Consider the following 115,343-nt stretch of genomic DNA (forward strand, 5'->3'; position numbering starts at 1 on the left):
AAGGTCGTTGAAAAGCATCGCTCTATGCCGCTTCTTTTGGGGTGGTTGCTGGTAGCACTGTTTATTTGGTTTGCTGAAAATATTGCTACTTTTGCAAATATATGGATTTACCCTAATCAATCCCATGAATGGCAAATGGTATCTCTGGCGAAGCTCAGTTCATGGTATCTACTGATGCTGCTGAGTTTTGTACTGGTCTCACTGATTAATAACGTGAAGATCCGCTCCGAGACTGCTGGTGCTCCGAGTACGGAAAGCAGGTCGCCCGCTTAAGGCGACCTAGCTGCTTGCTCCTTAAAGGTTAGGGCATTGTGGGGTAATCGGTATATCCGTTTGCGCCACCGGTATAGAAGGTGTTTGGGTCTGCTTCATTTAAGCTCGCATCGGCTTTAAAACGCTTTAGCAGGTCCGGGTTCGCCAGGAATGGAACGCCGAAGGCAACCGCATCTACTTGCTGCTGCCCAATGGCTGTATTGGCCTCATCTCGCCCGTACCCCATATTGCCAATCAGATTGCCCTGATACAGTTCCCTTGCTGGAGTCAATACATCTCCGAGTTGCTCGCCGAGGAAGTCGGCTCGCATCAAGTGCCAGTAGGCCAAATTATATTCATTCAATTTTGATGCAAACCAGCGAGTGTGTCCCTCAGGATCGCTATCGCGCATGCTGTTGAATCCGTTTAGGGGAGAAGTTCGCAATCCAACTTTGCCGGAGCCCCAAACTTCGATAACGGCCTCCAGAACTTCAAACAGCAAGCGTGCACGATTCTCTAAAGACCCACCGTACTCGTCTGTTCTAAGGTTTGAGCCATCCCGCAAAAAACTGTCCAAGAGATAGCCGTTTGCACCATGAACCTCAACTCCATCGAAGCCAGCATCTCTAGCATTGAGTGCTCCCTGTTTAAAAGCCGCGATAATTCCTGGGATCTCCACAGTTTCAAGGGATCTTGGGGTGGTGTAAGGTTTTTTTCCGTCCGGTGTGTGAACCGTATCGTCAATGGCGATTGGGCTGGCTGCAACCGGCGTTGTGCCATTATTCAAATCGGGGTGACTGGCTCGCCCACCGTGCCAAAGTTGCAGGAATATCTTGCCGCCTCTCTCGTGAACGGCGTCAGTCACTTGTCTCCAGCCTTCGATCTGTTCCTGGGAGTAGATACCTGGCTCAGAAATAAAGGCTGAAGTTCCCTCTGCCACCATAGTTGCCTCGGCAATAATCAGGCCGGCGCCAGCCCTCTGTGCATAGTACTCAGCCATTAAAGGGGTAGGTACGTGGTTTTCAGCTCTTGCGCGGGTCAGGGGGGCCATCACCGCACGGTTGGCAAGCTTCACATCACCTAATTGAATACCTGTAAACAGATCCTGTGTCGCAGTCATCTTGTGTGCCTCAATGTTGTCACGAAAAGCAGTTGTCTATCGATGGCGCACAGACTAAGCTCACAGCTTATTGGAAACAATAAGGTGTTTGGAAATTGATTGTTCGCGATTTGGAAACTATAGACTTTCGAACTTTATCGATCTTTGTGACCACCTGCAGACTGCTGAGTCTCACCCAGTGTGCCGAGGAGCTGGGGCTGCCCAAATCTACAGTGAGCAAAGCCATTTCGAAGCTGGAAGAGCAACTGCAAGCCAAGCTGCTGGAGCGCTCTACACGGAAAATTGAGATTACTGATGCGGGTAGGGTTACCCTTCGCCGGGCCTCTTTACTGGTGGAGGAGTTTAAATCCTTGCGCGAGGATGTGCGGGAGATAGAGCAGCAAGTACAGGGGTTGCTGCGTGTATCGGCCCCCCCGGCCATGGGGAGCTACCTGGCCCAGTATATTTTCCCTCCATTTCTCCAGCAGTGGCCGAAAGCCCAAATCTCGCTGGAGCTATCCAACACTTTTGATGACCTGTTTATTCAGGGTATAGACCTGGCAATTCGTGTCGGGCAGATCGCCGATGACCGTTTGGTGGCGAAAGAAATCGGGTATACGACTCAGGTTCTGGTAGCCAGTCCGGACTATTTAAGGGAGTACGGAATACCTGAGTCACCCCAGGAGCTCAGGCAGCACAATTGTATTACAGCCGGGACTGCCACTGAGTCTGCTTTTTGGACTCTGGTATCCGAAAACAAAACGGAATCTATCGAAGTGCGAAGTAACTTCCATTGTGGCAATCCAGAAACGGCAATAAGGGCTGCTGCTGGCGGGGTGGGAATAGCTCAAATTCCGGTTAACAGCATGATCTGTGAGTTGGAGAAGCAGGAGTTAATACGAATATTTCCCGAATGGCACGCGATATTTATGCCAATTTATGTAGTCTATCGGCCCGGAGTCAATAAGCCCAAGAGAGTCTCGGCACTGTTGGAGTATTTAAATGAAATTAAAGGCCGATTTGAGTTCGGTCCTGATCACCAGCTATGCCAATATGAGACCTGCCCGTTGACTACTGGGAATTTGTAGAATTTAGGTAGGGGCAATTATCTGGAGGTGCCGTTCTCACTAAATAGAGACCTGATCACGGATTGAAACCTTTGAAATACAGTAGTTGCTTTAGCGGTTAGACCATAAAATCTTAGGTTTTACTATTCCCAATAGGGTGCTTTACGACATGATTTCTCATATAACATTAGGTACAAATAACTTGCCTAGGGCGGGGCTGTTTTATTGCAAGATTTTAGCCCCTATTGCTGCGGAGGAAGTTTATCGCTCTGATACAGTTATTTTCTGGCAGTTTAAAGGCTCCTCCACAAAACTTGCTGTTACTGCTCCCTATGATGAAAAGCCGGCGAGTATTGGTAACGGTACAATGTTAGCCCTTAACGTTGGCAGTATTGATAAAGTCGATAAGATTTTTTCTATAGCGCTTGGACTTGGAGGGACATCTGAAGGTGATCCAGGCTATAGGAATTCGGAATCTTTTTATGGGGCCTATTTTAGGGATTTGGATGGAAATAAAATAGCCGTATTTACTCGTTAGAAGGAGTTAAAGTGAGAAAATTGGTAAGTTCCGGTTCATACCTTGAGAATCCCATAGGGTTTTCAAGAGCCTGTAGGGTCGGGGGGCAAATCGCTATATCGGGGACCGCTCCTATATCAGAGGGCAAAACTGCCTTTATCGGTGATGTTTATGGCCAGACCAAACTCTGCTTGGATATTGCGGTCGCTGCTCTGAAGGAGGCTGGTGGACATCTGTCTGACGTTATTAGAACCCGGATTATGTTAGTTGATATAAAGCGCTGGGAAGATGCGGCCAGGGCACATGGGGAACTGTTTTCAGATATTCGCCCTGCCTGTACTTTTGTGGAGGTTAAAGGGTTTATTGACTCTAATTGGTTAGTGGAGATTGAGATGGATGCCGTTGTCTCTGAAAGTTAATTTGAAAAGGGGGTAATGCCGACCTGAAATAGTAGCATTGGCAGTAAAGGGGGGCGGGGTTATTGCCTTAGTTTAAAGGCTAATAACCCCGGCAGACGTAACTTAGGGTTTATTCAAGGCAGCTTGGCTCCGCGGATGTGAAGGTGTTGCCTGACCAAAGGTTATTGTTAACGCTACAATCCTCACTCTCAAAAAGATCTTCAAGGTCGAATAAGCCGTTTCCTGTGGCAGTGTTAAAGACAATGTTATTGCCAATGGCGTTAACACCGATAACTAATATACCGTAAGCTCCATTGTCACTACTGGTATTTTGACTGATGCCATTGTTGGATGCGGAAAATTCTAATGAAATTCCAGAAGATCCATTTTCTACTGTTGTGTTATTCGAAACGGTGCATGAGCTTCCTTCAATTTCAATACCTGTATTGTCATTGTCTTGTACAATGTTCGAGACAAAGATTGAAAAATCCCCATCTAATTCGACTCCATCACCGTCGGACCCAGTAATAGTATTGCCGATTATTGTATTGGAAGTGCCGTCAACTTCCATGCCCTCGTCACCGGATAACTCAATTATGTTTTGGGAAATAAAATTAAGGTTACCATTGATATCGATTCCATCATCTGAGTCATTCCCGTCACCAAGTGTATAATTGCCTGTGACGATATTGCTATCACTGCTTACAACAATGGCATCGTCGAGTGGAAGTAATATATTGATGCCGTATACGGTATGAAGCCCACCTTCTGAAAGTACTACTGCGTCGTTACAGCCATTAATTGTGCCTGTGGATAGTTCACCGGATGAGCCTGTAAGGACTATCCCGTTTGACTGATCCAGTCCGGAACAGGTAAGTGAGAATCCTGCCATATATAGGCTGCCACTTGGTCCTTGAATAGTGAGAGCTGCGCTATTTGGGTCACTGATTGAACAGGTTAGATCTTCTGTTAGTGTTGCGGGCTCTGTAATGATATCGCCGCATTCTACAGCGTTAATGCTTGGTGATAGGGAAGCACCTAGAGAAAGTAGTGCCGCGGATAGAATTTGAAGGTAATGGTTGGGGTACAACATGTCTAACTCCTTTTAACAGATTTAATAAGTGTAGATATCTTTTTATTGAGAATATTTAGCGGAGTAATTTAAGGTGTCTGTATCTTTTAATCTGTCGGATATGGTCTCTTATTGTTGAGACGGGTTTAAGTGTCTGCTAATGTCGACAGTAAAACTATTTATTAATGGTTGTGGGTGCGCAACCTTTTAATTGAATGGCGATTCTCTTTTTGGGAAAGAGAATCGCCTTAAGGTTTAAAGTGGGTTGACAAGGAAGTTGGCTATTTATAAGTTCTTGAATTGCTTGCTTGTAAATTCCCTCAAGTATTTAATCTAAACAAGAGGGATCAGATGTGGTAAATGTATTGTTTTGCCAGGTATTACTGCCTGTGCAATCAAAGTCAACTGCATCAAATAAGTCGTAGGTTTGGCCCTCAGAGAAATTACCAGAAATCGTATTGTTGGTAGGTTCATCGTCCGAAATAAATATTCCATAAGTGCCATTATCAACAACGTTGTTATTGACAATACTATTACTGTCGCCTTGATCTAGGTCGATTCCCCCTTCCTCGTTATCAGTAACATTATTTAGAGAGATAGTGCCGTTGTCACTATCAATTTCAATACCGCTGCTACCATTGAAGGCGGATATGTTGTTGGTGATATTTGCAAAAATACCGTCAATTTCAATGCCATCGTTTCCTGAAAAATAGACCTCGTTAAAGGTAACCGTATTGTAGTCTCCTGCAACTTCAATACCTTCGTCACCAGCATTTTCAACTAGATTGTTGTTGACTAGATTGTTATTACCCTGGATATCGATACCTTCATCGGAATCCCACCCATCTCCAGTGATTGTCATGTTGCTGACCACATTGAAATCGCTTTCGACATATACAGCATCATCACCAAAATCAGTGATAGTGACACCTGTAACAAAATGGTTACCATCCCCTCCAACAGTCACAGCATCGCCGCAACCGATTACGCTACCCCCGCTAAGCCGGGCGCCACTTTCCAGTAAAATAATACCTGTGCCAAATTCATTGGTGGAACAGGTCAAACTGTAATCTCCCATTGAAAGGCTGCCAGATGGTCCCTCAATTGCTATTGCGACAGAAAATTCATCAGCAATAGTGCAGACTAAATCACTGTCGAGGGTGGTCGGAGAGGTTATTACGTCACCACAGCTAACCGCCTGAGCTTGTGAGCCTGAGGCAATACCCATTGATAAGACGGCTATAGCTGCGCTAAGTGGTAAAATGGATTTCTTTTGCATGAGTCTATCCCTAACTTTTAATCAGTTGAGCGAATGTATAAATAAAATAAAAAGCCAGATTTCCGGATTTGTTATTTGTGCCTGAAAAAGAGCACCTGCTTTTCGTTTAAATATTGCCCGATCTGTCTTGATTAGATAAATATTGTTTTGAAGTTTTAATAGTATTTTTTAATGGAAATAATTATAAAAAATTGCATAAGGTGGTTGAGTTTATTGAGCACCCTTAGCTTTATTTCCTAATTTCATTGATATATGTGGTAAATATTCTGATAATTTTACGGGTTGTCGCTAATTGCATTTTCTTATGGGAAAATATTTCCAGTAATTGTGGCTTTTATGTTGAGGTGGCTTTTTTGAGTAGAGGAAAAATTTTCACCTAATTATGAATGGGAATAGGTTTTTCTAAATATATTTAAATGTGTTTGCTTGTATTGAGTTTAGGTGCGGCTTTATAGGTTGTTTACTGTTGTAAGTGAATTTTTGATTGCTGTTCCAAAACTCCTCTGATTTAAAGGCTCAATTTTAGCTGCAAGACAGCGAACTTTTATTTTCAAAAGGCAAACAAAGGTGTGGAGTTGTATTAGCTGGCTGCTGAAGGCTTTATTTATGTTGAGTTTTAAGTGAGATTCCGGCGGTGACGGAAATAAGCTGATTTTGACCGGGTAGGAGGTTTGGGTCGAATTTACTGAATTGGTTACTTCAGAAGGGATCGTTGAGTAGGAGAGGTGTGGGCAGCTGGGACGCCTAGACCATATGGTCAAAGCTAAAGGAGGTCGTCGTGTATTTCCTTCACTCTGTCGCAGCCTTGGCTGAGAATGGCGGTAGTATTGGCGGGCATAGGCCAACTGGGGTTAAACTCCCGCTCTTAAAACTATTACAAAGCTCTATCCTAGAGGAGATACCGATGCGTCAAACAATGATCGCACTATCCGTGGCCGCAGCTCTTGCGGTAGTGGGCGGTTGTGGTGAAAAGACACAACAGGCTGAGGTGGTCAAAGATACCGTGAATGCCGAGAAGTCCATGACTGTTAGTCCGGAGCACGCCAGCAACATGCTATTGGCGGAGTGGACAGGTCCTTTTGGTGGTGTTCCTGCGTTTGACAAGATGAATCTTGAAGATCTCAAGCCCGCAATTGAGAAGGGTATTGAGATGAATCTGGCGGAGCTGGACGCCATCGCCGCCGATCCTGCCAAGCCTACTTTCGCCAATACTTTTGTTCCGATGGAGCGCAGTGGTGCAGAGTTGGGTCGTGCATCTTCTTATTATGGAATCTGGGCCGGCAATATGTCCTCCCCGGAATTCCGTAAGGTCCAGCGTGAACTGGCACCTCTGTGGGCTGACTACGAGTCCAAAATTTACCAGAACAAGGCCCTCTTTAAGCGCATCAAGTCTATCTATGATCAGCGTGAGTCGATGGATCTGGACGCTGAGCAGAAGCGCGTAGTCGAGTTGGTATATACCCAGTTCGCAACCAATGGCGCCACCCTGGAAGGGGAAAAGAAAGAGCGCTATGCAGAAATCAACAAGCGCTTGGCGGAGCTCTATACAAAGTTCTCCAACAATGTACTGGCTGATGAGGAAGGTTACGATATCTTCCTGACAAAAGATCAGCTGGGCGGCCTACCGGATTCCTTTGTCGCCGCAGCGGCAGCAATGGCGGAAGAGAAGGGCGAAAAAGGTAAGTACGCGATCACCAATACCCGTTCCTCCATGGATCCCTTCTTGACTTACTCTGACAATCGCGAGTTGCGTAAGCAGATTTGGACCAATTACTACAGTCGTGGTGATAATGGTGATGAGCGCGATAACAACGCCATTATCGCTGAAATCCTGAAGCTGCGCGATGAGCGTGTCGGCCTACAAGGCTTTGACAACTACGCTCAGTGGCGCTTGCGTGATCGTATGGCCAAATCACCTGAGCGTGCCATGGAGTTGATGGAAGCGGTATGGCCGGCTGCAGTTGGTCGCGTGAAAGAAGAAGTGGCTGATATGCAGGCTGTGGCTGATGCTGAAAAAGCCAATATCACTATTGAGCCCTGGGACTACCGCTACTACGCAGAAAAAGTTCGCAAGGCCAAGTACGACCTGAACTCCGATGAAGTTAAACAGTACTTGCAGCTGGATAACCTGCGTGAAGCCATGTTCTATGTGGCTGGAGAGCTGTTCAATTTTGAGTTCACTCCAGTGAAGGAAGGCTCAGTACCGGTATTCCATGAAGATGTTAAGGTCTGGGAAGTTACCGATAAGACGAGCGGCGACCATATCGGCCTCTGGTACCTGGACCCATTTGCTCGCGCGGGTAAGCGTTCTGGAGCCTGGGCAACCATGTACCGCGACCACTCCACTTTCGATGGTAAGAAGAACGTTCTCTCTTCCAACAACTCCAACTTTATCAAGGGCGCTCCCGGTGAGCCTGTACTGGTAAGCTGGGATGATGCAGAGACTTTCTTCCACGAGTTTGGCCATGCGCTGCACTTCCTTGCGTCCAACGTTACTTATCCGACCTTAAATGGCGGTGTGCGTGACTACACTGAGTTTCAGTCTCAGCTGCTAGAGCGCTGGTTGTCTACCGATGCGGTAATCGATAACTATCTGGTGCACTACAAAACTGGTGAGCCGATCCCTGCGGATCTGGTGAAAAAGATCAAGAAAGCAGCCAAGTTCAACTCAGGCTTTAGCACTACTGAGTACCTGGCATCTGCACTGGTGGATATGAAGTTCCACACTGCTGATCCTGAAGGTATCGATCCAGACAAGTTTGAACGTGAAACTTTGAAGAAGTTGGGTATGCCGGATGAACTGGTGATGCGTCACCGCTCTCCTCATTTTGGTCATATCTTCTCCGGTGAAGGCTATGCGGCCAGCTACTACGGCTACATGTGGGCCGACGTACTGACCTCCGATGCCTCTGAGGCTTTCGCTGAGTCCAAAGGTGGCTTCTACGATAAGGAAGTAGCTGCGAGACTGGTGAAATACTTGTTCGCTCCTCGCAATGCGTTGGACCCGGCAGACGCTTACCGCTCTTTCCGTGGTCGCGATGCCAATATCGAAGCATTAATGCGCGATCGTGGCTTCCCGATCCCTGAAAAGAAAGCGAGCACGGTAGCTGTTAAGGACTAATTAGCAATAGTCCCCGTGACAAAAAAGCCGCATCCTTCGATGCGGCTTTTTTTATTGGTTTAACTTGGTCTGTGAGTATTTCAGCTGGTTTCTGATCTCACCCTCTGTGAAGTTCTTTTACTTGTTTAGCCGCAGGCGCTAATTAACTTAGCTGGAAACATTAACACCTTGAATATATTCCCGGTGTATAACTTAATAAATGGCTTTAAGAATTGGAGGGTTTCTTGATAAGAGTTAGTGTATAGCTGGTACTAAAATAGGGTTTGGGATACTGGGGGGGATCTGATGATAAAAGTTGGTTGTGGGGGTGAAAATAAGCCATTGTTTAGCTAACCCGAAACCTTAATACGGTTTTCAATTTTTCCGGTGCAACTTTTCTTGTGTCTGAAAGATAAATTTCCTTGTGTACCTTGGATAGGCGATTTAAGCCCTGATCTTTAGCAAAAGCTTCCATTTTCTCAAAGCTGATAGGCTCATCCTCAAATCTCCCTAAGTGGAGCATTTGTACACACTTCCCCTCTAAAATAGTCTCAAAGTTAACTTGATTCAGTAATGGATTTGGTTTTTTGTTCTTAACGTAGTTAAGTATTTCCTTGAAAAAGGGTAGCTCGACAAAATCAGGCTGACGTATCATCAGCTTATAGATTAAATCTTCTTTTTTGATCTCCCCAGAATAACTCTCTTTGGCCTTTTCATTGATGTCCCAGACTCCCTCTAATGGATAGACTGTAAAATCAAAGTATCCAGTCGGCTTCTCATCCGTTTTTTTGGGAAGCATCTTGATGGCATAAGCCAAGGAATATAGGGTACCGATACAGTTCGTGAATGCCTCCCCAGCAGGGCTGCCTTCTCCATGAATAGTAATGTAATTAAGTTTAGGAATATCGATAACTTCAGGTTGAGTTTTAGGGAGATAGAGAGATTTTTCTTTTTTTCGCCATTCATGCTTTACTGGCATAGTATTCCCTTGGTTTTTTCTAGGTCGCTTTAAGTTTACTGTTTATAAATACAGTATTCAAGGTGAGTGGTTTAATGTTGATGTTTGGCAGGTAAAGTTAGATTAGATGAAAGGAAATTTTCACTTATAACTGAATGGCGTTACGACGACTTGGAGCCCGGTGTGAAGAGTGATGATTGAAAGGCGCACGTTTATTATTTAGGGTAGTTATTACACCGCCGATAGCTTTACTACCGTCTACTTGTAAGATCTAGTAAGAGTCGCAATATGTCTTTGTGTTGGACTCCGCCTTCAATAGTGGGGCGATACTATTACTAGTAACGTGGGTAGGTTATATCGAGGTGGTAAGGTTAGCTCCGTCGCCGATCGCATATGCATCGACTTGGAGCCTAGCGCTAGTATTCAACTTGGAGAGGATTACCTTGACAGGGGAGTAAAGTGGTTTTAACTAGAGTCATCTAGATCGTCACCGGAGGGGCGGATACACGATCGACATGCTGGCCCGTTAATATTGCCCTTATGTGATTATTAGATTTGGTTGTGGATCTCTGCTGAGCTTATGCTGTGAGTATTGATCTATAAGGCAGAACTAAATTTCTACAGGTTAATTGCGCTCCGCTTCTATTTTCTGTTTGAGAGCCTTGATAGGGAGGCCCGACATGCCGCCAATTTTATCACCTGCATAGGAGCCAGCTATCACCATCTTAGCGGGGTTGCCAGCCATAAATATGATTTGCCCGCTAATTTTATTTTTTCGAATGCCGGCCTCGTTTTCTATTTTTTCATTGTACACATCACCCACTTTAAAATGTAAATCGACACCATCGTCCAATTTAAGTACTTCTGAGACTATTTCCGTCAAATTGCCATTTTCTCCCTCTTTAAATTCGGTGGCAATGATTGCTGTTGCGGCTTCTATACGTTTATCAATACCCATTTTCCAAAGAGGAGCTTTTCTCTCTGCGGCGAAAGCACTCAATGGAGTAGCAGTGCCAAGGCATGCTATGCTAAATCCTAACCCAAAAAATAGTCTATTTAAGAATTTTCTTAGTGCTTGCATATTTCCTATGCTCGATAATCGTTATATGAGGTGGGTTTCCTGTAATCTCTTAATAGTCTAGATTACTAAAAGATAATCTCAGTTCTTTTCAAAATTATCAAGTTAGAATGATGGTTTAGATTGATATCATTTTAATAATTTCAGGACAATTGCGACAATTAAGCTTTCCTGTAAAAATTCAAGGTTGGGGCTTTGGCCTTGGTGAAGATGTGAGTGGGAATCTTTTTTAGAAAGTAAGAATGTACCAATTTCACGGATAAATCTTAGTCAAAAGATTTGTTGTTTTTTAGTTTTGTTGATTTTTTGTATGTCTTGTAATTTCTAATAGTAGCCTTAAGGCATCTTTGTGTTGTACCCCATCTTCAATAATGGGCTGATCGTAATTATGTAAGAAATAATCTTTAATGACGGTTTCAACCCTGAACCCATGGCGTTGGTAGAACGTTAGTTGGTAACCAAATGTACCGGTGCTCAATTCAACTCTATGAACTCCCCTGGTGATGAGCTCTGATAGAGAGAACTTTAACAGTTTTGATCCAATCCCTTGCTGTCGCATTTCAGGAGAAACTGAGATATTGAAAATCTCAGCGATTGCGGTATCAATTTCTTTTACTACGCATATACCTTCCACAACGCCAGCATCAATTGCTGCGAAGCACCAGGATTCAGGTAAATAGCTGTCTATTTTCTTCTTAGAGGGATCTGCTTCGAGTAGAAGATATAAAGGTGCATCGCTTACGGGTATTTGGATGTATTTCATAGCGCGGTCTACTTGGTTTCTATTTGAGGCGTTAACCTATATGCGCTTTATCAATAAAGTTTTCTCGTATCCACAAAAAGTAGTATAGCAATAGCGCAATACAAGGCTCTTAGTGAATTATGGGGCAGTCGTTGTTTCTGCGAATACCGGCTTTCGCCGGTATTCGCAGATTTGAAGTGCGGGAAAAATGAAGGTCAGTGATTGGCTACAGGGGTTTACGGTATACCTGTTCTCCTTCAACCCAGGTCTCCAGAACTTGTACTTTCCAGATCTCCTGGGGAGCCATCGTAAAAATATCCTTATCCAGCAAAATAAAATCGGCGAACTTCCCGGCTTCAAGGTTGCCGATGACTTTCTCTTGATGGCTGGCATAGGCTGCATCCAGGGTAAAGGCGCGCAGGGCTTGCTCCAGAGTCATAGCTTCTTCAGTGCGCCAGCCTTTACTGGGGTCTCCCTGGCGGTCGCGGCGGGTAACTGCGGCGTGTAGACCGAAAAGCGGGTTTGCAGGTTCTACAGGGAAGTCGGAACCTGCGGCGATGGGAGTGCCTTGCTCCAGCAGTGTCTGCCATGCGTAGGCGCCGATCAGGCGCTCATTCCCCAGGCGGTCGCCGGCCATGTTCTTATCGCTGGTAGCGTGAGTGGGCTGCATAGAGGCAATCAGGTTGAGCCGGGCGAAGCGCGGAATATCTTCCACCTCAATAACCTGGGCGTGCTCCACGCGATGACGATAGCTAGCTTGGCTCTCTGCCTTGTTTAGGGTTTCCAAATGGTTCAGTACGATATGGTTAGCCCTGTCGCCGATCGCATGTACGTTAACCTGGAAGTTATTGTCGGTAGCCAGCTTGAGCAAAGCCAACATTTTGTCTTCCGGGTAGAGCAGCAGCCCCTTTTCCTGAGGACGGTCGTGGTAGGGCTCCAGCAGGGCAGCGCCTCGGCTTCCCAAGGCGCCATCGGCGGAAAGTTTGATGCTGCGCATATACAGCCGGTCCGATGGCTCTCCAATATGCCCCGCCTGAAGTAACTGGGTATAGTTGTGGCTATCTACTGAAAGCATGGGGTAAATACGCAACGGGATGGCTTTCTTATTTGCCAGGTCTTGGTAGGCGTTCAGGGTCTGTTCGCTGATACCCGCATCATGCACACTGGTTAATCCCAGGGAGAGAGCGGTGGTAAATGCATTTTGTAGATTCTTTTTCTCCTGGGCTAAAGTAGGTGCGGGTATCGCCGTGTACATCAGGCTCATAGCGTTATCGATCAGGATGCCTGTCGGGTTGCCGTTTTCATCCCGTAGAATCTCACCGCCATCTGGTGATTGGGTTTCCTTGTCGATCCCCGCTAACTCCAGGGCCCTGGAATTGGCCCAACCTGCGTGGCCATCGACCCTGCGCAACCAAATTGGCTGCTTGATTTCCAATTTATCCAGTTGTTTACGGGTTGGGAAAGCTTTGTTGGGCCAGGTAACCTGGTTCCAGCCACGGCCCGATAGCCATTCGTCGGGCCCCAGATCCCGGGCGTACTTCTTGATGGCTGAGAGTGCTTGTGCAAGGGAGTGATCGCGTAAGTCCAATTCCCCGGTGAGTTGGCCCAGGCCCAGCATATGGCCGTGGGCATCAATTAGGCCTGGGAGTAGGGTTTTACCTTGCGCGTCAATTCTGTCGGCTGTAGGGAACTGCTTTTCCAGCTGTTGATAGCTTCCAGTTGCCAGTACCTTACCTTGATCAAAGGCTAAAGCATCGAACGTGAGTAGTTGATCATCAGTAGTTTGGTAGCCGGAAACATTGTGAATCAGCGTGGCGGACTGAACACACAGTGAGGTGGCCATAAGTAGAGTGGCGGTAAGGGGGCGGAAAAAACGCATAGATAGCTTGCCTTATAGGGCGACTTTTGAACCTCGCCCCAACTAGTCGAATATCTTAAAATTCGAGTTATTGTTTTGCTGGATCTATGCGCAGTAAACGGCCTTTGGGGCCATCGGTCAATATGTAAAGACTGCCATCCTGGCCAACTTCTGCGTCGCGTACGCGCTCCCCAATAGGTATCCTTAGCTCGCCAATGGCAGCGCCATCTTTTATCTGAATGATCCTTAAATCTTCGCTAACTAATCCGGCGGAAATAAGCCGTCCTTTCCATTCGGGGAAGGCATTGCCGGTGTAGAAGGCCAGTCCTCCAGGGGCATGGGTATCGAGCCAGGCCAGTGCGGGCGAGGTAAATTCTGGATCCTCGATTTTAAAGGCTATATTGGAACCATCCCGGTAGTCCCGACCAAAAGTGACCCTTGGCCAGCCATAGTTACTGCCAGCTTTGAGGCGGTTCAATTCATCGCCTCCAGCGGGGCCGTGTTCGGAGGACCAGATCTCTCCACTTTGTTGATCGATCACCAATCCTTGGGGGTTGCGGTGGCCAAAGCTCCAGATTTGCGGCAGGGCATCTGCTTGGTTTTTGAAAGGGTTGTCGTCGGGAATAGAACCGTCCCCATTAATACGAATAATAGAGCCGAAGTGGGTTTGTAGGTTTTGGGCCTGTTCCCTGGCAAAAATATCGAGGAATTCTTGTGGGGGATTACCGCCATCGCCAATGGTAGCCAGCAACGTTTTATCGGGTAGGAAGGCGAGCCGGGAACCGAAGTGTGCGCCGTTATTTTTACCCTGCGCGGACTTGAATATCTCTTCAAAGTTTTCCAACTTGCCGTTATTCCATTTAGCCCGACCAATGGCAAGTCGGTTGTTGTCCATATTGCCAATGGCATAGCTGAAGTAGAGCATCTGGTCTTGAGGGAAGGTGGGGCTCACAGCGATATCCAGTAGGCCCCCTTGGCCAAGAAACAAGATTTCTGCTGGAAACCCGATAGGTTCTGCCAATAATTTTCCATCTTTTACAATTCTGAGTTGTCCGCTGCGCTGGGTGATAAGAAAACTTCTATCGGGCAGGTTGGTTATACCCCAAGGGTATTCAAGTGGGCCGGCGACTGAAGCAAGGGTAACCTCTTCGGCGAGCGGGATAGTGCCTCGGGAAATTAAAGGATTACCCTGGCTATTGGCAGCAGTGCTAAAAAAGATGCAGGTTGTGACAACTACACTAAGGAGGTATTTCACCACATGGCCTCTATCGATTTGTCTCGGGATTGAGCATAGATAGAGTAGTCACTGGGGAATGTCCAGGCAGTGCGCCAGGGTAATTGTCAGGGCGTTAAATCACTCTGTAGGGAGGTGAATAGATGTCCCGCTGGTTGATTATCGCAGGAATAATTTTAGTGTTGGTTGGGGTGCTATTGCACTTTTCCCCAGGGTTATTCAGCTGGTTCGGGCGCTTGCCGGGAGATATTCGTGTGGAGTCGGGGCGCACCCGTTTTTACTTTCCAATTGTATCGATGATTATCGTTAGTTTGGTATTGAGTTTACTGGTGAATTTATTTCGACGTTAATAAAAAACCGCCAGGGCAACTATCTCCTGGCGGTGAGAGGGAGTTTATGGAGTGTAGCGGAAGCGCATCAGCTTGTAGGGTGGCTTGGCATTACCAAGGCCAGAACTGAAAGCAGGATGCTGGTGAAGTTGGTCCTGGGTTATATATACCCAGCCATTGCTAATAGCGAGGCTGTCAGGCCAAGAGAGCTGTTTGTCCTGTAACAGGATTTGGTAATTGCCCTGGGTGGTCAGTCCAATGGCGTTATTCTGCAGGTCGGTAACCAGCACGCCACCTTCCGGTGCCATTGCAATGCCATCACTGGGGTTTTTGGGGCCAAATTCTTCAATTTGTGCGGTTAGTTTACTCTCGGAAATATCGGCGTCCGCCAACTGTGCCGCAGGAAGGCGGAAGATTTTATCGCCGCTGAGGCTGCCAAAGTAGAGCCATTCAGCCTTGTCGTCCAGGGCAATGGGGTTGAGACCAAAGTGCAGGCTTTTATTCGTATCACCTTCAGTTTTAGCCGCTAGCAAAACTCCGCCGATGATGAGATCTCGCTTTGGCGGCATAAATTCATTAGCGCTTTCCAGTACGCGCCGGGAGTGACCGGTTTTCAGGTCGACGACAATAATTGCCGGTTTGGTCGCGCCGTTAAAATTACCGAAGGACATATCGGCGATGTAGATTTTTTGGCGCTTTTCATCCAAGGCAAAATCCTGCGGAAATGAATTTTCCACTAATGCTGGCTTGGAAATTTCAATCTGTTGGTGCAGTTTATTGTTGACACTGTCCCAGGCGACAAGTTGGACGGGTGTATTTTCACCGCCCATATCCAAAATCCAGACGATGCCTTTGCTGTCAGAGTGAATGCCAATTACTGATCCAAAACCCACTTCACCCTGCTCAGACCCATCCGCCCAATCTCGATTGGGAAAGGGTTGCTTGGAGCCGTTGGCCATTACCTCGAGTACTTTTAGTTTTGGCGCATCCAGTGGGTGCATGCTGACCAGTACCCGGCCATTGGGGGTGACAGTGACACCGGCAGCGCGGGACTCGCTGAATTCAGTGACTGTTTGCAGTGACTTCGCTTCAGCTGCGTGAGAGACGCTGGAGGCTAAGCTGCCAACACCTGCAAGAGCCAGTGCGGCAAATAGTATTTTCGGGGGCTTCATTGCGACTTCCTTAAATTTTACGGTGTCTTAGTTTTTGGCTTGTTTGCGCAGCGCATCTTCCAAGGCGCTGAGTTTTTTGTTGCCGATATAAAGCTGGGACAGTGCAGCCAGGGCGGCGCTGCCAATTTTCTGTTTGGCATCTTTGCGCACGATGAGCGTTGCTTCATCTTGAGTGCCGAGAAGCCCTTTGGGCTCTTTTAGTGCGCGGATGGTGTAGCGGTTGTGGAGAAATTGCGGGTGCCACAAGGGGATCACTACCCAGCGCTCCTGCGCTACGGCGTCTTCAAAACGGTTGAAGCAGTCCGCTTCTGTTCCCGGTCGGAATTCGTAACCTGCCTTATCGAGGCCATAGGCCTGGATCATTTCAGCGGAAAAGCGGCTAATACCGGCACCGGGATTGATTCCCTGGATCAGGCGATCCATATGGGTGAGGGCGGGTTCGCTGAGTAGGTCATCAACGCTGGCAATTGCATTATCGGGCACATAATCCGGCACGCCCCAGATACAGTAGGGCTCATACAGCACGGTCACTTTTTCTACCTGGTCCAGCAGGGGATTCAGGTAGACCTCGTGGCTGGAGGGCAGCCAGGCCGAAGTTAAAAGGTCGATTTCCCCGTTTTTTAACAGCTCGAAGGCCGCCTCATGGGGGGCGGACTTGAAGCTGGTTTGGTGGCCGTGAGCCTCAAGAACCTTGGCGACTTCCCGAGCGCTGGCCTCGTGGAAAGAGAGCGCAATGTGTCCGATGCGAATACTGTTATTCATACCGAAACTCCCTAGTGTAAGTTTGTGACTGTGCAGTATTTACTGCGATAGGGGTATTGTGGTTGCTTTGATTTACCGGATAAACTGCTATTAATAGAAATCAATATTCGGTATTTCCGATCAATGCTGATAGATAATCTCAAGTTGTTCCTGCAAATTGTTGATAAAGGTAGCCTGGTCGCCGCAGCGCGGGACTCGGGCCTATCTTCCAGTAGGGTTTCCGAGCGCCTTGCGGCATTGGAGTCGCACTTCGGTGTGGTGTTATTGAATCGAACAACCCGGGCAATTAGCCTGACAGAGGAAGGGCGTACCCTGATTGAGGGTGCTAAACAGATTCTGGGCGAAGTAGATGACCTTGAAAGCCGTATTCGATCAGGAGCACAGACCCTATCCGGTGGCATTCGTGTAAGTGCCCCCTGCGACTTGGGGCGTGCGATTGTGGCCCCGGAAATTGACCGCTTCTTACTGGATCACCCGGCTATTTCTATTGAATTGCTGTTGTCGGATGGTTATGTGGACATTGTTGGTCAGGGTATTGATATTGCCTTGCGTTTCGGCGCAATCACCGACAGTTCACTTCGGGTCAGGACCCTGAGCCAAAAGCAGCGCATCCTCTGCGCTTCTCCCAGCTATTTACAAGAGCGCGGCACTCCACAAAAGCCTGACGACCTGAAGGGCCACAACTGTCTGGTGATGCGTTTCGGTGAAAACCTGGACAACCACTGGCGCTTTCTCGGCGGCTGCGATGGATCGGGAAGTGAGCAAACTGTGGTGGTGCGCGGTGACCGGGTGACCAATGACGGGGAACTGGCTCGTCAGTGGTGCCTGAAGGGAAGTGGCATTATTTTAAAATCGGAACTGGATGTAGGGCCGGATATTCAGGCGGGCAGGCTGGTTCGCCTGTTAGAAAAGTACACTCCACCGCCAGTACCACTTCAAATGTTGTTCCCTCCAAGCCGGGCCCAGCCGCGCCGGGTGACGGTATTTGCAGACCGATTGGCCATGAAGTTTATGTCCACTTCTGCGAGGATTTAATCGCCCCTCTCAAGTTGATTGTTATCTTTATTTATTTTGAATTCAGGCCGTAAAGCTATGGCATTTTTTTATTCTTCTATAATTAGGCTTGTGACTTTCTAGTTCATTTATATCAGTGCCGGTATTAAGTTTTTTAGTGGTGGAGGCAGTTGATGATACTAGACATCATATATGCGGTAATTATTCTGTATGTGTTGATTTGCCTGGTGCTGTATTTTAAAGACAAGTCCTACTTCTACAAAAATGCGGCCATTATACAATCTCCACCCGAAGCCTTGTTTGATTATGTGGTAGACCTGCGAAATTGGGAAAGCAAATATCCGAACACTTTATTTGCGGAATACAATCTGGGGGGCGATAAGTCCACTGTAGGTAGCGTGGCGATCGAAAAATATTGGGGGATTACGGGCTACCACGTAATGAAGCATCAATTAATAAATTATGAGCGGCCCAATAAAATTTCCTGGGAGGGGAAGACGATTTACGGTGGTGCGCTGGTTCTATTATTTTTACCAATTACTAAACACATCACGGGCCATTTCAGTTACACCATTACCGAAATGAAGGGTGGGGCAAGTCACTGGGAGAGACAGTGTTATTTCAAAATGCACTCTGCGAACCCAATTTATCAGCTAGTGTACTTGCTTTATATGCCGCTATTCAGACTTGAGCTGTTAAAAGCATTGCGGCTATACCAGGCGGAAGTGAAAGAAATGATGGAGAAGATTTACAAGGATTAATTGTATTTTTTGACGCTGCAAAATAAAAAAAGGCCGCATGGGAGTACGGCCATCAAGGGACTTATTTGCGAGATAGGAGAGTGTAAAGCTCGTTAATTAAAAATCGTATCTGATTGACGCAGAGAAAGTACGCCCCGGCGCCGCATTGACAGAAAGATCGCTACCTTCATCCCAGCCTGCAACATTCAGGTAGGGAACGTAGTATTTATCCATCAGGTTGTTAACCGCCAAGTTCACAGACATGGAGTCCATTACCTGATAACCCAGGGTCCAGTCTACAGTGCCATAACCGGCAGTTTCAGTAGCGCCGTCGTTCACTTTTTCCATGCGGTCTGCCCAGCGCACCAGTACCTGGCTGGAGAGTTTGGCTCCGCTGTAGCTTGCACCGACCACGCCAGAAAGTGGGCTGATGCTGGTAAGGTATTCACCGGTGGTGTCGTTTTCGCCGCGCTGGTAGCTGGCATTTGCAAACAACTCGATTGTTGGAGATAGGTACCAGCTGGCGCTCGCCTCTATACCTTTGATGGTGACAGATTCGATGTTCTGGTACTGGTACTGTTCAAATACATGGGAGAAACTGCCGTCATCACCATTTACAAATTCTTGGTGAATTAAAGTGGTTTCCAGGAAATCATCGTATTCGGTATAAAACGCTGCAGTACTGAAAGCTACCGGGCCCAGGTGCCCGCGCAGGCCGAGTTCGAAGGTGTCACTGGTTTCTGGTGACAGATCGTCGGCGGGCAGAACCTCGTAGATGTAACTGGAGGTCGGCTGCAGGTAGTGCTCGATATAGGCTAAATCGTAGGCCGGCACTTTAAAGCCCTGTCCGTATTGGGCAAAGGCGGACAGTTTCGGATTGATTCGGTACAGCGCGCCCAGGTTGAAGGAGACATTGCTTTCTTCAATGGTGGCAAATGGAGTGTCATCAGACTTCAATGCACCGTTGGGGTCCATCTCGTACCAGTCGTAGCGAAGCCCCGGGGTAACGGTCAGCTGGCCATTGGCGAATGACATTTCGTCATTGATAAACAGGCCGGCGCGCGCCACCTCGTTTTCTGGGAATTTCTCGGTGGTGGAGTCCAGGGTGGAGCTACCCGCAACTTCACGGTATTGGTGAACGGTACGCTCGCTCTCGGTTTGCTCCAGGTCCAGGCCGTAACCCAGGGTGTGGGTCTCATTCAGGGTTTTGCTGGCGTTGGACAGCAGGCCGATAGTGTCCTGGCGGTAGAGGCCGGTTTCCCACATGTCGCGGATTTCGATCACACCGAACATGGGGGCGTTGATGTCCAGTTGCCCGTACTGCTCGTCTTCCTGTTCAGACTTGTTGTTGTACAAGCTGATATTTACCTGATCGTAAATCGCAGTTGGAGTCTCGCTGTGGTAGCGGAGCTGGTATGCAGTGGTCTCTTTGTCGGAAACAGATTGTTCAGCGACGATGTTGTAGCCGTAGTCGGCCAGTCCGCGGAAGTAATACAGCAGGCCATCGGCACTGTCACCGACAGTTTCCTGGTTCCAGTGGTCGATGCTGAAGCTGATGAAGTCTTCGCCATCCAGGTTGTATTTACCCTTGTACAGGATGCTCTTCGATTCAATCTCGAAGGGGGCCTGGGTTTCGTCGTAGTTCTGTTGTTCTTCACCATCGCGGAAGGTGGTGTGCAGCAGTTGCTCAAAATTGCCGGTGCGCAGGGCAAGGGTAGGAGAAACATTTTTCTGGCTGGTGATGCCGTTGTAGCCGGTCTTGATAGAGCCGCCAAACTGCTCGCCATCTTCCAGGTAGTCGGAAGCATCTTTGGTGGTGAATACTACGATACCGGCAAGGGCGTCTGAACCGTACAGGGAGGAGGCTGCGCCTTTGGCAACTTCAACCTGCTTTAGGGTGTCCACTTCAATAAAGCCGCGACCAATAATGTCGTTTTGGCCATTGGCGCCATAACCCTCGTTCACCCGCATACCGTCTTTGATAATCAGTACACGGTCACCGCCCATGCCGCGCACCAGAATATTCTGCGCGCCGCCAGCCTCACCGGTTACTTCAACACCGGGCTCGTATTGGAACAACTGGTTCATGTCATTGAGCTGAAGCTGCTCAATTTCTTCATTGGTCACCACGGAAACGCTGCCCGCAACGTCTTTCAGGGGTTTTTCTGCGCGCCCGCTGACGACGATCAGCTCGAGTTCATTGCTGGACGGAGAGGTCGGGGTCTCTGCGTACAGGTTTGAGGCGGAGGCTAAGCCCAAAATGGCTGCTGCTAGTGGGCGACGTTTCATGGTGAATTCCTTGATGTCGTTGATTCGGTCTGCTCGTTAAGGGTCTCTGGTTGCCCTTTCGCTTGGTCTTGTCGACCAGTTCGGAGCGAGATTATATGGATACTTATTAAAATGTAAAGGTAAATGCGAATCAATATCAATTAGATTAAATTTGACCTTAAAAGTTTCTTTGGGTACTTTCCGCTCAAATTTGTGAACGGCATCAATAGTGGGGCTTGGGAGGCTTGCAGTGAATATTCAATCAATTGAGACCTTAATGGCGGATGTGGCCGACCTGTTTATGGCCCCAGTATTACTGGCGATTCTGGTACTTTTTATCTACTCGCTTTATGCCGCCGGGCGCTTTATTTCACTGTGGATGCTTCGCCGCAAAAATGCAGGAGCCTATCGGTTGGCATTGAAGCAAGGTCGGGTTGAGCGCCTGCCGGGCTACCAGGTGCACAACTTTTACGTGAATAACCCTTTGGCATGTGACGACGAATTAGAAGTTTTTGCGTTGAGAAAACTGGAACTTCTTCGCATGGCTACCCGGATCGCGCCCATGTTGGGTTTGATTGCCACCATGATTCCTATGGGGCCGGCACTTCGCGCCCTGGCCGATGGCAATATCCAGGGAATTAGTGAAAACCTGATTATTGCTTTCGCCGCTGTGATCTGGGGCTTGGTAATCTCCACGATTACCTTCTGGCCCGCCTCAGTGAAAAAACGCTGGTTTGCCTCTGAGCTGATCAATATCCGCAAACTGAAGGAGGCCGACTGATGCGCTTCCTCGACGAAGATGAAGAACTGAATCCTATTCTGAGTGCGGTGAACCTGATCGATGTGTTTCTGGTCATTATCGCCGCGCTGCTGATTGCCATTGCGCAAAATCCCTTGAACGTTTTTTCCAATGAAAAGGTCACGGTGATTAAAAATGCCGGCGAACCCAATATGGAAGTGATCGTCAAGGACGGTAAGGAAATCAAACAATACAAATCCACCGGGGAAATTGGCTCAGGGGAGGGCACCCGTGCAGGTGTGGCCTACCAGATGGCCGATGGCAGCCTGGTTTATGTACCGGAAGGGGAAGGTAAAGATGCTCCCGCCGGTGAAAAAGCTTCGGGGGGGAATTAGTGGTGCGTAATAAACTATGGGCACGTTTTGTGTGCCTGTTGATGAGCTTGGCTTTTGCAACCTTTGCCCAGGCCAGCGATAAACCCAAAGTACTCTTGATGATGTCGAGCCACACGGCCAAGGCGAAAGGTACATTGCTGGCTGATCTCTCTGCAGACCAACCCTTTGAGCTGGAGATCTTTAACAGCAAAGGTAAGAGCGATGAGGAAATCGACCTGGCTTGGTCTTCCGCCGAACTGATAATGCTGGATGGCATCAACCCGGCGCTTTCTGCTTTTATGTTTGGCAAGTTCCAGCCAATGCTGGCCAAGCATCCGCAAGTTCCGGTGATTTCCCTGGGGGATGCGGACAATAAGTCCATGAACCAGGGGTTGGCAGAGTCCGAGCATCGGGCGATTGCCGCTTATTTTAATAGTGCGGGCCGCAAAAACTACCGTCATATGATGCAGTTTTTGTCGGCAGAGGTATTTGAACTTTCCAGTGGCTCAGTACCGGAACCGATAATTGTACCCAAGGTAGGTTTTTATCATCCCCGCCTGGAGCAGCTTGTCACCGACAAAGAGGAATTTTTCTTTGACTGGTTAAAGCCTGCTGAGAAGCAGCCAGTGATTGCCGTGGCTATCCATCGCTCCGTGGTGGATTACGAGCAGCAGCAGGTTGTCGATACCCTGTTGGATGGCCTTGAGTCTAAAGGTGCCAAAGCTTTTGCCTTCTTCTTTGAAGGCGAAGACTTGCCGCTTTCCTATCCAGACTTATTGCAAACCGAAAGCGGCAATACCCGTGTCGACTTGATGATTAATTACCGCTCCCTGCACTATGTCAGCAAGCGCCGCGCTGAATTTGAGAAGCTGGGAGTGCCGGTTATTCATGCACTCAATTACACCGAGGGCAGTGAAGAAGAATATTTTGCCGATAACAGCGGTGTATCTCCATCCCTGACTCCATTCTTCCTGGTAATGCCTGAAGATACTGGCAGCATCGATCCGGTGATTATCGCTGCTAATAAAGACGGTAATAAAGTAGTGATGGATGTACAGATGCAGGCCTTGATAGAGCGCGCCTGGAATCACGCCTCCCTCGCTTATCAAAGCAACACCAATAAAAAGGTGGCAACGTTTATTTGGAACTACCCGCCCGGGGAAAAAAATATCGGTGCGGCTTTCCTGGATGTACCCAGCTCGATTGAGTCGATTGCCCAGGCAATGCGCGAAAGAGGCTATGAGGTACATATCAGGGATTCGAAAACCCTTATCGATTGGGCAGGGCAGTTGTTGCGCCCCTATTATCGTCGCGAAGACAGCGTAGCCTTGATCGATAAAGGGCTGGCTGATTGGATGCCGCTGTCCACCTATCAAGCCTGGTTTGACCAACTGCCTGCAACTGTACGGGATCCTATTGTAGAGCGTTGGGGCAAGCCGGAAGACAATGCCATGTTGGCCGAACATAACGGCGAGCCTGCATTTGTTATTCCCCGGATGACCCTTGGCAATTTGATTGTGTTGCCGCAAGGCGTTCGCGCGGACAATGCCAAGGATCACTCTTCCCTATACCACGATATGAAAACCCCGGTGAACCACGCCTACCTGGCGGTTTACCTCTATGCGCGGGAAACCTTTGGTGCCGATGCCTATATTCACCTTGGAACCCATGGCTCCCAGGAGTGGCTCAGTGGCAAAGAGCGGGGCCTGTCGGTTTACGATGCACCTAGCTTGGCCCTGGGAAATATCCCGGTGTTCTACCCCTACATTATCGATAATGTGGGAGAGGCTATGCAGGCCAAGCGCCGTGGCCGTGCCACCATGATCAGCCACTTGACCCCAGGCTTTGCGAAAGCGGGCCTATATGCGGAAGTGGCTGAGTTGTCCGAGTTAATTGGCAATTACCTGGTATTGTCTGAGGGGCAGACCCGGGCCAATACCCAAGAGCGTATTATCGGTCTGGCCGAAGAGCTCAATATGCTCAAGGATCTGGAAATCAGCGCTGAAGCCTTAAGTGCGGATTTTGATGGCCAACTGAGCCGCTTGCAGGATCATTTGGGTCAATTGGCAGAGATGAGCCAGCCGCTGGGTATCCATCGTTTTGGTCAGCTGCCCAAAACCGAACACCTCACCAGCACCATGCTGCAAATGTTGGGTGAAGGGTTTATCACCGCAGCGGATGAATATGAGGCGGAGCACGGGTTGCGTTTGCCGGAAGAGCAAACCCGGGACGAGCGCAATGTTGTGGCTTTGGAAGCGCAGGCGGGGTTCCAGTTGCTGGATACCTTCCTAGAGGGCGGTGAGCTGGAGCAGGTTCCTGAGCCCTTGCAGGCCCAGTTGGATCAGGCCCGGGAATACTCCGATAACTTTGCCAAAATTGCCGAGCTGGAAAACCTGATGTCGGCACTCGATGGTAACTACATTCCTGTAAGCCATGGGGGTGACCCGATTCGCAACCCACAGGCGGTGCCCACCGGCCGTAACCTGATTGGCTTTAACCCGGCTAAGGTGCCGTCGAAGGAAGCCTATGAAGCTGGTGTACAGCTGATGGACCAGACCATTGCTGACTACCATGCAAAGCACGGCCGCTTCCCGGACAAGTTGGCATTCTCCCTGTGGTCCCTTGAAACCATGCGCCACCAGGGGGCCCTGGAAGCCCAGATCCTGCACGCCCTGGGCCTAAAACCAAAGTGGAACCAGCAGGGCAATGTTACCGGTACAGAAGTTATTCCCTATTCGGAATTAAAGCGCCCGCGTATTGATGTCGTAATCTCTGCGACAGGCCTTTATCGGGATGCTTTCCCCAACGTGATGCTGTGGTTGGCAGAAGCCATCGATAAAGTGGCGCAGATGAAAGAAGACAATAACTTTGTCTACCGCCACAGCCAGGCATTGCAACAGCAGCTGCTGGAAGACGGCAACAGTGAAGAGGATGCTCGCTATTTGTCATCGGTGCGTATCTTCTCCAATGAAAGCGGCAACTACGGAACGGGCCTTGCCGCTGCCAGCCTGGCCTCTGACAGTTGGGAGGGGGATGATAAGCTCGCTGACCTCTATATGCGCCGCATGGGCTTTGCTTATGGCAAAGATGAATCCCGCTGGAGCGAGGATCAGCGCAGTGTTGAGCTGTACGGCAAGGTGCTGTCTGGCACTGATGGGGTGATTTTCTCCCGCTCCACCAACCTCTACGCCATGATGACCAATGACGATCCCTTCCAATACTTTGGCGGTATCGGTCTGGCGGTTCGCAATCTGGATGGCGCAACGCCGGAAATGTATGTTTCCAATTTGCGTCGCAAAGATAACGTAAAAGCGCAAACCCTTGCGGAGTTCGTTAACCAGGAAATGCGCAGCCGTTACTTCCATCCCCGCTGGATTGAGGCGATGCAGGACTCCGGCTACGCAGGTGCTACCGCTATCCTGGATCGCGTCAACAATATGTGGGGCTGGGAAGTAATGACTCCGGAAACCATTCGCGACGACCAATGGCAGGAAATGTTTGAAGTCTACGTGGATGACAAATATGAAATGGACATGCGCGAATTCTTCGAAGAGCACAATGCCGAGGCCCTGGCCCAGATGTTGGAGCGAATGCTGGAAGCGGTGCGCAAGGAATATTGGGATGCGAAGCCTGAAACCCTGGAGAAAATGGTAGAGACCTACACCGAGCTGGCAAATCAGTTTGATGTGGCTACCGACAATGACAAGTTCAAGGAATTCGTCAATCAGCAGGCACTAGGGTTCGGCCTCGCGGCCCTGGCCAATGCCCAGGTATTGGATAACCCTCAGGTTAGCAGCGCCAATGCTGCGCAACAGGTCAGTGGCCAGAAGCTGGAGCAGGTTGCTGAGCCGACGCCCAGTGATAAGCCGGAAAAGCTGATATGGCTACTGTTGATGGCTATTGTGTTGGCAGGCTTTGTCAGCGGTTTCTTTGATCATAAGTGGGTGCGAACCAAGCCCGCTTAATGCCCTTCTTTAACGGCACCCGATCTGCTTAAGGCTGGGTGCCGTTAACTCCCCTCTGTTTTACCCCTCCCGTGTAAATAATCTTAAAACTGCCTCGGCTACAGGGTTAAGAATTGTTGACCCCGGCAACTATTACTCTCTTACTGTGTTAGCTTTCTATATAGAAGGTGAAAAGTGCATTTTGATTACTTTGTAAATCATTAATCTTGCAGCTTGTCAGGTTAATAGGGCTACAGCTTGGTGCACTTCCGACTATAGCTGTCTCTCGAAAGGAGGTTGGAACGATGGGAAAACGATATCAGGCGGCCTTCCTGGGCCTTATATCGATTACGGCAAATGCCTGGTCTCTGGAAAACCCTTACTCGAGCAATGGGGCGGTGGCTGAGGGTTCTGCCAAAGTAGAAACGGAGAACCTGTTTTCCTGTGCTTCCGGTCGCTCCCGGTTGTCGCCAATGGGGGTGAAGCAGGTAGAGGGCAAAGCCTTTACCGTTCCGGCTGAAGTGAATTACAGCAAGCAGTACTTTGCTGCGGATCTCTATAACCCGTGCTCTGGGGTCACTCCATCCTCATTGGATGATATTGATCTTACAAAGGTACCGGTGGTCGATATCGACAAAGAAGGTGAGGTGGTTACCGGTTATATCTTTGCCGACAATTATTTTGAGCTATATATCAATGGCAAGTTAGTTGCTGTTGATCCGGTTCCATTTACGCCGTTTAACTCCAGTGTGGTTAAGTTCAGGGTGAAGAGGCCTTACGATATCGCTGTAAAAGCGGTTGACTGGGAGGAGAACTTAGGGGAGGGCACAGAGAGTAACAGAGGTGTCCGCACCCATGCCGGTGACGGTGGCTTTATTGCAAGCTTTTCAGATGGTACCAAGACGAATTCAAAGTGGCATGCACAAACTTTTTATACAGCACCTATTTATGATTTGGGGTGCTTGAAAAAGCGGGGAGAAGAGCGAGCCTCCTCAGACTGTGCTGAGAGGCCCCCAAAACCAGGTGCACAAGTTTATTCTCTGCACTGGGATATTCCGAAAAATTGGAAAGTCGACGATCGCTATCTTTCTTGGCCTTATGCGACAGAATACACGGAGCAGCAGATAGGTGTGGACAATAAAGCGGCGTATATGAATTTTCGGAAACAGTTTTATGGCAGTGGTGCTAAATTTATCTGGTCAAAAAACATAGTCCTGGATAATTTGGTGTTGTTGCGCTATCGAGTTGAGTAACGGTGTCACCTTTGGCCAATTAATTGCTGTACGCTGCAGTTATTGCGTATAGCTTTATCTCTACCCAATCAAGAATAAACAGATTGTCTGAATTGCCTGCCTAGTTACGATTTTCCAGTTTGTCCTTATATTCACTTTTTTCTACCAGAAAATTCCATTCCAAAATTGAAGAGAAATTTTGAGCTCTCACTTTTTTCTTCTATTGTCTTTCGCACGCTGAAATTGTTGATTCTGCTTAAAAATCTATCAAATTTGTTTCTTGTGAAACTTATTTTTTTGGTTTTTTGCAGGTGATTCCTGCTCGTATTTGGGGGAATCTCACCGCAGGTACTTGGCTTGAACTAATTTGGTGCAAAAAGTGTTTTCGTGAAGCATGTCTGCTTTAATTCCGACGTTCCCCACAGTTTTGAAAAATAATTTAGATTCTGTTCAGTTTTTATGAAAATTATGTGAAAAATTTCCCAAAAAAAAGCTGCGTGATAATTAGGATCGATCGTCTCAACTAAATATCGAATGTTAAGAATCGTAAAGATGCCAACATGAGGTAAGGCTGGTTAAGCTGTCGATAGGACGTGCTTTGCCGTTGCACGTAGCATTATTTTGAGAGAAAAGCTTGTGAGAAAAATAATTCCTCTCGTCGCCATTGCAGTGGCAGCAGGGTATTTCGTTTGGGCCAAAAGCCAATCTGAAGGTCAAAAACCAGTCGCTGAGCTAGAAAAACCCAAGCCAGCTATCAGTAAGTCTGCTCAAAAAGCAGAGCCGCTTAAACCTGAGGAGGTTCAGGTGGGTGAAGAAGAACTCCTCGAAAGTGATGAAGAAAAAGCACTTTGGGTTGAGTCAGAGCTGGCTAGGGAAGCTCTTCATGAAAATGGTCGCCTACCCGTAGATCTCAATGGTGAAACCTATCTCGAGCTGGATATTGATATGCTCTGGAATCTCACTGTTGGTGATTACGTCGACATTGACTTGCCAGGTATTGAAGGTGATTACGATGCTCAGGTTGGCAGTATCGAAGAGCATGCCAGTGGCAACAAAAGCGTACAATTAAATCTCCCGGGGATGACTCGCCTGCATGGCGTAACTTTTACTCTCGGAGCAAACTCTGTTTATGCACAGCTAAACTTACCTTCCGGGTCATACACTATGGAAGGTCAGGGTAGTTATGCGTGGATAGCGCCTAATGGTGCATTAATTAAAAACCATGTAGAGAAACACGATAAGGATATGTCCTCGGAAGCACCTCGTGAAAAGACCTGGTCGGATGACGATGTACCGCTAAACGACTTCAAATAAGAAGAAATTGATTCAAGGTAATTATGCTTTGAATTAATAGTCAGGCAAAGGAAGGCCCAAGTAAATCCTGCAGATACCGGGGGCTCGTCTCCTCAGGCGGTTAAAAGGCTAGGGATAGTTTTTTAATCGAGTCAGGGTATTAAAAGCGTATTGTTACTCCTTTGGGCAGCAATTTTAATTAATTGCTGGGGGAGGAGTGTGCACTACTTATTATAATAAAAGGAGTCTTATAATGAACCTGAAGAAAAGCCTGGCCGCTGCTATTGCAGCACTGACTGTTTCTGGCGCTGCGAGTGCCGATACCGTCGATATCGCTATTATGTACACTGCACCAGCTGCGGAGTATACCGGTGATATCTCAGCCAAGATCGATAGCTATATCAGCTATGCGAACAATTCCTTTTCAAGGAATGGTATTGATATCCAGTTGAACCTGGTAGACACCTGGGAAGCTACCAGCTCCGATCTCCGTGTTAACGAAGAAACCCTGGACCTGATTACCTTCCACGACACTGTGAATAACTGGCGTTCCTCTGAAAAGGCGGATATGGTGGTTTTCCTGGGTAAAGCTGAAGAAACTGTAATCGACGGCAACACCTACATCACCTGTGGTATTGCCTGGGTTGGACAGGGTAGCAATGGCACCATGTACTCCAGCGCAAAAGAGCGCGCTTACAGCGTAACTGGCGTTGACTGTGGTTATAACACCTTCGTTCACGAGCTGGGCCACAATATGGGTCTGCTTCACTCAACCAAGCAGGGTGATACCTCTGGTGGCGTTTACTCTTACGGTATGGGTCACGGTGTAGATAACAAGTTCTCTACCATCATGGCTTACCCTTGGAAATACGGCGAAAACGTTACCCAGTACGATTGGTTCTCTGATCCTGACTGGTACGAGTGTGGTGGCTTGGCCTGTGGTGAGCGCTCAAACGGCGTAGACATTTCTAACGCTTACCGTGCTCTCGGTCCTATCACTGATGATATCTCTGGTTACTACTAATCGGCACTAATTTGCTGAAAGTAATTGTAGAGATTACTGGCTTATAGCCAAGGGGAAATACGAAGAGCTCTTCGGTATTTCCTTTGGAGCGGCTGGTCGATCACGGTCAGCCATTCCACGTACTTTCCTTGGTTACAAGGAGTTAAAACCTCGCTTAGTGCGGGGTTTTTTCATTTGAAACCACTCTATTTTATGAGTATTAACATCAAGGACGGGCTCATGAAGAGGGGTATTGGTAGTATATATAATATTTTAACACTACAGTGGTTATTGCTTAAATTGATGGAAGGTCCACTATTGCCGAGTAGACTTCCTGGGCAATGATTGAATGCTTGGGGGATTATTGAAATTCAAAAACATGAAAGAGATCGGCTCAAAGGGAATGTGGTACTATTTGCTTGTAAGGATAGGCAGTAAACATGATGGGTTGGCTCATTTATTTTGTGAAAGCTAGATGGGTTCTTTTCGTCATTAACTTTTTTGATTTGTATTCAATTATTTTGGGGTGTCAATGGAGGGGGCTAGGTTATTTAATTTGATTGGGGTAAACTGCCGGACTATTTGCTGAATAATAAATATATTGGGTTGAGAGTCTCAAATGGGAATTGGAATTGGTATCATTGAATGGATTCTTTTGCTGGCACTTTTGTTATTTTTTATTTTACCAGCAGCACATGTAATTTTATCGAGCCGCTCCCACGGCGGTGCTAAATTTGGTTGGGTTATTGGTATTCTTGTTTTTTCATGGGTGGCTTACGCTGCTTTCTTAATTATTACTCAGCCAGTTAAGGACGCCCAAATTGTCCAAAAATCGAATAGTCACTGATCGCTAAATAAATGATAATTAGAACTTCCGTGCTAGCTAATTTTGATAGATTGCTTTCTGGGGGGGGAGCAATATAGGTTATATTTTCCTTTCTGTGATTAGTGTTGAGTAATCAGTTGATATCTATTTTGGAGACCTCTGTTGAGTGATGTTAATCCTAGGGGGTATCCAAAAAATATATTTACGCTCTAGTCCCAGTGGTAGAGCGTGGTTTTATCTTTGCCGATGGTAATTTATTGCGGAGGGTTATCGCAGATTGATGGACTTTCAAGTCCGGTAAAGTTAAACATATCATCGATTGAGGGTAAAGAGATCTGGCTTTAGGCTGGGGAAGCTGGGCCACCACGATTAAGAAGAATGAATCCATATAGCTACTTATTAATGATATCTTGTGGAGTTGATTTCCAAAATAAATTTCCCGGGGTAGGGATTACAGCAAAGGCCATACGCCTTGATGTTTCTTCTAAATTGCAGCAACGAAGTAACCCCAATGGCAGTTTACGTGGATGGCTTACACAATATGGGTAACACGAAATTGGAGCGTTGATGAAATTGTATTAACTTACAGAGCTTCCCGGGTAGAGTGAGCAGTGTGTAAAGTTAAATAGGATGTGCTCGCCCCGTGTGTCGTGATTACCAAGTTTGAGCCTGCTTAATCCCAGGAAGTTGGAGTATGATCGATTTAACCAAAAAATCGAATACTGAGTGGGTAGCGCCAAAATTGGCCTTCATTGGCCCGGATTGCTCCAATCACAATAAATATTACATTGATTATTGCTAGTGCAATCAGTCCAAAAATACCGATAATAAAAAATATCAGTATGGCGGAAATAATAGAATAGATAAGTAGGCTTAACATCCAGTTGAATATCATCTTGCCGTGTTTGTCAATTTCTTGAGAGCGGTCCCTTGTTGTCGCCCACATAATAATGGGTAAAACAAAACCAGCACCAGGAATCACGACCCAAGCCAATTGACTTAGATGAAGCAACATTAGGAAGGTATTTAGTTCCATATCCCAAGGGCGATAATCTTCCATTTGGCGACTTTCCTTTTGATTCAATGTCCTATGTAAGCTGACTTACCTAGCTAGCTCGTCCGGTTGACAGATAGAAACCCCAGTCATCTCTCCCTTGCGCAATAGCAGCTTGAACAGCTTTATCTGTATCATAACTTACCTTAAAAAATTCTGCGCTCCAGGCTCCATTTTTGCTTCTCTCTATCAGGGCGTAACTCGCATGGGGGCTAAAGGTTTCCATTATATGGGGTTGCGGTTCACTGTCAGTGTAAGCCGGTAGCCCAACGCTGCCTGGATTTACGACCAGCTGGCCACTACCGACAGAGACACAGCGTGGTTGATGTGTATGCCCACATAGAATTACTTTTGAGGAAATCTTTCCAAGGAGGTTGAGGATTTCATGGTTGGAACGTATCTGGGGGCGGCCGCTGCTGGTATCTTCCAGCAGATATATGAGGTCACTACTGGGTGTTCCATGGCAAAGAAAGACTTCATCGGTGATTTGTAAGCTGGGTGGTAACTGCTTCATCCATAATAGTGGTTCAACGCCAAGGTCTTTCAGGATAAATTGCAGGGTCGGGTTGCTTTCTATTTCGGTAGATGTAGCTTCATATATTTGCCGGTCCTGATTACCGCGAATTGTCGTGTAACCTTGCTCCATTAAGCGTTCATAGGTGAGTCGTGGCGCAATAGGGCCATATAAAATATCACCCAGGTTCACCGTTAGATCGGCGCCTCTCTTTTTTAGATCAGCAACAATGGCATCGAGGGCATAAACATTGCTATGGATGTCAGACAGGACCGCTATTCGCATTGAGCTCTCCGCTGGACTGCTGAAAGTACTTTGACTGCTGCTATATTTTCACAGAAAGCTTCCTGTCGTCCATAAAACTATAAAAAATCAGCGGTCAAAAGCCAGGCGAGAGGCCAAGCCGAGGAAAATAACTCCAAGAAAACCATCCAGGTGCCGCTGAATATTGGCCTGTGTAGCAAGAGATTTTCCCAGCTTGCTAAACGATAGGGATACCAGGGTGTTAAAAGCCAACGCTGTAATGCTCAAGAGTATGCCCAATACAAGAATTTGGGGCGTGATTGCCTGGGATGACACGGTAAATTGAGGCAGGAAAAGGCTAAAGAAAAGTAGGGCTTTGGGGTTCATTAGGTTGTTGAGCAAGCCTCGGGCCATCAGCTGTGCTGCCGACAGTGCCACGGTATCTGGTTGGTTATTTTGTGCCACTTTATTTGAACGCCAATTGCGAAGGAGTGACAATCCAAGCCAAGCTAAATATACGGCTCCCACCAGTTTTACTACCATTGCCACCAGAGGCATCGTCTGCATGATATGTCCGAGTCCGAGAGCAACTAGCGCCGTTTGCACTATCCCAGCAGTAAAAATGCCCAGCGAGATCATTACTCCAGCAGTAAATCCGCGAGCCGAAGAGTAAGCAGATATTAACAGTAAGTCAGGACCAGGGGAGGCCGCTAGAACAATCGCTGCGATCAAGAAGGCGGGTAAAATACTGAGGTCGATCATATGAGGGGTGCCCTGAAATTGCGATTTTATCACAGCAGGTGTGTTTACTTCTATGATGGCCGTGCCTTGCTTTTTCCCGGGCTTCTACAATAGAAGTGAGTTCAACGACAGAGTGCAACACTACCAGTGAGCCATATAGACTGGGTGTTAGTGGTTGGTGCGGGCCCAACGGGGTTGGCGGCAGCTTGTGCTTTGTCTTTCTATGGAATCAAATGCCGAATAGTTGAACGCCGTACCAAGCCCAGTGAACTCTCTCGGGCAGTCGGTATTTTTCCCTGCACCATCAGGCGCCTTCTTAAGGTGGGCGTTTCAGATAACTTGGTCTCTGAGGCGATGCGACTCTGCAAAGTTCAATATCTTCAAGCGGGTAGGCCGTTGTTATTTTTGGATAACCGGGGCGATGCGTATAAAGAGTATGTGGGCTTTGGGCTGCCGCAAAATCGCACCGAGGAAATTTTGCGAGATGCTTTACTTGAGCAAGGCGTTTCAGTTGAATATGGCGTGGCTGCTACTGAAGTGGATTCTAGTGATCACCGGGTGGTAGTTACCCTGTCTGACGGCAGTGTCGAATGCTTTGACTGGTTAATTGCTGCTGACGGAGTTCATTCAACAATTCGTGAGAAACTGAGTATTCCATTTTCTGGTACAGATTTGCCGGAACCTTGGGGAGTCGCTGATGTAGATATAGAAGGAGAGTGTGATCCTGATTTAGTTAGCGTGGATATTCAGCGGCCCGGCAATCAATTTACAATTAGTTTACCTATGGGTAAACAGCGTTTAAGAGTAGTTGCTACCCAGCCAGATGCGTTGGGAGCACTAGATGTGTCGCTAAAAATTAAGAATATCCATCGCTCCGGTAGTTTTCAAATTTCAATTCGGCAGGCGAAGAGTTATCGCTCCCAGCGCGTACTTTTAGTCGGAGACGCCGCTCACTGCCATTCTCCCGTAGGTGGCAAGGGTATGAATCTGGGTATTGCCGATGCGATAGCTGCAGTTGATGCGATTATAAACGGCACAGTAGATAGTTATTCCGATGAAAGGCGTAAAATAGGCGCGGCGACGATTCGAAAGACAGAAATTGTTAGGCGGATTATAAGCTCAAATTCCTTGCTAAATAAAATATTGGTGCGGATGTTGGCAAAGCTCGCCGTATCTTTTCCGGTGGTACGACAAGCATATACCCAAAACCTGACAAAGCTTTAAATGAACGTTTATTCTTTAAGGATTTCGTTGTAACCGTAGGTATCATTGCCGAAAACCTGAAAAGTGTCGATTTTAGGGGTATCATATTCAACAAGTCCCTCATAGGTTGAATATAAATCTTTTCCGTAGGGGGCTACCTTTATGTGGTTGGCAGTGCATCTTCCTACAAAGGAGAACCTTCTACTATTATCGCTGGTATTGGAATGGGAAGCATGTAAGTTCAATGAAGAAAAGATCAAACACTCCCCAGCTTTCATCTCTAAATCTATCACCATAAATTGATTAAGGAAATCATCTCCAATTAATTTTATGGAGCTAAATAAAATAAGAGTACTTTTATTAATTAGCTCCAAAGTTTTGGCTGATGGACCTAAATACTCGTCCACTATTTCACGGCCTGTAGGTAAGTATTCCCTATTTGGATATACCCAGCCATTCATATCAAGGAGGTTAGCAACTGCTTTATCAATGATATAAGGTCAGAGTGTAAAAACCCGAACATGGCCCCAATCCAGCATGGCGCTGCCGGCCGATATGCCTTTCTCTAAAACCAAGGGCTTCAGTTTTCTCGACAAGAGCTGTACAGCGGCAGCAATTCCAATAGGCCCTGCGCCAATGATAATCGCGTCGTGTATCTTGTTCATAAGTCTCTACCTCCAAAATACCTGGAATTAAAACAGAAGGGTGTACAGGTAACCCGCTGTGATAGCCATACCTAAAACAACCACTAAAAATGCTGCGATCATCTGGGTTTTAAAGATGGACCTTAATAGGATAACTTCTGTCAGGCTGGCGCCAGCACTGCCGATAATTAGTGCCATTACCGATCCGAGAGCCATGCCCTTTTGCACCAAACCAGCACTCAGAGGGATAACAGCAGAGGCACGTATATAGAGTGGAATACCGATTACAGCTGCAATTGGAATCGCGTACCACTTGTTTTCTCCTGCGTAGGTTACGATCAAATCAGTAGGAACAAATCCGTAAATGAATGATCCCAGAGAAATACCGAGCAGTAAATAGGGGAGTGTTTTTTTAAAATCTATCCAGGTGGAATTCCAAATAATGACCCAGCGATTTAGTTTCTGGGTTTCTACTCCCCCCTCAGAATCACAGCTATTTGCCGGAGTATTGATACAGCAGGATGTAGTTTCTCCAGTTTTTGCAGCTGATGATAGAGAAGATATTGTTGCTGTATTGGTTGCGCCAGTTGTAGCCAAGACTCCATTATTAAATGCCAAATTATTGGCTATCCCTTTGTTCTCACTGGGTGAAGGGGGATTTTTACTATTTGTGTCTCGGTAGACACCATCGCGGACAAAACGCTCGAATCCAAATTTTTCCAGTGCAAATCCCGCAGAAATTGACACAGTCATCGCTAGAGTGAAATAAAAAATCGCTACGTTGAGACCAAATGTAAAGATCAACAAGCCAATAACAATCGGATTAAGTAGAGGGCTGGAGAATAGGAACACCATCATTGGTCCGAAACCAGCGCGGGCGCGAAGTAGTCCCTTCAAAAATGGAATAGTAGAGCATGAACAGAAAGGTGTAATGGAGCCAAGTAATGCGGCTATTACGTAGCCTCGGCCATTGCGTGAGCTTAGGGTCGCTTGGATTTTTTCCGGTGTAATGTACTGCTGCAATACACCAACGAGGTAGCTGATAGCTAAAAATAATACTGTCAGCTCAACTGCAAGAAAAGCAAACATAGAGAGAGCTTCTTCTAGCATGGATACGAACTCTGGGGGCATTGTTTTAGCTCCTTAATTAAATTTGTTATTACTAGAAATATAGAAATAATGAATTTTGTCAGTGTGTTTTCATTAGCTTTGAAGTGTGATTTATGGTGCCAAGAGATCCTTTTTACGGATTGCTTGTGATGTTGTCAGGCGACATTGGATATCAGTGAATCTAAAACGCCCTTGCCGCTATGCACGCCACCCTCCATTTCCTGAGAGGATTTACTTCGAACTAAGTAGCCGGCAAAACCTTGTTCTGAAGTAGCTGGTTGACCATTGAAATGAACCGTAAACATACCTATTTCACTGATTAAATCGCCTACTAAATATAATTCAGAGTCTTTGACTACCAGGGCGGGATTGCTTCTAGGGGGCGGGCTCAAGCGTGGCATTAGTGCCCAGGCAGGGTATTCGTCTACTGAGAGCTGTTTGAGTTTCAGCTTGATATCCTGACCAAAGACACAGTGCCCGCCGCCTTCTCCCTGATTTTTGAGCACCCACTTAGAGGCGTTCTGCTGACTGAACCATTCTATCGTCTCTGATGAAATTGGTTGCATCTCGCCAAGTAATGACTTGATTAAAACCGCTTCATCCTGGGATACATTGAATCCGGTTAGCATTTCTACTGACATGGACGAAAGGATCATTTGTACACGCTTGCTGGTAGCCAGTTGTTGGCTTACGGTTGCATTAATTGCGATCCGATGGCTCTCAAGCAAAATTCGCGATTGCATCAGTGTTTCACAGCAGCGCTCGCTATCCAGGTCTTTGGCGACATAATCACAGTAGTTGTAGCCGGCTCGTAAATACACGCAATCTACAGGGCCTATTCCTTGCAGCAGGAGCCTATTGTTGGGGCCTGTTACCAGGCCCGCTTTGAGTTCGCGAAAGGTCTTTCGTACCGTACGTATGCCTTTTTCAGCTAAGGCATATTCAAGAAGGTGTTGGTCGAAGACATTGTCCTCATACTCCTGTATCACCATTAGAAATGTTGGGCTGCCACCATCTCCAAATTCGCTTTTGATGGCTCTTGTCGCATCGGCAAGGCCTTGGGAGAGTCGCTCAATTGCTGGGTTCTCTATAGGTTGGCCGTTCGAAGTATTGGACCAATTGGAATAGGTCTCAGGACTTTGCGAGCGGATGAATTGGTGCAACTCGTAAATACGCTGCCCAAAGGGCCCCATTCCTGCTGCGATTCCATTGAACTCAATGAGCTTTGGTCCTTGGCTCACATCGTCCATAAAGTCACTTCTCATAATCAGGAGGGGGAGGCGGGGCGCATTTTTTATTTGACCATGCATGGCGAGTAAGGCACCGAAAAACGGGTCTCCATGTGCAACAGGCCTGATAGCTTCGTGAAGAAATTGGTGATCTTCTGAGACTTGATGGATCAGCTTTCCCAATAGGGGTACTGCTTTCTTTAACGTCTCAAACCGTTCCAGGGCGATAGTACTTGGGGTAAGGCTAAAAGGCACATGGCTCGCTGAGCCACGACTAGATTTGAAAGCCAAGCCATGGGCAAGCCCCCACTCTACCGCTTCATTGGCTGCCTGAATGGCGTTTGGATGGCTCTTTTTCATGGTTTCCTCTGGCCTTTGTATGCTGGGGTACACAACTCAAATGATATGATATTTCTAGAACAATAAAAATATAGATGTTAAGTAAAGATGTATGTTCGAGTTATTTCCGAGGTATCTAAGAAAGGTATCAAGGGAAGGGAGCCAACTAAAGCTGGCTATTGCTGTGAATGGTCATTCTAGCGGTACTTAATGCAGAATTTAGGGCCTACATGTACCTATCGGGGTGAAGAGAGGAAAGTTTGGACGTCATCGATAGAGGTCGCCCAAAGCAGGAGCGACATTGTTCAGTGCTGATCCGGTACCGCACACTTGATATCAGGACACTTTATCGGTGTATTGAAATCATCGTGACAGCATTCATCTTGTAAAAACTGAATAACCTCAGTTAAGTGCTGATATTCGGCTACGCAGAACAGGGTTCGGCTCTCACGCCGCTGGAAGATCAATCCTGCCGAAATCAGACTGGAAATATGGTGGGAAAGGGTTGATCCGGGGATATCCAACTGCTCCTGGATGTTGCCTACAGGAATACCCGGTAGGCCAGCTTTGACTACTTTTTTGTAGATCAACAAGCGGGTTGGGTGTCCCAGCTCTTTAAGCGATTTGGCTACTTCTTCGATTTCCATCATGATTTGGTCATAAGTTCTATATTCGTCGAAATATATACAGTTTAGTGCTAAAGATAAAGTGGCGTGTGGGGGTCTGCTCAAGCTAGTGCTGCCACTAATTTCTTAGGATATTGAGAGGAAGCTACATTACTTATATTTCTTTAAACTATATTACCAAACTTACCGAAATAACGCTTTTACTGCTAATTGCCCCATAGTAGAAGGGGTAACACCGATTCTGAAGTAGACTCATTATCATCCAGAATTTCATTGTAGCCGTAAGAATCTTTGCCAAACACCTGAAAATTACCTACTTTGGGCAATGTGAATTCCAGCAAGCCCACCATGGTTGAAATGTTGTCTTTGCCATAAGGAACAACTTTTATGTAATTAGCTGTATACCTCCTGGCAAACGAAAATCGAGATTTATCTTTTGATGTGTTTGCATAGGATGTGTGCATATTTAGGGGTGAGAAAATAAGGCATTTACCGGCTTTCACTTCCAGGTCTTTTACCTCCAGATCAGCAAAGAGATCTTCTTTAATAATTCCCCTTGCGTTGAACAAAAGGATGGCCCCTTTTTGAAAGATCTCGCCAAAAAGGAATTGCTTGGCAACTCCTTTTCGTCTTCAGCGCTAGAAAACAGGTTGGCCAATGTACTTTTCTTTCTCTTCGGTGGGGCTTTCATTTAGGTTGCCCAGAGATTTTTATTTCAGGAGTTTTTAATGCAAAAGTCTTTAGTGTTAATGAGTTGATCTGAGTCTCAAATTCGAAGCAGTTGGATTAACGGCATAGGCATAGAGAGCAGCTAAAACGCGATCTGAACATGAAAGGGCGCCGTTAGCAGAAATAAAATCTCAGCTTATGTGATCGGCGCCCAGGTAACTTTGGATTGCTATAAATCTTGGCCTCGCCAAGTTTTGGCTAGCAGGCTTACTGATGTTTAGCCAATTCGACCGGTCCATGGTCATCACAGTGATCACCATGAACATGGTGAAGTCGCCCGTTAACCAGGTAGTCAACATGATCTCCGTGGGGAACCTGCTCATGGCCACAGTTTTTGCCGTGGACATGGGAGCTGTCGTAGCCCCCTGTAACAGGGTGGCAACCCTCCGGGTTTTGGGTGCTTACTTCCAAGACGTGCTCGTCGTAGTGGTCTTTGTGGGGATGGTGTAGGTGGCCGTCATGGAGGTAGCAGATATGGTCCCCGTGGCGAATGGCTGTGTGGCCACAGTGGCTGTTATGTGTATGTGAATGATGCTCCGCCTGTTGGCACTTGCCTTTTTCCACGATAACTCTCCCGGCCGCTTGGCACTGGCATGGAACCACTCGTCGCCGAATGCTTCTAGAATCAATAATTTGGCGCCACATTTGGACAGCCCTACATACTAAATCTAAGAGCATCCGGGTGTAGTTTCCAAATATGATCTTCTATCAATGGCAGAAAATCTGCCCCTACCCCTCAAATCTTGATCTGCGATGGCCTTACGGATGACTAGTCACTCAAATCTAGCCATCAATTCAATTTGCAATCGATTGCATTTGCGCATTATAGTTAAAGCACGGTGCATCAAGTAGCGTTTAGCAACTCTTTATGCAATCGATTGCATAAAGCTTTATAAAAATAGCACCGAAGTATCAGAACAGATAAGAATGACGACGAGAGGGAAGAGTTGATGAGCAAGAAACCATTGGCGCAGGCCGTATCCATGGCCGCGCTCTCCGTTGGTCTTTGCGGCTATGCCGCAGCCCAAGAAATTAGCCCTGAAAACGATATGGTGATGGAGGAAGTCATCACAACAGGCACCCCTGGCGGTGCAGGCATGCGTAAGCTGGATGCCAGCTTTTCTATCACAACTTTAAGTGATGATGAGATTAGCAAAGCCTCTCCTTCAAGTACTGCAGACCTGTTGAAGTCCGTTCCAGGCCTGTGGGTTGAGAGCTCTGGCGGTGTTTCTGGGGCAAATATCGATGTTCGCGGTTTCCCTGGCGGTAGTGATGCACCCTTTGTCACGGTATCCATGAACGGATTGCCTCTGTATCCAGCGCCAACACTCTCATTTTTAGAAAACTCTTCTCTATTTCGTGTCGATGAAACTATTCAGCGAGTGGAAGCTCTGCGCGGTGGACCCAATCCGGTTTTCTCCAATGGCCAGCCAGGTCTGACTACCAACTTTATCTTAAAAGAAGGTACTGAAGAGACTGAGGGGCGATTTAAGTACACTTTATCTGACTATGATCTGCAGCGGACCGATGCCGTGATGACCGGTAAGGTTTCGGATGATGTGTACTACATGGTTGGAGGCTACGTATCTTCCTCCCCTGGCATTCGTGATGCGGGTTTTGATGCGGAAGAAGGGCATCAATTTACCCTGCATATCACCAAAGAGATGGATAACGGCAAAGCGGGTTTTTACATCCGGGATACAAAAGATACTGGTACCTGGTATTTGCCCAATGCTGCATTTCTGGAAACAGATTACACCCAGGTAGGCCCCAGTAATCGCAAGGTTTCTGTACCTATTACTCAGGCTGACGGTAATGGCGGCTCAGAAACTACCTGGGAAACTTTCGATATGGGCGAAGGGCGCGGCTGGAATGGCAATGTAGCCGGTGCTTACCTGGAGCTTGACTTAGGGGATGGCTGGAGTCTCACCGAGCGCTTTGGAGTTACTGCGGGTAATGCTGATACTTTGGGTTTCGTTCCTAATGGCTCGCCTATATCGCTGAACGCCCTAACGGATCAAACTGTAGTTACCGCTTCTGGAAACGAACTTAGTGGCGATACTGTGGTACAGCAGTTTGGTGCCTGGGTAGTACGCAAAGATATCGAGGCTACGACAAATGACATTAGCCTGGCAAAAGAGTGGGATAACTTTAAAGTAACAGCCGGTTATTACACCTCAAGCTGGGAAGTTGATGAATGGTGGTCCCTGGGTAACCAGAAATACTACGTACTGGGTCAAGATGGGGAGCTGATCACAGGAACTGCTGATGGCTCTGAGCTAACTGGTGATCTCGCTTGTAATACATCCGCAGATATTTCCACTTGTGATTGGAAATATGATGTGGATGCCGTGGGTGATGCCCGTGAAAACGCGCTTTATGTCGCCGGTGAGTTCTACTTGGGGGACTTTACCTTCGATCTGGGCGTGCGTTCCGCAAACCGAAAAACCAATTACTCCGTGGACCATGGTGAGCGAGACGGCAATTTTACCACTTATAAAGCGGACGAAGATGGCACTGCTTATACTGCCGCAGTGGACTGGGCCTTTGCCGAAAATATGGGCACTTTCTTCCGTATAAACTCCGGCTTTAAGTTCGCAGACTTTGACAACTATCGTGAGTTCGGTGATAGCTTCATTGCTGGGTCTGACCTTGTAATCGACATTGACCAATACGAACTGGGTTATAAATTGCAGGAGCAAGATTATTCCCTCTTTGCGACTCTGTTCTACAACGAAACCCAGGGCATGCCTGACTGTATCATTGGCAGCAGTACCTGTACTCGTTTAGAGACTGAGGCGCTTGGTCTCGAATTGGACGGTAAAGTTCACTGGGGAGATTTCACCTTTGGGTTAAATACTACCCTGCAAAAGCCAGAAATCACGAGTGGTGAATATGAAGGCAACCAGGTTATGCGTCAGCCTGAATACCAGGTGCGCCTGAGCCAGAATTATGATTTCACACTGAATGACATTGATATGGCTGTGTATACCGATATCAGTCGGGTAGGTGATCGCTTTAATGGAAGCAACAATGAAATAACTTTGCCAGCCTATACAAAAGTTGACCTGGGTGCGGTGGCTTATATCAATGATATTACTGTCCAGTTGGCTGTGGACAACTTAACTGATGAAGATGGTATCACCGAAGGTGATCCCCGCGATCCGCTAGCGTCTAATGTCCGCTACATCTTACCGCGCAATATCAAGCTTAGCTTCGCGTACGATTTTTAACCTCATGCCTCTCCCATAGGCTTCCAAGCTTTGCCGCACACTTCTCCAGTGTGCGGCTTTTTTATTGCCTGAAAAATTTAACTACAATCCATTTTCAAATCCATACAAATAATGAAGCTTCGATCTTTGTGGTCTAACCCAAATCCTTCCGGAGGCTCCCCAATAAAGTATGTGGTTAAACTGCTTTCATGAAGCGAAATTAGAGTCGAGGTGGAGAGCCCTAAGGTCGTTGCAGGTGTGAAACCTTAACGTTCGTATACAAATTTAAATTGGCAGTGGGAGATAGTTCTACTAGGTTATGAGTAGTTACTCCAATTCCTATTGCTAGCTGTATGTTGACGTTCGGACTAAAAAGTGGCATTAAAGTGGCGTAAGGGTTTGTTAGCTGTACTCTTTTCCCCTACTTTTTATTAGTTTAGTAATGTTTCATATGTATTGGTGATTTTGGGTTGGTACATTTTTGGTAATATGAAAAAATTTATTGGCTTTCTTGTTATTGTTTTGGCAATACCACTGCTCGTCTATTTTTCTACCTATAAGGGGGAGAGAAGTTTTACCAATCATCATGGCCTTCCAAATGTTAATCTGGTTGTCGATAATGCATATTCTCTTTGGTTTACGCCTTATGATCCACTGATGGGGATGTATAATAATATAGGAGGGAAACTTGGATTTATTGTCTGTAGTGATGTACCTAATATCGCTTACGGAATGGCTGGATATTCATTTCAGGTCTTATTGAGAGATAGTTTTGTAAAAAATCCAAATTTTTATGATGCTCGAAATGGTAATAACCCAGAGAACCCATTTTTCCATCGCCGTGCAAGAAATCTATATTCCTATTTCCAGTCTATTCAATCTTTGAAGCCAGCATCTTATAAGCCGAAGTTGGGGGATCTGGCTTTTTATAGAAAGGCTGAAAAAGGATATATTGCCCATGTTGCTTTAGCCACTTATGTTGATGATGGGGGATATAAAATCATGGAGTCAGCACCCAAAACCCTGTTCGCCAGGGAGGTAGAGATGGATTCTCCAGTGAAAAGGGGCTGGATCTTGGCGGGCTTTGGTAAAGTGTATTGAGGTGTTGTCCATGATTCATAGTCATGAAAGATATTGTTCTTCTAGTGATATATGCCTCCCGGTGATTTTTGTAGCCTAATTTTTCCTAGGCTCCAATTCCAGTTCACTGATAATTGAGATGTATTGCTGGTAGACAGCTTACATCCAGATGGGTATCTCAATACATCTAACATGTTTTTAATGGTAAGAAGTTTGATTAATCGGCTTTGATTGGGTCAGTTGTACTTAGCCCAATGGTTTCAGACTTGCCAGATTGGCATTATTGGGTAATTTAAGTGATCTGGCGCCTAATAAGGTTTCTAAATGTAAAAATTAGAGATCGTGCCATGTTTTAGGAGCATATTTATCCTTATTATCCAGTAGGATAATAGGTATTTTTCTACAGTTATCTTTTCAGATATGAAGCACCGATAAAAGCGCCACAATGGATGATCTCTGGATTCCAACTGATCTAGCTTTTCAGTGGCAAGGCGCTATTTAACATTCAACTAAAAGAGGGTTGCAGATGTCTATTGAACGATTGAGAACTCCTGAGGAGCGCTTTTCCCTACTACCGGGTTTTCCGTATACTCCCAACTATATTGATAGCCTGGAAGGCTACGATTCTATGCGTATGGCATATATCGATGAGGGGGAGCAGGATGCGGATACTACCTTTCTTTGTCTCCATGGGGAGCCCAGTTGGGGTTACTTATATCGAAAAATGATCCCAGTTTTTGTTGAGGCAGGACACCGGGTAATTGCTCCAGATTTGTTTGGGTTTGGTCGCTCAGATAAACCCGTCAATGAAGATGTGTACACTTTTAACTTCCATCGTAACAGCCTGATGCGTTTGATTGAGCATTTGGATCTTAAGAATATTACGCTGGTTTGTCAGGATTGGGGTGGACTTCTCGGATTGACACTTCCAATGGATATGCCGGATAGATTTACCCGATTACTGGTAATGAATACGGCTATCGCAGCAGGGGATGGTGCATCAGAGGGGTTCTACCACTGGCGGAACTTCTCTGTCAATGTGCCTGAAATCCCTGTGGGAGGGCTCATTGCCAATGATGCTCAATCTGAGGTCAATTTATTCGATATAGTAGCCTATGATGCGCCTTTTCCAGACAACCGCTATAAGGCTGGCGTTCGTCGATTCCCGTCAATTGTACCGGTTGATCCTGATATGGAGGGAGCAGAGCTAGGGGTAAGGGCTCGAGAATTCTGGTCTAGGAGCTGGGGTGGTGAGAGCTTTATGGCGATTGGAATGAGGGACTTTGTACTTGGTGAGAAAGTGATGGAGTTGCTGAGGGGAACCATCAAAAACTGCCCCGAGCCTCTCAAAATAGCGGAGGCGGGCCACTTTGTGCAGGAATATGGTAAAGAAATTGCTGAAAAGGCTCTCAGCCACTTCAAGCTTTCCTCTACAGTAACTGAAAATTAAAGGCGTACTAGTGCCGGGATAAGTTATATTCCGGCATTCTGTTCACAGGTAGTCCAAGGCATTCAAGCTGCTCTTATATTTCATAACTAATTTATAATCAGCGGCGCTGTTTATAGAATCTGTAGTCTTTATTAGAGAGTTTAAAGTGAAGTTTAAAGACAGTCGTGGAATTATTCTGACTATTTTGGCAATGCTCTGTTTGGCTGGTATGGATGCAACAGGTAAGCTACTCGTTCAGAACTATTCTATCGTTCAAATAATGGCGGTTCGTTTCGCGATATTTTTCTTCATTGTTATAAGCTTGGCGAGACTCAAAGGGAGCTTGGTTATAGTACGAAGTAAAATATTTGGCACTCAATTAGCACGCTCTATTGTTCTCGCTCTTGAGGTTTCAGTATTTATTTTTGCTTTTAGTATGATGTCTTTGGCTGATGTGCATGCTATAGCTGCGACAGCCCCATTATTTGCAATATTAATGGCTGGATGGTTTTTAGGGGAGAGGATAGACAGAAGGAGCTGGGTCAGTGTTACGGTTGGATTTATAGGTGCCCTTATTATCATTAGGCCTGGAATGGGAGTGATGGGTTGGCAAACCTTGGTCCCCATCTTGGGAGCTATCCTATGGGCCGCATATCAAGTGCTTTCACGCCGTGTTTCACACTTTGATAGTGCCGATACAACCGTTTTCTATACCGCGACCATGGGTCTTATTATTTTTGGATGCTTAGCACCATTTTATTGGGTAGAGCCGACAGTATCAGGGTGGCAATTGTTGATTTTAAATGGGCTCTTAGGTGCAATGGGCCACTATTTACTGATTAAGGCACTGGCACTTACTCCAGCTTCTATTTTGCAGCCCTTTAGTTACGCTTTACTATTTTGGGCTATTGTTATTGGCTTTGTAATCTTCGGAGATCTGCCTGATGGAATTACATTATTTGGCGCCTTCGTAATATTGGCTGCGGGATTTTATGCTTCAGACCTAGGCCGCGCATTGATTGGTGTTTCACAGATTAAGGCCAAAAAGGGGAAGGATGATGCTGAATCAGAGTCAAAGTTAATGAGTTAAAAAACCAATTTGATAAAGGGCGCTCTAATGATGGTAGTTGAGCCCCATTAATATATCGGTGGCGAAATTGTTTAACGCCACCTTGAATTCAGTTAGTGATTAGGTATCTGTTCTTAGAATATTTAAAAACTCATGCGTCACGATGCTCAAGGAAGCCGCCATCTACCCAATTGATTATCAAGTCAACATACTCTTGTCCAGCATCTTCCGATGAGAAGTGAGATGCGTTGTCAAATATAACTAGCTTGCTATTGGGGATATGCTTGGATAAGGCAGTCGCATTATCCACTAAAACAAATGGATCTCTCTTGCCCCAAGTGATCAATGTCGGAACTTTAATACCATTTAGTTTTCTCTCAATCCATGGAAGATCTTTCGAATAGCTTCCAAAGAAACTGATGGCGCACTTGTGACTGTCATTATCAAAGGCTATGTCATAGTACTCTTGGATAGCTCGTTTGCTGGGTTTGTAGTTGTGATAGCCGTCTTTGACGGCAGTCAGGAAGTTGGTTTTCATTACTGACTTCTTGTTTAAGCCTTTTGCTATCCAGCGAACCATTCGGGATCTGACAACGGCCATAAGAATAGGAGAGAGTTTTGGAGGGAAGGTGCCTGGGCCATCAAAGATATTGAGACTCAAGAATCGTTGAGGGTGGTTAATAACGGCCGATAAAGCAATAGGCACACCCACATCCGGCCCTATCAGGTGGGCCTGCTTGATGCCAAAATGGTTCATTATTTGAACAAGGACTTCGCTCAGGCTGCTTGGAGACATATCTCCTTCCTCTGCTTTTGATAAGCCAAATCCTGGGATATCAAAGGCTAGCACATCAAACTTTTCACTAAATGCTTCAATGGATGACTCCCACATGCGAATACTTTGTGGTAGACCATTCAGCAGCAGTAGGCTGGGAGCCTGAGGTTTTTCCTTGCGTAGAAAGCGAATGTTAAATTTCCCTACAGAGACAAACTGCGGTGCAAATATATCGTTAGAGGCTGAAGGTCTATTGGAAGCGTACTGGGTGAGGGCTTTGTTTAAGAGAGCTTGGGTCATAACAGGGTATATATCTATATGGATCTATAGGTAATTTTGGTTTGAGTTACTTATTAATACTAGGTTACTCACTTGAGTGTTGGTTGCCAATAAGGCACTATTAAGTGGTTAAGTTACTTTTTGATAACCTATGGAGTGAAGGGGTGGGGACGCAGAATAAAAATAGTGAGAGGCGCGTGTTTGTGAATGATGATGAATGTCCCGTTCGCAATGTGGTAGCTCAAATTGGTGACAAGTGGTCCATCTTGATATTGTTTGCCCTTGTTGATGGTCCAGATCGCTTCAACTCCCTGAAGTCGCGTATTGAAGGGATTTCACAGAGAATGTTGACGCAAACCCTGCGTGACCTAGAGCGCGATGGTTTTGTACTCCGCACTGTCTTTGCACAGGTTCCAGTTAAAGTGGAATATGAATTAACAGATCTGGGGAAGGGATTATCCGAAACCATTTGGGAACTTGTATCTTGGGCCGATAATCACCATTCTAAAATTCGGAGTGCCAGGCAAAGATATGATGAGAAGAGTGATAAATAAATATTGTGAAGCTTAAAGGTTATTTTTTATAAGTAGTATTTTAAGTAAGTTGCTCACTCTCCCTAATACTAAAGTTTATTTATGGATGAGGTTCAGCTGGGGTTCATCTGAAGTTTCCTAATTTATGCCTCTGGTGATTAACATTTTTTCTATTTGAAAATTGTGGCTTGATCATCATGGTTTTCCAAATACTGTCTTAATCAGCGGTTTGAATTTTGGGAAAGTAAACTTTAATATGGCTTTCTGTACCGATAGCTTATTAGCGGCACGAAAGTCCCACATGCTAAGCCTTTCTAGTTAAGTTCGATACCCTAACTAGTTTGTTCAAGCATCTAAGAGCTAGGAAAGGTGCTTAAAGGAAATCGCAATAAATTATTATGAACTACTGATTTGAAAGGAGTATTCGATGAAGTTTATTTTGGCCACGATATGTGTCTCGTTGATTGGGATTTGCCAGTCTTCAATTGCTGAAGATAGAGCTGTTCTTGTTAAATCTTATACTATTTCCAAGGGCACCCAGGAAGCTGAGCAGCTGATTGCTGAGTTAAATACTAGATTAGGTAAGGGAGAGAATGAAAAGCTGATTGCTGAGTTAAATACTGGATTAGGTAAGGGAGAGAATGAAAAGCTGAGTCCTAATGGCGACATTCTGGTAAAAGTCCGTGAGCAGCAGCCGGTTAATAGCTCTTCTGTTAAAATGGTGCCTGAGGATAACATTCGGAGCTATGAAACGGTAAATTGTGGTCCTCTTAATAATTACAGACTGACGTGGGAGTACAAATATATGACGAGGTCTGATGACACACCTGAATGGGTGTTACACCGCTGGGCGTACAATGTCTTGCCCGATTCTTGTGTATAATTAGACTCCCCTTTATGCTGAGCTCTGGCCAAATAGGAATGTGGGCCAGTCTCAGTACTTCCTATTTTTTGAGCCAACCTCTGAGAATGATCTTATATTCTTCTAAACCCAGTTTTCGGGCTTGAAATTTGTGCAATATTTTCTACATAAGTAATCTTCGTTTATTTATAAAGAGAAGCTTTGACTTCATAATTTGGGGCTAATTACACAGAGTCAAGTTTCGGTAGAATTAATATATTGAGCTGAAACTTAAGTTTACCTAACTCTTTTTTTGTGTGTCGATACGATTTCTATATTATTAAATTTTGAGTTGAATATTATTGTTGGTACACATGATACTATAAGTAGTGAGCTTTCAATACTGGTAAGTTTTTCAAAACTAAATTGTTTACAATAATGTAGAATTTATAGAATGAAAATTCATAGGCTTTTACGAGCCACTTCATATGGTTATAAATTTTGGCATTATTTTTGCCGCGTCGGGAGTGAGAAAAATTCTATTTCTAGGTATGATTGTCTTGTGAAAATTATACGACCTGAGAATCTTGAGATAGAGGTGGGTGCAGAGTATGTACAATCTCATAGTGCTAATTTCGGTGACTTAGAGGTGAGTTGTGGATTATATCAATATAAATAAGTGTGCTTGGGATGGGCGCACTAAGATACACGTTGATTCTAAATTTTATGATGTTGGTGGTTTTCTAAGAGGTAAGTGCACCTTAAATGAGGCTGAACTTACTGAGCTAGGAAATGTGGTAGGGAAAAGTTTACTTCATCTACAGTGCCACTTTGGTTTGGATACCTTATCTTGGGCTCGATTGGGAGCGAAGGTGACGGGAGTTGATATTTCTTCTGTAGCCATTACTGAAGCACAGGCTCTTTCTGACCGTTCAGGTTTACATGGAGAGTTTATCTGCAATGATATCTACAGTTTTGGAGAGTCAAATAATAAAGAATTTGATATCGTCTTTACTTCCTACGGTGCACTCTGTTGGTTGCCGGATATCGAGCGGTGGGCATCTGTTGTTGCTCAATGCTTAAAGCCGGGGGGGACTTTCTACATCGCGGAATTTCATCCATTTTATGATATTTTCTCTGGTTACACATACTTTCATCGAGCCGATCCAGATATTGAAGAGCAGGGTACCTATACAGAGAATGATCGGGGTGACAAGTCTACCCTAGCCACCTGGTCACATCCGATTAGCGATGTTGTGAGTGCATTGTTAAAATATGGTATTCAAATCACTCAACTAAAAGAATACCCGTATAGTCCTTACAACTGTTTTGATGGCATGGAGGAGCGTGAGAAGGGGAAATACTACCTGTCTTTTAAAGGGCATGAGATTCCGCTGATTTATACCATTAAAGGTGTCAAAGCTGCTTGAGACAAAGTCCAATAATACTAATGAGGCTGGCGGTAGATTTGTGCAGAGTCCTTTGTGGGGAAGGATAAAGGCGGATAATTCGTGCTAATCCCTTAATTGCTCCATACATAGGTTCGCTGGCTCCATATCTAACACTGCTTTCTAGCATTTTAGGTAAGTGGCACGGATAGCCACTACTTCTCATTAATAGATATGTATACGCCACACTTAGTGGCCATTTCTTTAAGAGAAATTTCTTATAGCCCTTTTAGCAAGCTGAATCACACTCTGTTCAGGAGACGGTCATTATTAACTGATTTTGTAGAGGGTAGTAAGATGGCTATATGGCAATTACAAGGTATCAAGTGTACTTTATCTATATTTGCAGGTGCTTCTTGCTTGCTAATATCCGGGCTTGCATCGGCGGTTGATTGTGGCGATACCATTTACACTCGAGAAGTTTTGGATGATGATTTGGTATGTACAGATAATATCGCGATAACCATTGTTGGCCCAACTGGTGGCCTGGATATGAATGGTCATACCATTACTTGTGACAATAATTCTGCAATAGGCATAGATGTTGTCGGTCTTGTGGGGTATTTGGAGGGCGCAGGTACTATATCATTCTGCCAGACAGGGGTTAGATTGGCTGGTGACGGATTTCATAATGTAACCAATATTTCTGCTAACAATAATGACTTTGTAGGGTTGGCGGTATCGAGCGACTTTAATCTAATTACTAATTCAAGTGCTAATGGTAATGGTAATACTGGTATATTAGTTACGGGGCTAAGAAATACTTTGATCTCAAATATTATCGAAAGTAACTTACTAGATGGGATTCAGTTGGATGGTGATGCCCCAAATTTAACCCAAAATTATATATATGATAATAATCGATATGGAATTTATATTGCTGATTCCAGCTTCGGGAACTATAGCCAGAACACCTCTGAGATGAATGGTTCAGTGGGTATCTATATGGAAGCGGATAATCAGTTTTTTAATTATATTCTCAACAATACATCTGAGAGTAACACGGATTTTGATTTGGAAGAACTAAATGCAAATGCGTGTAGTAATACCAATGTTTGGCTTGGAAATACTTTTACTACTGCTAACCCCAGCTGCTTAAATTAGAGCCGCCTGCAAGGCTCATCCTAAAGTAATCTGGGTGAGCCTGTGTTCAATTCGTATCCGCTCAATCATTTTGCTTGTTGTTCTATAAGGATTAAATTTCACTGATGCATTATGTGGTAATGTAATATCAGACATATTTCTAACTCTGATTACAAGGTGCTGATTAATCCATGAAGCCTGATAACTTAATTAATCACCCTGAAGGCGGGAAGTTTCTTCAGGTGTTTAAATCGAACTCAATAGTAACAAGAGAGGATGGGCAGAAGCGAAGCGCATTGACGCATATTTACTTCTCCCTACAGAAAGGTGAAGTGTCGAAATTTCACCGGGTCGAATCTGATGAAATTTGGAACTTATATCAGGGGGACGGCTTGTTTCTCTATATTTGGACTGAGGAGGATAGCTGTTTGCAAAAGATTGAAATTTCTGCAGAGAATAATACATTTTGCTGTGTTGTTCCTGCTGGCGCTTGGCAGGCTGCAGAGCCAATTTCAGGCCCTGTGCTTGTGGGTTGTTCGGTGGGGCCTGGGTTCGAATTTTGTGACTTTAAATTGATTGATGTTGGAGATCCAATAACAGATTGTATCTGCAAGATAGATCCCTCCCTGATAAGATTTATTGAACAATAGGATTTTATCGATCTGCCACTAGATTATCTAATAGTATCGAGTGGCAATGTTATTTTAGCTTGGAGTTGTTTTCTGCTGATGTCTAGGGCATGAAAACAACCTTCTTGTCTAAATGCTGGTTTCAAAATATAACTGGCACTTATGATGAAAGTTGTGCTGTTTCATTGAGCCAAGTATTGCCGTGATAGCAATGTATTTAAGGAGCCTCTGAATAACTCCGTGATACTTCTGGCATGCAGAGCGGTTCACAATCAAGGCGCGGCTTCGCAGGAATGTCTAGACCTTTCAAGAAGTCGCAACGCGGAGTGTGAATCGCTCTGTAAGCCCCGAAGGGCGGGCCTTGAAGGCCACAGCTGCTGCGTTGCAGCTCTTGCAAAGGGCTACGGCCATTCGCGGCGAGCTGCGCCTAACATCTGCAGCCTTCAAGACCCGCAGAGGCATTACGGAGTTATTCAGAGGCTCCTTAATAGTTGTTGGTATTGCTGATTCCCTGGTAACTAAAGAATATCCGCCCCCGTTTTATCAGGCGAAGTAAGGCCCCTTAAGCTGATAACTTTTTCGTTGAGAATAATTTCTCATGGTTGATTCTCAAATTTAGACCAATATGGGTTAGGTCTACTTTATAGGTGGGCATTTATAATTTCGTTTGAGGATATTTTATGAAAGATAGATACATCAAACGGCCTTCAGGTTTGATTCGTATGTTGTTTGCAGGATGTGTATTGATTACATCCTACGGCGCAAAGGCTGATGTCTCCTGTGGTGATGTCATTACTACAGCTGAAGTTCTCACGGAGGATTTGTCTTGTTCATCAGCGTTTGACCTTGCACTGACGGTCGTCGGACCTGGTGGTTATCTTGATTTAAATGGATTTACTATTGAGTGTGATTTTGATGTTGATGGGGTATTTCTAGATGGCACTGGAGCTGTTGTCACTGGGGGAGCTTTATCAAATGGCAAGGTGCAAGGTTGTGGGTTCGGTGTAGAGGCAATAGGAAGCGGGGCGCATACGGTGACAGGTATAGCCTTTGAGGGCAATGCCGTTTCAGTGGCTTTTGTGTCAGACAATAATACGTTGTCTAACTCGGTAATCTCTGAAACTACGGAAATTGGAGTAGCTATAAACGGCAGTAATTCTACACTTATTGCAAATGAAGTCTCTACATCTACCAGTGCTAGTGGAGCTTGGGGGGTGATTCTTCAAGTGGGTGCGGACAGCTCTTATATTTTGTCGAATATGGTATCTGGTTTTGATCAGTATGGAGTGATTGTTTGTAGTGATAGGAATGTTATCTCGCAAAATGTTGTAGAAGGCAATGGAGTGGAAATTACTAATACTGCAACTGGTGTTTATTTACCGGGAGATACTTTTGTTTGCGATGACGGTCAAGAAGGCAATACCATTGTTAGTAATGAAGCGACTAACAATAATAATGCGGACCTTGGCGATAACAACTTTCCATGTGTGAACTCTTGGGTTGGGAATACGGCTGATGCTGTTGAGGGCGCTTGCTTTGAAAATTAGAGGTTGAATGTCTCTAATCAGTATGGCTGCTACTTTTTACATCTCCAAAGCAATATGTAAGTTGTAGAGGAGTAGCAGCCTTTAGCTATTAATAATGGAATAGCAATTTGGTAGAAAGACTCTATCGGAGCTAAATACTTGCTCTATAAATAGGCTTTCACTCTTGTGCTTATCTCAGTTTATTCGTTAACAGCCAAGCCTTTACTTTGGCGCATACCTGATTCTGCCAGTACTGATAGAAAGAAATCATTTGGCACAAATTGTTCCAGACTGTCCAGCGTATAGTCTGCGTCCTTTAACGAATCTGGATTACCTATGCCTACAGCCGTCATACCATCAGCGGACTTAATTGCACTGACTCCTGCGGGCGCATCCTCAAAAGCAATGCAAAACTCTGGATCAACTCCGAGGCCTTTGGCGGCGGCTAGGAATATATCTGGTGCAGGTTTAGGTGCAGATTTTTCTGGGTCTGCAATAACAGAAAAGCAACGGGATATTCCCAGGGCTTCCAGTACCGCCGGCGCGTTTTTACTCGCTGAGGCGAGGCCAACCGGAATATGCTGAGAATTTAACCATGCGAGCAGTTCACCGGCGCCCGGTAACAAGTCTGCGGGAGAGAGGCTGCGAATTAATTCCTGGTAGCGGCTGTTTTTTCTAGCAGCCAGTGCGATTTTTGCTTCTTCAGTGTAATTGCTGCTTTTTTCCCCGAGAATCACCTCAAGGGAAGCCATTCTTTCCAGGCCCTTTAAGCGCTCTTCAGTATCCGCTGTCCAGGAAAGGTTGAGCCCTTCAGCCAGCTGTTGCCATGCGATCAGGTGGAGACGTGCGGTGTCTGCAATAACGCCGTCGAGATCAAAAATTGCTGCACGATAGATCATCAGGATACCTCCTCCATCGGTGCTATTTGAATGGTTTCTGTTTGCCCTGGTGTCTCCAGGAATAGAATTTGCTTGCCGTGATGAAGACTGAGTGCTTCACCTTTCACCAAGGTGTACCTGGCGCTGTAAGAATCGACATCGACTGCGATCGTGCGGCCACGGAATTGCAACCGGAAACGATAGCCGTCCATTCCATTGGGCAGGTATGGATTGAAGTTGAGTTCATTGCCGTGCAGGCGCATTCCTGCAAATCCCTGGACCATACACATCCAGGTACCCCCCATGCAGGCAGTGTGTATGCCGTGCTGCGTATTGTTGTGGTGGTTATCCAGATCCATTCGCGCAACTTGCTGGAAGTAGTTCAGCGCTTTATCCGGATACCCAACTTCACTGGCAATAATGCTGTGAATACAAGCGGACAAAGTGGAGTCGTGTGTGGTGAGCGGTTCGTAGAAGTCGAAATCCCGACGCTTCTGCTCAATTGAAAATTCTGAACTTTCCAGTAACAGGCCAAGAACGACATCCGCCTGCTTACAAACTTGGTGTCGATAGATCACCAGGGGATGGTAGTGAAGTAACAGCGGGAATTGATCGGCAGGCGTTTCGGCAATATTCCAGCGGGGTTTGTTTAGAAAACTATCGTCTTGAGAATGTATACCCTGCTTTTCATCGTAGGGCAGATACATGCTTTCTGCGGCCTTGGCCCAGTTATCAATTTCCTGTTTGCCGAGTTGAATACGTTGGGTTAACTCATCGCACGCTGCAGGATCGAATGATTTTAACCACTGTAATACTTCAACAGCATATTCAAGATGGGCCTTGGCCATCAGGTTTGTGTAGAAATTATTGTCAACCAGGGCGGTGTATTCGTCTGGTCCGGTAACCTCATTGATACAGAACTGGTTGTCGCGAAGTGCGTTGAAGTGGCCAATCTCCAACCACATCCGCGCGCCCTCTATCACGACTTCTGCGCCCTTGTTGCGCAGAAAATCGACATCACCGGTAACCCGGCAGTAATGTCGTACGGCGTAGGCAATATCCGCATTGATATGGTATTGCGCAGTGCCTGCCGGGTAATAGGCTGAGCACTCCTCACCGCCGATGGTGCGCCAGGGAAACAGTGCTCCCTTTTGAATCGACATCTCCCTCGCTCTTTTTCGTGCGGCATCGAGGATTGAGTAGCGGTATTCCAGTAGGCCGCGCGCTAATTCGGGTTGGGTGTAGAGGAAAAACGGTAGTACATAGATTTCTGTATCCCAGAAATAGTGGCCGTCATAGCCGTCACCGGAAAGTCCTTTGGCTGCAATATTGGTATTGCCATCCCGACCTAGAGATTGGAACAAGTGGTACTGGTTGAAGCGTATTCCCTGCTGCAGGGCATCATTTCCACTGACCTGAATATCGGACTCAAGCCAGAAATTGTCCATTTGTATACGCTGAGTTTCGACATGGTTCGCAAAACTTTTAGCCGCGCAGCGCTCCAGATAATGATGCAATTCGTCTGCTGATATCGGCTCAGCATTTTGCTGTGCAAAGTAAGCGACGTACTTGGTTAGGCGAATAGGGGTGTTGCGGCGGGCAGCAAAGCGATAGTCAACCGAGACGCAGTCTTCACTGCGGAGGTTATTGGACGTGTAATCGCTGTTACTCTCACAATGGTGCAGGGCTGCGCATCGTATAGAGAAGCCACTGCTATTAACGGATAGAGGCAGGGCTAAATAACCATCTTCAGCTGTATTTTCCAGCCATTCGATATCTCCCCGATCAATAGGGGAGGCTAGGCGTGGGTCCTCACTGCGTTCTGCCTGGGCAAGGTCACCATCTAGGCAGGATTGCAGGTGTACCTCTCCGTCAAAATTGATAGGTGTGAGTTCCAGTTGCAGAGCTAACAGGTTTTTCTCACTGAGGGAAACCAGGCGCTGCACTTTGAGTTCAATGGTTTTTCCTTTTGGAGAGCGCCAAGTGAGTTTTCTCTCGCTGATCCCCGCGGCCATGTCCAGGCGACGCTCGTAGTTGAGCAGCTCACCCTGGGCGAGACTAAAGCGTTCTCCATCCAAGCTGATATAAATGGTCTTGCCGTCGGGAACCGTCAACATCCTCTGGTTGTTGCGCGCGTAGCCATAAGCAGACTCACCATAGGTGATAGGTTCGCTGGCGTAGACTCCATTCAGGTAACAACCATCCGTGAAGGGTTCTGGATCGAAACCCTCCTCAAAGGTACCGCGCAAGCCGATATAGCCATTACCGAGGGAGAATAGGGTGGCATTGAGGCTGTAATCTTCGGGCTGGAAGGTGTCCTCCACCAGGTCCCAGGGGTGGATCTTGTGTTTGATTTGTTGTTTTTGCTTCATACCACTTTCACTGGATTGGAGATTGGGTTCTAGGGCCGGGTCTGCTGGGCCTCCGGCTACGGGCATTCAGTCTATCCGTAGTTGATGTCTTTTTGCAATCGATTGCAAGATTGAGATTAAGCCTGGCTGTTACTGGAAGATGGACCTGATTTTCATCTCCGAAAAGTCTGTAACCTACTGAAAAATAGAGGTTATTTTCTTTTGCTGGGTCAACTGCCAGTTGATTTGTGACTGATCGGCATAAGACATTCCCAAATTTTCATTGGTTTTTATGCAAACGATTGCAATGTTTTGCCTGACTGATACATACTGGGTATCTTCAGGCATTGGGGCGGAGTCGCCTTTCTCCACAAAGTCTGGGTAAAAAATGTACAATAACAGGTTGGTACGGCTGACTGCCTAAACCACAGAGCCAGATAGAATCCACTATGAAGAATCAGCGCATACTCCTATCTCTATTCGCTATCTACTTTGTCTTTGCCATTTTGTTGAACAGCGTGGGTACTGTGATCCTGCAGGTAATCAATACCTATGGGGTGAGTAAGTCTGCTGCGAGTGTGCTGGAGGGATTCAAGGATATCCCCATCGGTATTGTGTCTTTCCTGATTGCCTCCCAGCTTCCCCGACTGGGGTTTAAGCGGGCGATGCTGGCGGGGTTGGCAATCGTCACCCTGGCTTGTACAGCTATGCCCCTGTTACCCGGGTTTTGGACGGCGAAGTTACTGTTCTTGTCCGTGGGTGTTGCGTTCGCATTGGTAAAGGTTGCCGCATACTCCACCGTGGGATTACTAGCGCAGGGCCGCAGCGCACATGCGAGCCTTCTAAACACCCTGGAGGGGGTGTTTATGGTGGGGGTTCTCAGTGGTTACTGGCTGTTTAGCGCTTTTATTGATTCATCGAACCAAGGGTCGACTGCCTGGCTCAATGTCTATTGGGTGTTGGCGGTGGTCTGTGTGATTGCATTTGTATTGCTCTGGTGCACAGAGCTGGATGAATCCGGGGCGCGAATCGAAGAGGCTAGCCCGAAACAGGACTTTATCGCGATGATAAAGTTGATGGCCAAACCCCTGGTATACATCTACGTGATCTCCGTATTTTTCTATGTATTGATTGAGCAGGGGATAGGAAGTTGGTTGCCGACCTTTAATAATGAAATTCTTAAGCTGCCCGCTGCAATGAGTGTTCAGGCTGCAAGTATCTTTGCCGCAGGGCTGGCGTTGGGGCGACTTGGTGCCGGTGTGATGATGCGTAAAGTACACTGGTACCCGATGCTGAATGTGTGCTTAGTTGCGATGGGAGTACTGGTGGTCGTTAGCTTGCCCCTGGCGAGTAATATTGTGGCGAATCCCGATGTAAACTGGCTTAGTGCCCCAGTGGCGGCTTTTGTTTTACCGCTGATTGGCTTGTTTATGGCACCTGTGTACCCGGCTATCAATTCTGTGATGCTCAGTTCATTGCCCACCCACCAGCACTCTGCAATGACAGGTTTACTGGTGATTTTTTCTGCGCTGGGCGGTACAACGGGCTCCCTGATTACCGGGTCGGTTTTCGAGGCTTTTGATGGCCAGGTGGCTTTCTACTTATCCTTAGTGCCCATCACAGTGATTCTGATTACTCTGTTCTTTTTCCGTCGCGCCGTAGAGCGGGGGGATGAGACGCTTGAGGCCTCAGCCCCCCTGGCTGGGTAGCGGGGTGGTTTTACAAACTTGGGCGACGGGCCTAAGATGGCATTTTTCCCGCGAACAAGGTGAAGTACGCCATGCCCAAGGGGTCCTCCTCTCCCGTTTCCATGTCCGATATTGCTCGGTTGGCGGGAGTTTCTGAATCTACTGTTTCGCGAGCGCTGAACGATAATCCATTGATTAACGAAAAGACTCGCGAGCGTATTCAAAAAATCGCGAGCTCCATGAATTACAAAATCAATGAGAGCGCGCGAAATTTACGCCTGCAACGCAGCCATACAATTTCGGTTGTGATTAATACGGGGCGCAGTGGCGGCCAGACATTTTCTGATCCATTTATGATCGATATGATTGGTTCAATTGCTGATCGCCTTGCGGTGCATAAATACGATTTACTGTTTTCCAGCAGTATCGCCAGCCGCTCGGATTGGCATTCTTATCTGATGAGCTCCAGGCGGGCTGATGGCGTTATTGTGATTGGCCAGGGGGTGGACGATACCCCACTTCGTGATCTGCAGCAGCAGGGGGACCCTCTTGTTGTCTGGGGAGGGACCTCAAGGCAGGGGGCCGAATATTGCATCGTCAGTAGTGACAATCAAATGGGTGGGCGTCAGGCCACAGAGCACTTAATGAACTTGGGGCGGCGGCGAATTCTCTTTCTTGGCGACACAGCTCACCCGGAGGTCAATGGGCGCTTTGAAGGTTACTGTGCCGCGCTCAATGAAGCTGATCTGTCTGGCACGACGAGGCAGTTGACCGCCGGCTTCTCCAGTGAAAGTGGTTATCAATCCATTATCGACCTGGTTGCGCAGGAAGGGCTTAGTTTTGATGGCATTTTCGCCGCCAGTGACAGTATCGCTATGGGGGCGATAAAAGCGCTACAGGCCCGTGGCTATAAGGTGCCGGAAGATGTCGGCATAGTGGGTTTTGACGATATCCCAATCGCCCCGTTTTTTACCCCTCCCCTGACAACCGTTCGCCAGAACATCCACCGAGGTGGTGAATTGATGGTGGAGAAAATGATGGAACTCCTCTCTGGAAAATCGGCTATGCCAGATGTACTACCTACCGAGCTGGTAGTGCGAGGCTCTTGCGGTGCCAATCCGGATTACCAGCCTGTAGAGGAGTTCTTTCAAGACACTTCAGGTGAGCGTTAGTCGCAGGCTCTCACCATTTTGTTTGCCAGCAGGGGCGTAGTTAGTGTCCCTGCCGTTTCCCGAGTTTGAGCCACACTTGTAAAACCGAACTCTGTGGCTGGACTCGAAACATGGTAGATGAGAAAACTAAACTGACCAGAATTCAGGTACTGGGACTGTTTGCCCTAAGCTTGGCAATTTTTCTGATCGGAAATGATCTCACTGCGTTTTCCGTAGCAATTCCAGCCATCGAAAAAGACTTCAACTCCAATATCACCACCACTCAATGGATTATCAACGGCTATACATTGGCTTTTGGGATACTGCTGATCTCGGGTGGGCGTTTGGCGGATATGTTTGGCCGGCGCAAAATTTTTTTCATCGGCATGACCTCCTTTGCATTTTTCTCCCTCCTCGGTGGCATAGCTACCAATATTCCAATGCTACTGGCGGCGCGGGGATTGATGGGGATCGGCAGTGCCCTTATGTGGCCGGCAATCCTGGGGCTGATCTACGGGATGTTACCGGAGGATCGCTCGGGCTTTGCCGGGGGCTTGGTGATGGGCATGTGTGCCGCTGCGAATGCAATTGGTCCGGTATTGGGGGGCATTCTTACAGACTTACTGAGCTGGCGCTGGATTTTCTTTATCAACTTGCCGGTGGCTGCATTGGCATTTTGGGTCTGCTGGAAGGTTATCCCGGATGACACACCGGAAAATGTCACTGAGCGTATTGATTACGGTGGTGTAATCACCCTGACCACATCGCTGTTTTGCCTTCTGTTGGCGCTGGATTTAGTCGTGGATATCGGCTTTAAGAGCCCGGTGATTATTGCCTTGGCACTAGCCACCTTGCTGTTTATGGGGGCGTTTATCCTGGTTGAGCGCCATGTGGGCAGAGATGCGTTAATTCCCGTAGATGTAGCAACGAATCACGGTTTCTTTGCCGCAGGTATAGCTACCTTGTTGCTGTCTGTGGTGTTCTTTGCTGCCCTTGTATACGTTCCCCAATACTTGAGTAAGGTCCATAATCACTCGGCGATGTATTCGGGAATGGGGCTACTTCCTATGATGGTCTCATTTGGCTTGGTGTCTTTTATTGCCGGTGGGCTCTACGAAACGCTCGGTGCAAAAACGATTGTCTCAGCGGGCACCATTGCCATGTGTATCGGTATATTTATGCTTTCTCATTTGCATAAAGAAACAACTTTTTTGCAAATGGTACCGGGACTGGTGGTTCTTGGGGCGGGTATTGGCCTGTTTTATTCTGCTATTACTACTGCTGCAATTACGGTTGTAGCGCCGGAGCGAGCGAGCTTGGCGGGAGCAATTCTCTATATGTTTCAGATTGGTGGGGGAGCAATAGGCTTGGGTATGAATACCACAATTGTCGCAATGGCTCCCGATATCTCTACGGGGATTGATCGCGCTTTTACGGTTAATGCCTACTTGGCGATGGTGGGGCTGGTAGTGTGCCTTTTGTTTGTTTCAGGGAAGCCAGCAGATAAGGCTCCCCTGTCTGAGAAATGATTTATTGCTCGCTTAAATTTCTATTGCCTAATTCTGCAAAATTTACGTTCGTGATGATGCCATCAGTATTGTAACTGAGAATCAATACTTTTTGATAAGAGGCCGGTTGGAAAATAGCCTTATTGGTTTGGCTATACATATATACTTTGGCTTTCTCGGATTTATTGCTAATCAGTGGGTACTGATATTCGCCGGAGGGTTTGCCCAATAAATCCAGAGCTTCGAGAATACTGGTTTGGCCTTCGCTGATAAGTGGTACTTTTGACTCATCAAAATCGGTGGAATCTTCAGCGAGAGAGCTGACAAAATCCTGCCCAACCAATTTATCGTTATAAAAGTAGAAACCCTGGTTACGGGTACCGCTAATATTTTTGCTAACCGCCTTTTTGCCAGTAGTGGGGTAAGCATAAGCGAGTGTTAAAATTTGTTGGTTGTTTTTTACAAACATGCCTTTTTCATAAGGCTTACCGAGCTTCTCTTTAATGGATTGCTCAGTATCTACGCCTAGCGCTACCTCTTTTTCTCCCAGGGGTTTTGTGCCAATGCCGGTACATCCGGATAGCACAAATAGGGAAAAAATAACCGTTACCAGTCCTTTCACTACAACCTCCTGCACTGTATCTTCCAGGTTCCCTGTGGCCTGAAATATTCGGCGCATCCTACAATTCGCATGTTTTAATTGCCAGTGATTTATAAAGATGATCGATGACCCGAGATTACACTGCTGTAACATGAATTGAGTGGGTATAGAGAAGTGCACGAATTTAGGCATATCGTGCGCTTTTAGAAAATACAGCGTAGTGAATGACAGCAGAAGAAGAACTCAGTTCCTGATACTGCCCCATCATTCCATTATTTTTTTAAATAAAATTGATAGGCATTTTTTACCAGGACATTTTCTGCTTGTGTTTCATCGAGGGTGTCGCGAATTAACAAAATATCATCAGGTTTGAAGGGGCGCGGTGCCCTGGTAGAGGGAAGATCGGAGCCAAACATCAGGCAATGTGGGTTGGCCTGGTAGAGGTCGACAATTGCCGCTGCGGGGTCGAAATCCAGGCGGCCAAAGCCGCTCGCTTTTACCTTTACCCCTTTTTCTGCCAGTTTGAGCAAGATGGGAAAACCCTGCTTAGTAATTCCCATGTGATCGATAGAGGCGGCTGGTAACGCGATCAATTTACTATAGAGAGGGGTTAATGCAGAGGCTTCAACGTATAGTTCGACATGCCAGCCTGCCAAGTCAAAAACTCGCCGGGCAAGAGTATCGATAAAACTGATCTGTTCCGAGCCACCCCTTACCAAATTAAAGCGCAGGGCTCTGACTCCATGTTTGTGGAGTGACAAAATGGTGTTGTCGGGAGTGTCGGCGGATAGCTGTGTAACCCCAACATAGTTTTTGCCCAGCTTTTCCAGGGCATCAATAAGGTAGGTTTGATCCTGTTTTTGGAATGAGCCGGAAACTACAGCGCCCCCCACTAGCTGGTAGTTTTGTAACTTGAGTTGATAGTCGTCCACGGTAAATGTTGGCGGCAAGTAGCCGTGATTTGGGAATAGGGGAAACTTGGGATTTATTATGTGGAAGTGACTATCAAATAGTCTCTGTTTTTGCTGTTCCATAGTCAGGTGCACTGTGCTCGCTTAGATTTCCTGGATGACTCTCACTCGATCTGCAAGAGCGCGCTGTGAAACGGGAATGTCCGGGGCGAATAGCTCCCAAGAGTGAATCACGCCAGGTCGAACGTGGAGCTCCGTGCTAACACCGGCATCGGTGAGTAATTGGGCGTATTGCATATCCTCATCGCGAAAAATATCTAGTTCGCCAACATCGATAAATGCTGGCGGTAGACCCTTGGCATCTTGCAGGCGGGCAGGGGCAGCATGAGGACTGACCGCAGGGCTGCCCACTTGATTACCCAGGTAAGCGGTCCAGCCGGTGAGATTATCTTCATAGGTCCAGATAATAAATGGCAGTAACTCGGGATCGGGAGTAACCGTCCTGTCGTCCAGCATTGGGTATAACAATATCTGCCGTGCCAGGGACGGGCCTTTTTTGTCGCGAGCGACAATTGTCAGGGCTGCAGCCAGACCCCCTCCGGCACTATCTCCCATGATGCCAATTCGCGTGGGGTCAATGGAGAGTTCCTGTGAGTGCTGTACCAGCCAAATGAATGCCCGATAGCAATCATCAATCGGTATAGGGTAGGGGAACTCCGGAGCCTTTCGGTAATTTACTGATAAAAATGGCACGCCGCTGGCAGCTACATATTTGGCGATGACCAAGTCGTACCGTGAGATATCGTGGCAGATGAGCCCACCGCCATGAATGTAGAGAATAGCGGAGCCTGGCTTGCTATTCTCCTTTTGGTACCAGCGTAACTGGATCTCCTCTTGGTCTGAACTCTTTAGGGTAAAGTCCCGAAAAGAAACATCTGATGGAAAACTGCGACCCTGAAATAGTGCTTGAGTGACCACGGCTCCATTCTTACGGCGAGTATCCACATCCCCAATAGGCGCTTCTGCCAAGGTATCCAGCAAGTCGCCAAACTTGCCAAGGGCGCTTGAAAAGTCCGGGTCCAGGGAAAAGCTCATTGACGAGATCCTTATCGGAGTTCCTATCATCTAGTGGTCCATTGCTAGATATGGACCTTTGCTAAATGTGGACCTTCGGCAGCGAAATGCCAGTACTTTTAGCTGGGTTCTGCGACACCGCTTTCAGCCACCAAGGTCTGAATAGATGTTGTCGAAGTTGACTGCACCTCTGATTTATTCTCGCTGTACCGCTCGGTCAGATAGTTACCCTGGCCACGCAATAAAATGGTGGTTTTTACCAGCTCTTCCAGAACGTCAATCACCCGGTCCCGGAATGGGGAATCTTTGAGGTGCCCTTGTTCATCGAATTCCTGCCAGGCCTTGGCAATAGAGGATTGGTTGGGAATCGTAAACATGCGCATCCAGCGGCCGAGAACCCTCAAATTGTTGACGGTATTGAATGATTGTGAGCCACCGGAAATCTGCATGACCGCCAGGGTTTTTCCCTGGGTTGCCCGGCTTGCAGATTGGTCCAGTGGTAGCCAGTCGATCTGATTCTTGAAAACAGCCGAGACATTTCCGTGTATTTCCGGGCTAATCCACACTTGCCCCTGGCTCCAGGCAGACCACTCGCGCAGTTGCTGCACCTTGGGGTGATCCTGGCTGGTGCCGTCGTAAAGAGGGAGGTCGACAGGGTCAAACAAGCGAACCTCAGTACCAAAATACTGCAATATTTCAACAACCTGGTTGGCCAATAGACGCGAAAAGGAGTTGGGTCTCAGGGATCCGTACAACACCAGAATCCTGGTAGGGTCACCAGTGGGAGGGGAGTCCACCAGGCGATTAAGAATATTGATGGGGGTGTGGTTCGGTAGCATCATGAGTTACCTCCAAATTTCTATATTTCTATACTTCTATAATAATCGAAATATTAGGCAAAGCAAAGGTACATCAGTCTCAGTCGGGCCTTTCTGAATCTGCTTGGAACCGGCTAGTCGAATAACGGGTTCACAGGGAGTCAAAATACTGAGCCAGCATCGAGACTTAGGCTTCCTTTAGTTTCTCCAACACTGGAGGAGATAGGACAAACGGAAAGAGAGTCCAGTAGAGGTTACTCCCAATTATTAGAGGGAGTGGGTACGTTTAAATGCCTCCCAGATGGACTACTTCAATATTGAATCCCTCTGATTGGCAAGGTTCTTCAAAGTACTTATTAACTTGTTTGAAGGTCTCAGGAGTATCAAAGGCGGCTCGTTCCGGATGTGATTTTTGCCTTTGGGCAATTTGCTGTAAACATAATTTATCATCGGCTTTAAGATAGATTAATTGATGGGGAAAGAGGTTGTCCAGAAATATCTCTTTGAACCAAGATCTTTGTTTTCTTGTATTGCCGGGAAAATCCAGTACTACCGAGATGCCACTCCTCAAGATATCCTGAGTATGTGACTTGATCAATGGTTTTAATCTTGCAGAATACTCTATGTAAGTGGAGAGTGAGCAGATCTCATGGGGATATAAATTAGACAGCCACTCATCTTCGGAAATAAGAATAGCTCCTGTAGTTTGTGCTATCTCCGCAGCTTTTGTACTTTTTCCTGCGCCCATCTTTCCACAAAATAAAAAGAGCATTCCATTTTCTTTCACAGTTCTTTCCATTAATCTGATTAGAGAAAATTTCGACTATGGGAAAATAATGCCTGAAACTTTATGCTTGGTAAATAGTGACAAAGGGAGCTCATGAAGTGGCGATTTAGCTAAGCATCAGGGAAATACCAGAATTGCGGTGGCCGAATATGCTTGAGGCCATCTAGATGGCTAGTATTTAAGACGTGGGAATCTTTACTGCCTTAGATACTTATATTCAGCCCAAAGGTGAGCCTGATATAGGTATTTCGTCTCTATGCAACAAGATACCGATTAACTGCGGCATTTGACAAACACCATTGAGTTTAACCAACTTTGATCGGCATCAAAATCTTTTATCAGGGGGGCTTCAGTAACGCCTGTAAATTTTCTTAACCCATGAGAAATCATATAGCTTGGTATATAGGATGGCGGCTTTGCGGCTGTCAAATAGTTACAAACTTCCAGCTTTCTTGCGCCGCCCTGATCAAGAGAGTTAATGCTGGCGAATAGTTTTTTTCGATCTCCCTCTGGCATCGAATTAAATTTTTTATTGAAAATCACTCTTAATACATTGTGCCCGGTTTTGTCGCTAACCCTCTGTGTGTCGAAATAAGCAAAGGCACTGGCAACCATTAACAGCTCAGCTGCCTCATCAAATTTGGATTGTTCGGTACATGTTTTGGCGGCAGCAGTAATATCTGTCGGTGTATGGGTAGATAGTACTGATGTGGCACTGATACATCCGAGAGGCGAAGTGGCTTGACTGTCCTTACTGACATAGTTGTTGGCCTGCGCGCCTACAACAAATGCGGCGAGTAGAAGAGCAAGAATTGGAGGCAGGATTTTGCTCATGATTCAAATTTCCTTTCCTAAGTGCCTCCTTAATCATAGACGCCGAAGTACCAGTATTATCTCAAGTACTTGAGAAATTTATTCGCCAGTTGGAGTGGGTTTTAGTGAAATTTGTTTAAAAATATGAATTGGAGATGTCTAGGGCTAATCTCCTGCCAATGGGGGAAGAAGTGTGCTTTCATGCCGTTGAAGTACAGGAGACTTCAGTTAAAGCGTGCCGCTTGCAATTCTCTGGTGCTAAGCGGCACCTAGTAGCCATCAGCTCTTACAGAGTCGGATTTGTCGCAATTGCTATTAAGTTAGTTGAGAAATTACTCTGTGTTAGGTTGTGGTTCTTGAGAAGCTTGGAATAGTGATTTTATCAGATTCTTAGTGATTTCTTTTTGGTGTTCAGCTCTCAGGTTCTTCATGTACGCAGATTCGTCGGGAACAACTATTTCAGGCAGTATTTCTTTCACTGCTGAGTCGCCATTCCATTCTACGGTCGCTCTGCTGTCGAAGCTGGTTCTGAACTTTATATATTTATCCTTATCGATAAAAACATAGCTATTTGAGAAGTATTCAGCATCGTTTCTGTTGGTAAGTGTGAAGGATGACTTTTTTCCAGAATATAGCTTTTCACCGATTTTAAAACTGAAATTTTCAATAGTCTCTGGTGATCTTGACTTGTAATGCCCTTGCTCTATAGCAAAGTCAACTTCATCTATGATATCGCCCATTTCAATGGAGATGATTTCATCTGTATTTTCCCATGTGATGCTATCGATAGGGTATACATAGACATTGATAATATCGGTAGGATACTGCTTATTATCGTACTTTAGGGCAATTCCCAGCATGGGTTCATCGAAGGTGCTGCTTTCGGTGAGTACAAAGTTATCTGTTTCTTCTGGGGTGATCAGGTCTTGCTGATAATTGCTTGCATTTTGCGGTCGCATAGATCCACATGAGGCGATAAGAATACTACTCAGTATGATAAGTGCCTTGCTTTTCATTCTCTCTCCTTGATAAGGCTGCTTTCCTGGGGCGGAAATTATAAGTTTCTATTTGTTCTATGAATGTAATCTTTCAATAAGCCTACCACTCCTTGGGTGCTCAATTCATTGTTTGGTAAGTATAAATATCTAAGTTGTACTCTTCTTATATCCTGAATCCGGCTTAGCTTTAAATCAACTCTACGCCTTAAGGAGAAGATTTCTTGTCGTCTATTTTTTTATCGATGTTAGCTGAAGAGTGTGATGTCGACTCTTTTAAGGCTTGTCCCAATTATATTTTGAAACTATCAATAATCTGAAAAGATGAATTAGATGCCCAAACTCTGCTCCTAAGCCAGAAGATTTAACGTGCGTGATATTACTTCCAAGATTGTGATTGAACCCTAAATACTGGAGGGACATTTGGCCTGTCATTTATGTTGGCCCTGTTACAAATGGGCAGATGTTTACATAACTACCTTAAGCTCGTAACTGATTGGTCATGCTCTGTAGCTACTATTTTGCGCCCCCCGCTAGCGGATAGTTTTATGAATGTTTAATTCGGAGATGGATGTTTGTCAGTACTGAAAAGTGCGCAAATTATGAAAATGTAAAGTAGGGTAAATGACTAAAATTGACCAGTCAGTACTGTTGTAATTTAGCGGTTCATGACAGGCGTGTACGCTTGTTCCAATTGGTCAATTCAACTGAGGGGAAATACTTACTGGGATTTTTATTTTAGCGGTAACTATCAGGATACTTATCAGGAAAAGAATAATGCATAAAACAATTGGTTTGGTATCAAGTTTGCTTTTGAGTTTTTCGATGTCTGTTGTCGGCGAAATTGATGCTAGCGATGATAAAGTGAAGCGCCTGGATTTACAGGGGCAGATTGATACAAAGGCTCCCTTATCAAAGACCTTGTGGGCGGGAGCGCATAATGCCTATGCATCCTATCAGTGGGATCAGGGTGTATATACCGATGTAAACCAGTGGTACGCGCCGGAGAAATTATTCAGTCGGGGAATACGTCTGGTCGAATATGATACTTACCCCGCTTCCAATTTCAGCTCAACACCGCACCTGTGTCATATGGGCCTGGAAGAGGCCACTATGTGTATTTATATGTTTGGTACAGCTGCAACGCTGGGGGATGGGCTGGATGAGATTAAGGATTTTCTTGAAGATAATAACGATGAAGTCATATTCCTAAAGTTTGAGGCTTACGATTCTGATTACCACCAGAACTTCCGCAATAAGATTGGTGAGAAAATTGAAAGCAGGTTGGGGGATCTGGTATTTAAGCCTACCGACTGGGGCTATACAGAAGATGATTGCGCCTCCCTGCCGGCGCAAACACTGACTAAACAGGATGTGTTGGATGCGGGACGCAACGTTATCCTATTTATTCAGGTGCCCAGAGAGTATCCGCACACTGGTGATAACAATCTGTGTGATTACCATGACGAGTCAAACACATCGAAATTCAGACGCAATGTCTGGATCGGTGTGGATGAAATGGATGCATCTGGAAACCTCACTTCTAATGAGCCACTTGCACAAAATTCCAGCCAGCTAACAGCAGATATCGATGGTAATGCCAGCGCAACCAGCCACTACAACAATGGGAATTTAAGTGTCGCCCTGGATGCAACAACGGAATATAGCAAGGATGACATCAAGTATTCCGGCAGTGAGATCCTGGAGAAAGCAGTATCTGGGTATAACATGCTTGAGTTGGCGCTGGTGGAGGCCAATGCGACCACTATAGGTGCTTCTAAAGCTCCCCAGATTGAAGATTTTACGTGGTCTTGGCGGAATGACTCTCCCAGTGGCAACAATAGTTGCGCCTGGTTAAGTAATGATGGAGAAATTCGTGACTATAGCTGTAGTACGGAGCGAGTGTTTGCCTGTGTGGACGATGAGCGAAACTGGCACATCAGCAGTGCATCGGGTACCTGGAGTGAAGGTTACTCCGCCTGTGAAGCTGATGGCTACCGCTATGGAATGCCTTATAACGCTTTGGAAAATGCCGCGCTCTATGCCAAGAGGAATTCAGAAGGTGTAACTACCTCGGCTTGGGTGAATTACTACGAACCATTTGATGGGTTCTGGATCGCCAACCAAGATAGTTACTCGGATTTTGGCTACATCAAAAAAGATGCCGTGGGTGGTACCGGAGGTGATGCGTTTGATTCAATCGACCTGGTAAAACGCAAACTGCTCGGCAGCGGCACTATGAATCTGAAGTCTGTCCAGATTCGTTCCGGTGGCCGAATTGATGGTTTTAAAGCTTGCTATGAATTTAAGCAATCCCTAAGCCATGCCACAGCCAGTGATCATGAATACTGTATTGAATATGGTGATGGAGATGGGGGCTCGATGGGGAGTGTGCTGAGTTTTAACTCCGCCAGCAGCGAGTATCTGGATGACGTTAAAATTTGTGTCGACGATGAAAAGCATGAAACAGGTAGTGTTTACTACCTTAAATTGACGTCGAGCAATGGCTCATCTATTTCCGGGGGGACTCAGCAGGGGACTTGTACAACTTATTCTTCCACTTCATCCCAGCAAATATTTGCTTTCCACGGGCGCCACGGTGATGAAATCAATGCTTTGGGCGTGCACAAGTTGTCCAACAGCTTGGTAAATCCAGGGTACTACGCAACCGAGTGGCTGGACCTGGATGATCCCTCCTCAGGTGGCATTGATTATGAGAGCTTTAACGAACACAAGTCAGCGGGAAATATAAGCAATAGCTGTGCTGTCAGTGATGTTGCTGGTATTGAGGCAAGGGTTGTTGATACGAAGTTGGATTATTCCTTAACCGGCGAAAGCATGCATATAGGCGATATCGGCACTAATTACCGCTTCTTTTGTGCAACAGAGGATTGTAGTGACTACGAAGTAAAGTATTTCTTCACTAACGCAGCCTGCCTACCTTAACGACTCACAATATCCCGGCGGTGAATATGCTGCCGGGATTCCTCTTACTACTCACTCACTAAAGGAAGCTCTCTCGGCTGAATACGGGGATTTCGCCTATAGTCGAACTCAAGCAATGTGCGGTATCAATCGGCAGAGCGAAGCCCATGAAATATGACGAGATACATGAGGATCATGCTGATCCCCTGATCAACCAATTACATCGAGCAATAAAATATGCCGTTAAATTTCTCGCCATTCTTATGGTGTTGGTCATATTCTGGACCATTGCGGATGTCGTCTATGTACTTTATGAAAGGCTAATGGAGACGCCATTCCTATTGCTGGATATGGAAGATATCCTCGAGACTTTTGGGGCCTTTCTCGCCGTTCTTATTGCCATTGAAATTTTCACTAATATCCGACTCTACCTGGGTACTAATGTGATACCGGTGCAATTGGTATTGGCTACAGCCTTAATGGCTGTAGCTCGGAAGGTTATTGTGCTCGACTTAAAATTTGTTAATGCGGAGCAAATAGTTGGTATTGCCCTGGTGACTATCGCCCTAGGAGTTTCCTACTGGCTGGTGAGGGAGAAAAGTAATAAACCTGGTTAGTACTTGTGATTTTTTGTCCTTGATAATGCTCACTTTATGATTTTATTTTTTGTATTTATACAGTTGGCTAAAATAGAATCATATCGTTAACTGCATTAATAGCTACTTACAATAGTTAGCCCGAACTAAGAGAGCCGGGCATTTGGCTGAGTGCCAAACCCACGATAAACCTTATTAATGAATAAGTCTTTCTGCTTCAATCGCACGAGGTGGTTGCAGGTTGTTACTGCGAAAGGTAGCTGCACTAATCCTTGCTTCTGGCCAATGGGAACTAGTGCCATTAGTGGGTTTCGTTTATAGCCTTTGATACTTTTTCCTTTTCTATTTCTAGCGATGGCCTTTGCCAGGTATTCACCTTGCTGAGAGGCGAGGTAGCCCAGTTTGGCCTCACCAATATCGGCAATATCTCCGAGTGCATACAAGCTTGGTTCGTCAATAACTTGAAGTCTGTTATCGACTTTCACAAATCCCTGCTCATTAAGGATATGCGCTAAGTGCGGTTTTAGGTAATCATTGTTGGGCAGCGCACCAATTGCTTCAAAAACCAGGTCTGCATCGCTGGCTTGGCCATTGTTGAGATTTATATAGCAGCCATTCTGATATTGGTAGCGGCTGTTAAACTGAATTTCTACACCTAAATTCTCTAATTGTCTCTGGGCTTTGATCTGTGCTTTAGGCTTGAAGTTGTCCAGTAAGACCTCTTTATTGTGTGTCAGAATTACGTGAGTGCTCGGCATAGCGTGCGCGATCTCTCCTGCCAATTCGACACCAACGACTCCTCCTCCTATAACCATGACTTTCCTTGCTTGTTTCAGTCGCTGGTGCTCGTTCAACAGTTCTTGGTTCCGGGATTGAATATCCATTGCTGAAAGGGATTTGGCTAGCGGCATGCTCGGATATCGGGTGCCGGAGGCGAGTATGGCACTGTTGAAATGTAACTCTGTTCCATCTGCCAAACGCGCTGATTTCGCAGACATTTCCATTACATCTCCCTGAATGAAGCGGCCATAGAAAAAGTCCCTATAGTACTTGCGCGCTTGATTCCCGGTGCTGGATGGATCGGTTACATTGCGCAAGGTGGCAAAAGTGACTTCGAAATAATCTTTTTTGTCTACCAGAATGGTATGGAGCCCATGTCTTTCCAGTGCTTGTGCGACAGACACACCGGCGAAACCACCGCCTACTATCAATACTTCCGCTTCAATTACCATATTTTTCAACCATTAGAGGGTGTACAGGTCATTTGAATCCATTTTATGATGTAGCGAATATGCTGTGAATGTGTGATTATGAGACTCTGATGTGCATATTTGCACATGCTGAGCATGGGGGGCTTGAGGTAAATAATGGATAAATGGACTGAGTTAAGGACCGCTTACAAGCTGGCCAAGCTTGGCACTCTGAGTGCAACGGCCCAGGAGATTGGTATCCACAGGTCCACCGTGATGCGCCATATTAATGTATTGGAGGAGAGCCTTGGGGTTGTACTATTTCAGCGCAATGACAAAGGCTATATTCCAACGGAGGCGGGGCTGGAGGTTATGCGACTGGGAGCGGTGACGGACAGCCATTTTTCTCAGTTGTCCTCGCGGTTACAAAGCAAAGAGCAGAATTTGCAAGGCAACCTCACCATCACCTCTGTCGGCGAAATGGTAGACCTGTTGATGCCGCTCATTAGGCAGTACCAGGCCCAGCACCCAGGTATGCTTGTCAATTTAATCGGGGACCTGCGCAATTTTAACCTGGAGTACGGTGAAGCTGATATTGCAATTCGTGTCGGTGAGAAACCAACGACACCTGATAATATTGTGCTGCCATTTTTCACTACAGAATTCGTTTTCTATGCACACAAATCCTATGTTGAAGAGTATGGGCTTCCCGATAAAAGTAATCTTCAAGAGCACAGGTTTCTGGCTTTAGGTGATCGTCCGTTACACTTTGACTGGAATGAATGGGTTTATAATCATATCCACGATCAAAATATTGTCCTGACTACTTCCAGTCAGCAAATTCTTAACCAGGCAATGCTTTCTGGTTGTGGCATTGGCGCCATGCCGAGAATTCTGGCTAAAAAATTTGAAGACATTATTGAGATTCCTACGCCTGAAAGCTGGCAAATCTCAACTTGGATACTTGTTCATCGCGATATGTTTAATATGCCAAAAATCCGTGAGTTTCTTAGCATCTTAAAGCTCTGGCGAAAATGAACAATGCCAAGTGCCAGCCCAGAGAAAATCATAACAGCGGCCATAAACTTTTCGGGACCAATCGATTCGCCAGTTAATAACCAACTGAAAAAGAGTCCAAAAACGGGGCAGAGTAAACCTAAAGGCGCAACAGTAGACAGCGGGTACTTAACGATTAACCGGTTCCAGAACCAGTATCCCAGCAGAGTGGTTGGGTAGGCCTGAAACAATATGGAGAAAATCAACTTTCCACTAAGGTTGTTTTGAATTTCATAAAATACAGCCACACCATTTTGAATATAGGTAGCAGCGAACAGTGGTAACGGTGCAAAAAATAACCCCCAGACAATAAAGCTAAATACTTGCTGTGTGCCACTGGCCTTTACAATGAGCCCACTGATGCTCCAGCTGGTAGCCGCTATTAGGATAAGTGCAATACTGATAAGGGGCACAGTGCCATCTTCAACCATCAAACTTAGCAACAGCCCTCCCAAGGCAAGTAGAGCCCCAAGAGCTTTCTGCGGGATAATCTTTTCTTTCAGGAATACCCAGCCGAATAGTAAGCTAATCGCAACATTTACTTGCAAAAGAAGTGAGGCCATTCCCGCAGAGAGTCCGCTAGAAATTGCCCAGGTGGCCATCCCCCAAACCCCACAGCCAAAAGTCAGGCTGTAGGCCAGAACGTACTTCCAGCTGACTGTCGGCCTGGAAACGAAAAGCACTGCCGGAAAGGCTGCCAAAGAAAAGCGTAAAGCCACCAGAAGGAGTGGGTCCAGATCTTCCGTTCCCATCTGAATAACAATGAAGTTGAAGCCCCACATTGCCATTAGTAGCACACCAAGTAATAAATCCGAGTACCGCATCAGCCCCTCCAATTTGTCTCGAGGCTAACTATCCAAGAAATGAAAAAAGGTATACAGATGCAATTTTTGTATAAAATAGGTATACAGTTTGGGCGGAGACGGAATCGGAGAGGGGATAGGTGCGGTATAAAGAGCTTGCCGAACGCTGTATTGAGGATATTCAGTCAGGGAGAATACCAAGCGGTCATAAACTGCCGTCCCTCAGGCGGTTCGCTGCACAAAACGAAGTGAGCCTGACAACAGCCCAAAGCACCTATTACTTGCTGGAGGAACTCGGCTGGGCGAAGGTTCGACCGCAATCTGGATTCTTTGCCTCAGTTCCTCCCAGCAGTAACCCGCCTCCCATAATGCCCGCATTCACCTGCCGAACAACAGATCCAGTAAATCACGATTGCTATTTTCGTGGATTGGGAACAGGGCCATTGGGTGTTGCGTCTTTATCCCCAGATCTATTGCCGTTAGATTCCCTGGAGCGCAGTATGCGGCGGGCAACCCGAGAGGCTGGCGCCAGTATGCATGGCTATCCGGTTTCCTCAGGGGAGCCGCTTTTGCGCAGTGCGCTTAGCGCACACTTTGCCAGTTATGATTTGCATTTCTCTGCCAATGAATTAGTAGTGACGAATGGTTGTATGGATGCCGTCCGCACGGCGATTGCCATTACGACTAGGCCCGGTGATGCGGTTGCGATCAGTTCTCCTTGTTACAACGGTCTTCTTAATCTGTTGGCGTTGATGGGACGAAAAGTTGTTGAGATACCGACTGTTGAAAACGGCTTAGACCTCGCACAGCTAGAGCGCTATATGCAGCAGGGACTGGTCCAAGCGGGTCTTTTTAGCAGCAGTCATATGAATCCTACGGGAGTGTCCCTGAGCTCGGAGCAGAAAGAGAACCTGGCCGCACTGGCTGGTAAATATCGGATTCCAATTGTCGAGGATGATGTGTATTTGGAGCTCGGATTTCAAAGAAGTCTGCCCATGCCCGTGCGCTACTGGGACCGGAGCGGGTATGTGCTTTGGTGTGGCTCTATCTCCAAGACATTGAGCGCAGGCTATCGACTGGGGTGGTGCTTACCAGGAAGGTATCGAAAACAATATGAACGCTATCGATTTACCGAAAGTTTCGGTGTGAACTTGCCCGTCCAATTAGCGGTAGCCGATTTCATCGGTACCAATCAATACTCCCGTCATGTGCAGGGGCTCAGGCAAAAGCTTGCCTTCCAGGTCGCATCCTATCGCAACTACTTAAGTTCAAACTTGCCCGATGAATCACGCATCAGTGATCCCCATGGAGGAATGGTAATTTGGTTGCAGATCCCAGGGTTGGATAGCCGGAGTCTTTGCCGTGTGGCTTCCGAAGAAAATATAGCCTTGTTGGGCGGTGCAGATTTCAGCACGCTTGATCTCTACGGTGATTGTGTGCGGGTGAATTGTGGTTGGCCGCTTGAAGGTAAAGATGGAGGGAAGACTGAGGCCGGATTTCAGTTGGAACGTTTTATCGAGTTAACTCACTCATGCCGATAATTAATATTATTCAGATACTCACAACCTTGGAAGAAGGTACCTGAACTTTCATATCGTTACACTGCTTTTGATAGTTATTTTTCCTCTGCTAGAATCCGCGTCCCTTTTAGGATGATTGTTCACGGAGGACATCTCATGAAAACTCTTGCCACTTTTACAGCAGCGATTGCTATTGCCGGTGCGGTTCCCGCTCAAGCAGAACAGACTTTTGAACTGCCTAAGTTTAGTCAGTGTTCTGTAGCAGCTTCTGCAAGTAATACTAATGATCGCGAGGTTTATCGCATCTTTTCAGACTTCTATTATGAAATAGAAGACTCTCGAGAGTATGCAGTTAAGGCTGTGCAATACTGGGCTGAAAGCTTTGCAGAAGATTGTGCCGGGGAGACAACTCAAGTCAGCCTGGATATGGTTCAGTGTGATAATTTTATTGGCGGTGCGCCGGTTTGCAGAATAGAAAGTGATGAAGGTGATTACGTCATTGTGAAAGACTATGTTGATTCAACCAACGTAGTACTCTCTCAACATGATCAACAGAATTGGCCAGGAATACACTCTTCGAATGATCAGGAAACTCTGTGGATGGCCAGACCTGAACTCTGCTATAGCGAGCTTCTGGAAGGGGGTATTGATTCCCAGGCATATTACCTGGATGCCTATAACTATCGCTACTTTGGTGATTACCGCTATGTATTGGCAAGGAGCAGTCGCGATTTAGTGCAAACTCTTGACAGCCAATACAGTCAGTGTGAATACGATACTGCGGGAATTGAAGCCTACAAAATGCAGTGTTCTGAGACCTCCCAGGGGACGAAGGTGTGCGCAACTGCACATACTGGCGCCGGCTATTTCGTATTCGTGAGTGACGATCATCACGGCATGCACGTTATTTTCAACCGCTGGGACTGATTACTCTATTAGTCCACTTATAAAGCGCCTCCCTGTAAGGGGAGGCACCTGATTGCGAATCTTAATTAGCTTGCTCTATACAGTGCGCAGAGCTTATTGCCAGCAGGGTCTCGTAAGTAGGCGAGGTAGATTGGGCCTACGGCGCTATCCCTTACGCCTGGGGGCTCTTCGCAGCTGGTACCACCGTTGGCAATACCTGCAGCATGCCAGGCATCAACCTCTTCAGAACTGTTTACTGTAAAGCCAATAGTGCTGCCGTTGCCATGGCTTGCGGGCTCCCCATTGATGGGTTTGGTGATGGCAAAAATACCGTTGTCATTAAAATAGAAGCAGCGGCCACGATCATCAATAGTGCCGGGTTTGTAACCCAATATTCCAAAAGTGGAATCGTAAAATACCTTTGATTCCTCGATATCGTTGGCCCCGACCATAATATGACTAAACATTGATGTCACCTTAAATTAATTTTAGGGTAGTTGTGCGTGAAAGATTGTATACCAATACTATTAAACATCAATGAATAATCATTCACTCATTGCCTAATAGAATTGTTCGTTTATCCGTTACCTCCAGGCTGTACCTCTCAGGGTGTGTGGACTGGTGCAGCTTTCTATCTATTGCGGTTTATATATGAGATGCCTCACAGATATATTAAATATTGCGCGATTCAATGATCATTAATATTTATTTTAAATTCTGTTGTTGATAATAATAATGTGGTGGCTAATTCGGGCGATATCGGATTTCTTATCGATATTTTTTTGCTTGACTGACTGGTATTTGTTTTTTGTTCTGTTTGATAGGTTTTATTTTCTGGTTTGGTTTATTTTTATTGTGGTATATAGGTTGATAGTGTGAATTTTAAGGGGTTAAAATTCTGGAGATTTGATTTGATAAAAAATAATAAATGGTTTTCGCTTAAAGGTTTACTTTGGGTGTAAATTGCGCCAATTATTTCATTAAAAAATTTAATTTTATGGTCAGGTTAAGCTGTCGGCCGTATTTTTTAGGGATAAAAAATGAAGCGTCGAGATCTATTGAAGGCTGCAGGTGTAATGTCTGCATCACCGCTTATGGGAGTGGCATCAGCTAAGGCTGGAACAAGTAATGCTTTGGATGGCTCTAGTTTCCCAGAGTCAATAATGGTTGGTGATCTATCAGATTCCTCCGGAGTACTCAGTGTAATACAGGGAATCTTACCTGATGATGTTATTGGCCATCTTCTTATGGCTGAGGGTATTCCACTGGCGTCTAACCATCTTACACCTAATGGAAAGGGAGCTTTGACCCGGCTCGACTTTACTGGGCGGAGCAATAACAGTGAAGTTCCCTATACCCGAAAAATGATACGTACCGCGTCTGCGATAATGCAGGAGCAGGATTTAACAGGTTTTGATAAATTCAATTTGTTAGGTGGGACAATATACTCAAGCCCGAATCTGGGATTTATGAACTACTGCAATACGGCCCCCAACTATATGGGAGATAACCGTTTTGCAATGAGTTATGAAGGGGGTATGCCCTATGAGTTTGATGCTACAACTCTAGAGATGGTAACCCCTATTGGAGAAGTGGATGAATGGAAATCGAGCTTACCTCCGCTGCTTGAAAATCTAACCCCAGAAAAGTGGCTATTTCCCCAGGTTCGGACCACCGGTCACCCTTTCTTTGATCTGGAAACAGGTAACTGTATCACCATCAACTATGGTGGAAATATTGGTGATTCTGGTGGCTCAGGATTTATTCGATTAATTCGCTGGGATCGAGAGGGTGCATTTGAAAGTTGGAACATTCGGGATCGTCAGGGTAACAACGCCTATATTGCTGCAAGCTCACACTCTCTTGGCGTAACGCGAAATCATATCATTGTCTTTGAAACTGCAGCGAGAGTTGAATCTACCCGAATTATTGGAACAAGAATAGTTCTGCCTCAAGAACACCGGACCCGGTGTTGGGTTATTCGGAAGGCCGATATGGTGCCGGGTGCTGATACTATTATCGCAGATTACCTGGAGCTCGGCTTTGATACTTCGGACATTGTCTGTAACTACGATGACAATGCGGGTGAGATTACCCTGTATGGCCAATATATGGGGGCAATGGATAAATCTGAGCAGTTATTCCGCTTTGAAATCCTGCAGAAGGGAGGTTTGGTACCCAAGTGGTTGTCCGGATACCCTGCAGCACCGCTGGATGTTGGAGGTTTGGTACGTGCCCGGATTCGAGTTAACTCAAATTCAGCTATTGAGATAAAAGAAGATTACCGGGTTATTCGGGATGATGCGCTTTCCTGGGATATGAATGATCCGGCTTACCGTGGGCACTTCCAGTTCCCTGAAACCTTTGAGCACCTTTATTGGGCTGCTGTGGGTTACAGGCCTGACCATATATCTATGCGGGTTTCCTGGGCATATCGCGATTATCCTGAGCGCCACTACGGCTATTGGAATATGCCTGAAGAAAGTCGTCCCTCTGCCTTGATTCATATGGACTGCGTCAATATGAAAATTGCGGATGCCTTTCAGTTCCCAGAAGATTGCGTAATGCGTACACCGCAATTTATGGCCCGCCCGGGCTCCACGGCCCAGAACGACGGTTATGTGATTGCAGCAGTTGTACGCAAATATCCAACGACATCCGATTCCAATGGTAAAGAGTTTTGGATTTTTGATGCGGCACGTCTCAGTGGTGGGCCAATTTGTATCCTAGCTAACCGATCACTGGAATTTGCAACTACGAATCATGCATTGTGGGTGCCATCCATTGGTCGTCGCCCTTTATCGGCCTACCGGTCAAATTATGCTGATTTTCTTCGCAGTAAGGCGCCTGATCACAGCAGTAATGTTCGGGACATTATCGATGGGGAGCTACTTCCCCGTTTTGGTTGATTTATCCAGTCTACGTTAATGCAATAAAGGGAATTTAGGTATGTGTGCAGAAATAATAACCAAATCCAAACATTTATTGAGGTGGTGTAAAAAAGCTCTTTGTATAGCAGGCGTTTTCATGGCTGCTATAAGTGTTGCAGAGCAGCTACCGCCACCAATTGAAGTGCCTGAAGTATTAAAAAACTACCAGGATACTCAGGATTGTTTCCCTGGTGTTATCCATGATCCGACCAGTATTGATGAAGTTCAGCAGATAGTACGTGATGCAGCCAACCAAGGTCGTAAAGTGATGACCGGGAGTCGCAGATTCAACAGTCAGATTGATGCGGCTTGTGCAGGTAATGGAGAGGTACAAATCACTCTGGAAAATATGGATCAGGTCGTTAGCCTAGACAAAGATAACCTGTTGGTTACTGTCCAGGCCGGTATGAGATTCCGGGATTTGACCGCCTATCTTCGAGAGCATGAACTAAGCGTGCCCATGGTGACAGAGCTGGCCATATTCACGATAGGCGGTATGCTGGGAAGCGGTACTCACGGTTCAACTTTTACACAAAAAAGCAGCATGATCTCTGATTATGTCACCGAATTGAAGTTGGTTGATGGCAATGGGGACTTACGAGTAATCAATGGTGAGATGCTCAATGCCGCCAGGGTAAACCTAGGTGTTTTAGGTGTAGTTGTTGAGGTGACTATAGAGGTTGAACCTGGCTATAAAGTACAAGCAAAAGTAAAGGGGTATCACAGCGATGATGAGCTGGAGGATGTTGTTCTTGATTTGGCTCGAGATAATCATTCAGCAAATGTTGCCTGGTTCCCAGGGTTAGGGCGCTATACCGTAACAACTTACAACAAGGTACCTTTGTCGACTAAGGGTAATGCCTACAATGCCCAGGCAGATGTATCGGATTTTTCCGAATATTTATTCGGGCTGATATTTGATAGCCTTCATGAAGCTGATAGTGCAGCATTGCAGTGTTTTGCAGCTTCTCTTCGCCATACCGCTCGCTCCAGTTCCTATTTCAGGGATGTTGATTCAGGCTTGAAAAAGTTTATTAAGCCCACTGGACATGCGGACCTGATGCAACATTTCGTATGTAAAGAGCCAGACAAATGTGTCTGGGATAACCTTCCAATTGCACTTCAGGAAGTCGCGATTCCATTTGAAGAACTGCCCAACTGGATTGCGGATGTCCGCCAGATTATTGCAAATAGTGAAAAAACCTGTTTTCCGCTGAATGGCATTTATTTCCGTTTTGGCAAGGCTTCTGATAGCTATTTAGGGATGACAGCAGGCCGTGACACAGCGTTTGTAGGGATTGAATATACCCTTCGTCAACGAGGTGAAGCTGTGCCAAAGAACTACTTTGTCAATTTGGAAATTGAGCAGATGTCTCTCCGGAAGTATGGAGCCAGGCCTCACTGGGGTAAGAATTCAGTCGCTATTTTTGAGGACATGGCTGAGCGATTCCCCAAATGGTCCCAGTTTATGGATGTTAAAGAAGAGTTGGACCCAAACAATATATTTTCCAACCCCTTTTGGAATCGGGTAAGTGGGGCTGATCCTTTGGAAAACTATTTAACTCCTGGCTGCAATCCCGATGGTCAGTGCTATTGTCAAACAGATGAACACTGTGAAGAGGGTTCCAGCTGCCAAGCGGGAGTTTGGTATTCAGACGCAAGGATTTGTAAAGCGGATTAGAGCGCTTTAGGGGGGGTAATTCCACCCCCTGCGTATAATTGGTAGTGAATAGCAATAAGAGGCTTTTAACTGCTGAGCGGGAAAGAATACTCGAGAGACTAAGCCTACAATCGGTATTCATGCCTTATAGGTATTCTTTCCCTGCTCTTTATTATTAAGTTACAGGTTGCTGGTCACAGCAATTAGCAATGCTTTCTCTCACAAGTTGGCAGAAGTGTGCAGGATCTTCCAGAGGCAGCATATGATTTGCTGAGCTTACCTCTTGTGGATGAGTATCTGGAATCAATGTACCTGCCGCAAGCGATACAGTTTTAAATAGCTGGCGAGTATTACTGCCATAGGCCACGGAAACTGGAATAGATATGCCTGATAGGCTACTAGGGTTCAGTGCGGGTTGTTCAGTTTGATTAAGCTGTAGAGGCAGGGTGTAGGCATTATCCAGCTGCTGCACACGATATTTTAGGGGCTGCTGAGAGAAGTAGCCAGTTTGATTCCCAGAGCCGTCGATTAGTAGCTTAACGGCAGTATCCAGCTCACCTTCAGCTGTTGTTTTGAAAATTTCTGCAAACATAGCTTCAGCATCTTGGCGATACTCTTCCATGTTATTGTTTTCAATGTATCCCGGATATCCAGGCTCATAAAGGTACAGACTTTTGATTAATTGAGGAGCCTTTATGGCAGCATTTAAGCTCACATCGGCACCATAGGACCATCCTACTAGGTGGACAGGGCCTATATCCAGGGCCTCAATCAGTCCGATTAGGTCTTCTGCATGGGTATCAATTCCAAAGGGGCCTTCCGAAGGACTCCCCGGATTACCGAAATGCCTTTGGGTGAATGAAATCGCTCTAAATTCATTTGATAGAATTTTGCAGTGTTCTTGCCACATGCGAGCATCGGCCAGTGCGCCATGTAGAAAAACAATGGGTTCTCCCTGTCCCTCCTGGAAATAAGAAATAGAGTGGTTGTTTACAGTGATGGAGTCTTTTGGATTTCCGTCCATGGGGCTAGCTTCCTGGGAGCCACTTTTTAGCGCTTATCATAGTCTATAGGAGCTTTATGCTTAACATTTTCTAGTCCAGTTGTTAGGAGAGAGAGACAGCTGCCCTAATGGCTCTCTTATGAGATTAAACCGATAGGTCTCCTAAGGGTAATCAACGAGTTTTTCGGGTATAGTTGATTTGTTTTGACGTAGTGGGTAGATGTATATGGAATCGCTGATAAAGGACCGCTTGAAATCACTGGAAGTAGAGCGGGATATTGAAATTATCTATGCCTGTGAGTCAGGAAGCCGCGCATGGGGATTTGAATCCCCTGATAGTGACTGGGATGTAAGGTTTATCTATAAGCGTAATATTCAGCAATATCTCACTATAGGTACTCCCAGAGATGTCGTTGAGGTTCCTTTTGATAAGAAGCTTGGTGATGAGCTGGACTTGGTTGGCTGGGATATTAAGAAGACTTTAACTTTGATGAGGGCAAGTAACCCCACTTTAATCGAGTGGCTATTTTCGCCAAAGGTCTATTTTAGAAATGAAGATATTTTGGAATCATTGCAGGATTTGGCTCTAAAATGTTGGCAGCCGCGAGCATTAGCTCATCACTATGTCAGTATGGGATTTAATACTTATTCCAGATTTATTCAGGAGGGTGATAAAGGCTTTAAAGAGATTAAGGTCAAGAAGTTACTTTATGTGCTGCGTTCACTGCTTAATGCTCTGTATATAAAAGAGTTTACAAAAATTCCTCCTGTGGACTTTAGTCATATGTACAACGAATTGTTGCCTTCCTCAGGAAGTAAGTGGCTTCTGGATATTCTTTCCAGTTTGATTGTGAAAAAGAAGGAGCTTGAAGAGGGTGATTTGATAGCCGTTGATGGCAAACTGGATAGCTGGATACAAGAAAATTTGGATAGATCTGGTGCCAATTCTATAGAGGAAAGGCCAAAGTTGGATCTTACAGAATTTGACAGGCTTTTTCGTAAAGTGGTTGGTGTATAGTCTTTTAAATCAGGCGGATAGGGCGTCACTTAACACGCGAGTATACAACCCCCAAAGTACTGAGTAACTTGTAATACTGCCCAGTGAATAAACTCAAAGCTGAATCGACGTCCGCAAGAATGCAGACGTCAAAAGAGGCTCAGCCTTGGCTTTCCAGCAACTGGTCCAGCGGCAACTCAGTGCGGTAACGCACCTGCTTCAAAGAGAAGCTGCTTTTAATATGATCGATGCCAGGGAGCTCAGTGAGCTTTTTATCCAGGAATTCCTGGTAAGCCTGCAAATTGGGTACAACAACGCGCAGCAGGTAGTCGAAATCACCGGTCATCAGGTAGCACTCCATCACTTCCGGCCATTGGCCGATAACCGATTCGAAGTCCTGCAACTCTTTTTTCACTTGGTGGTTAAGAGTAACCTGGATAAATACACTTACCGGCAACCCAACCTTTTCCGGTTCAAGCAGGGTAACTGCGCGTTTTATAAACCCTTGCTCGTTTAGATTTTTAACCCGCCGTGAACAGGGGGAGGGTGAGAGGCAGACTTTTTCTGCAAGCTCAATATTTGGAATGGTGGCATCCTGTTGAAGGATTTCCAGAATTTTCTTGTCGATGGCATCCAGTAAATAGGCCATGGTTATATTCCGTATCTCATCTCTCTGAACGTACACCGGTATCGCCGGCTGCTAATCATCAACCTGCCAGTGAATCTTTGCTTCCCAGCGTTCTCTGGTAAATTGTGTGCATTGCGTACATGGTTTTTTTTGGTTTGTTATGGCAGTAGCTTCCTATACTGCGCATCTTTTGTGAGACCTTCTCGTTTTTTATTAATTTCCCGCTAATGGGTACTTTGCCCAACCGGTTGATACTGGTTAGCTATAAACGGGCGGAAACTGATATCCCCTGATCAGTTCCAGGTTATGCCTCTCAAAAAGCTGAACCTTTGGCGCTTATTTAGTCACACAGAGTGTGAAGGCCAGAGGCGAGCACCATAAAAGGGCATGTCCTTTCCGTTGTATCCCCCAAAATACTTCATTTTGAGTGATTTGTTGCCAGTAGCTGGTCATCTTTAGCGAGTTATGGCGGCATTATGCCTGAGTCGGGCCAATTTTGGTATGACCTGCTCTGCCGGGCAGTGTTAATTTTAGCGCTATTAAACAGCTCTGGTCTGTTCTGCTGTAACTCGGGAGATGCCGCGAATATTTTCGCGACATGTTACTGGCGTCGAGAACTGGAGTGATGAAAGCAATAAAGCAATAAAGATAAAATAGGTGGTACCCATGGCAATGGTCGAAGGCGATCAGGAATTGGGCTTTGATAGCGAGTATTCGCTGAAAGCGGCTTTTACCCGTGAATCTGGCCGTGTATTCCTGACCGGAATTGACGCCCTGGTTCGTTTGCCCTTAATGCAAAAGCGCATGGATGAGCTGGCGGGCCTCAATACAGCTGGCTTTGTTTCCGGTTATCGCGGTTCCCCATTGGGCGGTTACGACCAGGCCTTGTGGCGGCACAAGAAGCTGTTGGCCGAGCGGGAAATCCATTTTGAGCCCGGAATTAATGAAGACCTGGGGGCGACCAATATTTGGGGCACCCAGTTGCTGGATCACTATCGCCAGCAGGCAACGAAAGACGGCGTCTTTTCTATTTGGTATGGCAAGGGCCACGGTGTAGATCGCACCGCAGATGTTTTCCGCCAAGCCAATATTCAGGGCACCTCAAAATTGGGTGGTGTTTTGGCGCTGTGTGGGGATGACCACACTGCAGAATCCTCCATGTTTTCCCACAATACCGACCAGATTCTTGAGTCGGTAATGATGCCGCTGATATTTCCGTCCTCCATTGATGAGTACCTGACCCTGGGCCTCGCGGGTATTGCCTTATCCCGTTTTTCGGGCTTGTGGGTGGGCTTTAAGGCAATTACTGAAACTGTAGAGGCCGGTGCTTCCTTGATTGTGCCGGAGTTGCCCCAGTTTACAATTCCAGCTGACTTCCCAATCCCGCCACACGGCCTGAACTACGATCCCCACCTGAATTGGCCTGCCGAGCGCCTCGAATATGAGCGCCGTATGCTGGAGGAGCGTTTGCCTGCAGCCAAGGCATTCGCCTATGCCAACCGCTTGGATAAAACCACCCACAGTGCGGAGCGGAAACGCTTCGGCATTGTAACGGTGGGTAAGGCCCACGGTGATTTGCTTGAGGCCTTGAAACTGCTCAACTTATCAGAGGCAGATCTGAACTCAGCAGGCATCTCCATCTATAAAGTGGCGATGTCTTGGCCGCTGGAGCCTAGGGGCATCAGTGAGTTCGCCAAGGGCATGGAGCGCTTGCTGGTAGTTGAGGAGAAGCGTCCCCTGGTGGAGGATCAGCTGAAAAACCTGCTCTACGGTTGGGAAGATAGCTATCGTCCGAAGGTAGTCGGCAAGAAAGACCTGGATGGCAAGGATCTGTTGCCGGCAGTGTGGGGCTTTGGCCCGGATCAGGTGGCCAAGGCCATTGCCCGCTGGCTGGTGGATACTGAACTGGCGGCACAGCTGATTCCCCTGGCAGAAAAACTGGGGGGCAATGTCGCTGCAAAGGCTCAGGGCTTGTTGGCTCGTGAACCCATTTTCTGTGCAGGTTGTCCTCATAACACTTCCACCAAATTGCCAGAAGGCAGTTTGGGGAGTGCCGGTATTGGCTGTCATATTATGGCTTTGGGTAAAGGCCTGCGCACCGATACCTATTCCCACATGGGAGGCGAGGGTGCCCAATGGGTGGGCCTGCACCGTTTCTCCAGCGCCGAGCATATTTTCCAGAATATGGGCGATGGAACCTACAACCACTCCGGGCTATTGGCCATTCGCCAGGCCGTGGCGAGCCAGGTGAATATCACCTACAAAATTCTTCTGAACGATGCGGTGGCCATGACCGGTGGCCAACCCGCCGATGGCGAAGTTAATGCTCCCTCCCTGGCTGCACAGTTGCTGGCCGAGGGGGTTGGTACGGTTATTCTTTTGACCGAGAACCCCGACCACTGGCGTGAACACCGCAGCCAACTGCCCACTGCCGTAGAAGTTCTTCCCCGCTCTGAGCTGGATGCCGTGCAGCGTCGCCTGCGGGAAACTGCCGGTGTGACGGCGATTATTTATGAGCAGGTCTGTGCGGCCGAGAAACGCCGCCGCCGCAAGAAAAAACAGATGGTCGATCCATCCCAGCGATTGCTGATTAACCACCGGGTCTGCGAAGGCTGTGGCGATTGCAGTGTGCAGTCCAGCTGTATTGCCGTGGAGCCGCTGGAAACCCCGTTGGGGCGCAAGCGTCAGATCAATCAGTCCAGCTGCAACAAGGATATGCGCTGTGCCGATGGTTTCTGCCCGAGCTTTGTCACTGTGGAAGGGGGAGAACTGAAAAAGCCCCCGGTGCAGTCCCTGGCGGATGCCTTAGACGTGGCTATTGCCGGATTACCTTCTGCGCCGGTCGCGACTCTGGCCCAGCCACTCAGTATTTTGGTGGCCGGCATTGGTGGCAGTGGTGTACTTACCGTGGCGGCACTGTTGGGCATGGCGGCGCACCTGGAAGAGAAGGGCAGTACAACTTTGTACTTTACCGGTCTCTCACAAAAAAATGGTGCCGTTGTGGCTCATGTAAAAGTGGGAGAAAACCCCGAGGCGATTACCACCGCTCGTATTCGCGATGGCGCGGCGCAATTGTTATTGGGCTGCGATATGGTCACCGCCGCTGGCCAGCGGACCAAATTTGCCACCGGCGAAATGCGTGCCCTGGTAAATACTGCTGAAGTACCGGTGGCTGCCTTTGTTCGCGACAACGAGCTGGCATTCCCCGCCGATGCGACCCAACAGAGTATTGAGTCCCTGTGTGCGGAGTACTTTGCCTTTGATGCGAATAAATATGCTCAGGCACTGTTTGGCGATACCGTAGCCAGTAACTTGATGATTATGGGGTTTGCCTGCCAGAAAGGACTGCTGCCAATCGGTGAAGCGGCCTTGGAGCGGGCCATTGAGCTCAATGGTGTGGCGGTAGAGAACAATCTGCGCGCTTTCCGCGCGGGCCGTTTGCTGGCGGAAAACCCTAAAGCGATCGAGCAATTGGCAGTGCCGGCCAAGCCGGTGAAATTGGTGGAGCCTGAGGAGTCAGTGGAGCAGTTGCTGGAGCGATTGGCGGCAGAGCTTCGCGACTATCAAAGCCCGGCCTATGCGGCAGAATTCCTTCGCCATATAGAGGCGCTGCGCAAAGCAGAATCCTCACTGCCAGCTACTCGGGGCGATCTTACCCGTATGGGTGCGCGCAGCCTTTATAAAGCGATGGCTTATAAAGATGAGTACGAAGTGGCGCGCCTCTACACCGGTGAAGATTTCAAGCGACAGCTACGTGAGACATTCAGCGGCGACTACACCCTGAAATTCCATATGGCGCCGCCGCTTCTTGCTCGCCCCGATAGCAGTGGTCGCGTACGCAAAATGCAGTTTGGCCCCTGGATGGGCAAGCTGATGCCGCTGTTGGCTAAGGGTAAAGTTCTTCGCGGTACTGCACTGGATGTCTTCGGTTACACCCAGGAGCGCCGTGCTGAACGGCGCTGGGCCCTACAGGTGGCCAAAGCAGTTGATTGCGTGGCCGCGCATCTGTCCGGCGAAAACCTGTCAGAGGCACAAGAGCTGCTCGAAATCCCCCTTCAAGTGCGAGGCTATGGCCATGTGCGCGAGGAAAAATTCGCGGCGGTCAGCGATCGTTGGGACGAGCTTTCTGCAGTATTTGTGGGCGGGGAGCAAGAGCCGACTTCTCTGGCGGCGTCCTAGACGCCGCAGCTCTTTTAATCGGTGTCAGCCCGGACGAAACGGGATAAGGCGGTTTAGCAACCAGCCGCTGACACCGGTAATCGCCACCGGTGCCTGTACCGCAGAGAAGCACAGGCACTCTTGATCTTCTGTGACCGTCGGGCGGTGCACGTCGCCGGGTTCCCGCAACAGAAAGTCCCCAGGACTATAAACACCATCACTGTCAGAGAAGCTGCCGTACAGAACCAGGGTGAGTTCGTAGCCCCGGTGATCGTGCTCTGCAACTTTGCCGCCACAACTCAGGCGATGAAAGCTCACTTCATATTGATCCTGCCCGGTTTTTAGTCGACACATTTTTAGGGCGGGCGCGATAGTCTTCCACTTGATCGGGGGATTTTTCTCCAGCAGCTTGTGCACGACTGGCGGTGCATCCGCCAGCATGGGCTCTGTGGATTTGGATCTCTCGGGAGCCTCTTGTTGCTCCGGTTCAGCTGCCTGATCAATACGTCCCATCAGGCGTTGAAAAGCCTCATCGTTTACGGCCTGTGGTGCACAGGAATCCAGAATGGAGCCACCCAGGGTGTTCATGGTTTGATACTGAGCGCGACACTCGGCACACATTTGTATATGGGCGGAAACGACCAGGCTGGCGCCTTTGGGCAGGCTGCCGGAAGCGTATTCAAGGAGTAAATTTTTATCGGGGTGGTGGCGAATCATACTAAACCTACTTGGCCAACCTCGCTTGTAACTTCTTTAGGGCCAGTCGCACGCGGGACTTTACCGTGCCCAATGGTAATTCCAGCTCCTTGGATATCTCACTGTGGGATTTTCCCTCCATATACGCCTTTTCCAAGACGTGGCTCTGTTCTGCGGGCAGGCTGTGCAGGCCTTCCGCAACTTCCTTTTCGTTGCGTCTTCTCTGTAGAAATATCAACGGTTGGTGTTCGGGGGTTTCATCCCAAACATCCATGGCTTCAATAATCTCGGCGTTTTGATGACGCCCGTTGCGGCGCAACATGTCGATACGAGTGTTGCGCATAATGGTGAATATCCAGGTGCTGGCAGAAGCCTTGCTGGCATCGAAGCTGGGGGCCTTGCGCCAGACTTTAAACAGGGTCTCCTGAACTAGCTCATCGGCGGCTTCAGCGCTAATTGCCTGGGTGGTGCGGCTGTGATGGAAACCCTTAATTAGTGGGGCAAAGTGGTGAAAGAGCTGCTCAAAGGACTGGCGATCACGCTCCGCACCGACTCGCGTCAGCAGGGCACTCCAGTCCTGGTCCTCTCTTTGTGGCAGTTTCACCGGGCGTATTTCACGTTTTGCTTGGGGGCTATGCGCCATGTTAACGGTCTTTCTGTCGTTGTCGATACTCACGCAATCAAGCATGTGTGGAAATTAGAGTTGGGAGCTGTTGTGGTACATCCGTGTACCACATTCTGCAACAGACTCTCAGGGGGAGACTTCCAAGTTGTCTGATAACTACTTACGCAGAGAGGGCATAACTGGATCACTCTGACCTACCTTTTATTGAGCGGTGATCCACCCGATGGGGTGTGGCGTATTTATCTGCAGCTAGAACAGTAAGGAATCCGATGATGAGCGCGTTGATTGAGGAGCTAGAGGAGTACTACAAAGACTTCCTGATGCAGGAAACTGGCAGCCTTGGATCACTATATAGCGACGATGTCATTTTTTGTGACCCGTTGCATCGGATAGAGGGATTGCCTGCTTTAAAGAGTTACTTTGCGGGAATGAGCAGGGGGCTTACCCAGTGCCGCTTCCAATTTGATGATCTGCCGGTGGTGGGCGAGGGCAGCGCCTGCCTTTCGTGGACCATGCACTACCGACACCAATCACTCAAAGGTGGACGCCCATTACAACTTCGTGGCTGTAGCCTGTTGCGTTACACCGATAAGATTCACTACCACGAGGACTTTTACGATATGGGTGCCATGGTCTACGAGCAGGTGCCGGTATTGGGCTCCTGCATTGGTTTTATCAAGTCGCGAATGGAGCGCAACTAAGTGTCCCAGGGGATTCGCGATAAAACCATCTGGATCACAGGTGCTAGCTCGGGTATTGGGCGCGCGCTTACATTGCGCCTGGTGGAACAGAATAATTTTGTGATTGCCAGCAGTCGCAGGCTCGATGCGCTGACGGAGTTACAGAACATAGCTCCCAGTCGCCTCAGGGTTTTGGACTGTGATCTTAGTGATGATGCGGTGATGCCGGGTGTTACTCGGCGATTAGCGGACTTCACAGATCACCTGGATATGGTGATTGCTTGCGCAGGTACCTGTGAATATGACGACGACCTTCAATTGGATATCACCATGTACCGGCGGGTTTTTGATGGCAACTTCTTTGCCTTGGTGAATACCTTGAAATGCGCGCAGCCACTGTTAGCCGCAAGCCGGACTCCGGTTTTTGCCGCGCTCGGTAGTCTCTCGTCAGTGGTGCCTTTTCCCCGCGCCGAAGCGTATGGCAGCTCCAAAGCGGCGGTGGCCTATTTTTTAGAGTCGGTGCGCGCCGATACCAGCCTCACTCCACTTCGAGTAGTTCATATTCGCCCGGGGTTTGTCGATACCCGCCTTACTCAGCGCAATGATTTTGATATGCCCTTTTTAATGACTCCAGAGCAAGCTGCCGAGCGCATTGAACTCGGGCTCTGTGGCGTTGGGAACACAGTTGATTTTCCCAAACGGCTCAGCTGGCCTTTGCGGTTTCTGGGTTTTTTCAGCTCAATCTGGTTCCGTTTTTGCGTACCCAAAATGACAAGAATCCGCACTCTAAGGAAGAATTGATGCGAATCGCTATTGTTGGCAGCGGCATTGCCGGTCTTACTGCCGCTTACCTGTTGAATCGAAAGTACGGTGTGACCCTATTTGAAGCACAGGCGCGCCTGGGAGGGCATACCGCTACGGTTGATATTGATGATGGGGGGCGCCGGTTAGCCGTGGATACCGGCTTTATTGTTTACAACGACTGGACTTATCCGAATTTTATTCGCTTGCTTAAAGAGCTGGGAGTTCAATCCCAACCCACCTCCATGGGATTTAGTGTGCGCTGCGATCAGGAGGGGTTTGAATATGCGGGTAACAATCTCAACAGCCTGTTTGCCCAGCGCTCGAACATCGTCAGCGCTGGGCACTGGCGTATGCTCTGGGACATTGTGCGCTTTAACCGTAATGCCCTCCGCGACTGGCAGGAGGGGAGGCTGAGCGAGACATTGACCTTGGGTGAGTATCTACCCGCTAATGGTTACTCTACGGAATTTGCCAATCGCTATTTGGTACCTATGGGCTCTGCTATCTGGTCTGCCAGTGTGGCGCAAATGCTGGAGTTTTCTGTCAGTTTCTTTGTCCGCTTCTTTGTCAATCACGGCTTGCTCAACTTGGTGCGTCGCCCGCAGTGGCGAGTGATCAAGGGCGGGTCGCGTGAATATATTGATCCGTTAATACAATCTTTCGCAGATAAAATTCGCTTATCTACGCCCATTGAGGCGGTGCAGCGCTGCAGGGAAGGTGTGAATGTTCGCACCGCAGCAGGGGAAAATTTGGAGTTTGATGCCGTTGTTTTCGCTTGCCACTCCGATCAGGCCCTTCAATGTTTGACCGACCCCAGCGGCAGTGAGCAAAAAATCCTGGGGGCTATACCCTATGCAAAAAATGCCGTGGTCCTGCATACAGACAGCACCTTGCTACCCCGTCACCGTCGTAGTTGGTCGAGTTGGAATTACCAATTGCGCAGTGAACAGGATGCACTGCCTGTTTTGACATACAACATGAATATACTTCAGGGATTGAATACAGAGAAAACGTATTGTGTCACTCTGAATGCCGAAGAGCGTATCGATCCCAAGTCTGTGCTCGGTCGTTTTGAATACTCCCATCCCCAGTTCTCTGTGGCCGGAACACGAGCGCAACAGCAGTGGGATAGTATTAATGGCGTTAACCGCACCTGGTTCTGTGGCGCTTATTGGGCAAATGGATTTCATGAAGATGGCGTAACGAGTGCGCTGCGAGTGGCTCGGGGGTTGGGTGTTGACTGGTAAGGAGGCCGGTATCATGGAAAGTGCGATTTATACCGGTTGGGTGGAACACCGGCGCTTCGCGCCCAGAGCTCATCAGTTTCGCTACCAGGTTTTTATGATGTACGTCGATCTGGCAGAGGTGGAAGCCATTTGTCAGCTCTCACCTCTTTGGTCCTCCCAGCGGCGAGCACCTGCGAGATTTTGTCGCAGTGATTTTTTTGGCGATGAATCCCTCGGTCTTGATGAGGCAGTTCGACAGCGGGTGGAGGAGGAAGCGGGAGAGCAGCCTGCGGGACCTATTCGTTTGCTGGCCAATTGGCGTTACTTTGGCTACAACATGAATCCACTCAGTGTTTACTATTGTTTCGATGCTGAGGGCCAGAATGTGGATTGGCTGCTCCTGGATGTACACAACACACCCTGGAAAGAGCGTCACAGCTATGTTTTGGATTGCCGTAATAATACCAAGTTGCAAAAAGCGACCTTCGCAAAAACATTTCATGTCTCGCCTTTTATGCCCATGGCCCAAGGGTATCGATGGAGGGGGACAAAACCTGGAGAAAAGCTGACAGCTTACCTGCAAAATTTTGATGCGAGTGCCGAGGATACAGAAGATGGCACTCGCCCAATGTTTGATGCAACCCTGAGTTTACAGCGCTGTGAAATTAGCGGCCGATCGCTTAATTCAATATTGATCCAGTACCCTTTGATGACCGTAAAAGTTATAGCCGCCATTTATTGGCAGGCACTGAAATTATGGGTCAAGCGTATCCCGGTATTTTCGCACCCTCGCGATGACGCCGAGGTTCAGGCAGGAGATAAACAACTATGAGAGCAGTTCAGGAAGTTGATCAGGCTTCGTCGTCAAAATCAGAAGTATCGGCACAGTCCTGGCTCGTTCGCCTGGCGCGCAAGCTGGTGTTGGAAAAACTCAAGGGTATTGATCGTGGCCACTTGCTAATCGAAGAGGGGGAGCAGTGTTACCACTTTGGCCAGAGACCAGAAGAAGCAGAGATCTCGGCACATATTTGCGTACATGATCCATCCAGTTATATACAGGTGCTATTAAACGGAACCATTGGTTCTGGAGAAGCCTTTATGCAGGGCGCCTGGACCTCAACCAATACCGTGGACCTGATTCGCCTGATGGTGGACAACATGGAATTGGTGGAAGGCATCGATAGTCGTTGGAGCTATTTACCTCGATTAGGCCTGCGCTGGTTACATCAATTAAATGCGAATAATCGCAATGGCTCACGCAAGAATATTTCTGCACACTATGACCTGGGCAATGAATTTTTCCGGTTATTTTTAGACAGGACCATGCTGTATTCATCTGCGGTCTACCCGTCTGAAAATGCAACTCTGTTTGAAGCCTCTAATCACAAACTGGAACTGATCTGCCGAAAGCTAAAGTTAAAACCCTCCGATCACCTCCTTGAGATTGGTACTGGGTGGGGTGGTATGGCCATTCATGCTGCCAAGTACTATGGCTGTAAAGTAACAACCACTACTATCTCCCAAGAGCAATATGACTATGCCCGCCAATGGGTGAAGCACGAAGGGTTAGAGGAGCAGGTGACCCTGCTATTACAAGACTATCGGGACCTGAAAGGTAAGTACGATAAAATTGTATCGATTGAAATGGTGGAGGCGGTAGGTCACGAATTTCACAAGACCTTCTTCGCCGGTTGTAGCGAATTACTCAAAGAAGATGGCCTGATGGTGATGCAGGCAATCACCATTCGCGACCAGCGCTACCACGAGTATCGTAAAGAGGTCGACTTCATTCAGCGATATATTTTCCCCGGTGGCTGCCTGCCATCTAATCAGGTTATCGCGGACCATATTGCCAATTCAACAGATATGCAGATTGTTGGACTTGAAGACATCACCGCCCATTACGCCCGCACATTAAGTGACTGGCGCAAAGCATTTCTTGAGCGAATTTCCAAAGTGCGCGAGTTAGGTTTTGATGAGCGCTTTATCCGTATGTGGGAATTCTATTTATGCTATTGCGAAGGGGGATTTTTGCAACGAGTGATTGGTACCGCCCAATTTGTGTTCGCCAAACCTCGGTTTTTGGGCAGTTTCTAAACTCTCTCAAGTTAATCTTGTGAAGTGTTTGCCTTTCAGAATGGCTCAGGATCAAGGCGTGATTTCAGGAGACTGTTTAAACTTTTTAAGAGTTTGCAACCCAAGGATATTACGGAATCAACCAGAGGCTCTCCTGCATGTGGCGTTTTGTCGCTAATGCCTTACTTTTCGATATCGCCTGGCCACTGTGCGTCATAGTGGCCAAGGTGTGGTTGGTGGTTCCCTTTACTCTGTTGAACCTTTTTATACATCTGCGCTATATCGCCAATTTGCCCAGGGAACCGCTTTGGTTAGCGGGGGTGTTTATCTTTGGTGTGTCTATAGACTCTATCTTGTTTCATTTGGGGGTGATGCGAAATGATAGTGGCTCCTCCTGGCCTCCCTTATGGCTGATCTGCCTGTGGTTGAACTTTGCCATGACCTTGCGATACAGTTTGGTTTTCTTACAGAAAAATCTATGGTTGGCGGTAATCCTGGGTGGTTTTTTCGGACCATTTAGTTACTTTACCGGTGCATTCCTAAATGGCACTGTGGAATTGCACAGGCCCCTGTGGCAATCCCTGGGAACATTAAGTGTAATTTGGGCCTGCATCCTGCCGTTGTTTGCCTATTTGGCAAGAGAGATTTGTCAAAAAGAGGTGAGCAATGCTTGAATTTATTGCGATGTCGGCTATTGCCGGAACTAACTGTCACTATGAAGGGCCTTTCCTGGTAAAAGGTCTGGCCTATGATCCGGATAATCAACAGTTACAGTACTGTGAATATTATACTTCGCAAGATAATGGCGAAATAACTGTTTTCTACTATGCACCCCAGGGTGATTTAATAGCAGAGAAAACCCTTCGAGAGCGAAATGGCCCCGCAGCTGGTCGCAGTGCCTTACCTAGTGTCACTCAAATAGATCGGAGGCACGGTGAAGTCCGTGAAGTCCTTTGGGATGACGGCCAGTGGATGATGCGCTATAGAGCCAACGAGGGCGAAGCCTGGAAAGTAAGTTTGCGAGAGGCACGAAGTGTTGATGTAGTTGATGCAGGCTTTGATACTTATGTGCGTGACCACTGGGACTTATTGTCCTCAGGAAAAACTCTTAAATTCAATTTTGCTTCGCCACTGCATGGTCGATCGATAAAGCTGCGCGCTAAGGCAGTATCCTGTAATCAAGCGGCAGGCGAAAATACTTGTATACGAGTAGATATTGCCCAGCCTCTTATCCGCCTTTTCGTAGAGGACTTAAATCTCACTTACGATACGGAGAGTCGGCGATTAAAGAGTTTTAAGGGCATAGTAAATATCCTCGATCCACAAGCGAAATCTCAAGAATTAGAAGTGTTTTACCAATATTCAATTCTGCCTATAGGAACCCAGCCTGCAGATCCATAGAAAAAAGGCGCCCTCCACTAATAGCTACAACACTATTTACGCCTGTTGAATTTGTTGCCCAGCGGGTCATTCATTTTTAGGCGCCGGACTGGCGCCAAGTTCTACCAGCAGCTAAACCTAAAGAAGAAAAGCGTGACAAGCTCACTATCCTGTGGCGAAAGCGATATGGGGTGTTTGATGAAGACTGCTATTTCTGCAACTGCTGGAATTATGATGTCGCTGCTTTACGGCTGTGCGAATCAGCCAGAGCAGGTTCCCGGTGCCGGTGGAATCGTTATCGATACCTGGGGCGTTAACATGAATCAGTATCAAGCGGACCTTGCAGAGTGCAAGGGAATCGCTTACTCCACGTACAGTGACCAAGGGCGCAGAACAGCTGCCGGTGCTGCAGGTGGTGCTGTAGTAGGTGGTGCGCTTGGTGCAATAGTCGGTGACAGCGGGCGTGCTGCGGTAGCCGGAGCCGGTGCCGGCGCGCTTGTTGGGGGCTTGTCAGGGGCGGGTAGTGCGAGCTCTGAGGCAACCTACATTATCAAGAATTGCCTGGTTGGTCGCGGATATCGAGTGTTGAATTGATCTTCTGCGTAAAACTGCGGTCCAATTTCTCATCAGTCCTCTGCTATTCAGCAACCTCACAGGACTTGGCACTGGCCGGGGGAAGTACCCCCGGCCTTTTTTCTGTTTTACAGCTTTAATTTCAATCTTTTACTTTCTCCCGGTTAACACTTTTAATTTCTGTGCTAGATAGTAGGGCCACTAGTTTCTAGAAAATAAAATTGTAAGGGTGCAATAAAGTCTACAGCTGAATGGCGTCTAAACTTTTAAGGTCATTTGTGATTTCCTTTTCTTCAAGGAGCCCGCCATGTCTACTGCATCAACTATTAATGCCTATGCAGTCTTGGAGGCCGGCGGTCCATTTAAGACCTACCAAATTGCAGCTGGAGAGTTGGGTGCAACAGAGGTTGAACTGGAAATCATGTACTGCGGCATCTGTCATAGTGACTTGAGCATGATTGAAAATGAATGGGGTATTGGACAGTACCCTATGGTTGCCGGTCACGAAGTCATCGGCCGTGTCACCGCGATGGGGGAGCAAGTAGCTCATCTTAAAAAGGGCACGGTGGTTGGGTTGGGGTGGAATTCAGGCTACTGTGAAACATGCCATACTTGCCGAATTGGTGACCTCAACTTATGTAGAGAGGCAAAGTTCACCATACTCACCAATGGAGGCTTTGCGGATAAAGCCAGGGCGGATATGAGTAGCCTGGTTGTTATCCCTGATGGTGTGGATTATGCATCGGCCGGCCCCCTTTTATGTGCGGGTATTACCGTATTCAATCCATTGGTCCAATTTGATATCAAACCCACTGACAAAGTGGCTGTGATTGGTATTGGTGGCTTGGGCCACCTTGCCTTGAAGTTTTTCCATGCCTGGGGCTGTGAAGTTACCGCGTTTACATCCAGCGAGGAAAAACGCAAAGAAGCCTTAGCTCTCGGTGCTCATAAAACACTGAACTCCCGTGATCCCGCAGAGATTCAAGCTGCGGCAATGAGCTTTGATTTTATTCTGTCGACTGTGAATGTCAGTCTTGATTGGGATCTGTATATCCAGGCTCTGAAACCTAAAGGGCGCTTACACTTTGTTGGAGCTGTAACTAACCCAATCCAATTTACTCTATTTCCCTTGTTATTTGGGCAGCGCTCAATTTCAGCATCTCCAGTCGGCAGCCCTGGTACCATCGAAACTATGCTTGAGTTTGTGGCGCATCATAAGATCAAACCTGAGATAGAGATTTTCCCAATGAGCCAGATAGAAGCGGCATTTGAGCATTTGAAATCTGGTAAGGCTAAGTACCGGATTGTTTTGTCGCAGGAAGGGTAGGGATATTTAACTGGATCAGCTTCTGGGTGAGGAGAGCGCAAAGTCACACTACAAAGGAGCTTAAATTAAAAAGTATGGGGTTGGGATTTAGGCAGAAGCAATTCATTAGAAATCGATAAGGTCAGTTAGTTTTTTTCATAGTGAAGAACATGCGGCCATCCATTCCTTTTCTCTCCATAAGTCCTAGAATATGATCCTCATCGACTTTTCGCATCATATCATGCATAGGTATCGTGTCATAAATCATAGTGGCACTTGATTTCCCTCTGTGTTCCAAGATGCGCAGGCGGGCTTGGGCTTTTGTGGTTATATGTAGTTGTTGGGTACGGAAGAACAAAGGGGCATCGTAAGCGTTGATAGATTTGAAGTCTGAATCCCAGCATAGTAAAGGATAGACCGTTTCAGAATCAATAAACTCTTTGCCGTACCAGCGTTTTCCTGCATCCATTTCATGCTGTAAAGGATGTTGTGTGTTAAATCCTTGCGCTTCCCATCGGCCGATAAGAGAGTTTATTGATATAGGTGAGAGATTATCGTAAAACTCAAGCAGTTCTTGTGGATCTACCTGATCCAGTTTTTTAAGTTTTTCTAATGTGGTTAAGAAGTGCATGAGCTTGATTTAGTAGGGTATGTTTCTGGAGCATGTAATTGGGAAATAGCTTTCCAACATAACTAATACTGAGTATAGAAGTAGGAATATTAATAATCAATTATTCTTGCTGTGCTTGGCCGCTGATTTCAATGATGGTTACCCCCTCCGGCAGAGAGCCTAGAAACACTGGTCTTCGGTACAATATTCTTTGAGGAATTGGGTAAAACTAATACCTTCCTGGAACTGCACCTAATTACGAGCCATGATCTTTACCACTGTGAATCAGGTAAATGGCCGTGTCTATGTAGAGTTCATTGTGACCTTGCAGGGTGATAATTAGGGGGCTCATGTATATTTCAGAAGCCAAGAATAGAAAATATCAAAGAACTATTCAGGTGCTAGGGAAGTCAAATTCTTACACCTTTCAGGAAGCAGTGAGGGTATCTGGTCTTATAGCCTGTCTGGGAGGGGTGGATCAGGTGCCCAATACTGCTGAATGTAATACAAGTTGACCATTTGTATTTTTGTACTGCTCAACTGGAATCAGCCAGTGCTCGTGAAATTTCTGCTAGAGACTCTGGTATCTTCCAAATTTTTACAGAGGTTGGGCATTTTTTATCTTGAGCGGGTGGGAGAAATTTTCTTGCACCAATAGTATCCACCTGGGCATTATATAGAACTATAGGAGCACCAGGCTCATAAAGCAGCTGAGTCCATTGTTGGTTTCTATACCTTATATTTTCTGTTGCATGATCATTGAAGCTATGAGCTGCAGGCAGGTCCATACATAGGGTTGCACCCTTAGTCCCCCTTGCGGAGGATTAATTTTAATGTGTACATTTATCATCCAGTCGTTGTAGCTGGGCAGTTTAATCATCAACAAAAGATGACAAATGTCATATATATTTGATAACAGAAATGACTTACCCAATTTCCGCTATTGCCTGATATTACATATAAATATTATTTCTGCACCGGTGTTACGGTGTTTATGGAGGCTTACATTGATCAAGAAAGTTTCTTTAATCATTGGCACGATAGTATTCCTTCTGGTGTTAGTCTGTACTGTTTGGGTCCTTACAACACCCCCGCTTCCCAAAGATATCCAGAAACAGCTAAATTTGAGTCTTGAGAAACCACTACCTGAACTGATCTCCGGTCAGAGCGGATATGTTCGCTCAGGGAGCCTTAAAATTTGGTATCAACTTAAAAGCCCAGAGGGGATACCTGTTCGTGGCACAGTGTTACTGATAAACGGTATGGGCTCTTCTTCTTTGTACTGGCCATCTGAAGTCTATGAGCCACTCTTAGCTGCTGGTTATCAAGTACTACTCACCGATCATCGTGGCTGCGGTGCCTCGAGTTGGGTTACCAACTGGGCTAAGGAGACCGCTTACGACCTTTCCGACATGATGCGCGATAACCTTGCGGTTATGGACTCCCTGGGGATTAAGCAAGTTCATGTTATGGGCGCCTCAATGGGAGGGATGATTGCGCAAGAAATGGCCCTGCAATTCCCCAATCGCTTGAAAAGCCTTACTTCAATCATGTCCTCAGGTTTTCTCGACGACCCCGAGTTACCCCAGGGAAAAACCTTCAGATACAATATGCTTCGGCTATTTCTTCGCTATGGACTCAGTGGCTCCGATGAGGGTATGGCTAAGTTGATGGTAAGTACTTATCACAGTCTTCAGGGGCAGGGAGGCTTTGATGTTGAACATATTGCACACACCACTCTCTACGAACTACGTCATAGGCAAGGATTTGATCATAATCTGCCAATTCAGCAATTTACAGCAATCTCTCTTTCTGGCTCGCGATTAGAGCGATTGGAGGGCTTAGAGGTCCCCACTATGGTTATCCACGGTGATAGAGATCCCCTGTTAAGTATTGCTCAAGCCAAAAAGTATGCAGCTCGCATTCCTGGTGCTAAAACGTTGTGGGTAGAAGGTATGGGCCATGCCATGGCACCTGTATATGTGAAACAATGGATGGAGCATGGAGTACAATTTTTGGAAGCTAATAACTAATGCCGGGATATCACTATTTACACTAAATGGGCTTACAAAAAGAAAAGGCCTCAGGATTACTGAGGCCTTTTTGTTATATGCTGGTAGTCGAAGTTTCTAACAGTTAATATTTTTGGCTGGCGGTCCTTAACTTAACGCCAAACACCCCATTGGCCGGTTGTACCCGGCTCCTCGCCCCTTGTCCACCATCCGGCAGTCCATGTTTCACCATTGTGGCTAACGATATCACCTGCGGTGTAGATTTCGTTGCTATCCCAAGCTTGAATACTGGGATCTGTGGGATCTGTGGGATCTGTGGGATCTGTGGTAGTTGATGGTTCAACAGTAAATGAGTAGATCTCGTCATCAACAGCAGAGTCACCGCTTACGGTTAACTTGAAACTTAATTCATGCTGTTCATTTGTTAAGCTTGACGTGTCGATTACCAGTGCACCACTGGGCCCGGTTGCGGTTTCAACAGGGCTTCCACTTACCTGTGACCATTCCGTATTATTGATATTTCCGGCGCTTTCTCCCGATGAAAGTACCACTAAATCCCCGTGTTCTACTCTAGCTATATCAAGCGGTTTTAAAACCTTAGGTGTGATAGCAGCTATTAATTCACTACCGTTGCTTGTAATAGTGAATTGACCGGAGGCACGTGAGTCTTTGGAGTTGAAGTAGTTACCATGTAAATCACCCTGGAAGTACATGTAATGATTCATTTCTTCATGCCAGCGACCAATAAAAACATTTCCATTGTGGTTTGATTGGTACCAGCCGGTGACTTGAGAAGCTAAAAGCCTGTCCCAGTCATTCTTATTATCCTCGGTAATTGCCAGCGAAAATGATGAGTGTTCCTCACCATTTTTATTGAATACCGTATAATTGACGGTGTCCCCCACATTAACCGAATCTATACTAATGTCTTCTGGAATAAAGGTGTTGCCTTGAATCAGGTGCGGCTGTGTGGTGCCGGGATCAGGTTCGCTAGGCGGTTCAACATCACTATTTACAATAGTGATATCACTACAGTTGTAGAAGCCTTCACCAACTGGGTCTACTCGCTGCCAGCGTACAAATAAAATTGCATTACCTACCCTGTCTTCTGGAATGGTGACATTCATTCGATATTGACCATTGACGACAGGTACGTCCCCTTCTTCCTGGATAAGCTCAAGGTCATCCCATGCCAGTGGTTGTGACAGGTCTGCATCCGCTTTCGTAAGGTAAAACTCCCAAAAAGATGGATTGTGTGGCGCTGTTGCCTGGAATACGTACTCGAATGTTCCAGCATTAACTTCTACACGGGTCCAGGCATCAGTTGCTGCGCCCATCCCTTTTTTCTGCGAATCATTTGCATAGCAAAGAGTTCCATCAGGAATGGCACTTTTTACAGCGGCAGAATTATTGTAGTCAGGGATGTTAATAGAGAATTCGTTGTGTTGTTGGAAAGGATAAGATCCAGAAATGGATTTTGCCAGGGCACAGCCTGGATTGGATGGTGTTCCAGACCAGATATTGCCTTGATCATAGCAAATTTTTTGCCTGGCTTTTGGAAATTCAGACCAGCCGTGAGCGTGTACTTGTAAGCTGAAAGGTATCAGCAACATTGTCGCAAGCGCGCTTTTTTTTCTTAAAAGCATAAGGTTACTCCTGGTTTACATTATTCTCGTCGATTTATTTAGAACGACTGGAATATTAAGTTCAATTTCCTGGTGAATACTGTGAAATAAGTTGGTGTTTGAGAGTGCCGGCCATTCTTTCCTTGTCACCAGGATCAAAAAATTCAGTTAGTAAATAATTACCCGTTAAAAATTGCTAATAAGACAGACCTTTCACGTGGACATGGGTTCCATGCCATACATGAATTAACATGTTTTAATAAAATTTACGTTTCCATTAATCAATAGTTGCTTGAGTAGTGGGTCAAAAAATGAAGTTATTTTTGGTGTTTTGTGACAATGTGATGGCTGTCAAAGAAAATAAAGCATGAAGGGCGGTATAAAAGCTTGAAATTTATGTGCTAAATATAGAGGGCTCTACGGATTAATGAAAAGGAAAAATACACACTAGCCTCATTAGATTGCCTAAATTGTATTGGAGCAGGAAGGTTTTCTGGGGGGCTGAAAAACCGCATTGTTTGAGGAGGTTTGTCTCATAGCAGCATAGACTATTGCAAAGTAAATTTATTGCACTTTCGATGGTCTAGTCTCTATCTATTCTTTAAGTGAATGTTAATTTATTTGGGTGGAGCTGATAGGGGTTAGACGAGAATAGGGGGAGTGACAATGACAAACCAATAATTGAGAAGCTTCGGCCTTCAAATATGTAGCGGGCAAAAATTGAACTGTAATTATTTTTTCAATCTATTTGCTTGTTGTATCAGATAAATCGGTCAATAAGTTAATGCTGTAGGCATCAATAGATTCAGGTGCTGGAGCTGATTTGTATATCCTTGTACTTATTTTTATAGATATTAGGTCTCAGGTGGAGCTTATCAGCTTTAAGCGATTATCAATTAGCTTGTATACCTTTAAGTTGTTATTGAATGCTCCGAGAAACCATGAGCCACAGGCAATCCAATATTCAGCATTATGTTCTTTTAGAATAAAAATGTCTTGGACATCCGATGTCCTCCAGAACAGCTTTCCTTTTAGGAGATAGTAGTTTTTGAGCTCTACAATTTCTATATTTTTGCTTCTTGCCCAAGATCTTATCTCTCTCCTAAAATATCTGGATTTTGGCGGAAGTACCACATACGGAAGTCCTCCAAGTATTAAGAATAAAAGTAAAGGTAGATTCCCTTCCAATTCAGGACTGTACGTATGGGCTAGCCTGTCCAGGCCAGCTGCTACTATTAGAATTAGAATCAATCTCATTTAACAATTCTAGTGGTTTCAAGCCCTATGGAGAGAGCGGGAGAAAGTAAAATATTCTCTGTAGGCACATTTTTGTATCTTCCTTTAATTGCCAGATCTAAAAAGCACCTAAATAAAAACTATTCATCTGCATCATCGAATGAATGCTCTCACCATTTTGGTTTGGTTGCTTCAGTCATTTTCTGACTGTCATTCACCCTTAAAGCCGTTTTGATAAAAGAGTTTTTCACTCTTTAAATCGCAGTCCATCGGCTAAAAGTGCAACCATACGTCCTACTTGCCCAGATGAGTCTTCAGATGAGGACACCCCCAATCTCGCAATTCCTCCAAGTAGGTCATCTGCAGTTATATCTGAACGAACATCTCCCGATTCTATTGCTGCACCTAATACCATAGCGAGGGCAGGCCTTAAGTGCTGGTCAAAATAGCTTGGAAGGGTTTCAAAGGCTGGGTCGCCTGAGTGCAATACTTCGGATAGTCCTCGCTTAGTGGCAAAAAAGGTCGCAAATGTTTGCATACAGCTGGCCAGGGCTTCAAAGGGGGAGAGATGTTTAGCTTGTTCTATCACTTCCTCAGAGCAGCTATCGATCTCCCTGCGGAAAACTGCCGCGATCAGGTCTGCCCGCTTCGGGTAGTGCCGATAAAGGGTGCCTACACCGACACCGGCCTTTCCCGCAATCTCCCGCACTGGGGCATCCACGCCTGTGGTGGCGAATACTTCCTTGGCTGCCTGGAGCAGGGCGTCATGGTTGCGCTTGCCGTCTGCTCGCTTGCGTTGGCTCGAATTAGTGTCATCAGATTTTGGCATATCTACCCCTTGCTAAGTGGAACATTGTTCCGTATATTTAATCGGAACGTTGTTCCGATTTTGCCATAGCCATGTGCTGGAGCCAATGGCCCATGAGCTGTATCTATGTGGAGACTGACGATGCACGGTAGACCAATTGCATTGATAACTGGTGCCAATAGGGGGATAGGATTACAAGTCGCGAGGGACCTGAGTGCTAGAGGCGTTTCTGTCTTAGTTGGGGCTCGTGATTTGAAGCTGGGGCAAAAAGCCGCTGATTCCATAGGCGAAAGCGCTTGGCCTATTCAGCTAGATGTTACTGATGAGAGCAGTATCCAAGCTGCAGCTAACACTATAAGAAAAGACTTTGGCCGTCTCGATATATTGGTTAATAACGCAGCGATTAGCCATGCAGGGGAGGCTGGAGTAACTCTGGCGGAAATCGGCAAAAAGACTCAGGTTAGCGCTGTAACTTTGGCTGAATTACGTGAGATATTTGAAACTAATGTTTTCGGGGTTGTAGCGGTTACACAGGCAATGCTACCTCTTCTAAAACTCTCTCCTTCTGCCAAAGTGGTTAATGTTTCTAGCGGTGCTGGCTCGTTGATGAGCCATTCAAATCCTAACAATCCGGCACGAAAAATGTTTGGTGCCTACTCCATGTCAAAAACTGCACTAAATGCTGTGACTATGGCTTTCTCAATTGATCTTGAAAAATCAAACATAAAGGTAAATGCCGTATGCCCTGGGTTTACTTGCACTGGCTTAAATAATTACGAGGGTGAGCAAACTGTAGCAGAGGGTGCGAGGGAAATTGTGCGTGTCGCACTTCTGGGTCGAGAAGGAGATTCTGGTACTTTTACTAGCTTCAATGGTTCGATGCCATGGTAATTCGGTGCTGATTGCAAATACCAGTGGCCACTTTACTGACTTCTATTAACCTCATCGATCAAGTGGAAAATTAAAAATGAAGGAGAACCATTTATGACAATATCAGATCACACATCAGTAAAAAAACAAGGCCCTTTTGTTATACATCATGCTGTATTACTGCCTGACTCGGTCAGGGGGCAAGAGCTAAAGGTTCGTGTAATCGCACCGGCGAATGGTGAAAACTTACCAATCGTTATCTTCGCCCATGGATACAAATCACCACCTTATGGATACGCTCCAATAACTGAATTTCTCGCCTCTTTGGGTTTTGTAGTTCTGCAACCAGTTTTCCTGGATTCTGAGGTGCCAGATGATGACCCTAGAGTGCCTGAAATCTGGCAGTATCGAGTATCTGACATGAAGAGAGTTCTGGATGAGCTGGACAGTATCGAGAAAGCTGTTTCCATGTTGCGCGGCCGTCTAGATAAAGAAAAGGTAGTTGCTATTGGGCATTCCTATGGAGCACAAACTGTAGGTATGTTACTAGGGGCTCGGGTATTAAATGAAGACAATATCCCTGGCCCCAATTTATCAGATAAGCGGGTGAGAGCGGGTGTTTTACTTTGTGCAACTGGAACGGGCGGAGAGAACCTATCCCCTTTTGCGGCCAAGTTCTTCCCATTTATGAATCCAAGTTTTACGGAAATGACTGCTCCATGCTTAGTTGTTGCAGCGGATCAGGATAATTCCCCACTGAGTACCCGTGGGCCAGACTGGTTTACTGATGCTTTTACTTTGGGAACTGGTGCAGAGTACTTGCTGACCCTTGTGGGGGCCAAGCATTTACTGGGTGGAATTAATGGGTATGGCGTTATAAGTGAAGAAGAAAACAACCCTGCCCATGTATCAATTGTGCAGGCCGTAATTTCTGCGTACTTAAGTAAGCAGTTCTATGAGAAAAACTCCGATTGGGACGTGTTACTAAGCACGCTAAAAAACCAAGATCCATCTATTGGTTTTGTTGAAGAAAAGTCAGCCAACACTTTTATGGCTTTATAGTCTGGAAACCTGTTAATTCTTTTCATTCAATTAATCAGTTTTTCTGGGCAGAAAGCGAAGCCTCCACTTCGCCTTTAATCACGTTAACCTTCGGTGAATAATCTGGTAGTGTGATGAGTATACTTATCCAGACTTTAATTGCATTGTAGTGAATGCTATATCGAGTCTCTATATCGATAGAATATCTGATTCACACCCAGGAAAAGATATAACGATTGTAAGGCGTATTATTTAGAAAGCCAGGACAATAAATGGCAGGAATATTGACTGTGTGTAATTTATACAATTTTACGGGGTTTGATTCTTTATTCTATTCTGTGTCAATATTTCTGATATGTATCGTTGTGGCTTTGTTGGGTGCTCTACATTGCTAATACAGTTTGGAATTTTAAGGAAAGGGTTATGTTGTGAACAATGCTATTTATTGTAGCTCTATATTACCCAGGACTTAATCTATGAGAGTTGCGATACTGGTTGTGTTGTTGCTAGTAAGTGTTGCTTATCTAAGCAGGCCGGAGAAAGCGAGCGAGTTACTTGCTGAGTACTGTGAAGATTCTCATCCAGATAAATCATTAGCCTATTGCAGACAGCAAATAACAACGCCTCAAATTAGATGTGATGTACTGAAGGGCACTTTAGAAAAAGATGGTACTTGTGTTAGGTGGGGACCGCCAAAAGGGAGTCGGCGCGGGCTTGATAATGATATCAACCTGTAAACCTTCGCTGACTTAGTGAGCCTAAAATAATCCTTAGATCTTCTTGCCACAGCTCTAAATTAGGGGGAATAGCTAAGTGAGCTGATATCTACAGTATCACTGCCTATATCTTCAATCTATAAGTACTTAAGATCTAGCAGGGTTCCTATCTCAGCAAAAATTGCAGTATTCAGTTCTCTAATTTATGAGGCTGTCCCGAGAGCACTTTCACATTTGAAGTCAAAGCTCCTCTCCAAAATCGGTTGTAGTTTCTTATCCGGAATATACCCCCTTAGCCAGCTGAGAGGCTCTCCGCTGGAGGCTATAAGGAAACTAAATGGAGTTCCGGGAGTTTTGCCCAGTACTTTTTGAAGCTGTGTGCTTGCTTGAAGCATGGGGAATTCCGGGCGTAGCTTTCGATATTCAGTCAGTAGGGCTTTTCGGGAGCCATTGATACCCAGAGCGATGGGCTGAAACTGTTGGGAGCACTCGCTAGCAAGCCGGTTGAGTGTTCGAACCTGGCGAAAGCACCAGGGGCAGTTCGGTTCAACCAGTACTATCAAGCTGGGTTTCCCTTTGAATTGCTGCAGGTTGATACGCTCGGGGCCGGCGAGGCTGCGCAGTTCAAAATCGTAAAGGGAAATGGCAGCTTCTGTCGCGCCATCAGGCGCGAACAGAAGTGTGATTAGTGCGAGCCAGGTTCGCATTACAGGCTCCAGTCGAAGCCCAGGTAATACTCACGCCCTCGTAGCGGGCCGTAGATATAGGCTACGTCGTAGGCACCACTGGCATCCCAGAATAGAGGGCTCTCACCTTCCTCAACCTGGGTGTAATCTGTCAGGTTGTTTCCGCCCAGATACAGGCTCAGGTTTTCAGTGACGTCAAAGGTTAATTTAAGATCTACTGTCCAATAGGCGTCTGCGCTTGTGCTTTTTAACGTGGAGTCGCCCAACTGGTTGAAACCTTCGTAGCCAAATTCATCCAGGTCCCGGGAGCCTACCCAAGTAGCGCTGGCATATAGCATCCAGTAGTCGGCTTTGTAATCCATATTAAATAGTGCACGCTGCTCTACTGGAGCAATGGCAAAAGATTCCCGGAAAACATCGTCGTAATCATAGGTCTCCAGTGTGCCACCGATAGACAAATTTTCGGTGAGCGCATAGCCGAGAGTGATATCGGCAGCACCTACGGAGGCGCTTTCCTGCATCTGGGTAAGCAGTGGTACTCCATCCTCGGTTTCGCTTAGTGCTGCGAGGTTATCTACCTCGGTAAATGCCAGTGACAGGGTGCTGTTGAGGCGTTCTCCCTCGAAGCTTAATGCATAAGTTGCGGATAGAGATTTTTCAAGGTTTTCGATCTCGATGGCAAAGCCATCACCGGCATCAAGAATGCCGTGATCTGTTTCGAAAAAGGATAGGGGGGCTCGGTATCCTCGTCCCAGCGCTACCCGGGAGGTCCACTGGTCGTCGTGCAGATAGCGGAGGTCTATCCGAGGGGCGACCACCGTTTCATCGATCTCTGTACCGGGTTTTTGCTCGGCGACAAAGTCGGCTTTGGCATTGTCTACGCGTATGGCCAGTGCCACTTCGAGGTCCGGTGAAACGGTCCAGGTGTCCTGTATGTAGAGGCCGGTAGTTTGGTAGTCGAAACTATCTTCGATGTAATTATCGCTTTCCTCTCCTGAGACAGAGTCGGAGCGCATGGATTCATCGCGAAGATCGACACCAAATGTGAGCATGTGCTGATCGTTAAGGATCAAATTGTTGCGCAGGTCGAAGTAGTTGAGTGTGTCTGTAGCGGTGTAATCGAACCCTTCGTAGAAGGAGTCCTGCTTGTGCTCAGACCAGGCGACAGTAAACAGCGTGTTATAGGATTCGCTGAATTCGTGGAGCCAACTTGAGGAAATTTCACTGCGAGTGGTGGAGATCCATTCGGTGGTTTCCCAGGGTTTGCCAATGTATTGCTGCCGCACATCGTCGTCGACAAACAAGTGGTCAGATTCCACACCATCGTAGCCTTGCAGGACGGAACCAATGCTGTATCCCTGGGGGCCGCCAAAAATACTGGAGTCGGTATAGGCTGTGCGCAGTACCACGTTGTCCCGCTCACCCAGGTCATGGGAGAGGCGAACTACATAACTGGCGTTCTCTTGCAGCGGAGCCTCGCTAACTCCGTTGTCATCATTGTCCATCTGGTGGTGTTTATCGTCCTGAATGACCAGTGATGTACGGGTGCGTTCATCATCGCTTACATAGCCGCCCATCATGCCTAGAAAATAGCTGTCGTTGTCCTCCATAGAGGCATTGATGTTGAGGCCGGTTTCCTCGACTTCTTTGGAGATGACATTGATGGTCCCTCCGATCGCCTCGGGTGCGAGCAGCGATGCTCCCGCACCTCGGGCCACTTCGATACGAGAGACACCCGTTGTGGCCAGTGCATCCACTGCGTAATAGCCAGCCATCATGGTGTGAAGAGGAACGCCGTCGGTGAGGATGGTAGAGTGCTCACCGCGCATACCGTTCAGCATTATTCGTTTGACCCCGCACATGGAGCACTCATTGGAAACCCGAACACCGGGGGACTTTTCAATGGCGTCAGTGAGGTTAACCGCCTGCAGGGATTTGATCAGACTTTCATCAACAACCTCAGTTTTCTGGATTGCATCCAGCAAGGCTCCGCGCTCATAAAGGCGCTGGCGTACACCGACTACTACGGTTTCCTCCATTACGGTGGGCTGATCTGAAGGAGTTTCATTGGCGAGGGAGGCGGGTACTGCGGCTGCGAGTGCGGTAGCTAGCAGGGTTTTGCGAAACATGAGAGGACTTCCAGCAAGTAAACTGCCGGACATGATAATGATTCGCATTTGCGTGGCAAGTGAGCAAAGGTGGTAGTTTTCGTGGCTTTGGATTTAGCGGGCCAGGATGTAAGGGCGCTAACTTAGGGGGGGCACTCAAGGAGCCTATGGATTTCTTTTGGGTTGGCTTAGTGAGTTGCTCTTTGTGAAAGAGTTGGAAAGCCTTGGCCGATAGAGCGAGGTTGAGGCCCGATGTGGGCCCTCATTTAAGGGGAAGTTGATTCTCAGCGTTTTCTGTTACTGAGTTTCTGCTCCCTTTGAATACGTCTATAAATTTCTTCGCGGTGAACTGCTAGGGATTTGGGGGCATGGATCCCGATCTTTACCTGGTTGCCCTTAACCTCCAGTACTTTGAGTGAGATGTCTGTTCCAATTCTTAGGTTTTCACCAGTCCGACGCTTCAAGATCAACATATTTTTTCCTACTGAATTTCAAGCTATTTTTTTGGCTCCGAAACCGGAAGGCTTAGAAAGTCGTGATTGCAGGAAGGGCAGGGGGAGCGCGAGAACGGTAAGCATGAAAGAAGAAAAGGCGGGCGCTACGCTCCCAGAGCTTGGGCAATCGCTCCAAGCTACTGGATCTTCTCGACTTTATTGAAGACGAGCGGGTTTCTGGCGTACTATGCATATAGCCAGTGCGTCCTGAGTATTTTTTTATTTTTTATTTTTATAAATAAAAAAAATACGTGCTATCCAGGAGATGGAGGTCGGCCCTCCGTTATCGCTTTGCAGGAAGTGATAACAAACCCCCTCAAGGTGATCGGAGTAAAGAGCTTTGGTTAGAAGCGCTTGAGGAAAAGGCGTACGAGATACGTCAGGTATGTTGTGTAGAGACGAATGCAAATGAACCACTGATGAGGTGTCGAAAGCGTATTACCAAGATGATGTCAAAACCCGTGCACTGGCTAAGTGCGGGGATAAGCTTGGAGGTTACCTGTTTACCGACCGAGTGGCATCCGGCATAGAGGTGGCGTGAACACACAACAGGCTTTTGGGTGGAACAGGAGAACCTGTCGTCCAGGTGTTAAGGAAGAGCGTCAAGTAGAGGCCCTGCAAGACGTTGAGTACCAAGACTGGTCACAGGGGCGGAACAGCCCGTAGTAGTGGAGAAGCGGCTGTAATGGACGTGGAGCGAAGGGGTTGTCGTATTCGGCGACTAACCGTGTAATCAACCCAGATGGGGAGGAATTAACGATTAGCGCAAAGCCATTCAATATTCCCAAGCGAGCGGTTTGGGAAGCGTGGAAGCAGATCAAGGCCAATGGCGGCGGAGCGGGGATTGATGAGATAACGATAGAGCAATATGAATCGAATCTCGCCAAAAACCTGTACAAGCTATGGAATCGGATGTCATCTGGCAGCTATTTTCCATCAGCCGTCAAACGAGTGGATATTCCGAAACTCGATGGCAGCCTGCGACCACTGGGTATCCCCACAATCGAAGATCGCATTGCGCAAATGGTGGCTAAGCAACTGCTGGAGCCAGAATTGGAGAAGGTATTTCACCCTGACTCCTACGGCTATCGGCCAGGCAAATCTGCTATAGACGCAGTGCGCCGAGCTCGACAACGATGCTGGGATAGAATCTGGGTAGTTGATTTAGATATCAAGGGTTTCTTTGACAATATTAATCACGAACTCCTGCTGAAGGCATTAGATAAACATAATAATCATCAGTGGGTCAGACTCTATGTACAGCGCTGGTTAACGGCTCCAGTACAACATCGGGACGGACAGCTTGAAGAGCGAACACAAGGTACTCCACAAGGGGGTGTAATCAGCCCTCTACTGGCAAACTTGTTTTTGCACTACGCGCTGGACGCCTGGATGGTGAGAACGCACAGAGATATTCCTTTTGAGCGTTACGCGGATGATGCTGTTTACCATTGTCGTAATCCTCGAGAGGCGGATCGCTTACTGGCGGCTCTAAAAGCACGCTTGACTACCTGCGGGCTTGAGGCTCATCCAGAGAAAACGCGCAAGGTCTATTGCAAGAACAGTAATCGTAAAGACTCCCACCCAGTGATCCACTTTGACTTTCTGGGCTTTCGATTTGGTCCCAGAAAAGCAAGGAATCGCCAAGGACAGATCTTCACCGCATTTAGTCCTTCAATGAGCCCTAAGGCCTTCAAGAGGATTAAGGATAAGGTCAGGCAATGGCGAGTAATAAACTGGGTGGATCGATCACTATCTGAAATGGCAAAAGTACTTAATCCCGCAATACAGGGTTGGCTGAACTACTATGGTCACTTTGGGCGGAGATATGGTGTTTATCGACTTCAGAAGTATCTTGACCAAACACTGATGCGTTGGGCCAGGAAGAAGTTTAAGCATCTGAAGCGAAGCTGTTTCAAGAGTTGGGCCTTTATTGGAAAAGTTCGTCAACAAATGCGCGGCTTGTTTGCACACTGGAGAATGGGAAGATTGAAAATGTGCTGAATACGAAGAGCCGTATGAATTGAGAGGTTCACGTACGGTTCTGTGAGAGGTCGAAGGGGAAGTTCCTTTGGTCTACTCGACCTTTGATACTGTGATTATCAACTTGGTTAGCTGGCCCCTGGTGTTGGCGCACCTTGGGTCAGCGCCTTTTACTTACTTTTACGTCACGCTACTGTTCTCCTTTGAGAAATGAGTCTTGGATTTACTTGAATCAACAATCCTTAAAAAACTGCTGGGTAAGACTCTAATTCCGATAAATATTCATCAATTGTACGCAGCTTTGACACTAAAACAAACTTAATAAAATCCAATAAGATCATTTTAGTGCCTATATTTTTGTGTTTTTTTGAAAAGTCTACTGTGGGTTGTTGTATTTCTGGGGAGAAGGATAACGCTGCTTGTCATTCTCTATATTGGTTTTTAAAAGTAATACCATCAGTTCAATTGAGCCCCATTTGCTGACCAAAATTTTCATCGGACTTTGCGGTTTTTGGATGTGTCACAGGGGCTTAACGCTGGTATTGGCCGTGCAGATTTACATTTCCAATCTTTCTTTTAATGAAACACTTAAGGGGTACTCAACCTCTGAGGGAAGAAGATTCTCCGCTTGCTCAAACTCTCCCGCTTTGACTAGTTGGTGAATTCTGTGGGCGCTTTCAGTTACATCAGTAATTTTCTGAATCCATTCGTTAACGTAAAGCATTACAGCTTTATTCGACAGCCCAATCTGAATAGCTCTGTGAGGAAGGGGTTCCAGATCTAAATTCCGTTCAGGGTCCCATTGAATACGGACAGGTGTAGTTCTCTTAGCCTCCAACCATGCTTCTTTCGTAGGGTATTGATTGGTTTGGTGGCTAAGCAGGCTATTCTGTAAGGCCCATTCAAATCCTTCTCTAGTGATATCTATCGCCAGAATGCGGTTTTGTCCGTTGTCTTTTTCTCCCCAACCCGAACGGTACATCATCCATAGGAAAGAGGGTTTAATCCAAGTCATACGTTCCATTTTGAATGGTGGGGATACAAAGGTTCCGTTTTGTAGGGCGGAATTTGCAATGGCTGTATTGTATGCTTGGTAGACGCGAATGGTGTGATTATTAAAGCTAGCGCGGATCTGGCGCGTTGGGATAGTCATTTCTTAACCTCTAAATACATACTGTAATGTTACAAGTGGTTAAGTTATTAGTAAAATTCTATGCAAATTTACTCCTCAAGAGGAGTAGTAGAGTCCGTTGATTTAGCGAAGCTCTACTACCAAATTATTAGTTAATTATTCATGCTTCAATAATCAGCACTAATCCAAACATTTTCAAAGTCGGTATAACCATAGATGGTAATATACCAAGTGCCCGATTGAGGAGTGTTCAAATCAATGGATTCATAGTTGCCCCAGTTTTCAGAAGCGTAGTCGGCATTTGACTCAGTGGCGGGTTCACCGTGCTTGATGTAGAGATCTGCATCACCAACGGAGTTGAATAGAGCAGCCCCCGTAGCTACAGAAAGCTGGGTCGCTCCTTCAGGAACTTCAATCTTAAATTCTAATTGATCTCCTGCATGGCCATTCAGGTCAGAGATAACCTCGCCGGGGATTAAAAATTCATCAGTAGATGATTCAGTAAAAGAGCCGACCAGGGATACTTGATCGAAGTCTGAGTAGCCGTGGAGCATGACATGCCAGATCCCGGGAGTTGGGTTTGCTATAGCAACGGACTCCTCATTGCCACCTAAATAGGGCCGATAATCATAGATTGATTCAGTAGGTCTGCTAGCAAAACGAATATAGAGATCCGCATCGCCACTACCACCGGATATCTCAAATGAAAGGTCGCTGGCATTTTCCGGTACTGTGATGGTGTAGAACAACGACTCTCCTGCACTGGCATTAAGACCGCTGACAGGTTTCTGATTAACCAGAATATTGTCGGACTGATCAGCCAGGGTTACCGTTGCCGTTAAATTTACACCCTCGAAGGAGCGTTCGATAGGAGACAGTAATATGTACCAGCGGCCGGTTTCTGGCGAAGTGACCTCAATACCTTCAATATTACCGCTATTTTCAGAACTGAAGTCAAAATCGGCTGTGGTAGGCTGGCGATTATAGGCCACGTACATATTCATTTCATCGCCCAGTTCATCGCCTGAATTGTCAGTAATAATTGTCAGGGTTTGAGCATTTTCGGGCACGTCGATATGGAATACTTTTTCGCCTTTGCTACTTAAATTCTCTCGTGTTTTTGATGGGATAAGAGTTAGCTCTGCCTCCTCATCACAAACTAATGAATTACCGCCTTTAGCGGGGCTGAAGCTAATGCTCCCTTCATTAAGATAAGAATCAATTAACTCAAGTGCCTCGCAAGAGTAGACATCGAGGAGATTGCCCGTAACATCAATAGCGGTTAAGAAATGTCGATCCATTACCCATTCGAATTGCGCAGTATCCAAGTAGTTGCCGGCAATATTTAACGTTTCTAGACGTTTAGGTAATTCGGGTAACTCGGTGAGGTTTTCATTAACAGCGGTTAAGTGCTTTAAGTATCGGAATACGTGAATACCTTGCAGTGACTGGATTTCCCCGTTGCCTGGAGTGCGAATTTCTTCAATGTTTGCTGCTTCCAGGCTGTCGATCTCACCATCATTGTTTGTGTCGAAATAGGAGGACAAATATGACTTGAATGCAGGGTCAGGAATATTAATATTGACCACGCCATAGTGGGATGCTGCTGCAACCTGGTCACCGCCGCCCAAGTCGATACGCTGGGCCATTATACGGCTGAAGTGCTCATAACCCGTTTTAGGGACAATAGTCTCTTGCCCATTAACCGAAAATGCACGTGATGGATAGTGCATTACAGACAGGAAGTCATAGTTACTGTAGTTGTGGGTTTGCCGTATATCAAAATTGTGGACATACTCGGGTTTAATATTGCCCTCAATAATTTCGACATATTCATCACGATCAGATCGCTGATGTTCATGCCTCATACCAATAACATGGCCCAATTCATGGACAATAATGTACTTGGTATCCCAGTTGTTCATGCTGAAGAATTGCCCGCCGCCAGTCTTTCCAACCATGGAACGGTTTTCAGTTCCGTTTCTTACGTGAACGTAGTCAGATTGATCAGTGCGTCTTAAAAATTGTAAGTCTGCAATTTCTTCCCAGACTTTGGTGGCGTCGATAAAACGCTGTTGATTTTCTTCAGTGACACTATCGTAAAAGTCGTAATATATGATTCCATCAGGCCACTTATTCGCTGATATTTCAACAGCGGACATAATGCTAACTTGACCGGAATCCTCTTGAACTGGCTCCAGCATATCTCCGGTCAGCTGGTATAGTTTGCCATCAATAATGACTTGGCTCGATTTGGGTTGCTCCTCCAGTTGAGCAAACTCATTGCTGGTATAACTCGGTATCGCTTTATTAGCTGTCTGGCTGTATGCCACTGCCGACTGCAAGGTTAGAGTCAAGGTCGCTGAAATTCCCAGTGCTGTACTGGTAAATAGTTTCATTTTCATGTTCCTGCTTTGAAAATGTTTTTAATGTTTTGCCAAACTTTTATCCATAAATAGTCGAGTAGGAGGCATGTCTGATTAGCTCTGGCAACAAGTTAAATCAGGATGAATATGCCGCCGCGCGGGAGAATACCGATGTTTGGATTTGAGGTCGATAGGTGGTTTTAAGTTGATTCAGAATGCGAGATTTGATTCGTGGCATTTCTCGAAGGACGGGCTTACGAAAGAGATAAAATGTAGAGGATGACTATCAATTTTCGAGTGTATATCTTGGTGTTATTAGCAATACTTGTATTCTGAATATTAGAGATCACCCAGGTGCTTTGTTAGCTGGGTAATTAGTGCCAGATTCAAATCCACTTGCTCTAAACTACGAATATCTTCGAGACAATTTCATATGAATGAGTGGGGTCGTATCCAGTTTGGGGATATGGGGCCACGTCAACCAGTCGTACAAACCCCTCAAATTGAACAACAAATAGCCTGGAAGGCAGTAGAGTGCCCTGTTAGCCTCTCTTGCAAGCTAGATAGGAAGGAGCGGGCCTATGCAGGAGTCGGATGTTGCCAATCGGCTAATCGATGCGGCGCGAGAGTGCTTTTTGAACGATGAGTACCAAAGGGTCACAACTCGCCAGATTGCTGCTAAGGCTGGAGTGGCGGTATCGATGATTCGATATTACTTCGGTAGCAAGGATGGCCTCTATGAAGATATGATCCGCCAAACCCTTCTGCCATTGATCGAGGCCGTAGAGCAACTCAGCCTTGATGGCGATTGGGATTTTGGAGATTTCTTTGCCCTTTACTACTCCACCATGCAAGAGAATCCCAAGTTTCCGGCTCTGATCCTGAAAGTCATGGCACTTAATCAAGGGCCGGGGAAAAATGTGATCCGTCAGCTCCTGGAGCGGGGGCGTCAAAGGGGATCTCGTCGGTTAGCTGAAATTAAGGGTGAAGAAGCCGAACCTGAAGACCCCAAGTATGATTTGCTCAGGATTTCATTTGTCAGTTTGGCTATGTTGCCGATGTTGGCCAAACCCGTCCTGGAAGAGCAAATGGGGCACGTTATGGACCCCGATTTCTTAAAACAGCTTGCAGAGTTTAATGGCCGACTTCTGAAGTCAGGTTTGCAAAGCTTATAGCGATAAGGCCTCAGCAAGTTGAGGCCGATCTCTTATATCTATTTTTAATCAGATGTTATTTCTGAGGAGTTCTTATGCCCCAGTCAATGCAAAGAAATAGGGCCGTAAATTGGGTCTTTCAACGCGCTTCTAATATGATTAATAGTATTTGTAATATTCCTAATGCTCTGATGCCGCCTCCATTTCGAGTAATGCAAATTGGATCGCTATTTTGGCAATCTAGATGTCTGTATACGGCTGTCCGATTAAATATCGCTGATCATATTAACGGTGAAGTTGTTCCAGTAGAAAAACTGGCAAATGATTGTAATGCAGATAAAGAGCATCTATATCGATTGATGAGGATGTTGTGTGCAATGGGAATTTTTAAGGAGGTAAAAGCCAGGCACTTTTCGCACAATCGAAACTCTGAAGTGTTGCGCAGTGATGCCAGTAACAGCGTAAGAAGCATGGTGCTTATGCATAACTCCCCAGAATTCAGT

103 protein-coding genes (2 of these 103 cut by a window edge) are annotated in these 115,343 nt (G+C 46.6%); 54 read left to right on the plus strand and 49 right to left on the minus strand.

From position 1 onward, the window contains the following. Positions 1-273, plus strand: the end of a protein-coding gene (locus ACJJI1_RS16520; protein WP_444957309.1) for a DUF817 domain-containing protein. The gene continues 543 nt to the left of window position 1, outside the view; 273 of the gene's 816 nt are visible here — the last part of the coding sequence; the start codon falls outside the window, past its left edge; it ends in the stop codon at positions 271-273. Positions 274-301: 28 nt separating this feature from the next. Here ACJJI1_RS16520 and ACJJI1_RS16525 read toward each other — a convergent pair whose 3' ends face one another. Then, positions 302-1,372, minus strand: a complete 1,071-nt coding sequence (locus ACJJI1_RS16525; protein ID WP_444957310.1) for an alkene reductase — start codon at positions 1,370-1,372, stop codon at positions 302-304. A gap of 95 nt (positions 1,373-1,467) precedes the next feature. On the opposite strand from ACJJI1_RS16525, the gene ACJJI1_RS16530 reads away from it, so the two are divergent. The 3 genes from ACJJI1_RS16530 (at position 1,468) to ACJJI1_RS16540 (ending at position 3,354) form a co-directional block, all read left to right on the plus strand. After that, entirely contained in the window at positions 1,468-2,439 is a 972-nt protein-coding gene (locus tag ACJJI1_RS16530; protein WP_444957311.1) for a LysR family transcriptional regulator, read from the plus strand. Positions 2,440-2,587: 148 nt separating this feature from the next. After that, positions 2,588-2,956, plus strand: a complete 369-nt coding sequence (locus ACJJI1_RS16535) for a VOC family protein (protein ID WP_413665248.1) — start codon at positions 2,588-2,590, stop codon at positions 2,954-2,956. Between the two features lie 11 nt (positions 2,957-2,967). Continuing rightward, a complete protein-coding gene (locus ACJJI1_RS16540; RefSeq protein WP_444916897.1) occupies positions 2,968-3,354 on the plus strand; it encodes a RidA family protein in 387 nt (128 codons plus the stop codon). Between the two features lie 109 nt (positions 3,355-3,463). On the opposite strand, the gene ACJJI1_RS16545 is transcribed toward ACJJI1_RS16540, so the two are convergent. Further along, the gene (locus tag ACJJI1_RS16545; RefSeq protein ID WP_444957312.1) at positions 3,464-4,426 is read right to left on the minus strand and encodes a right-handed parallel beta-helix repeat-containing protein; all 963 of its coding nucleotides are present in this window, start codon (positions 4,424-4,426) and stop codon (positions 3,464-3,466) included. 307 nt (positions 4,427-4,733) lie between these two features. Next, positions 4,734-5,684, minus strand: a complete 951-nt coding sequence (locus ACJJI1_RS16550; protein WP_413665251.1) for a right-handed parallel beta-helix repeat-containing protein — start codon at positions 5,682-5,684, stop codon at positions 4,734-4,736. Between the two features lie 904 nt (positions 5,685-6,588). On the opposite strand from ACJJI1_RS16550, the gene ACJJI1_RS16555 reads away from it, so the two are divergent. Further along, positions 6,589-8,805, plus strand: coding sequence for a M3 family metallopeptidase (locus ACJJI1_RS16555; protein WP_413665252.1), 2,217 nt, complete (start codon positions 6,589-6,591; stop codon positions 8,803-8,805). A 325-nt stretch (positions 8,806-9,130) separates the two neighbouring features. Here the strand turns inward: ACJJI1_RS16555 and ACJJI1_RS16560 are convergent, their stop codons facing one another. The 5 genes from ACJJI1_RS16560 to ACJJI1_RS16580 all read right to left on the minus strand — a co-directional run bounded on the left by ACJJI1_RS16560 (position 9,131) and on the right by ACJJI1_RS16580 (position 14,675). Continuing rightward, positions 9,131-9,763, minus strand: a complete 633-nt coding sequence (locus ACJJI1_RS16560) for a GyrI-like domain-containing protein (protein WP_413665253.1) — start codon at positions 9,761-9,763, stop codon at positions 9,131-9,133. Positions 9,764-10,367: 604 nt separating this feature from the next. Then, positions 10,368-10,823: a hypothetical protein gene (locus tag ACJJI1_RS16565; RefSeq protein ID WP_444957313.1), complete on the minus strand. Its 456-nt coding sequence runs from the start codon at positions 10,821-10,823 to the stop codon at positions 10,368-10,370. Positions 10,824-11,109: 286 nt separating this feature from the next. Beyond that, a complete protein-coding gene (locus ACJJI1_RS16570; protein ID WP_413665255.1) occupies positions 11,110-11,583 on the minus strand; it encodes a GNAT family N-acetyltransferase in 474 nt (157 codons plus the stop codon). Positions 11,584-11,788: 205 nt separating this feature from the next. Beyond that, a complete protein-coding gene (locus ACJJI1_RS16575) occupies positions 11,789-13,441 on the minus strand; it encodes an amidohydrolase (protein ID WP_444957314.1) in 1,653 nt (550 codons plus the stop codon). A gap of 67 nt (positions 13,442-13,508) precedes the next feature. Then, positions 13,509-14,675, minus strand: a complete 1,167-nt coding sequence (locus tag ACJJI1_RS16580) for a PQQ-dependent sugar dehydrogenase (RefSeq protein ID WP_444957315.1) — start codon at positions 14,673-14,675, stop codon at positions 13,509-13,511. A gap of 122 nt (positions 14,676-14,797) precedes the next feature. Between ACJJI1_RS16580 and ACJJI1_RS16585 the strand changes: the two genes are divergently transcribed. Further along, a complete protein-coding gene (locus ACJJI1_RS16585) occupies positions 14,798-15,004 on the plus strand; it encodes a DUF2905 domain-containing protein (RefSeq protein WP_282933328.1) in 207 nt (68 codons plus the stop codon). 44 nt (positions 15,005-15,048) lie between these two features. Here ACJJI1_RS16585 and ACJJI1_RS16590 read toward each other — a convergent pair whose 3' ends face one another. Both ACJJI1_RS16590 and ACJJI1_RS16595 read right to left on the minus strand, forming a co-directional pair. Beyond that, positions 15,049-16,155, minus strand: a complete 1,107-nt coding sequence (locus ACJJI1_RS16590; RefSeq protein WP_444957316.1) for an L-dopachrome tautomerase-related protein — start codon at positions 16,153-16,155, stop codon at positions 15,049-15,051. A gap of 27 nt (positions 16,156-16,182) precedes the next feature. Next, positions 16,183-16,917 (minus strand): glycine betaine ABC transporter substrate-binding protein, encoded by a 735-nt coding sequence (locus ACJJI1_RS16595; RefSeq protein WP_444957317.1) that lies wholly within the window; start codon positions 16,915-16,917, stop codon positions 16,183-16,185. A 123-nt stretch (positions 16,918-17,040) separates the two neighbouring features. Between ACJJI1_RS16595 and ACJJI1_RS16600 the strand changes: the two genes are divergently transcribed. Continuing rightward, on the plus strand, positions 17,041-17,952 hold the full coding sequence (locus ACJJI1_RS16600) for a LysR family transcriptional regulator (protein WP_444957318.1): 912 nt from the start codon (positions 17,041-17,043) through the stop codon (positions 17,950-17,952). 152 nt (positions 17,953-18,104) lie between these two features. After that, positions 18,105-18,692 carry an SRPBCC family protein gene (locus ACJJI1_RS16605; protein ID WP_444957319.1) on the plus strand — a complete coding sequence of 196 codons (588 nt, stop codon included), beginning with the start codon at positions 18,105-18,107 and terminating at the stop codon, positions 18,690-18,692. A gap of 96 nt (positions 18,693-18,788) precedes the next feature. Here the strand turns inward: ACJJI1_RS16605 and ACJJI1_RS16610 are convergent, their stop codons facing one another. Then, entirely contained in the window at positions 18,789-20,960 is a 2,172-nt protein-coding gene (locus ACJJI1_RS16610) for a TonB-dependent hemoglobin/transferrin/lactoferrin family receptor (RefSeq protein WP_444957320.1), read from the minus strand. A 229-nt stretch (positions 20,961-21,189) separates the two neighbouring features. Here ACJJI1_RS16610 and ACJJI1_RS16615 point away from each other — a divergent pair, with 229 nt between their 5' ends. The 7 genes from ACJJI1_RS16615 to ACJJI1_RS16645 all read left to right on the plus strand — a co-directional run bounded on the left by ACJJI1_RS16615 (position 21,190) and on the right by ACJJI1_RS16645 (position 30,371). Then, the gene (locus ACJJI1_RS16615; protein ID WP_413665263.1) at positions 21,190-21,720 is read left to right on the plus strand and encodes a MotA/TolQ/ExbB proton channel family protein; all 531 of its coding nucleotides are present in this window, start codon (positions 21,190-21,192) and stop codon (positions 21,718-21,720) included. Continuing rightward, positions 21,720-22,073, plus strand: coding sequence for a DUF2149 domain-containing protein (locus ACJJI1_RS16620; RefSeq protein ID WP_413665264.1), 354 nt, complete (start codon positions 21,720-21,722; stop codon positions 22,071-22,073). The genes ACJJI1_RS16615 and ACJJI1_RS16620 overlap by 1 nt, the downstream gene beginning before the upstream one ends. A gap of 2 nt (positions 22,074-22,075) precedes the next feature. Next, complete coding sequence (cobN, locus tag ACJJI1_RS16625; RefSeq protein WP_444957321.1) at positions 22,076-26,017, plus strand: cobaltochelatase subunit CobN; 3,942 nt, start codon at positions 22,076-22,078, stop codon at positions 26,015-26,017. A 284-nt stretch (positions 26,018-26,301) separates the two neighbouring features. Continuing rightward, positions 26,302-27,249, plus strand: a complete 948-nt coding sequence (locus tag ACJJI1_RS16630; RefSeq protein WP_444957322.1) for a hypothetical protein — start codon at positions 26,302-26,304, stop codon at positions 27,247-27,249. 615 nt (positions 27,250-27,864) lie between these two features. After that, on the plus strand, positions 27,865-28,542 hold the full coding sequence (locus ACJJI1_RS16635; protein ID WP_444957323.1) for a protease inhibitor BamI-like protein: 678 nt from the start codon (positions 27,865-27,867) through the stop codon (positions 28,540-28,542). A gap of 232 nt (positions 28,543-28,774) precedes the next feature. Continuing rightward, complete coding sequence (locus ACJJI1_RS16640) at positions 28,775-29,545, plus strand: zinc-dependent metalloprotease family protein (RefSeq protein ID WP_444942089.1); 771 nt, start codon at positions 28,775-28,777, stop codon at positions 29,543-29,545. Positions 29,546-30,143: 598 nt separating this feature from the next. After that, the gene (locus ACJJI1_RS16645; RefSeq protein ID WP_444957324.1) at positions 30,144-30,371 is read left to right on the plus strand and encodes a hypothetical protein; all 228 of its coding nucleotides are present in this window, start codon (positions 30,144-30,146) and stop codon (positions 30,369-30,371) included. A gap of 682 nt (positions 30,372-31,053) precedes the next feature. Here ACJJI1_RS16645 and ACJJI1_RS16650 read toward each other — a convergent pair. From ACJJI1_RS16650 to ACJJI1_RS16660, 3 genes are all read right to left on the minus strand, one after another. After that, entirely contained in the window at positions 31,054-31,410 is a 357-nt protein-coding gene (locus ACJJI1_RS16650) for a DUF4870 domain-containing protein (RefSeq protein WP_413665269.1), read from the minus strand. A 46-nt stretch (positions 31,411-31,456) separates the two neighbouring features. After that, the gene (locus ACJJI1_RS16655) at positions 31,457-32,203 is read right to left on the minus strand and encodes a metallophosphoesterase family protein (protein ID WP_444957325.1); all 747 of its coding nucleotides are present in this window, start codon (positions 32,201-32,203) and stop codon (positions 31,457-31,459) included. Positions 32,204-32,290: 87 nt separating this feature from the next. Beyond that, positions 32,291-32,923 (minus strand): LysE family translocator, encoded by a 633-nt coding sequence (locus ACJJI1_RS16660; protein WP_444942087.1) that lies wholly within the window; start codon positions 32,921-32,923, stop codon positions 32,291-32,293. A 126-nt stretch (positions 32,924-33,049) separates the two neighbouring features. Here ACJJI1_RS16660 and ACJJI1_RS16665 point away from each other — a divergent pair, with 126 nt between their 5' ends. Then, entirely contained in the window at positions 33,050-34,126 is a 1,077-nt protein-coding gene (locus ACJJI1_RS16665; protein WP_444957326.1) for an FAD-dependent oxidoreductase, read from the plus strand. A gap of 8 nt (positions 34,127-34,134) precedes the next feature. Here the strand turns inward: ACJJI1_RS16665 and ACJJI1_RS16670 are convergent, their stop codons facing one another. From ACJJI1_RS16670 to ACJJI1_RS16700, 7 genes are all read right to left on the minus strand, one after another. Next, positions 34,135-34,512 carry a phytanoyl-CoA dioxygenase family protein gene (locus ACJJI1_RS16670; protein ID WP_444957327.1) on the minus strand — a complete coding sequence of 126 codons (378 nt, stop codon included), beginning with the start codon at positions 34,510-34,512 and terminating at the stop codon, positions 34,135-34,137. A gap of 93 nt (positions 34,513-34,605) precedes the next feature. Next, entirely contained in the window at positions 34,606-34,770 is a 165-nt protein-coding gene (locus tag ACJJI1_RS16675) for an NAD(P)-binding domain-containing protein (RefSeq protein WP_413665275.1), read from the minus strand. Between the two features lie 27 nt (positions 34,771-34,797). Then, a complete protein-coding gene (locus tag ACJJI1_RS16680; protein ID WP_413665276.1) occupies positions 34,798-35,880 on the minus strand; it encodes a permease in 1,083 nt (360 codons plus the stop codon). Between the two features lie 134 nt (positions 35,881-36,014). Further along, positions 36,015-37,448 (minus strand): hypothetical protein, encoded by a 1,434-nt coding sequence (locus ACJJI1_RS16685; RefSeq protein ID WP_444957328.1) that lies wholly within the window; start codon positions 37,446-37,448, stop codon positions 36,015-36,017. A gap of 284 nt (positions 37,449-37,732) precedes the next feature. After that, entirely contained in the window at positions 37,733-38,077 is a 345-nt protein-coding gene (locus ACJJI1_RS16690) for an ArsR/SmtB family transcription factor (protein ID WP_413665278.1), read from the minus strand. Between the two features lie 182 nt (positions 38,078-38,259). Next, on the minus strand, positions 38,260-38,622 hold the full coding sequence (locus ACJJI1_RS16695; RefSeq protein WP_444957329.1) for a phytanoyl-CoA dioxygenase family protein: 363 nt from the start codon (positions 38,620-38,622) through the stop codon (positions 38,260-38,262). Positions 38,623-38,989: 367 nt separating this feature from the next. After that, a complete protein-coding gene (locus ACJJI1_RS16700; RefSeq protein ID WP_282933309.1) occupies positions 38,990-39,346 on the minus strand; it encodes a hypothetical protein in 357 nt (118 codons plus the stop codon). 386 nt (positions 39,347-39,732) lie between these two features. Between ACJJI1_RS16700 and ACJJI1_RS16705 the strand changes: the two genes are divergently transcribed. From ACJJI1_RS16705 to ACJJI1_RS16720, 4 genes are all read left to right on the plus strand, one after another. Then, positions 39,733-42,015 carry a TonB-dependent receptor gene (locus ACJJI1_RS16705; protein ID WP_444957330.1) on the plus strand — a complete coding sequence of 761 codons (2,283 nt, stop codon included), beginning with the start codon at positions 39,733-39,735 and terminating at the stop codon, positions 42,013-42,015. Positions 42,016-42,483: 468 nt separating this feature from the next. Then, positions 42,484-43,095: a hypothetical protein gene (locus ACJJI1_RS16710; RefSeq protein ID WP_444957331.1), complete on the plus strand. Its 612-nt coding sequence runs from the start codon at positions 42,484-42,486 to the stop codon at positions 43,093-43,095. A 505-nt stretch (positions 43,096-43,600) separates the two neighbouring features. After that, positions 43,601-44,524 carry a haloalkane dehalogenase gene (locus ACJJI1_RS16715; protein WP_444957332.1) on the plus strand — a complete coding sequence of 308 codons (924 nt, stop codon included), beginning with the start codon at positions 43,601-43,603 and terminating at the stop codon, positions 44,522-44,524. A gap of 145 nt (positions 44,525-44,669) precedes the next feature. Continuing rightward, a complete protein-coding gene (locus tag ACJJI1_RS16720; protein ID WP_444957333.1) occupies positions 44,670-45,593 on the plus strand; it encodes a DMT family transporter in 924 nt (307 codons plus the stop codon). Positions 45,594-45,723: 130 nt separating this feature from the next. On the opposite strand, the gene ACJJI1_RS16725 is transcribed toward ACJJI1_RS16720, so the two are convergent. Next, the gene (locus tag ACJJI1_RS16725) at positions 45,724-46,647 is read right to left on the minus strand and encodes an alpha/beta fold hydrolase (RefSeq protein ID WP_444957334.1); all 924 of its coding nucleotides are present in this window, start codon (positions 46,645-46,647) and stop codon (positions 45,724-45,726) included. A 104-nt stretch (positions 46,648-46,751) separates the two neighbouring features. Here ACJJI1_RS16725 and ACJJI1_RS16730 point away from each other — a divergent pair, with 104 nt between their 5' ends. The 7 genes from ACJJI1_RS16730 (at position 46,752) to ACJJI1_RS16760 (ending at position 52,707) form a co-directional block, all read left to right on the plus strand. Then, on the plus strand, positions 46,752-47,180 hold the full coding sequence (locus tag ACJJI1_RS16730) for a winged helix-turn-helix transcriptional regulator (protein WP_444957335.1): 429 nt from the start codon (positions 46,752-46,754) through the stop codon (positions 47,178-47,180). Positions 47,181-47,586: 406 nt separating this feature from the next. Further along, positions 47,587-48,042 (plus strand): hypothetical protein, encoded by a 456-nt coding sequence (locus tag ACJJI1_RS16735; protein ID WP_444957336.1) that lies wholly within the window; start codon positions 47,587-47,589, stop codon positions 48,040-48,042. 614 nt (positions 48,043-48,656) lie between these two features. Beyond that, positions 48,657-49,430 carry a class I SAM-dependent methyltransferase gene (locus tag ACJJI1_RS16740; protein WP_444957337.1) on the plus strand — a complete coding sequence of 258 codons (774 nt, stop codon included), beginning with the start codon at positions 48,657-48,659 and terminating at the stop codon, positions 49,428-49,430. 315 nt (positions 49,431-49,745) lie between these two features. Continuing rightward, on the plus strand, positions 49,746-50,552 hold the full coding sequence (locus ACJJI1_RS16745) for a right-handed parallel beta-helix repeat-containing protein (RefSeq protein ID WP_444957338.1): 807 nt from the start codon (positions 49,746-49,748) through the stop codon (positions 50,550-50,552). 170 nt (positions 50,553-50,722) lie between these two features. Beyond that, on the plus strand, positions 50,723-51,181 hold the full coding sequence (locus ACJJI1_RS16750; RefSeq protein WP_444957339.1) for a cupin domain-containing protein: 459 nt from the start codon (positions 50,723-50,725) through the stop codon (positions 51,179-51,181). Positions 51,182-51,488: 307 nt separating this feature from the next. Beyond that, complete coding sequence (locus ACJJI1_RS16755; RefSeq protein ID WP_444957340.1) at positions 51,489-51,716, plus strand: hypothetical protein; 228 nt, start codon at positions 51,489-51,491, stop codon at positions 51,714-51,716. Positions 51,717-51,840: 124 nt separating this feature from the next. Beyond that, entirely contained in the window at positions 51,841-52,707 is an 867-nt protein-coding gene (locus ACJJI1_RS16760; RefSeq protein WP_444957341.1) for a NosD domain-containing protein, read from the plus strand. 179 nt (positions 52,708-52,886) lie between these two features. Here ACJJI1_RS16760 and pgmB read toward each other — a convergent pair whose 3' ends face one another. The 3 genes from pgmB to ACJJI1_RS16775 all read right to left on the minus strand — a co-directional run bounded on the left by pgmB (position 52,887) and on the right by ACJJI1_RS16775 (position 56,263). After that, entirely contained in the window at positions 52,887-53,585 is a 699-nt protein-coding gene (gene pgmB, locus ACJJI1_RS16765; protein ID WP_444957342.1) for a beta-phosphoglucomutase, read from the minus strand. Then, positions 53,585-56,002 (minus strand): glycoside hydrolase family 65 protein, encoded by a 2,418-nt coding sequence (locus ACJJI1_RS16770; RefSeq protein ID WP_444957343.1) that lies wholly within the window; start codon positions 56,000-56,002, stop codon positions 53,585-53,587. The genes pgmB and ACJJI1_RS16770 overlap by 1 nt, the downstream gene beginning before the upstream one ends. 108 nt (positions 56,003-56,110) lie before the next feature. Next, on the minus strand, positions 56,111-56,263 hold the full coding sequence (locus tag ACJJI1_RS16775) for a hypothetical protein (protein WP_444905659.1): 153 nt from the start codon (positions 56,261-56,263) through the stop codon (positions 56,111-56,113). Positions 56,264-56,364: 101 nt separating this feature from the next. On the opposite strand from ACJJI1_RS16775, the gene ACJJI1_RS16780 reads away from it, so the two are divergent. From ACJJI1_RS16780 to ACJJI1_RS16790, 3 genes are all read left to right on the plus strand, one after another. Next, entirely contained in the window at positions 56,365-57,624 is a 1,260-nt protein-coding gene (locus ACJJI1_RS16780) for an MFS transporter (RefSeq protein ID WP_444896808.1), read from the plus strand. A 71-nt stretch (positions 57,625-57,695) separates the two neighbouring features. Further along, on the plus strand, positions 57,696-58,775 hold the full coding sequence (locus ACJJI1_RS16785; RefSeq protein WP_444905658.1) for a LacI family DNA-binding transcriptional regulator: 1,080 nt from the start codon (positions 57,696-57,698) through the stop codon (positions 58,773-58,775). Positions 58,776-58,885: 110 nt separating this feature from the next. Continuing rightward, a complete protein-coding gene (locus ACJJI1_RS16790; protein ID WP_444957344.1) occupies positions 58,886-60,283 on the plus strand; it encodes an MFS transporter in 1,398 nt (465 codons plus the stop codon). 1 nt (position 60,284) lies between these two features. On the opposite strand, the gene ACJJI1_RS16795 is transcribed toward ACJJI1_RS16790, so the two are convergent. The 7 genes from ACJJI1_RS16795 to ACJJI1_RS16825 all read right to left on the minus strand — a co-directional run bounded on the left by ACJJI1_RS16795 (position 60,285) and on the right by ACJJI1_RS16825 (position 66,282). Then, positions 60,285-60,941, minus strand: a complete 657-nt coding sequence (locus ACJJI1_RS16795; RefSeq protein WP_444957345.1) for a hypothetical protein — start codon at positions 60,939-60,941, stop codon at positions 60,285-60,287. 194 nt (positions 60,942-61,135) lie between these two features. Continuing rightward, positions 61,136-61,897 (minus strand): amidohydrolase family protein, encoded by a 762-nt coding sequence (locus ACJJI1_RS16800; protein WP_444957346.1) that lies wholly within the window; start codon positions 61,895-61,897, stop codon positions 61,136-61,138. A gap of 21 nt (positions 61,898-61,918) precedes the next feature. Then, positions 61,919-62,869: an alpha/beta hydrolase gene (locus tag ACJJI1_RS16805; protein WP_444905654.1), complete on the minus strand. Its 951-nt coding sequence runs from the start codon at positions 62,867-62,869 to the stop codon at positions 61,919-61,921. A gap of 98 nt (positions 62,870-62,967) precedes the next feature. Beyond that, entirely contained in the window at positions 62,968-63,690 is a 723-nt protein-coding gene (arsH, locus tag ACJJI1_RS16810; protein ID WP_444957347.1) for an arsenical resistance protein ArsH, read from the minus strand. A 262-nt stretch (positions 63,691-63,952) separates the two neighbouring features. Further along, complete coding sequence (locus tag ACJJI1_RS16815) at positions 63,953-64,453, minus strand: P-loop nucleotide/nucleoside kinase family protein (RefSeq protein WP_444957348.1); 501 nt, start codon at positions 64,451-64,453, stop codon at positions 63,953-63,955. Positions 64,454-64,726: 273 nt separating this feature from the next. Further along, complete coding sequence (locus tag ACJJI1_RS16820) at positions 64,727-65,287, minus strand: hypothetical protein (protein ID WP_444917594.1); 561 nt, start codon at positions 65,285-65,287, stop codon at positions 64,727-64,729. A gap of 311 nt (positions 65,288-65,598) precedes the next feature. Then, complete coding sequence (locus ACJJI1_RS16825; protein ID WP_444957349.1) at positions 65,599-66,282, minus strand: hypothetical protein; 684 nt, start codon at positions 66,280-66,282, stop codon at positions 65,599-65,601. A gap of 756 nt (positions 66,283-67,038) precedes the next feature. On the opposite strand from ACJJI1_RS16825, the gene ACJJI1_RS16830 reads away from it, so the two are divergent. Both ACJJI1_RS16830 and ACJJI1_RS16835 read left to right on the plus strand, forming a co-directional pair. Beyond that, the gene (locus tag ACJJI1_RS16830; protein WP_444957350.1) at positions 67,039-69,207 is read left to right on the plus strand and encodes a jacalin-like lectin; all 2,169 of its coding nucleotides are present in this window, start codon (positions 67,039-67,041) and stop codon (positions 69,205-69,207) included. A gap of 146 nt (positions 69,208-69,353) precedes the next feature. After that, positions 69,354-69,803 carry a phosphate-starvation-inducible PsiE family protein gene (locus ACJJI1_RS16835; protein WP_413665304.1) on the plus strand — a complete coding sequence of 150 codons (450 nt, stop codon included), beginning with the start codon at positions 69,354-69,356 and terminating at the stop codon, positions 69,801-69,803. 125 nt (positions 69,804-69,928) lie between these two features. On the opposite strand, the gene ACJJI1_RS16840 is transcribed toward ACJJI1_RS16835, so the two are convergent. Further along, positions 69,929-71,014: an FAD-dependent oxidoreductase gene (locus ACJJI1_RS16840; RefSeq protein WP_444957351.1), complete on the minus strand. Its 1,086-nt coding sequence runs from the start codon at positions 71,012-71,014 to the stop codon at positions 69,929-69,931. Positions 71,015-71,149: 135 nt separating this feature from the next. On the opposite strand from ACJJI1_RS16840, the gene ACJJI1_RS16845 reads away from it, so the two are divergent. Then, the gene (locus ACJJI1_RS16845; protein ID WP_444957352.1) at positions 71,150-72,010 is read left to right on the plus strand and encodes a LysR family transcriptional regulator; all 861 of its coding nucleotides are present in this window, start codon (positions 71,150-71,152) and stop codon (positions 72,008-72,010) included. Here ACJJI1_RS16845 and ACJJI1_RS16850 read toward each other — a convergent pair. Beyond that, positions 71,941-72,852 (minus strand): EamA family transporter, encoded by a 912-nt coding sequence (locus tag ACJJI1_RS16850; protein WP_444957353.1) that lies wholly within the window; start codon positions 72,850-72,852, stop codon positions 71,941-71,943. The two genes, ACJJI1_RS16845 and ACJJI1_RS16850, sit on opposite strands and share 70 nt — an antisense overlap. A gap of 119 nt (positions 72,853-72,971) precedes the next feature. Between ACJJI1_RS16850 and ACJJI1_RS16855 the strand changes: the two genes are divergently transcribed. Together ACJJI1_RS16855 and ACJJI1_RS16860 are read left to right on the plus strand one after the other, a co-directional pair. Beyond that, positions 72,972-74,372 carry an aminotransferase-like domain-containing protein gene (locus ACJJI1_RS16855; protein ID WP_444957354.1) on the plus strand — a complete coding sequence of 467 codons (1,401 nt, stop codon included), beginning with the start codon at positions 72,972-72,974 and terminating at the stop codon, positions 74,370-74,372. 135 nt (positions 74,373-74,507) lie between these two features. Next, on the plus strand, positions 74,508-75,278 hold the full coding sequence (locus ACJJI1_RS16860) for a hypothetical protein (RefSeq protein ID WP_444957355.1): 771 nt from the start codon (positions 74,508-74,510) through the stop codon (positions 75,276-75,278). A gap of 65 nt (positions 75,279-75,343) precedes the next feature. On the opposite strand, the gene ACJJI1_RS16865 is transcribed toward ACJJI1_RS16860, so the two are convergent. Next, entirely contained in the window at positions 75,344-75,724 is a 381-nt protein-coding gene (locus ACJJI1_RS16865; RefSeq protein ID WP_413665310.1) for a VOC family protein, read from the minus strand. Between the two features lie 573 nt (positions 75,725-76,297). Between ACJJI1_RS16865 and ACJJI1_RS16870 the strand changes: the two genes are divergently transcribed. Together ACJJI1_RS16870 and ACJJI1_RS16875 are read left to right on the plus strand one after the other, a co-directional pair. Further along, positions 76,298-78,166, plus strand: coding sequence for a carotenoid oxygenase family protein (locus ACJJI1_RS16870; RefSeq protein WP_444957356.1), 1,869 nt, complete (start codon positions 76,298-76,300; stop codon positions 78,164-78,166). A gap of 118 nt (positions 78,167-78,284) precedes the next feature. After that, complete coding sequence (locus tag ACJJI1_RS16875) at positions 78,285-79,868, plus strand: D-arabinono-1,4-lactone oxidase (RefSeq protein ID WP_444957357.1); 1,584 nt, start codon at positions 78,285-78,287, stop codon at positions 79,866-79,868. Positions 79,869-80,022: 154 nt separating this feature from the next. Here ACJJI1_RS16875 and ACJJI1_RS16880 read toward each other — a convergent pair whose 3' ends face one another. Next, a complete protein-coding gene (locus ACJJI1_RS16880) occupies positions 80,023-80,871 on the minus strand; it encodes an alpha/beta fold hydrolase (protein ID WP_444957358.1) in 849 nt (282 codons plus the stop codon). Between the two features lie 205 nt (positions 80,872-81,076). Here ACJJI1_RS16880 and ACJJI1_RS16885 point away from each other — a divergent pair, with 205 nt between their 5' ends. Beyond that, positions 81,077-81,868 carry a nucleotidyltransferase domain-containing protein gene (locus ACJJI1_RS16885; protein WP_444957359.1) on the plus strand — a complete coding sequence of 264 codons (792 nt, stop codon included), beginning with the start codon at positions 81,077-81,079 and terminating at the stop codon, positions 81,866-81,868. A 139-nt stretch (positions 81,869-82,007) separates the two neighbouring features. Here ACJJI1_RS16885 and ACJJI1_RS16890 read toward each other — a convergent pair whose 3' ends face one another. Next, positions 82,008-82,496, minus strand: a complete 489-nt coding sequence (locus ACJJI1_RS16890) for an Lrp/AsnC family transcriptional regulator (RefSeq protein WP_108732808.1) — start codon at positions 82,494-82,496, stop codon at positions 82,008-82,010. Between the two features lie 645 nt (positions 82,497-83,141). Here ACJJI1_RS16890 and ACJJI1_RS16895 point away from each other — a divergent pair. After that, positions 83,142-86,654 carry an indolepyruvate ferredoxin oxidoreductase family protein gene (locus tag ACJJI1_RS16895; RefSeq protein WP_444957360.1) on the plus strand — a complete coding sequence of 1,171 codons (3,513 nt, stop codon included), beginning with the start codon at positions 83,142-83,144 and terminating at the stop codon, positions 86,652-86,654. Positions 86,655-86,678: 24 nt separating this feature from the next. Here the strand turns inward: ACJJI1_RS16895 and ACJJI1_RS16900 are convergent, their stop codons facing one another. Together ACJJI1_RS16900 and ACJJI1_RS16905 are read right to left on the minus strand one after the other, a co-directional pair. Then, complete coding sequence (locus ACJJI1_RS16900; protein ID WP_444957361.1) at positions 86,679-87,350, minus strand: ChrR family anti-sigma-E factor; 672 nt, start codon at positions 87,348-87,350, stop codon at positions 86,679-86,681. A 7-nt stretch (positions 87,351-87,357) separates the two neighbouring features. Then, positions 87,358-87,972 (minus strand): sigma-70 family RNA polymerase sigma factor, encoded by a 615-nt coding sequence (locus ACJJI1_RS16905; RefSeq protein ID WP_444957362.1) that lies wholly within the window; start codon positions 87,970-87,972, stop codon positions 87,358-87,360. A gap of 254 nt (positions 87,973-88,226) precedes the next feature. Between ACJJI1_RS16905 and ACJJI1_RS16910 the strand changes: the two genes are divergently transcribed. The 9 genes from ACJJI1_RS16910 (at position 88,227) to ahr (ending at position 96,020) form a co-directional block, all read left to right on the plus strand. Then, positions 88,227-88,655, plus strand: coding sequence for a nuclear transport factor 2 family protein (locus ACJJI1_RS16910; RefSeq protein ID WP_413665319.1), 429 nt, complete (start codon positions 88,227-88,229; stop codon positions 88,653-88,655). Next, on the plus strand, positions 88,656-89,435 hold the full coding sequence (locus ACJJI1_RS16915) for an SDR family NAD(P)-dependent oxidoreductase (RefSeq protein ID WP_444957363.1): 780 nt from the start codon (positions 88,656-88,658) through the stop codon (positions 89,433-89,435). Then, the gene (locus ACJJI1_RS16920; RefSeq protein WP_444957364.1) at positions 89,435-90,685 is read left to right on the plus strand and encodes an NAD(P)/FAD-dependent oxidoreductase; all 1,251 of its coding nucleotides are present in this window, start codon (positions 89,435-89,437) and stop codon (positions 90,683-90,685) included. The genes ACJJI1_RS16915 and ACJJI1_RS16920 overlap by 1 nt, the downstream gene beginning before the upstream one ends. 13 nt (positions 90,686-90,698) lie before the next feature. After that, complete coding sequence (locus ACJJI1_RS16925; protein ID WP_444957365.1) at positions 90,699-91,496, plus strand: DUF1365 domain-containing protein; 798 nt, start codon at positions 90,699-90,701, stop codon at positions 91,494-91,496. Continuing rightward, positions 91,493-92,761: a class I SAM-dependent methyltransferase gene (locus ACJJI1_RS16930; RefSeq protein WP_444905635.1), complete on the plus strand. Its 1,269-nt coding sequence runs from the start codon at positions 91,493-91,495 to the stop codon at positions 92,759-92,761. Before ACJJI1_RS16925 ends, ACJJI1_RS16930 begins: the two co-directional genes overlap by 4 nt. Positions 92,762-92,898: 137 nt before the next feature. After that, complete coding sequence (locus ACJJI1_RS16935; RefSeq protein ID WP_444896832.1) at positions 92,899-93,414, plus strand: DUF2878 domain-containing protein; 516 nt, start codon at positions 92,899-92,901, stop codon at positions 93,412-93,414. Then, on the plus strand, positions 93,407-94,141 hold the full coding sequence (locus ACJJI1_RS16940) for a hypothetical protein (RefSeq protein WP_444896833.1): 735 nt from the start codon (positions 93,407-93,409) through the stop codon (positions 94,139-94,141). The genes ACJJI1_RS16935 and ACJJI1_RS16940 overlap by 8 nt, the downstream gene beginning before the upstream one ends. A gap of 177 nt (positions 94,142-94,318) precedes the next feature. Beyond that, positions 94,319-94,714, plus strand: coding sequence for a YMGG-like glycine zipper-containing protein (locus ACJJI1_RS16945; protein WP_444896834.1), 396 nt, complete (start codon positions 94,319-94,321; stop codon positions 94,712-94,714). Between the two features lie 286 nt (positions 94,715-95,000). Continuing rightward, positions 95,001-96,020: an NADPH-dependent aldehyde reductase Ahr gene (gene ahr / locus ACJJI1_RS16950; RefSeq protein ID WP_444905634.1), complete on the plus strand. Its 1,020-nt coding sequence runs from the start codon at positions 95,001-95,003 to the stop codon at positions 96,018-96,020. A gap of 121 nt (positions 96,021-96,141) precedes the next feature. Here the strand turns inward: ahr and ACJJI1_RS16955 are convergent, their stop codons facing one another. Further along, the gene (locus ACJJI1_RS16955; RefSeq protein WP_444957366.1) at positions 96,142-96,630 is read right to left on the minus strand and encodes a DUF4334 domain-containing protein; all 489 of its coding nucleotides are present in this window, start codon (positions 96,628-96,630) and stop codon (positions 96,142-96,144) included. A 515-nt stretch (positions 96,631-97,145) separates the two neighbouring features. Next, positions 97,146-97,397, minus strand: a complete 252-nt coding sequence (locus ACJJI1_RS16960; RefSeq protein ID WP_444905632.1) for a hypothetical protein — start codon at positions 97,395-97,397, stop codon at positions 97,146-97,148. Between the two features lie 219 nt (positions 97,398-97,616). Here ACJJI1_RS16960 and ACJJI1_RS16965 point away from each other — a divergent pair, with 219 nt between their 5' ends. Then, the gene (locus ACJJI1_RS16965; protein ID WP_444905631.1) at positions 97,617-98,642 is read left to right on the plus strand and encodes an alpha/beta fold hydrolase; all 1,026 of its coding nucleotides are present in this window, start codon (positions 97,617-97,619) and stop codon (positions 98,640-98,642) included. A 131-nt stretch (positions 98,643-98,773) separates the two neighbouring features. Here ACJJI1_RS16965 and ACJJI1_RS16970 read toward each other — a convergent pair whose 3' ends face one another. The 3 genes from ACJJI1_RS16970 to ACJJI1_RS16980 all read right to left on the minus strand — a co-directional run bounded on the left by ACJJI1_RS16970 (position 98,774) and on the right by ACJJI1_RS16980 (position 102,311). After that, entirely contained in the window at positions 98,774-100,267 is a 1,494-nt protein-coding gene (locus ACJJI1_RS16970) for a lytic polysaccharide monooxygenase (RefSeq protein WP_444957367.1), read from the minus strand. Positions 100,268-101,107: 840 nt separating this feature from the next. Then, positions 101,108-101,503: a hypothetical protein gene (locus tag ACJJI1_RS16975; RefSeq protein ID WP_444957368.1), complete on the minus strand. Its 396-nt coding sequence runs from the start codon at positions 101,501-101,503 to the stop codon at positions 101,108-101,110. Between the two features lie 226 nt (positions 101,504-101,729). Beyond that, on the minus strand, positions 101,730-102,311 hold the full coding sequence (locus tag ACJJI1_RS16980; protein WP_444957369.1) for a TetR/AcrR family transcriptional regulator: 582 nt from the start codon (positions 102,309-102,311) through the stop codon (positions 101,730-101,732). A gap of 120 nt (positions 102,312-102,431) precedes the next feature. Between ACJJI1_RS16980 and ACJJI1_RS16985 the strand changes: the two genes are divergently transcribed. Together ACJJI1_RS16985 and ACJJI1_RS16990 are read left to right on the plus strand one after the other, a co-directional pair. Continuing rightward, positions 102,432-103,181 carry an SDR family NAD(P)-dependent oxidoreductase gene (locus ACJJI1_RS16985; RefSeq protein WP_444957370.1) on the plus strand — a complete coding sequence of 250 codons (750 nt, stop codon included), beginning with the start codon at positions 102,432-102,434 and terminating at the stop codon, positions 103,179-103,181. Between the two features lie 93 nt (positions 103,182-103,274). Then, complete coding sequence (locus tag ACJJI1_RS16990; protein ID WP_444957371.1) at positions 103,275-104,222, plus strand: alpha/beta hydrolase family protein; 948 nt, start codon at positions 103,275-103,277, stop codon at positions 104,220-104,222. A gap of 898 nt (positions 104,223-105,120) precedes the next feature. On the opposite strand, the gene ACJJI1_RS16995 is transcribed toward ACJJI1_RS16990, so the two are convergent. From ACJJI1_RS16995 to csrA, 3 genes are all read right to left on the minus strand, one after another. Further along, positions 105,121-105,624, minus strand: coding sequence for a TlpA family protein disulfide reductase (locus ACJJI1_RS16995; protein ID WP_444957372.1), 504 nt, complete (start codon positions 105,622-105,624; stop codon positions 105,121-105,123). Then, on the minus strand, positions 105,624-107,732 hold the full coding sequence (locus ACJJI1_RS17000) for a TonB-dependent receptor plug domain-containing protein (protein WP_444957373.1): 2,109 nt from the start codon (positions 107,730-107,732) through the stop codon (positions 105,624-105,626). Before ACJJI1_RS17000 ends, ACJJI1_RS16995 begins: the two co-directional genes overlap by 1 nt. A gap of 263 nt (positions 107,733-107,995) precedes the next feature. Beyond that, a complete protein-coding gene (gene csrA, locus ACJJI1_RS17005) occupies positions 107,996-108,184 on the minus strand; it encodes a carbon storage regulator CsrA (protein WP_108732829.1) in 189 nt (62 codons plus the stop codon). A gap of 726 nt (positions 108,185-108,910) precedes the next feature. Between csrA and ltrA the strand changes: the two genes are divergently transcribed. Next, complete coding sequence (ltrA, locus tag ACJJI1_RS17010) at positions 108,911-110,209, plus strand: group II intron reverse transcriptase/maturase (protein WP_282931929.1); 1,299 nt, start codon at positions 108,911-108,913, stop codon at positions 110,207-110,209. Between the two features lie 535 nt (positions 110,210-110,744). Here ltrA and ACJJI1_RS17015 read toward each other — a convergent pair. Next, positions 110,745-111,341 (minus strand): DUF4291 domain-containing protein, encoded by a 597-nt coding sequence (locus ACJJI1_RS17015; RefSeq protein ID WP_282933246.1) that lies wholly within the window; start codon positions 111,339-111,341, stop codon positions 110,745-110,747. 146 nt (positions 111,342-111,487) lie between these two features. After that, positions 111,488-113,719: a M12 family metallopeptidase gene (locus ACJJI1_RS17020; RefSeq protein ID WP_444957374.1), complete on the minus strand. Its 2,232-nt coding sequence runs from the start codon at positions 113,717-113,719 to the stop codon at positions 111,488-111,490. A gap of 548 nt (positions 113,720-114,267) precedes the next feature. On the opposite strand from ACJJI1_RS17020, the gene ACJJI1_RS17025 reads away from it, so the two are divergent. Together ACJJI1_RS17025 and ACJJI1_RS17030 are read left to right on the plus strand one after the other, a co-directional pair. Next, a complete protein-coding gene (locus ACJJI1_RS17025; RefSeq protein ID WP_282933244.1) occupies positions 114,268-114,861 on the plus strand; it encodes a TetR/AcrR family transcriptional regulator in 594 nt (197 codons plus the stop codon). Between the two features lie 134 nt (positions 114,862-114,995). Next, on the plus strand, positions 114,996-115,343 hold the beginning of the coding sequence (locus ACJJI1_RS17030; protein ID WP_444957375.1) for a methyltransferase. Its footprint extends 723 nt past the window's final position; only the first 348 of its 1,071 coding nucleotides appear in the window; it begins with the start codon at positions 114,996-114,998; its stop codon lies off the right edge, out of view.

The sequence above is a fragment of the Microbulbifer maximicatervae (SeqCode) genome (assembly GCF_052467065.1).

Coding starts and splice junctions, on each gene's coding strand:
- ACJJI1_RS16525 (WP_444957310.1), bottom strand. CDS start 1,372: ATGACTGCGACACAGGATCTGTTTACAGGTATTCAATTAGGTGATGTG.
- ACJJI1_RS16535 (WP_413665248.1), top strand. CDS start 2,588: ATGATTTCTCATATAACATTAGGTACAAATAACTTGCCTAGGGCGGGG.
- ACJJI1_RS16545 (WP_444957312.1), bottom strand. CDS start 4,426: ATGTTGTACCCCAACCATTACCTTCAAATTCTATCCGCGGCACTACTT.
- ACJJI1_RS16550 (WP_413665251.1), bottom strand. CDS start 5,684: ATGCAAAAGAAATCCATTTTACCACTTAGCGCAGCTATAGCCGTCTTA.
- ACJJI1_RS16555 (WP_413665252.1), top strand. CDS start 6,589: ATGCGTCAAACAATGATCGCACTATCCGTGGCCGCAGCTCTTGCGGTA.
- ACJJI1_RS16560 (WP_413665253.1), bottom strand. CDS start 9,763: ATGCCAGTAAAGCATGAATGGCGAAAAAAAGAAAAATCTCTCTATCTC.
- ACJJI1_RS16565 (WP_444957313.1), bottom strand. CDS start 10,823: ATGCAAGCACTAAGAAAATTCTTAAATAGACTATTTTTTGGGTTAGGA.
- ACJJI1_RS16570 (WP_413665255.1), bottom strand. CDS start 11,583: ATGAAATACATCCAAATACCCGTAAGCGATGCACCTTTATATCTTCTA.
- ACJJI1_RS16575 (WP_444957314.1), bottom strand. CDS start 13,441: ATGCGTTTTTTCCGCCCCCTTACCGCCACTCTACTTATGGCCACCTCA.
- ACJJI1_RS16585 (WP_282933328.1), top strand. CDS start 14,798: ATGTCCCGCTGGTTGATTATCGCAGGAATAATTTTAGTGTTGGTTGGG.
- ACJJI1_RS16590 (WP_444957316.1), bottom strand. CDS start 16,155: ATGAAGCCCCCGAAAATACTATTTGCCGCACTGGCTCTTGCAGGTGTT.
- ACJJI1_RS16595 (WP_444957317.1), bottom strand. CDS start 16,917: ATGAATAACAGTATTCGCATCGGACACATTGCGCTCTCTTTCCACGAG.
- ACJJI1_RS16600 (WP_444957318.1), top strand. CDS start 17,041: ATGCTGATAGATAATCTCAAGTTGTTCCTGCAAATTGTTGATAAAGGT.
- ACJJI1_RS16605 (WP_444957319.1), top strand. CDS start 18,105: ATGATACTAGACATCATATATGCGGTAATTATTCTGTATGTGTTGATT.
- ACJJI1_RS16610 (WP_444957320.1), bottom strand. CDS start 20,960: ATGAAACGTCGCCCACTAGCAGCAGCCATTTTGGGCTTAGCCTCCGCC.
- ACJJI1_RS16620 (WP_413665264.1), top strand. CDS start 21,720: ATGCGCTTCCTCGACGAAGATGAAGAACTGAATCCTATTCTGAGTGCG.
- ACJJI1_RS16630 (WP_444957322.1), top strand. CDS start 26,302: ATGGGAAAACGATATCAGGCGGCCTTCCTGGGCCTTATATCGATTACG.
- ACJJI1_RS16640 (WP_444942089.1), top strand. CDS start 28,775: ATGAACCTGAAGAAAAGCCTGGCCGCTGCTATTGCAGCACTGACTGTT.
- ACJJI1_RS16645 (WP_444957324.1), top strand. CDS start 30,144: ATGGGAATTGGAATTGGTATCATTGAATGGATTCTTTTGCTGGCACTT.
- ACJJI1_RS16650 (WP_413665269.1), bottom strand. CDS start 31,410: ATGGAAGATTATCGCCCTTGGGATATGGAACTAAATACCTTCCTAATG.
- ACJJI1_RS16655 (WP_444957325.1), bottom strand. CDS start 32,203: ATGCGAATAGCGGTCCTGTCTGACATCCATAGCAATGTTTATGCCCTC.
- ACJJI1_RS16660 (WP_444942087.1), bottom strand. CDS start 32,923: ATGATCGACCTCAGTATTTTACCCGCCTTCTTGATCGCAGCGATTGTT.
- ACJJI1_RS16675 (WP_413665275.1), bottom strand. CDS start 34,770: ATGAACAAGATACACGACGCGATTATCATTGGCGCAGGGCCTATTGGA.
- ACJJI1_RS16680 (WP_413665276.1), bottom strand. CDS start 35,880: ATGCCCCCAGAGTTCGTATCCATGCTAGAAGAAGCTCTCTCTATGTTT.
- ACJJI1_RS16685 (WP_444957328.1), bottom strand. CDS start 37,448: ATGAAAAAGAGCCATCCAAACGCCATTCAGGCAGCCAATGAAGCGGTA.
- ACJJI1_RS16690 (WP_413665278.1), bottom strand. CDS start 38,077: ATGATGGAAATCGAAGAAGTAGCCAAATCGCTTAAAGAGCTGGGACAC.
- ACJJI1_RS16705 (WP_444957330.1), top strand. CDS start 39,733: ATGAGCAAGAAACCATTGGCGCAGGCCGTATCCATGGCCGCGCTCTCC.
- ACJJI1_RS16710 (WP_444957331.1), top strand. CDS start 42,484: ATGAAAAAATTTATTGGCTTTCTTGTTATTGTTTTGGCAATACCACTG.
- ACJJI1_RS16715 (WP_444957332.1), top strand. CDS start 43,601: ATGTCTATTGAACGATTGAGAACTCCTGAGGAGCGCTTTTCCCTACTA.
- ACJJI1_RS16725 (WP_444957334.1), bottom strand. CDS start 46,647: ATGACCCAAGCTCTCTTAAACAAAGCCCTCACCCAGTACGCTTCCAAT.
- ACJJI1_RS16735 (WP_444957336.1), top strand. CDS start 47,587: ATGAAGTTTATTTTGGCCACGATATGTGTCTCGTTGATTGGGATTTGC.
- ACJJI1_RS16745 (WP_444957338.1), top strand. CDS start 49,746: ATGGCTATATGGCAATTACAAGGTATCAAGTGTACTTTATCTATATTT.
- ACJJI1_RS16750 (WP_444957339.1), top strand. CDS start 50,723: ATGAAGCCTGATAACTTAATTAATCACCCTGAAGGCGGGAAGTTTCTT.
- ACJJI1_RS16760 (WP_444957341.1), top strand. CDS start 51,841: ATGAAAGATAGATACATCAAACGGCCTTCAGGTTTGATTCGTATGTTG.
- pgmB (WP_444957342.1), bottom strand. CDS start 53,585: ATGATCTATCGTGCAGCAATTTTTGATCTCGACGGCGTTATTGCAGAC.
- ACJJI1_RS16770 (WP_444957343.1), bottom strand. CDS start 56,002: ATGCCCGTAGCCGGAGGCCCAGCAGACCCGGCCCTAGAACCCAATCTC.
- ACJJI1_RS16775 (WP_444905659.1), bottom strand. CDS start 56,263: ATGCCTGAAGATACCCAGTATGTATCAGTCAGGCAAAACATTGCAATC.
- ACJJI1_RS16780 (WP_444896808.1), top strand. CDS start 56,365: ATGAAGAATCAGCGCATACTCCTATCTCTATTCGCTATCTACTTTGTC.
- ACJJI1_RS16785 (WP_444905658.1), top strand. CDS start 57,696: ATGCCCAAGGGGTCCTCCTCTCCCGTTTCCATGTCCGATATTGCTCGG.
- ACJJI1_RS16790 (WP_444957344.1), top strand. CDS start 58,886: ATGGTAGATGAGAAAACTAAACTGACCAGAATTCAGGTACTGGGACTG.
- ACJJI1_RS16795 (WP_444957345.1), bottom strand. CDS start 60,941: ATGCGCCGAATATTTCAGGCCACAGGGAACCTGGAAGATACAGTGCAG.
- ACJJI1_RS16800 (WP_444957346.1), bottom strand. CDS start 61,897: ATGGAACAGCAAAAACAGAGACTATTTGATAGTCACTTCCACATAATA.
- ACJJI1_RS16805 (WP_444905654.1), bottom strand. CDS start 62,869: ATGAGCTTTTCCCTGGACCCGGACTTTTCAAGCGCCCTTGGCAAGTTT.
- arsH (WP_444957347.1), bottom strand. CDS start 63,690: ATGATGCTACCGAACCACACCCCCATCAATATTCTTAATCGCCTGGTG.
- ACJJI1_RS16820 (WP_444917594.1), bottom strand. CDS start 65,287: ATGAGCAAAATCCTGCCTCCAATTCTTGCTCTTCTACTCGCCGCATTT.
- ACJJI1_RS16825 (WP_444957349.1), bottom strand. CDS start 66,282: ATGAAAAGCAAGGCACTTATCATACTGAGTAGTATTCTTATCGCCTCA.
- ACJJI1_RS16830 (WP_444957350.1), top strand. CDS start 67,039: ATGCATAAAACAATTGGTTTGGTATCAAGTTTGCTTTTGAGTTTTTCG.
- ACJJI1_RS16835 (WP_413665304.1), top strand. CDS start 69,354: ATGAAATATGACGAGATACATGAGGATCATGCTGATCCCCTGATCAAC.
- ACJJI1_RS16840 (WP_444957351.1), bottom strand. CDS start 71,014: ATGGTAATTGAAGCGGAAGTATTGATAGTAGGCGGTGGTTTCGCCGGT.
- ACJJI1_RS16845 (WP_444957352.1), top strand. CDS start 71,150: ATGGATAAATGGACTGAGTTAAGGACCGCTTACAAGCTGGCCAAGCTT.
- ACJJI1_RS16850 (WP_444957353.1), bottom strand. CDS start 72,852: ATGCGGTACTCGGATTTATTACTTGGTGTGCTACTAATGGCAATGTGG.
- ACJJI1_RS16860 (WP_444957355.1), top strand. CDS start 74,508: ATGAAAACTCTTGCCACTTTTACAGCAGCGATTGCTATTGCCGGTGCG.
- ACJJI1_RS16865 (WP_413665310.1), bottom strand. CDS start 75,724: ATGTTTAGTCATATTATGGTCGGGGCCAACGATATCGAGGAATCAAAG.
- ACJJI1_RS16870 (WP_444957356.1), top strand. CDS start 76,298: ATGAAGCGTCGAGATCTATTGAAGGCTGCAGGTGTAATGTCTGCATCA.
- ACJJI1_RS16875 (WP_444957357.1), top strand. CDS start 78,285: ATGGCTGCTATAAGTGTTGCAGAGCAGCTACCGCCACCAATTGAAGTG.
- ACJJI1_RS16880 (WP_444957358.1), bottom strand. CDS start 80,871: ATGGACGGAAATCCAAAAGACTCCATCACTGTAAACAACCACTCTATT.
- ACJJI1_RS16885 (WP_444957359.1), top strand. CDS start 81,077: ATGGAATCGCTGATAAAGGACCGCTTGAAATCACTGGAAGTAGAGCGG.
- ACJJI1_RS16890 (WP_108732808.1), bottom strand. CDS start 82,496: ATGGCCTATTTACTGGATGCCATCGACAAGAAAATTCTGGAAATCCTT.
- ACJJI1_RS16895 (WP_444957360.1), top strand. CDS start 83,142: ATGGCAATGGTCGAAGGCGATCAGGAATTGGGCTTTGATAGCGAGTAT.
- ACJJI1_RS16900 (WP_444957361.1), bottom strand. CDS start 87,350: ATGATTCGCCACCACCCCGATAAAAATTTACTCCTTGAATACGCTTCC.
- ACJJI1_RS16905 (WP_444957362.1), bottom strand. CDS start 87,972: ATGGCGCATAGCCCCCAAGCAAAACGTGAAATACGCCCGGTGAAACTG.
- ACJJI1_RS16910 (WP_413665319.1), top strand. CDS start 88,227: ATGAGCGCGTTGATTGAGGAGCTAGAGGAGTACTACAAAGACTTCCTG.
- ACJJI1_RS16920 (WP_444957364.1), top strand. CDS start 89,435: ATGCGAATCGCTATTGTTGGCAGCGGCATTGCCGGTCTTACTGCCGCT.
- ACJJI1_RS16925 (WP_444957365.1), top strand. CDS start 90,699: ATGGAAAGTGCGATTTATACCGGTTGGGTGGAACACCGGCGCTTCGCG.
- ACJJI1_RS16930 (WP_444905635.1), top strand. CDS start 91,493: ATGAGAGCAGTTCAGGAAGTTGATCAGGCTTCGTCGTCAAAATCAGAA.
- ACJJI1_RS16935 (WP_444896832.1), top strand. CDS start 92,899: ATGTGGCGTTTTGTCGCTAATGCCTTACTTTTCGATATCGCCTGGCCA.
- ACJJI1_RS16940 (WP_444896833.1), top strand. CDS start 93,407: ATGCTTGAATTTATTGCGATGTCGGCTATTGCCGGAACTAACTGTCAC.
- ACJJI1_RS16945 (WP_444896834.1), top strand. CDS start 94,319: ATGAAGACTGCTATTTCTGCAACTGCTGGAATTATGATGTCGCTGCTT.
- ahr (WP_444905634.1), top strand. CDS start 95,001: ATGTCTACTGCATCAACTATTAATGCCTATGCAGTCTTGGAGGCCGGC.
- ACJJI1_RS16955 (WP_444957366.1), bottom strand. CDS start 96,630: ATGCACTTCTTAACCACATTAGAAAAACTTAAAAAACTGGATCAGGTA.
- ACJJI1_RS16960 (WP_444905632.1), bottom strand. CDS start 97,397: ATGGACCTGCCTGCAGCTCATAGCTTCAATGATCATGCAACAGAAAAT.
- ACJJI1_RS16970 (WP_444957367.1), bottom strand. CDS start 100,267: ATGCTTTTAAGAAAAAAAAGCGCGCTTGCGACAATGTTGCTGATACCT.
- ACJJI1_RS16975 (WP_444957368.1), bottom strand. CDS start 101,503: ATGAGATTGATTCTAATTCTAATAGTAGCAGCTGGCCTGGACAGGCTA.
- ACJJI1_RS16980 (WP_444957369.1), bottom strand. CDS start 102,311: ATGCCAAAATCTGATGACACTAATTCGAGCCAACGCAAGCGAGCAGAC.
- ACJJI1_RS16985 (WP_444957370.1), top strand. CDS start 102,432: ATGCACGGTAGACCAATTGCATTGATAACTGGTGCCAATAGGGGGATA.
- ACJJI1_RS16990 (WP_444957371.1), top strand. CDS start 103,275: ATGACAATATCAGATCACACATCAGTAAAAAAACAAGGCCCTTTTGTT.
- ACJJI1_RS16995 (WP_444957372.1), bottom strand. CDS start 105,624: ATGCGAACCTGGCTCGCACTAATCACACTTCTGTTCGCGCCTGATGGC.
- ACJJI1_RS17000 (WP_444957373.1), bottom strand. CDS start 107,732: ATGTTTCGCAAAACCCTGCTAGCTACCGCACTCGCAGCCGCAGTACCC.
- csrA (WP_108732829.1), bottom strand. CDS start 108,184: ATGTTGATCTTGAAGCGTCGGACTGGTGAAAACCTAAGAATTGGAACA.
- ACJJI1_RS17015 (WP_282933246.1), bottom strand. CDS start 111,341: ATGACTATCCCAACGCGCCAGATCCGCGCTAGCTTTAATAATCACACC.
- ACJJI1_RS17020 (WP_444957374.1), bottom strand. CDS start 113,719: ATGAAACTATTTACCAGTACAGCACTGGGAATTTCAGCGACCTTGACT.
- ACJJI1_RS17025 (WP_282933244.1), top strand. CDS start 114,268: ATGCAGGAGTCGGATGTTGCCAATCGGCTAATCGATGCGGCGCGAGAG.